The following is a 105,332-nucleotide window of genomic DNA, read 5'->3' as shown; positions in this document are numbered from 1 at the left end:
GCCGACCCTGAAGCCGGACTGATGCTGGTCAAGGTGGGGACGCCAACATAGGTGTAGGGCAGCGGGTTACTCGTGCCATCCAGCAGAGCCTGAACGGTGACGTTCACCGTGCCGGTTCCAGGCGGAGCGATGGCGGTGATCTGAGTATCGGAGTCGATGGTGAATGTCGTTGCCGTCGTACCGAACCGGACAGTCAAGGGGCCCACATTACTGAATCCGGAGCCGGCAATGACGACAGAGTTGAGACCCGCTGCGGGGCCGGAAGAGGGTGTCAGCGAGGTGATTACAGGTGACATTTTCTTGCCTTCCAACCAGTGATCAATGAAAAGGGTTCTCCCGCAGCAGCACAGGCCTAGCCGGTACAACCGCTTATCCCCAGTAACCCTCCAGCGGAGGCACTTCGGCAATGCATCCCCCGGTCCGTTTTCGTCCGGTTTGTCTCCGCTTTCGGGTTCGGCCGGTCTCCCGTTCGGTGGGTGCAGTACACGGCGCCGGTGTTTGCCGGCGAACTATGCGGGCGGACAAGGCGGTGTCGATGTCGTCGCGGCCGAGCGGGAAATTGGGCAGCTTTCTCGTCTCTAGGAGTTTGACCAACCTATTCAGCTCTCTGAACCGCGAACCGGTTGTGAGCCAGGCGATCTGGGGCCGATGGGCGGTATGCGGGGTTACGCTGGATGAGTGAATGCTCTGCAGCGCCTGATGCTCGGGTCGGGGCGTTTGCCAGAGGATCTGCGTGCGTCGCTGGTCGCGTCCGACGATATTGTGTTCTTGGAGAAGGGGTTGACCGATTCGATCACCCGTCGCCTTTTCCGCTCATCCGGTCGTCTTGTGGAGTGGGAGCGGCAGCCGGTCTCAGGTGCGATCGCGGTCACAGTCGGCCGACGGGTGGTGGCTGTGGGCGGGCCGGTTCAAACACATAGATGTTCCGATAACGCATCCGCTTTGGGCGACAATCGAGTTCAGCATCGACCGACCGGACCGAGTGCGCTTCACCTACGACCGGGCGGCGACCGACCCGGAGCATTCGGGACAGGTGGAAGTGCGACTGAAAGCGTCGCAGATGCAGCAACTCGCCCGGCTGGTCACGCGACCGGTGTGAGGCCGGTGATCGGCTGCCCGGCAAGGTGACTCGACGAGGTCCGCCCCAGCTGCCGTGGGCTCAGGTCAGCCGGTCCGCCCGGATGACGGGCTGTAATCAGCGGCCGGGGTGATTCGCCGGGTCGTGGTGAGCAATGCGGCGGCGAGGACGACAGTAAGCGCGGCGAGCCCAGCTATCCCATGTGGCGAAAGGCCGTAGCGCCAGAGCACGAAGATACCCGCCGTCGCCAAGACCGAGCCCGCAAGGACCGGAAGTGTTGCGGTGCGGGCGGCGTATCGGGCGCCGCTGAGTTAGTGGGACTGTCATGGCAGCAAGGACGGCGTTCATCGCGCGCCAGGCGAAAGCCACGCGATCACGCAACTCATCCGCGTAGTCGGGCAACTCGATGTGCTGCCAGGCGGCGCGCTCGGCGCTGCGGTCTCCCGCCGTCACGGTGAACCAGGAGCCTTCGGGCCCAGCAACTCCCTCGCCGAAGAACCAGTGTGACGAGAGCGACTTTCACATCTATTGTGCACAATACAGTTGTCCACTACATTATTGCTCATGGCCGATAACCTCACCCTCGACGAGCAACTGTGCTTCCCGCTCTACGCGGCGTCCCGGGCGATGACAGCGGCCTACCGCCCGAAGCTGGCACAGCTCGGGCTCACCTACCCGCAGTACCTGGTGATGCTGGCGCTGTGGGAACGCGACGGACGCAGTGTCGGCGACATCTGCCATGCGCTGTCCCTGGATTCCGGCACGCTGTCCCCGCTACTCAAGCGGCTGGAAGCAGCGGGTCTGATCGAGCGGCGGCGCTCGGCGGCCGACGAACGTCGCGTCGATATCCAGCTCACCGAGCGCGGACGCGCACTGCGCGCCGAAGCGTGCGGGATCCCGGCCGAGATGGCCGAGTCCTGCGGCCTGTCCGCAGCGGAAGTCGTCGCGCTGCGCGAAACCTTGCGGCGACTGACGCACGCACTGATGTCCCACTGAACGAAGGAGAACACCACATGTCGATCTTGTACACCGCCGAAGCCCTGGCCAGCGGCGACGGACGCAACGGCCACGCACGCACCACCGACGGCAAGCTCGACCTGGATCTGTCCACTCCGAAGGAATTCGGCGGCGACGGCGAGGGCACCAACCCCGAGCAGTTGTTCGCGGCGGGCTACGCGGCGTGCTTCCACTCGGCGCTGCGCCTGGTCGGCAAGCAGGCCGGCGCGAACATCGACGATTCCGCGGTCGGCGCGAAGGTCGGCATCGGCCCGAACGACGCGGGCGGCTTCGAACTGGCGGTGACCCTGGAGGTCTCACTTCCCCACCTGTCCCGGGCGGACGCGCAGGCGCTCGCCGACAAAGCACACCAGGTGTGCCCGTACTCCAACGCGACTCGCGGCAACATCGACGTCGAGGTCGTGGTCGCCGAAGACTGATCGAGAAGGAGCGGATATGCGTGCGGTAGTCATCGAAGCATTCGGCGAACCGAAGGACGTGCTCACCACTGCGGAACGCCCGGTACCGGAACCCGGTCCGGGCGAGGTGCGGCTCGCGCTGATCCTGTCGCCGATCCACAATCACGACCTGGCCACCGTGCGCGGTACGTACCGCAATCGGCCAGAGTTGCCCGCCATCCCCGGCAGCGAGGCGGTTGCGCGGGTGGACGCGGTGGGTCCCGGCGTCAGTGGCCTGTCGGTTGGCCAGCGGGTGGCCGTGTTCGGCGCGCAGAACGTGTGGGCCGAGTATTTCCTGGCCTCGGCCCGGCAGGTGATCGTGCTGCCCGACACGGTCTCCGACGAGACCGCCGCCCAGTTGCTGGCCATGCCGTTGAGCGCGCTGCTGGTGATCGAAGACCTGGATCTGCAAGCCGGCCAGTGGCTGGCGATCAATGCCGCCAACGGCGCCGTCGGCAGGCTCGTCAACGTCTTCGCCCGGCAACGCGGTCTGCACGTGCTGAATCTCGTGCGCGGGTCGTCCTCGGTCACCGCGCTGCGTGAACTCGGCTACGAGCCGGTGCTCGACACCGAGAGCGAGGGCTGGCTCGAGCGGGTCGACGCGGTCACCTCGGGTGCCCCGATCGCCGGGGCGGTCGATCAGGTGGGCGGCCGCGCGGCAGCCGATGAGCTGGCATTGCTCGCGCCGGGTGGTCAGCTGATCGCCTTCGGCCTGCTCTCGGGGCAGCCGATGCAACTCGATCCGGCCGGGCTCATGTTCAAACAGATCGTCGTCAAAGGCTTCTGGGCCGCCAAGCGGATCGAGGAGATCGGTGCCGAGCAGCACGGACGGCTCGTCGCCGAGCTGGTCGACCTCGCGGCCCGTGGTGTGCTTCGGCTGGATATCGAAGCCGCCTATGCGCTGGAAGCCGCGGTGGCCGCCGCGGCGGCCACGCAGACGCCAGGTCGCAACGCCAAGATCGCGGTGAAGCCTTAGCCTCGATCCACCGACCTGGGTGGCGGACCAGCGTGCTGCGAGTGTGGGGTAGCCGCTGGTCTGCCAGCTTTTTCCACATGGATCTCAGTTCGGGCCACCCAGGGCCGGGGCAGTCAGAGGGTGACAGGTTCTGGTGACGTGTGGCTGATGGTGTTGTGCCACACCGAGTCGGAGATGATCGCGGTCTTTGACACCGCGGGCCGCGAAATCGGCGCAGCCGACCGCGCCACCGTCTATCGCGACGGCATCTGGCACGCAAGTGCGGGCGTACTCGTCCGCTCCGGCGACGGCGAACGCGTGTCCGTGTACCGTCGCACCGATACCAAGATGGTCTTCGCCGGTATGCACGACTGCCTGGCCGGCGGTGTCGTCGATCCCGGCGAGACGCCGGACCGGACCGCGGTCCGCGAACTCGGCGAGGAACTGGGCATCGTCCTGCCCGCCGAGGCACCACCGCTCCCACTGCGGGACAGCGCGTCGTGGGACGGCATCTGGCAGGGCGTCCCGATGCGCTGCCACTTGTTCGCCTATGAGCTGCGCTACGACGGGCCCATCCACCACCAGCCCGAGGAGATCGCGGACGGCTGGTGGTGGACCGATGCCGAACTCCGCGCCCATCTGGCCGACCCGACCTGGCCGTTCGTCCCCGATACCCGGGTCCTTATCGACCAACTGCTGGCCTGAACGCCATCGGCCCATCAGGTCGAGGACCTGATGGGCCGATGAATTTGCGATCTGTCAGGCGGCGCTACCGCTCATCGCACCCATGACCTGAGTGAAGAGGTTCGCGACGACTTCGAGGAGCTCCATGTACATTCCCTTGCTGGACCCGATATGAAGCTTGCATTCTGCACGAGCCAGGTGTCCGGCAGGTAGAAGGGTTGCGAAAACGGGCGACTAACCCGAGGAGGCCACCGAACCCGCCCAAGCCGCGAAGGCACCCGGATTGCGGGTCTGCAGCAGCACCCGGCCCGGTCCGCTGAAGTCGAAGACGAAGCCTTCGCCCGACTTCAGCGACTGGATGGACCGTCCGGAGACCGCGCGCCGGATGGTGAAGTTCATGGCCAGGTCATAGGCCACCACATGGCCGGTATCGATGGTGATCGGCTCCCCCGGCTGCAGATCGATCACATCGATCGCGCCGAATACACCGACGACCACCTCACCCTGCCCGTGCGCGCGCAGACCGAAACCGCCCTCGCCGCCGAACAGGTTCGCGAAACCGCCCCATTTGCCCTCCACCTGCACGCCGTGCGAGTTCGCGATCCAGCCGCCACGGCTGATGAAGAACGGCCGATCAGGCGTGATCTGCAGGTTCAACATGTCGCCCGGCAGTGCGGGGGCCACGTCTACCCAGCCGCCCTGCGGCGGTGCGGTGAAGGTCGAGACGAAGAACGATTCGCCCGCCAGCACCGAACGCTTCAGCCCGGCCAGAATGCCGCCTTCGGCCTTGGCCTGCAACGAAACTCCTGCCGAATGGGCGACCATGGCGCCGCTCTCGACCCGCATCGGCTCGCCCCCGGCCAGGAAGCACCGCGCGACCGCGGAGGCCGGACTATGACGCAGTTGTACCTTCATAATTGCCGACCCTACTGGCTATTTCGGCTCCGAAGGATCCAGCGATTCCAAGGTCTTCTCGTCGCGCGCGACGACCGCACCGCCGTCAGATGTGAGCACGATCGGCCGCTGGATCAGCTGCGGATTCGCCGCCAGCGCCTCGATCCAGCGCTCCCGGTCGGCGGCGGTGCGTCCCCAGCCGGATATGCCCAGATCCTTGGCGATCTGCTCACCAGTGCGGGTGATGTCCCACGGCTCGGCGCCCAGCCGCTGCAGCACCGTTCGCAATTCCGCCGCAGTCGGCGGATCGTCGAGATAGCGCCGGATTGTGTATTCCACGCCCGCCTCGTCGAGGTACGCGGTGGCATTGCGGCTCTTGCTGCACCGCGGGTTATGCCAGATTTCGGTCTGCCCAGAAGTCATGCTCGCAGCGTACCTACAGGTGCATCCAGGTCGACCATACCTCGGACCACGAATGGCGCAGACCGGTGCAGGTCCACACCGCGACGTCCTGAGTGTTACCCGGGTAGCCGATTCGGCTGTCCACCTTCGCAACCGGTGCACAGTTATCGAAATCCCAGCGCAGGAAGCCATCGTCGACGCCGACGGCGATGACCGCCGATGCGGTGTCGCGGGGTGTGCCGAAATACCCGAAACCGCGGCTGGGACTGTAGATCGGGGGTAGGTTGGCGCGCTCGAATTGATCGAGGGCGCTGGCCTGCCAGTAGGTGTCGGTGATGATGACGGCGTCGGCGCGTTCGGCCGGGGTGAGCGAGTCGTAGGCCTTGGTGACACCGGAAATCAGTTCCGGCCAGCCGAATTCGCCGTAGACGCCGATATTGATGGCAGCCTCGGAGGCGTCGACGGGCGGCCGGACCTGTGCGGGATCCCGCCACGGGGTCGACCACAGCAGAAAGCCCGTGGCCACCGCGGCGAGTGCCGCACCGGCACCGGTGACCCAGCGGCGCGCGGCCGGATCCAATAGGCCCACCAATTCGCCCAGACCGACCGCTCCGGCAGCGAGCACCACGCCGTACATCCCCGCCATGTAGTAGATCCGCCCGCCGATCACCAGGAAGGTGGCGACCAATATCAGCAGGGTCGCCCCAAGGAACCGGTACCGCCGCAGCGTGGTATGGCACAGCAACGCCCACACGCCGTACATCAGCAGGACCGCGCCGAAATACCCAGCCAGCAATACGGCTTGCGGAATGAACGCCACTCGTCCACCGAGAATGTCCTGCTCACCGATGATCACCTTGCCCATCGCCAGCTGCGGCCAATCCCGGCGCGCCTGCCAGATCAGCGACGGTATCGTCGTCGCCACCACGATCGCCGCGCCGAGCCACAGCAGCGGCCGCCGCACCAATTCGCGCGGACCGAAGATCAGCGAACCCACCGCGACACTGATCCAGAAGAACGGGATCAACCATTTCACCTGCACATCGACCGCGGTCACCAGGGCCGCGCACAGCAGCAGGCTATCGCGGCGGGTCCGCACCCAGCGCACGACCAGCCAGGTGATGATCACCCAGAGCACGGTGTCGACCGCATTGGTCGTCAGCATCTTGCCCTGAAGCAGCAGGAACGGCGAGGTCGCGTACCCGATCGCGGCGAAGGTCTGCGCAGTGCGTCCGCCGCCGAACTCCCGCGCCAGCACCGCACACAACACGACGCCGAGCACAGTCAGCGCCACCACCGGCAGCCGCAACACGAAGAAATTACCTGGCGCGAACGTATCCATCAGGCGCGCCAGCATCGGCACTACCGGCCCTTGATCGGCGTAGCCGAACGAGGGCCGTCGCCCCGCCGCGAGAAAGTACAGCTCATCGCCGAAATAGTCGTACCGGCTCGCGGAGAACAGCAGGACCGCGAACGCCATCACCGCGACCACGCCGACGCTCCCGACCGCAAGCGCCGGACGCCCCTCGGGCGAGGTAGCCAGCTTCTGACGATCTTTGGTGTCGGTCACGCCAGCTCCTGGAGGGAGTTCCGAGGTGGACACCTCGAATCTAGCGGGAAATGGCCGTCGCGCGGACTAGCCCCGGGGTGGGTTCGCGCGGTGTCCGATCACCGCACGTATCCGTCGGCGATATCGAGCACCTGGTCGACGATATCCAATCCGGTGCGCAGCTCATCCGCCGTCGTGGTGAGCGGCGGCGCGATCTGAAAGCGGTTGCCCGCGTTGAACGGCCACAGCCCGCGTTCCTTGGCGGCGGCGGTGACCCGGTTCATCGGTTCGGCGGCAGGACCGGCGGCCGCGAACGGGATCAGCGGCTCGCGGGTGTTCGGATCGCGCACCAACTCCAGCGCCCAGAAAAAGCCGAGGCCACGCGCCTCGCCGACGCTCGGATGCCGAGAAGCCAACTCCGCCAAGCCCTTTCCGAGCACATCCGTACCGACCGTGCGCACATGGTCGAGGATGCCGTCGCGTTCGAAGACATTGATCGAAGCGATGCCCGCGGCACAGGCGAGGGGATGTCCGGCATAGGTGAGTCCACCGGGATACACCGTATTGTCGTAACGTTGCGCGATCCGCTCGGCCATCAGCACACCGCCGAGCGGGACATAACCGGAGTTCACGCCCTTGGCGAAGGTGATGATGTCGGGTGCGACATCGAAGGCCTGAACTGCGAACCACTCCCCGACCCGGCCGAATCCGACCATCACCTCATCGGCGATATAGACGATGCCGAATTCGTCGCACAGTGCTCGGAGACCGGCGAGATAGCCCGGGGGCGGCACGAGCACACCGTTGGTGCCGACCACCGTCTCCAGGATCAACCCCGCGATATGTTGCGGCCCTTCCAATTCGATGACCTGGCGCAGGTGGTTCAGCGCCGCCGTCGTCTCTTCCTCGGGAGTGCTCGCGCCCCACGGGGATCGGTAGGGGTAGGGCCCGAAGAAGCGGACCACATCCACATTGGTCGGCTCCGCACCCCAGCGCCGCGGTTCACCGGTCAGCCCGATCGCAACGCCGGTTCCGCCGTGATACGAGCGGTAGGCGGCGAGCATTTTGGTCCGGCCGGTGTAGCTGCGGGCCAGCCGCACCGCATGTTCGACGGCCTCCGCGCCACCGGTGGTGAACAGGATCCGGTTCAGCTCGCCCGGTGCGCGCTCGACGATGAGCCGGGCCAGTTCGCTGCGCGCCTCGTTGCCGACGGTGGGCGAGATGGTCGCGAGTTTGCGGGCCTGGTCGACAATCGCCGCGACGATATCCGGATGTTGGTGGCCGATATTGACATTCACCAGTTGGGAGGAGAAGTCGAGATAGCGTTTGCCGCTCTCCTCCCAGAACCACGAACCCGACGCACCGACGATCGGCACCGGATTCAGGGTCGCCTGGGCGCTCCAGGGGTAGAAGACGTGATCTGACCCGATCATGGGGCGAATTCCCCCTTCGAGGCTGGACAGAACAGCACATGGGCACCATAGCCCGATTGCGGCTCTTGCGCGGCTGGAGACGCGCGCTATGACAAGAACTGTCCCGCCTGCGATTCCGCCCAGGTCCGGAGGCTTCGGCCAGGCCATCATTGGCGCCGCTGGCGGCGAGACCGACAGCGGCCCAATACGTCGGGCCTTTCCGTCCAAGCCCGCGGAACGAATCAGCACAGCGAAATTGGCGCCCTACCTTGCCCGAATTCGGCCGAGAGAGGGCGATGCCACCAGCTGTCGTCCCCGCCACGGAGTATCTGCTATCACCGATGAGCGCGGCGATCTCGAAACGCTGGTAAATATCCGAATAACCGTTGTGGAAGATGCTGCGGCCCTTACAGAACACGACAAACTGGTTCGTTGTGCGATGTCTTCCGGATCAGGGACAGGCGCTCCTGGTCGGCAGCGTCAGCGGTGTTTCCGGGCGGACGGTCGCCGGCCCGCCGGGTGTCTCGACGGTCACCGGACCACCCGAAGTGACGTCGACTGTCGTGCCCTCCGGTCGGATGCGCAAGGTCAACCTGCTATCGCGTACCGCGAGGTCACGCACCGTCATCCCCTCGGGAAACCCGCTGGGCAGCATCGGGTCCAGCCGGGGACCCGATTCGGTCCATCGCAGCCCGCTCGGTCCGTACAGCAAACCTTGCAGGAATCCGCCCGCACCCGTGACGAAGACCCACGCCGGTTGACCGACCGTGTTCGCACCCGACCGTTCGCCACGCGCCTCGGACTGGAACCCGTATGGCGCCCGGACATACGGCTGCACCGATTGATCCAGGAACTGCTGAGTGCGGCAGGGGTCATACTGCGCGCTGAGTATCGCGCCGACGCTGTTGCTCATGTTGGGGCCGTCGGGATCGGTGCGGTCGAAGTAGTACGCCAACGTCGCCTCTGGCGAATAGCCCGGTGCCGCATAGGAGTACGGGTAGCTGATCAGCACCGTGTCGGCCTGCTTGATCCTCGCCCCTTGGTACCCGAGATACTCGGCGGGGACCCCTGGCACGATGTCCGGCGGCATCGCCATGTGGGCGGCGATATCGGCCCACCGTGGGTTCAGCGGCAGTCCGGCCAGTCGGGCGGCCGACATCGCGGTACGCATCGTCGCCATCACTCCGACGTTGGTGAGTGCGTTGTCCACGGAAACCGAAACGTATTCGTCGGCGCCCGCCGCGGGCGCATAATGGTAGCGACCGTCGGGCAGCATCGGGCCGACGCGGGCAGCCTGGTAGTTCGCGATGGCCGTGATCACCGGCGCGCCGCTGTCCCGCAGCCATTGCTCGTCGCCGGTGGCCGAATAATACTGCCATTGCGCGAGCGCGATCTCATTTCCCAAATGTTCCTGGACCAGTCCGCACGCCCACGGAGACGCGCACCGCTGTGTCGGTCCGTCGTTCCAGGAGAATAGTGCGCCGGTCAGCCCGTAGGCGCGCGCGTTCGCCTCGGCTTGCGGTAGCGCGGCGACGCGGAAATCCACTACGGTGCGGGCCAATTCGGGATAGAGCGCGAGCAGGGTGGGGAAGATCCAGGTCTCTGCGTCCCAGTAGGTCAAGCCGCCATAGTCGTCGGAGGACAACCCCGCGGGCTGCACGGACCACCGCTGTCCGGCCCGCACGCTGGACAGCACCGAATACAGTGCGGGCCGGATCCAGTCTCGATAGTCGTCGCGGCCGGGAATCTCGATGGCGGGCTGCCACAGGCGATCCCACTCTGCTGCGTGTTCGGCGTGGGCGGCGGCGAAACCACGCGCCGCGCTGGATTCGGAGACGTCGGCGGCAATCGCGCGCGGGTCCGCGCCGTCCGCGCCGGAGGCGATTCCTACGTACTTGGTGACCGTGTAACTGCGGCCCGTCACGACGGTGCCGCTGAATCGTGTTCCAGCCGTCGCCCCGTTCGCAGGTAGTGCGGCACCACCCAGCTCATCAGGCGTGGTGACCGTGGACACCAGGAAGGCGATGTGGTCGGTGCCGTCGGCGCGCACGCCGACCGTGGTCTGCCCCCGGTTCGGATCGGAGGCCGCCGTCGTCGGGGTGACCCGCCGCGCGGCGGCCCCGTCGATCAGGTCGGTGACCGTGAGCGGCCCCGAGAAGTGCGGAATGACAGTGAGCTGTTGAACCGCGAGGTTCTGCTGCGCCCGCGACACGAAGGTCCGGTAGGTCAGATCCAGCCGGTGTTCCGCGTCGGGTGTCCAGGTGGCTTCGGTGGTGACGGTGGCATCGCGATAGTTCAGGCGCTGCCGGTAGTGCGTGAGCGTGGCCGGGTCGACGTCGGCCCGGTAGGTTCGGCCCGCGACGTCGACGGTTAGGCTCGACCACGCGGGGAGCGCGGCGATCGCCTCTGTGTTGTTCCACGACATGGACTTCATGGCATAGAAGCCCGCGAGATAGGTTCCGGTGTAGCGCGGTTCCACTAAGGGGAACGAGGTGCGCACCGATACGCCGTAGTCCTGATATCCGCCGCCGCTCGGCGGGATCATCGCGCCGATGCGCCCGTTGCCCAGATACGGGGCAGCGCGGAAATTCTCGGGTTCGAACGTCTCGGAGACCGCCGACCAGCCGTCTCCGACCGTCTGCGCGCCCTGCGCGGCCGCCACTGCGGACAGTCCGGGCAGCGGCACAAACGCGCAGGTCAATAGCACCGCACCGATACTCGACACGAGTCGCACCGGGCCGACAGTAGCAGCGGTCACGCGGGGCCGATCGGAACGACACGGCGGCTGCACCACACCCCTGCTACTAGTGTGCTGGCGGTATGCCGGAGGACCGTCGGCCCCGGGGGCGTTGTGATGGGTAAGTGGCGTGCTGCAAGTAATTTTGGGGTCGAGGATCGCTGAATTCGGTATCGCGGATAGTTGGCGGCCTCGAAACCATCGCGGCATGAGCATTACCGACGTCGTCGCGGCCACGGCAACCGGCACGCGGGCGCGGTCCGCACCTGTTCTACTAGATGCTCGGCCAGTTTTAGCACTGCAGCACGGCTGACACCGACCGAGGTGTTGCCAGCCACCGCTGTCGTTTGCTCGTAGACCGCCGATTCCGATGAAACTATCCAGGCCCGCGCTGCGCCGATCTCACGATCCGGTAACCAGCGGGGGTTGGTTTTTCATCTACCTGGTATGGCCGACTTTCGGTCGCCCTGCGGCGGTTCGTTCGTGTTGTGCTTGCTTGGCCCGAACGCCCTGCTCGACTCGGTCACCGAGATCTTTGTCGATGTTGTGCAGGTATGCGAACGTCCTGGTGAGCACGGGTGGGCTCACTCCGTCGAGCAGGTGCGCGATGATGTTGTCGACCAGACGTGTCCTGGCGGCGTCGTCGAGAACCGTGCGGACCATGGTTCGGGCCTGTCCCCAGTCGTCGTCATCCGCGCGCAAGGTGTAGGCGGTTCGCACCATCTCGCCGTCGGCATACCAACCGGCGGGCTGTCCGGTTACAGCGGGATCGGCGTGCGGTCCGCCCTTCGAGTTGGGCACATATACCGGATCGCCCGGGTTGTGGTGGCGCATGGCGCCGTCTTTCGCCCACGAGCGGACCTCTGCGGCGTGCGGCGAATTGACCGGTAGTTCTTTGTAGTTGACACCTATCCGGTGCCGATGCGCGTCGGCATAAGAGAACCAGCGCCCGAGCAACATCTTGTCGGGGCTGGGGCCCGTGCCGGGTACCGCGTTGCTGGGCTCGAACGCCGCTTCTTCGATGTCGGTGAAGTAGTTGGCCGGATTACGGTTCAAGGTCATCTTACCGACCTCGATCAGCGGATAATCGCCGTGCGGCCATACCTTGGTGAGATCGAAGGGGTTGTAGCGGTAGGTCTTCGCGTCGTCGAACGGCATGATCTGCATCTTCAGGGTCCAGCTCGGATACTCACCGCCTTCGATCGCTTTCCACAGATCACGCTGGTGGTAGTCCATATCGATCGAGGTCATATGGGCGGCTTCGTCCTGGGTGAGGAACTTGATGCCCTGATCGGTCTTGAAATGGTACTTGACCCAGAATCGTTCGCCTGCGGCGTTGATCCACATATAAGTGTGGCTGGAGTATCCATTCATATGCCGGAAGGTGGCCGGGATACCGCGATCTCCCATCAGCCAGATCACCTGGTGCGCCGATTCCGGTGACAGGGTCCAGAAATCCCATTGCATGTCGTTGTCGCGCAGATTGTTGTCGGCGCGGCGCTTCTGTGACCGGATGAAGTCCTGGAACTTTATCGGATCCCGCACGAAAAAGACGGGTGTGTTATTGCCGACCAGGTCGAAATTGCCCTGCTCGGTGTAGAACCGCACAGCGAACCCACGCAGATCCCGCACGGTGTCGGGATATCCCTGTTCGCCGGCGACAGCGGAAAACCGCGCCAACACTTCCGTCTGCTTGCTGGGCTGGAATACAGCGGCCTTGGTGTAGGCACTGACGTCGTGGGTCACTTCGAACGTGCCGAACGCCCCGGCGCCTTTGGCATGCGGTTGCCGTTCCGGCAAGCGCTCACGATTGAACGCCGCCATCTTTTCGATCAGATACGCGTCGTTCAGCAGGATCGGGCCATCCGGGCCAACTGTCAAAGAATGGTCATCGCTCGGTGCCGGAATCCCGGCGGCATCGGTTGTGTAGTTCGGCTCAGACATCTTTCTCCTCTTCCACAGACATATCGCCCGCAGCCCCATCGGAGCGTTGTGCGTCGTCGGCGGGCACGGCGGTCGTGGGCCGCATAATCCGTGGCTGAACCTTGCCCCACCTCGCCGAAGCCGGTTGGTCGCCAAGTCGTCGGTCGGTGTGATACATGGCACTGCGGACGACCCGGCCGCATGCAGGCGGCGAGCACAAGTCCAGTGCTCGTGTCGAGACCGAAACGCATATAAACACGACGGGTGCTTTCGAGGGTCGTCAGCACCGTATGCCCCGTGGCAGCCTGCAGATCGACACCGCGAAGCAGTCCAACTTCTGCCACGACCAACCATCCCGTCGTGCTCCAATTCGATCACGGCCGAGGGAACCTTTCAACCCACCCGGAGACGGTCGGCGCCGACACAGCGCTCGGCGGCCGGCGCTACGCCGCGTAATCCGTGTTCGTAGGGCCGACTCCTCCGCCACCGCGGCGAACACCTCGATCGAGAGTGACGGGCGGAGCCGGAATTCGAGCGTGCTGATATCGGATATGTCGTCCGCGCTCCCCGATCACTCGACACCCGACGTCGCCGTGACCGGATGCGCCAGCCTGGGCAGCACCGACTCCCCGTACGCCTGCAATGTGGCGGTTTTGGCATCGTGCTGCAGATAGACCGCGAACTGGTCGACACCCAACTTCTCCAGCTCGTACAGCCGGGTCAGCTGTTCATCGGGCGTACCGATTACACAGAAGCGGTCCACGATGGTGTCCGGAACGAATTCGGCATGCGTATTGCCCGCCCGGCCGTGCTCGTTGTAGTCGTAGCCCTGTCGGCCAGCGATGTAGTCGGTGAGCGCGGCCGGAATATCGCCGTCGGTACCGTATTTCGCGACGATATCGGCGACGTGATTGCCGACCATACCGCCGAACCAGCGACACTGTTCCCGGGCATGCGCCGTCGCGGCATCGGATCCGTCGGTGACGTAGGCCGGCGCGGCCACACAGATTTTCACCGATCCGGGCGCGCGCCCCGCCTTCTCGGCGGCCGCCCGCACCCGAGCGATCGTCCACGCGGTGATATCCGGGTCGGCGAGTTGGAGAATGAATCCATCGGCGACCGCACCGGTCAGCTCCAGTGCGCGCGGACCGTATCCGGCCACCCACACCTCGAGCCGCGAGGCGCCGGCCCACGGGAAGCGCACCACTGTGTCACCGATGCGCGCACTGCGACCGTTACCGAGTTCCCTGATCACCTCGATGGACTTCCGCAGGGTCGCCAGGGTCGTCGGTTTGCCGCCGAGGGTGCGCACCGCGGAGTCACCGCGACCGATCCCGCAGATGGTGCGGTTGCCGAACATATCGTTGAGCGTGGCGAAGGTGGACGCCGTCACCGTCCAGTCCCTGGTCGCCGGATTGGTAACCATCGGGCCGACGACCACCTTGCGGGTGGCGGCCAGAATCTGGCTGTGGATGACGTAGGGCTCCTGCCACAGCAGATGCGAATCAAAGGTCCATACATGCGAAAAGCCGTGTGTCTCCGCCTGTCTGGACAGTTCGACCACCCGCGAGGCGGGAGGTGTACATTGCAACACCACACCGATATCCATGCGGCACGCTCCATTCCAGGTCGATTAGGCCATTCCAGGTCAGATCAGGTTCTGCGACAATTCGCGGGCGATGAACCGGCCATGACCGGCAGTGCCCAGGTAGGCACCCTCGTCTACGATCACGCGGCCACGGGAGAGCACCGTGTCGACGTGGCCGTCGATCTCGAAACCCTCCCAGGCCGAATGATCCATATTCATGTGGTGGGTCTTGCCGAATCCGATGCTGGTGTGCCCGTTCGGGTCATAGATGACGATGTCGGCGTCGGCGCCCGGACTGATGACGCCCTTGCGCGGATACATACCGAACATGCGCGCCGGGGTGGTGCAGCAGACCTCGACCCAGCGCTCCAGTGATATCAACCCGTTCTTGACGCCCTGGAACATCAGATCCATCCGATGTTCGACGCCGCCGATCCCATTCGGAATCTTGCTGAAGTCACCGAGCCCCAACTCCTTCTGATCCTTCATACAGAAGGGACAGTGGTCGGTGCTCACCGATGTGACATCACCGGTGCGGATATAGCGCCACAGCTCGTCTTGATGCCCCTGTGCCCGCGCGCGCAGCGGCGTCGAGCACACCCACTTCGCCCCTTCGAAACCCGGTGCGCCCAAATGCTCTTCGAGCGACAGGTACAGATACTGCGGACAGGTTTCACCGAAGACGTTCTGCCCGTCGCCGCGTGCGGCGACGATCTGTTCCATCGCCTGCTTCGCCGACACGTGCACGACATACAGCGGAGCATTCGTCAACTGCGCCAACATGATCGCGCGATGGGTCGCCTCCTCCTCCATCTGCCACGGCCGGGTGACACCGTGGTAGTACGGCGCGGTCTCACCACGCGCCAGCGCCTGTTCGACCAGCACATCGATAGCAATACCGTTCTCCGCGTGCATCATCAGCAGCGCGCCGAGATCGCCCGCCGATTGCATGGCCCGCAGGATCTGACCGTCGTCGGAATAGAAGACACCTGGATAGGCCATGAACAACTTGAAGCTGGTGACGCCCTCGGCCACCAATTCACTCATCCCCTGGAGGGATTCGTCGTTCACCTCACCGATGATCTGGTGGAAGCCGTAGTCGACCGCGCAGTTGCCCGCGGCCTTCTCGTGCCACAGGCCGAGGGTGTCCTGTACTCGCTCGCCCGGCTTCTGCACCGCGAAATCGACAATGGTCGTGGTGCCGCCCCAGGCGGCCGCACGAGTGCCGGTCTCGAAGGTGTCCGAGGCCTCGGTGCCGCCGAAGGGCATCTGCATATGGGTGTGCCCGTCCACGCCGCCGGGAATCACATATTTGCCGGTCGCATCGATGGCCACATCGGCCGCCCCGGCGAGATCCGCGCCCAACGCGGTAGCGCCGGGTTGCAGTACGGCGACAATCGTCTCACCGTCGACGAGCACATCGAGCAATTGCGATCCGGTGGCCGAGACCACCGTGCCGCCGTGAATGAATATCTTCGTCATATCGATATCACCGGCCTCAGGGAGCCACCAGCGGTCCGTACGCGTCGGGGCGGCGATCGCGATAGAATGCCCAGCGGTCACGCACCACCTTGATCAGATCCATATCGAGGTCACGGATCACCAGTTCGGGATCGGTGTCGGAGGCGACGTCTCCGACGAATTTACCTTCCGGGTCCACGAAATAGCTGGTTCCGTAGAAATCGTCATCACCGTATTCCTCGATACCGACCCGGTTGATGGCGCCGATGAAGTATTCGTTGGCGACCGCGGCGGCTGGTTGCTCCAGTTTCCACAGGTAACCGGATAGTCCGCGCGAGGTCGCGGACGGGTTGAATACGATTTCCGCACCCGCCATACCCAGGGCGCGCCAGCCTTCCGGGAAATGCCGGTCGTAACAGATGTAGACGCCGACCTTGCCGATCGCGGTATCGAAGACCGGCCAGCCCAGATTTCCGGGCCGGAAGTAGAATTTCTCCCAGAACCCGGTGACGTGCGGAATGTGGTGTTTACGGTATTTGCCGAGGTAGCTGCCATCCGCATCGATGACCGCTGCGGTGTTGTAGAGCAGGCCGGGCTGTTCCTGCTCGTATACCGGCAGGATCATCACCAAGCCCAATTCCTTTGCCAGGGCGGCGAATCGCTCCGTCGTCGCACCCGGCACCGATTCCGCGTAGTCGTAGAACTTCGTGTCCTGCAACTGGCAGAAGTACGGGCCGTAGAACAACTCCTGGAAGCAGATCGCCTTGGCGCCCTGCGCGGCGGCCTGGCGTGCGTAGTCCTCATGCGCCTTGATCATGGACTCTTTACCACCCGTCCAGTTCGTCTGGACGAGCGCCGCTCGAACGATTCCCATGCTTTGTTATACGTCAGCGCGAACCAATTCGGTTGTGTTACAAGATTGCGGAAAAAACATTTTCGTAGCCGTAACCCGGAGCCGGTTCCCGTTTCGGCACCGTGCCCAACGCAGAATGACGCTGTGAACTTCGATCCGACGCCCGCGCCGACCTGCTCGCCCGGATCGACGCTCGGCCGGTTCGGGTCCGCATGGATGAAGCCGCCCCTTCGAGGTGGAGAACCACGCGCACGGCGACCACTCGCGCATCGCCGTCACCTCAATCACCCACGCCGAGCTGGCCTGGCTGACCGGCGAGCTTGCCGCCGCGACCGGCGCGGCACCCGCCTACCGTCGCATTCGCCGCGCTTAGGATCCCGGCTCGATATCTAAGCTGCTGGAGCCGGTGCCACCGGCCGGAATGATGGGTACGACCACCGATGACGGGTGCTCGGCATCCTTGTAGATCGTCTGCGTCGCGGGCTGGGTACGGGTGCTGTCGGCGAAGGGCTCTCCGGTATTCGAGTTCGGCGCGTACTGCGGATAGTCACTGCTGCTGATGGCGACGCGGATCCGATCGCCCGCCTTGAACTGATAGCTGGTCGGCCAGATCTTGATGGTGAACGCATAGGGCTTGCCGGGCACCAAGGGGGTCGGATCCGACAAGGAATCCCGGTACGCGGCGCGGATGATGCCGTTGTTGAGGTTGACGGCCGATCCGTCGGGTCCGACGACTTCCAGCCGCGCGACGAAGTCGGTATCCGGTGCGGTGGACGACGCCCACAGGTTCACGGTGATCGGGCCGGTGACCTCGGTATCGGTGCCGAGCGGGTCGGTGCTGTAGGTCAGCACATCCGAGCGCTGTTCGACCGCGGTCTGGTCGAACGGTCCCTGTGGACCCGATCCGACCGAACAACAGGAATGTCCGCCGATACTCGGTGCGGGTGATGCCGGGTCGTAGACATACCGGTCGACCGCGGCCGGCCCGCTCGGCGCGTGATCGACGAGTTTGCCGACCCGCCCGGCAACGCCGTTGACGCCGCTGTCGGCGAAGAAGTATTTCTTCCATTGTGTTTGCGGCAGTGGCCAATTCGGTGCTGACTTCCAGCGATTGGCGCCCATGAGGTAGTAGTCGACTCGGGGTTTGCCCGCCACGCCGCTATCCGTGCCTTTGAGGAAGTGGTCGAACCACGCCAGCATCAGCTCGTTGATCGGACTGTCACCGACCGGGCCGAGCTGTTCGAGCCGAGGCGCGATCATCGAGGTGGGTCGTCCCCAGCCGAGGTGGTCCCAAGGACCGATCACCAATCGCTGGTTCTGGTGTGCCGGTGTGGCGCCGCGCTCCACCATTCCGGTGAAGTTCTCGATGCCGCCGGCGAGGAATGCGTCGTACCAGCCCTCGATATCGAGCACCGGCACCCGCACATTCGGATAGCGGTCGCGGATGCTCCACTGCTTCCAGTAATCGTTGCGCGTCGAGTTACCGATCCAGTCGAAGTACCACGGTGCGACGGCCGGATTATTTGGCTGCAGCGGCGGAAAGTCCTTGTAGGGACGGTAATTCAGCCATGAGGTGATGTTCTGCGTATCCGTGCGTAGTTGGTCGGCGGTGGCCTTGTCGCCACGCCGTTCGGCGGATTCCAGGCCGATGGTGCCCATGGCCCACGGTTGGACGAAGCCGAGCCGGAAAGCGCCGCCCTCGTAGGTCCAGCCGTCGTAATAGTCGGAGGCGGTATTCGCGGGCACGATCGTGGTCAGGTGTGGCGGCGTCTCGATGGCAGCGAGCCATTGTGTCGCACCGACATACGATGATCCGTACATGCCGACCTTGCCGTTCGAACCCGGCAGTTGCGCGGCCCATTCCACGGTGTCGTAGCCGTCGTGGGTGTCATTGTCGAATTCGGTGAATGTGCCATCGGAGCTGCCGATACCGCGGACGTCCTGGATGACCACCAGATAGCAGTGCGAGGCGAACCAGTCGGGTGTGCGATAGCGGGAGGGCTGGATCTGTGCGGCGGCCTTACCGTACTGGGTGCGCATCAGGATCACCGGCACCGGATCGCTGGTCTGCGGACGGTATACATCGGCGCGCAGCACGGTGCCGTCGCGCATGGTCGCCGGGACCTCGGCCTGTTTGTCCACCGCGCAGTGACCGCGGCCGTCGTTCGGCGGCCAGGGACCTGTGTGTGAGGTCGATTTCGTCTCGGTGTTCGCCGTACAACCACCCATCAATGCGGCGACACACAGCACCGCGGTAGACCAGCGAAGAACCCCGAATACAGATCCCGACATGCTGATACACCTCCGTGGAGGCGATGTCACCGCCAGAGTCGATGCGTGCCGTGCCGGTTAGCCGATCAGATGCGCCTCCGTCGCAGTCATGCTAACCGACCACTCGCCCCACCTCCGCGGATTTCCATTGCCACACAGTCGCAATACGTATCTCGTTCCACTGGAGGCTTCGAGATGGAATGATCCGCTCAGCATCATCCGATGCGCAATACAACAGAAGGAGACCTCGACCGGTGAGCAGCGAAGTGCAGGCGCGGCAATTCGACCACCACCAGCCCATCGGACGGCAGCACCGCAGAGTCGGATCTGCCCTGATAAGGGGCCTCGGTGTCCTCGCCGTCGGCACCACTTTGGCAATCTTCGCCGCAGGCGGGGTCTCGGCGGATCCGGGCACACCGGTCGCCGGATGCGTGGCCCCCGATTCGGCCAAGCCCGCGAACATGCAGTGGGCCGCCGAGCCCGCGATGACGATCGACCCGGGCGCGAAGTACACCGCGCAGCTGGAAACCACTTGCGGCACAGTGAATATCGCCTTGGCGGCGGCCCGCGCGCCGCGCACGGTGAACTCCTTCGTCTTCCTGGCCGGGCAGAAATACTTCGACCACACCCGGTGTCACCGCCTGACCACCGCGGGCATCTTCGTCCTGCAGTGCGGTGATCCCACCGCCACCGGCACCGGCGGTCCGGGCTACCAGTTCCCGAACGAGAATCTGGACGGCGCGACCTATCCGGCTGGCACGGTCGCGATGGCGAATGCCGGTCCCGACACCAATGGCAGCCAGTTCTTCCTGGTGTACAAGGACACCCAGTTGCCGCCGGAATACACCCCGTTCGGCAAGATCACCGGCGGTCTGGACGTGCTGCAGCGGGTCGCCGACGCGGGCGCGGCCGGCGCTGACGACGGTCGTCCGAACGTCGATGTCGTCCTGAATTCGGTGACCACCGCTCAGGGCTGATCGACCTGAGCTGATGGCGGTGTCGTCCGTGGCGACGCCGCCATCGGCTTCGGCGCTCGCATGAAGCACTTGACTTGGAGTGCACTCCAGGTCATAGCGTTGGCAGTGCAAAATCGTCTAGTACCAGGGGATCACTTCATGGAACTCGGTTTTCACCTACCGATCTTCGATATCGACGGCGGCACCACCGCCATTGCCGGTGAGTTGGCCAGGGTCGGTGCGGCGGCAGAGGCGGCCGGTGCGACCTGGCTGTCATTCATGGACCACTACTTCCAGATCGAGCCGACCGGCCTGCCGGCCGAGGCCAATATGTTGGAGGGCTACACCACCCTCGGTTATCTGGCCGCGCATACCTCCCGCATCGACCTCGGCCTGCTCGTCACCGGAGTGACCTACCGGCATCCCGGCCTGCTCGCCAAGATCGTCACCACCGTCGATGTCCTATCGGGTGGCCGTGCGGTGCTCGGTCTCGGCGCCGCCTGGTTCGAGCGTGAGCATCGCGGGCTCGGTGTGCAGTTCCCGCCGATCGCCGAGCGGTTCGAGCGACTGGAGGAGACACTGCGCATCTGTCAGCAGATGTGGGACCCGCAGAACAACGGCCCGTTCGAGGGCAAGTACTACCAGCTGGCCGAGACACTGTGCTCCCCGCAGCCGATCCACCGGCCCAAGGTGCTCATCGGCGGTGGCGGCGAGCGCAAGACGCTGCGGTTGGTCGCACAGTATGGCGACGCCTGTAACCTCTTCGGCTCCACCCCCGAGGATGTCGGTCACAAACTCGACGTGTTGCGCCGGCACTGCGACGATGTCGGGCGCGATTACGACGATATCCGCATCACCATCCTGGCCAATAATCCGCGCCCGAATCCGGATAATCGCGACGAATTCGTTCGCCACATGGCCGATTACGCCAAGCTCGGCGTACACACCGTGATCATTACCCCGAACACCGGGTCCCCGGCGGCATGGATAGAGGGTATGGCACCGGCGGTACCCCAACTCGCCGAACTCGGTTAGCGCCCTCCCGACACAGGCCCTTTCGCGAGGTGTAACTGAACGAAAGCGCCTGTGTCGTACTCGATCCCTTGACCCGATGACGGGCGCACGGCTCGGGATCGCATTCCACCGACGGAGTAGTCCGATCAGTATCGATCGCGCGGCCGACACTGGCGTTCTTACCGGTGAATCAGACGCAGCCGGATGTAAACAACCCCCGCGCCCGAACCAACCGAGGGCCGCGCTCCCCAACGGAAACACGACCCCCGAAGTCAGCCCACCTACAGATACTGACCCGTATTCGACTCAGTATCGATAGCGCGGCTGGCGCTGGCGTTCTTACCGGTGACCAGGGTGCGGATGTAGACGATCCGCTCGCCCTTCTTACCCGAAATGCGGGCCCAGTCATCGGGATTCGTGGTGTTGGGCAGATCCTCGTTTTCGGAGAACTCATCCACGATCGAATCGTAGAGATGCTGGATGCGCAGGCCCGGATTGCCGGTATCGAGTACAGCCTTGATGGCGTACTTCTTGGAGCGGTCCACGATGTTCTGGATCATGGCGCCGGAGTTGAAGTCCTTGAAGTACAGGACCTCCTTGTCACCGTTGGCGTAGGTGACCTCCAGGAAGCGGTTGTCCTCGCTCTCGGCGTACATCCGGTCGACGACCCGTTCGATCATCGCGCGGATGCACAGGCTCTTGTCGCCGCCGAACTCTTCGAGATCGTCGGCGTGCAGCGGCAGTTCCTCGGTCAGGTACTTCGAGAAGATGTCCTGTGCCGATTCCGCGTCCGGGCGCTCGATCTTGATCTTCACATCGAGACGTCCGGGCCGCAGGATCGCGGGGTCGATCATGTCCTCGCGGTTGGACGCACCGATCACGATGACATTCTCGAGGCCCTCGACACCGTCGATCTCCGAGAGCAACTGCGGCACGACCGTGGTCTCCACATCGGAGGACACGCCCGAACCACGGGTGCGGAAGATCGAATCCATCTCGTCGAAGAACACGATCACCGGCGTACCCTCGGACGCCTTCTCACGCGCGCGCTGGAAGATGATCCGGATGTGACGCTCGGTTTCGCCGACGAACTTGTTCAGCAGCTCGGGACCCTTGATGTTCAGGAAGAACGACTTGGCTTCCTTCGCATCCTCACCGCGCGCCTCGGCGATCTTCTTCGCCAGCGAATTGGCAACGGCCTTGGCGATCAGCGTCTTACCACAACCGGGCGGACCGTAGAGCAGCACACCCTTGGGCGGGCGCAGCGCGTATTCGCGGAACAGATCCTTGTGCAGGAACGGCAATTCCACCGCATCGCGGATCTGCTCGATCTGCCGACCGAGACCGCCGATATCGCTGTAGCCGACATCGGGCACTTCCTCGAGTACGAGATCCTCGACCTCGGCTTTGGGAATCCGCTCGAAGGCGAAACCGGCCTTGGAGTCGACGAGCAGCGAATCACCCGGCCGCAGCTTACGGATCGGCGAATCGGGATCGTCGAGATCGTCGACCTCGGCGACCTTGGCCAGCGGACCGGCCAACCACACCACGCGCTCCTCGTCGGCATGTCCGACGACCAGTGCCCGGCGCCCGTCGTCAAGGATCTCGCGCAAGGTGCCGATCTCACCGACGGCGTCGAATATGCCGGCCTCTACGACCGTGAGCGCCTCGTTGAGGCGGACCGTCTGGCCGTACTCGAGGGTCGAGGTGTCGATATTGGGTGAACACGTCAGGCGCATCTTGCGGCCCGAAGTGAACACATCGACCGTCTGATCCTCGTACACGCCGATCAGAATTCCGTACCCGCTCGGTGGCTGACCCAGCCGATCGACCTCCTCACGCAAGGCGACCAACTGCTGGCGCGCTTCCTTGAGGGTGTCCATCAGCTTGGTATTGCGAATGGTCAGCGAATCGATGCGGGCTTCCAATTCCCGTGCGCGATCCGGCGAATCGGCGAGTTGCCTTCGGAGGGCAGCCGCTTCGGCGCGTACCGCCTCGAGCTCTCTCCAGGCCGCCGAATCCGAATTCTCGATGGGGCTCATGTGCTGCTCCTCCCAGTCCCGGTCTATCAACGCTACCGGGCGTGAACCGTTCTCGCTTTCCGACATGGTTTCGTCGTGATCACATCTGGGCCGCGATCGGCGGCGGAACCACCATGTTAGCCTGCCCTAACCAGGCCACGGCGACCCGCTTCGCCGACCGAACCGAAAGGTTGCTGACGATGCTCCTTCCCGCAGGGACGCTGCGTATGTCCATGGTTATCACCGCGGCGGCGTTGGCCGCTACTGTCGGGCTCACCGGATGCGGCTCCGACGACAAGTCCGACACCAAGGCCACGAGTACCACTTCCGCCGCCGCGACGACCGGCGCAGCAGGTCACGGAGACCACGGTAGCGCCGCCGCGCCGACTGCGGAAACGCTCATCGCCGTCCTGGACACCATTTCCGACCCGGCGAAACCCACTTCCGAGAAAACCAAGCTCATTGTCGACGGCGAAAAACGGACCGCCAATATCGACCAGATGAACCAGGCGCTCGGCGGCTACGGCAAGCTCACCTACACGGTCGCCGACATCACCACCAGCGGTAATTCCGCCACCGGCCAGGTGACCATCACCTCACCGCACGGCACCGTACCCGCCATGCCCATGACCTGGGACTACGTCGACGGCACCTGGAAGCTTTCGGATGCCAGCGGCTGCCTGATGCTCGGTTTCGCGCAGGCGCCCTGCGCTCCGGCCTGAGTATCGGGCACCGGCCTGATTCAGCCCTTCGACGGGCGCCGCTGCGGCTTCGGGGTGACCGTACCCTCCGCGAGTCGCCGCGCGCTGACCAGGAAGGCGGTGTGGCCCTGCATGCGGTGTTCGGGCCGCACCGCCAGACCAACCACATGCCAGCCGCGCACCATCGACTCCCACGATCGCGGCTCGGTCCAGCACTCCTGCTCGCGCAGCGCCTCGACCACCTTCGACAATTGTGTGACAGTCGCCACATAGACGATCAGCACACCGCCGGGAACCAGCGCTTTGGACACAGCGGGTAGCGCATCCCATGGCGCGAGCATGTCCAGCACGACGCGGTCGACCGGCAGACCGTCATAGGCGGCCACATCCGCGACGGTGATCGACCAGTTGTCCGGGCGCTCGCCGAAGAAGGTCTCCACATTGCGGATCGCGTGTTCGGCGTGGTCCTCGCGGATCTCATACGAGACCACCTGGCCCTGCGGGCCGACCGCCCGCAGCAGCGAGCACGTCAACGCACCCGAACCCGCACCCGCCTCCAGGACGCGCGCGCCGGGGAACATATCGCCCTCGTGCACGATCTGGGCGGCGTCCTTGGGGTAGATGACCGCGGCACCCCGCGGCATGGACAGCACGTAATCGACGAGCAACGGTCGCAACGCCAAATACGGTGTGCCATTGGTGGATTGCACGACACTGCCCTCATCGGCACCGATGAGATCGTCGTGTTTGATACCGCCGCGATGCGTGTGGAACTCCTTACCCGGTTCCAGCACCACGGTGTAGAGGCGCCCCTTGGCATCGGTCAGCTGTACCCGGTCCCCGATGGTGAATGGCCCGGTCCGTCTGGCCGTCATGTATCTCCGTTCCCTGGTCGTCGGTGCTGTCTTCGCGTGTGGCACCGGCGTGTCGGTGCCGCCGGATAGCCTGCCAGGTATGCATTCGCCGGAATCCACGCCCCCTGTCGACACCGCGCGGGAGGGCGCATCCGATCGTCCACGTCCGGCGCTGTCACCCTCGCGGGCAATGGATTTCAAACAGTGTCCGCTGAAGTACCGGTTCCGGGCGATCGATCGGATTCCCGAGCCGCCCACGCGGATCGCGGTGCGCGGCACAGTGGTGCACGCGGTGCTCGAAGATCTGTACGGACTGCCCGCCACGCAACGACGGTTCGAACGCGCTGCCGGGCTCGTCGAGCCCGCATGGGCCCGGATGCTCGCCGCTAGACCGGAGATCGCCGAAGTGGTCGCAGCGGACGGGCTGGCGGGCTTTCTCGGCGAGGTGCGTGCCTTCGTCGAGACGTACTACCGGCTGGAAGATCCGACCCGGTTCGACCCGGAGTCATGTGAGTCGCGGGTGGAGGCCGAACTCGACGACGGTGTGTTGTTGCGTGGATTCGTCGACCGTATCGATGTCGCGCCGACCGGTGAACTGCGCGTCGTCGATTACAAGACCGGCCGGGCACCCGGACTCGCCCAGGAGACCAAGGCGCTGTTCCAGCTGAAGTTCTATGCGCTGGTGGTGCTGCGCACCCGCGGCATTCTGCCCACCCAATTGCGGCTGATCTACCTGGCCGACGCACAGATCCTCACCTATGCCCCCGACGAGGATGAACTGTTGCGCTTCGAGCGGACCCTCTCGGCCCTGTGGCGGGCCATTCTGGAGGCCGGCCGAACCGGCCAGTTCCTGCCGAGCACCAGCTGGCTGTGCGGACATTGCAACTACAAGAGTCTGTGCCCCGAATTCGGCGGCACACCCCCCGCCTATCCGGGCTGGCCGGACAGTGGCAGCGGGGAATCGCCGGACGAAACCTTCGCCGACGCGGTCGCCGACTGAGCTCAGCCGACGAACAGGTTCAGATCGAAGCCGTGCGAACCGAGGGCCGCGATGACGCCGATCAGCACGAACACCCCGACGGCATCACCGATCACAATGAGCACATTGCGAATCCGCGACCACGATCCGACCGACTCGACACTTGCTTTCACTGGGTACTCCCCTCTCCTTCGTACCCGAACGGCACTATCCGTCCGAGCTGCTCCCTACTTGTTTCGCCCAACGCGCCCCCAGTGTTGACGGCGAAGCATGAAGTTTTCGTGAGATCAGTCGCCAAGAAGACACACACGACGCCGCTGTGCTCACCCACCCGCCGACTACGCAAGCTCCTTCGGCTGCCATCGCCCTGCAACGCTCACCGCGGTGACCGGCGAACATCGGAACGTCAGGTTGCCGGTCCGGATCCAGGTGGTGAAGTTGTGGAACGACAGCCGCGGATCGTCCCGAACCGACGGCTGAAGTAGCGGTCAGCGCGATGACGACAAGGCCGATGAACGCGTTCTGCGTGGTCGTCACCAGCGACGCCGCGTACACGATCTGCTCGGGTTTGGCCCGCACCGCGCCTGCGGCCGCGATGCGAATGTGCTGCCCGAAGGTTTCACAGGCGGTGTCTGCGACACGGTGGTACTCCTTGCATTTCCGCATCGAGGCCGAAACGTACCAATCGAACGCAGGTCAGCACACCGATTGCAATCGCAGTGAATCGATCACTCGCACAAAACAACTCGGCCCGCCGAGTGGCCGGGCCGAGTTGTTCGAAGCCGGATCAGAAGGCGCGGCAGGAGCGGATATCGAAGGCCAGAATGGCCTTCGCGCCGAGTTCGGCGAGCCGGTCCATCACCTCATTACCCTGCTTGCGCGGCACCATGGCGCGGATGGCGACCCAGCCCGGATCGGCGAGCGGGGAGACCGTCGGCGACTCCAGGCCGGGCGTGATCTCGACCGCCTGCTCCAGGAGTTCCTTCGGGCAGTCGTAGTCCAACATGATGTACTGCTGACCGAACACCACGCCCTGGATGCGCGCGATGAGCTGATTGCGGGCACGTTCCTGCTGATCGGAGCCGGTGCGCTCGATGAGAACACCCTCCGAATCACACAACGTCTCACCGAAAGCGACCAGATTGTGCTGGCGCAGAGTGCGGCCCGAGCCGACCACATCGGCGATGGCATCGGCCACGCCGAGCTGAATGGAGATCTCGACCGCGCCGTCGAGGCGGATCACCTCGGCCTCGATACCGCGCCGCTGCAGATCGGTGAGGACCAGATTCGGGTACGAGGTGGCGATGCGCTTGTCGTAGAGGTCCTCGACCTTCCATTCGCGCCCGGCTGGGGCGGCGTAGCGGAAGGTGGAGCGGCCGAAGCCGAGTGCGAGCCGTTCCTGTACCGGCGCACCGGAATCCAGCGCCAGATCGCGGCCGGTAATGCCGAGGTCGAGCTCACCGGAGCCGACGTAGATGGCGATGTCCTTGGGCCGCAGGAAGAAGAACTCGACCTGGTTGGCCGGGTCGAGGACGGTCAGGTCGCGGGAATCGGTGCGCTTGCGATAACCGGCCTCGGCGAGGATCGAGGTGGCCGATTCGGAGAGTGCGCCTTTATTGGGAACTGCGACGCGCAGCATGGGATGGGTCCTTTCGCCGGAGGTGAACTAGGGATCGACGCGCTCGTCACAGATGTCGATACACGTCGTCCAGCTTCAGCCCGCGGCCCACCATCAGCACTTGGACCCAGTACAGCAGTTGCGAAATCTCCTCGGCGAGCGCCTCGTCGCCTTCATGCTCGGCGGCCAACCAGATCTCACCGGCCTCCTCGAGCACCTTCTTACCCTGGAAATGCACACCGGCGTCCAATGCCGCCACGGTCCCGGACCCCTCCGGGCGGGTAACCGCACGTTCTTGCAGTTCGGCGAACAGGGTTTCGAAGTTCTTCACGATGAGCCATTGTTTCAGACGGGTATGCGGACCGCTTGCTCCGGCCCGGCAGCACCCGACAGACTCACTCTTCCCAGGACTTCGCACCCCTTCTGGGGCCGTCACAAGGGGTGCGAAGTCGCATGGGTCAGCGCCCGGAAAGGAGAGCTTCCAGGTCGGCCACGGCAGTGCGCAGGTGGTCGGCGAAGGCGTACATCTCGGTGGCGACCGGCTTCGGCGTGGCCAGGTAGATGTTCCAGCGGTCCGGAAGCAGGACGTAGGCGATGCCGATGCACTTGCGGCTGGTGGAGCCGAAACCGAAGTAGCGGATATTGACCGACGGGGCCGAGCTGGTGCTCAGGTAGTCGTCGCGCATGATCGTCCAGCCGGGACTGGTGTAGAGCGGGATCGACTCGGTGACGCCGAGTTCGGCCCCGCGCCGTCGCTGGATCCACTCGAGTTCCCAGAGGTGCTGTTCGGGCGCATCGCCCGCTTGACACTGTTTGGCACGTTCGACGTGCGCGCTCGCGGCGGTCCGCGCCGCGGCGAGCCGGTCGGCCTGCCCGACCGCCGGATCCTGCAGGGCGTCGACGAACGCCACCATCTCCGGTGTCACCACACGCATCGCCTCGGTGCGACCGTTGCGGTATTGCCTGGTGGCAATGGATTCGTAGGTGGCGCCGGTCAAACCCTTGCTGCGCCGGTGCGCCAGCTGATAGCTCAGCTGCGCGAACGCATCCGGTGAGATGCCGAGTTGTTTGGCGCGAGTGGTGCCGAAATCGAAAGATACTGTCGCGGTGGCATTCTCGGCAGCGTATCGGGAAAACGCTGCCGCCGCCGCCGCGATATCGGCGCGCTGGGCCTGATCGAGGACGAATTCGATCGGTTCGACCACAGGCAACCCCTGCGGCTGCGCCCCGGTCCGTTCGGCGTGTTCGGCGACGGATGTCTGCAGCAGCGTGTCGACGAAGGACAGGATGGTGGTGCCGTCGAGCCCGCAGTGCTCGATATTGATACCCGCCTGACCATCGGCGAAGACGATGAACGATACCGACTTGTCGAACCAGCGGTTAGCGCTGTCGCCGTGCAGCAGCTGATCACAGGCCTGCAGTTCGTCGCGTGGGGTGAAATCCTCCAGGCACAGACCGAACAGCGCGGTCTCGATGGTGTCCAAGGCCGCAACATTGGCGGGTTCGGCCCGCAACCCCTGTCTACTGACGGCCCATTCGGCCCGCGCCTTGGTGGTCAGATGGCCGACCGCGGTATCGGTGCGGGCCGAGCGCGCACCGGCCTTGAGCACCGCGCGCAGTCCGTCGGCGAGATCGTCCGGCGAATAGGGCACACCGTCCGGGCCGATTACATCCATCCGGAACATACTGCTGTGGAAGAACACCACGATATGCCGGGCAGCCGAGGGCCCCGGCCATTCGTCGCTGTAGGGCACTCGCACGGAATCCTGTGTCTCCCCCGGAATCCGGGTCTCGGAGAACAGGTACTTGTTCTGCCACATCGACAGCTGCTGTCCGCGCTGAGTGACCGGCGCGATCGCCTCGATATCGAGGGCCAGCTTGTAATCGACCGCGGCCGTGATGATCGCGGCCGCCCGCTCCACCTGCGACGCCCCGGTGGAGGCGGCCAATACGGTGTCATCGCGGAAGAGGAAGAAGAAGTTGGCATTCAATGCGATGCGATCGCGACGGCCCAGATAGCGCGACGGCCAGAACAGATCCAGCCAACTACCGACACCGGGAGTGGCGTCGTATTCGGCCAGTGCCGCGTGCAGCTTTCGGCCCGGACCGTCAGGGCGAAGCAGGTCGGCGACCGCGGCCTCGGTGGTGGCGAATTCGTCGGCGGTCAGCAGTGGCGCACACCACTGCAGCAATCGCTCGCCGCTGTCCTCCAGCGTCGGCAGAGGCACCCTTGGCAGGTGGTCCTCGGCGGCGAAGGTGCGTTCGGTCAATGCGGGTCCTCGGTGTCGGCGTGTTTCGGTAGCGGTCGCGAGATATACAGGTTGGCCAGCAGCCAACCTGTGCTTTCCTGGCCATCGGTGTCTATTCCGTTGGTGGCCAAGGTATTCAGCACCTGGGTGCGTTCATTATCGGATGCGAACTTGCGTTGTTCGAACACCCCGTGGGCTTGCTCGGTGCGGTAGCCGAGCGCGGCCAGCTCCGCGGCGATCGGTTCGAAACTGAACATGCGTAGTACGAAGTGTGCCATCCACGGCCGACGACGTGGGTGCGCCGTTGCCACCCGCGCCAGCGTCTTCTCGGTGACGTATCCGACGCAACCGGTCGAGATGACGATATCCGCAGCCGCAAGCGTACGACGTTGCGCCTCGGTCGGATCGGCGGCCTCGAGATCCGCGTGCACCGTGTCGTGCAGGAATCCGGCTTCGTGGGCGTAGGCCAGCGCCGGGCGGGCGGCATCCATGCCGATGAAACGGATCCCGGGGAACTGGTCGCGGGCGTCCAGGCGAGCCCGATCGCGGGCGATGAGGGCTGCCTGATCGGCGTCCTCGGCGGCGCCGTAGTGTTCGGCGAGTTCGCTCACGGTGGTGTCCAAGCGCAGCAGCGCGGCGTTGACGCCGTAGGAGCAACCGATATCGAGCACGGTCGGCGTGTCCACGCGCGCTGAGGCGCGGTATTCTCGAATCTGCTGCTGGAAGTACGGTTTCGCCAGTTCCGGTATGCGGTAGTCCAATTCGGCCATCCGGGTGTAGTAGTCACGCGGATCGGGCCGGTCGTAGATGTCGTCGAAGGAAGCTTTTCCGGTCGTATGCAACGGCACTGGCATGTCGTCCCTCTCAGTCGAGCAACCGATCGCCACGGACGGCGTCGGCCGCGGCGGCTAGGTGATCGGGCAGCACTCGCCCGAACAGTTGACGGGTGCGTTCCACGGTGCCGATGACACCAGGCCGATCGGTATAGGCGAAGATCGCTGAATGCCGTGCCCTGCCGCCCTCGACCGGTGAAACCCGGTGCAGCGAGAAGCGGCCCTGGAACAGTTGCAGATCGCCGGGCCGCAGGTCGAGGTTCCGGATCAAGTGCGCACTGGATCCGGTGAGCACATCGCGCACATCGTCGAGGTTCTCGGCGTGGGGTGAGCGAATATTCGGGCAGTATTCGAAGATGCCACCGATCTCGGCGGGCTGGGTCAACATACTGACGGTGAATTCATTGGTGTCGAAATGCCAGGGATGCGACATTCCCGGCGTCACCACATTCAGGCACAGTCCGGCCAAAGGGTCTGCGAATTCGTGCAATTCGGTCAGTCCGAAACAATCCGCGACGAAACGTTGGAACACCGTACTGGTGTAGAGCCGCTGGATCAGAGCCTCGGTCGGGATCCGGTCGCGCGGGACGAAGGCATTGCCGCGTTCCAGCACGATGCGGCCCGGATGATCTTGCGGCAGTTCGGTATTCAGCGGAATATTGTAGGCGTTGACCCGTTCGACTTCATAATGCGCATCCGGGGCCATCGCCTCGCCTTGTGCCCGCAAGGTGTCGACCAACTCCGGACGGATGAACTCTCGCAGTACCGTACAACCACTCATAGCGAGTTCGGCGCGCGCCCGCGTCACCGCTGCGCCCCACCCCGCGCCAGTCGGATCGCCCAGCGGATACCGTGTCGTATCGACGATCTCGTCCAGGACATCCGTCGCTGCCATGGCGTAATTTTGGTCGAGCGATCGGCGACACGCCCGGGATTCGACAAAGTTGCCCGATGACTAGGGTCAAAACTATCAACTGCGGGCACTTGCGTTGCGGCACAGTAACTCTCACTGTGCCGGAGTCGAGAGTGCCGGCTTACGAACAGCGGGACGCACGATCATTATCCGTCCTGAAAACCCCCTGGCTCGGATGCGTGGTTCAATCTCCGACGCGCAGTGCGTCTTCCAGATCCCGCAGGGTCAATCCCACCAATGAATCACGAAATACCCGCCCCGGCGCCGCTGAAACCGGTATCTCACACGGGATCACGATGACCGCGCAACCCGCGGCACCAGCCGCGGCCGCACCGGTCGGCGAATCCTCCAGTGCCACACAGTCTCGCGGGTGCACGCCGAGCAGTTCGGCGGCACGCAGATAGATCTCGGGTTCCGGCTTACCGTGCGCGACCTCGTCACCGCAGACCGAAACATCGAAGAAATCGCGGCCGAGCGTGTCCAATCCGAATTCCGTAAGCGACCGCTTGGTATTGGTGACCAATGCGGTCGGGAGACCCGCGGTGCGCGCCAATGCGAGTGCATCCTTCGCGCCGGGCCGCCACGGGATCGGCCCCGCCATCAATTCGGTCACCCGCCGCTCGATGAATTCACCGGCGACCCGCACCGCGGCCGATGTCGCCTCGATACCCAAACCATCGAATATGAGACGAAGAGCATTCGGCCCGGACGCGCCGATCAATGAATGCCGCAGTCCATCGCTCATCTCGTGGCCGTGTGCGCGCGCCAGTTCGCGTACGGCGATATCCCACAGTTTCTCCGAATCGAGCAGGGTGCCGTCCATATCCCACAGCACCCCGGCAAGTCGCGACGGCACCCGATTCGTCTCCCTTGTCTACAAACCCGAAGCGGCGATCAGCAATCGCCCGTTCTCCGACGCGACCTGGATCCATCGGTTCTCCGATGAGGTCGAGCCGTTCTTCAGGCTATAGGTAAGCGAAACGACCGCCCGGTTCTCACCGTTGGGTGTGACGCCGCCCACGCTCACCGATCGAACGGTGGACCAGAACTGTGAGTAGGAGCCGAAGCCACCGGTCTGGGCCTGGTAGGACGGCGTCAGCTGGGACCAGGCGCCCTGTGCATTGCCGGGCAGCATCCCGTAGTAGCCGTAGACGAATTGCGAAATCCGGTCCGGGGTGGCCGGGCCGAACGGGGTGGTGGTGATCGTTGTCGGGGGTGCGGTGGTCGACGGCTTGGCCGACGAGGTCGGCGTCGATGTCACCGTCGTACTCGGCTGGGTGCTCGGCACCGCGGTGGTCGTCGGTGCCTGCTGCTCCGGCTGACCCGGTGGAATCGCGATCGGCGACTCCGGCCCGGTCTCCGAACTGTTCGGCGCGGGTGTCGGCGTCGTCGAGCCGACCGCCGTACCGCCCGAATCATCCTTGTTCAGCGACGACACGATGACCGCGATCAACACCAGCACCGCGACCGCGGCGACCGCGGCCACCGCGATCAGGCGGCCACGACTCTGCTCGCCGGCATCGCCACCGCCGGGCAGCGTGCCGCCGGACTTCGGCGGCACGGGCGGCGACGCGACGGCCGGTGCAGGCGGACCCGCGAGTGTAACGACCTGCGTCGCGTCTTCCGCCGCGCCCGACTTGTTCAACACGGTGGTCGCACCCGCGTCCGCGCTGGGGGTGGGCAGCATCTTGGTCGCCGTCGGCGTGGTCATCAGCGCCGGAGTCCGCCCCGCCGCGACGGCTTCCAGCGCCTCCTTGGCCTCGCGCATATTCGGGCGGCCATCGACCGAGGCGGCCAGCAGCCGCATCAGCACCGGACCGAGTTCTCCGGCGTGCTGTGGCGGCGGTACCTGCGCGCGCGCCGCGGCGTGCAGGACGGCGAGCGCATTATCGCCCTCACCGAAGGGCGGGCTGCCCTCGACCGCCGCGTACAGCGTGGAGCCGAGCGCGAAGACATCCGAGGCCGGTTCCGGGTTCTCACCGCGCGCCACCTCCGGGGCGAGGTAGGCGGGAGTGCCCGCCAGGAATCCGGTCGCGGTGACCGTCACGTCGCCGACGGCGCGGGAGATGCCGAAGTCGGTGATCTTCACCGTGCCGTCGTCACCGACGAGCAGATTCGCCGGCTTCACATCTCTATGCATGATTCCCGCGTCGTGCGCGGCGGCCAGCGCGCCCGCGGCCTGCGCCCCGATGCGGGCCACCTCGGTCGGCGCGAGGGTCCGCTTGGCCGCCAATTTCGCGGCCAGGCTCGGCGCGTTCATGTACTCCATGACCAGCCAGGGCTGGCCGTCCTCCTCCGCGACGTCGAAGACGGTGATCGCGTTGGGATGATGCAGCCGTGCGGCGATGCGACCCTCCCGCATGGCCCGCAGCTTGGCCTCCAGGGCCTGAGACCGGGACAGACCGGGTGCGAGCACCAACTGCTTTACCGCGACGGTGCGGCGCAGCCGGACATCGGTAGCCCGCCACACCACGCCCATGGCACCGGTGCCGATCGGATCCGTCAGCCGATACCGTCCAGCGATCAACCGGTCCGCCGTCATGGTGTTGTGCCCCTCCTGCTTTACCGCCGAGCCAATTCCGCACTCCGCGCGTAAGCGGAAATCTTCGAAAATGCTACGCGCCGAAGTCCTTTGCACCCGAATTGCCGAAGGACGCTCGCATCCGCCGACTGCCTCGGATGCAGTTGCAACAGTTCCGACTGTGTCATACCCGACCGACATCCATCCACCGTCGCGCGAACCCCGATGCGATGGCCCAGGTCAGAGGCGCGCTCCCGACCGGATACCTCCGCGCGTCGTGCGCCCTCGTGTCGTCGCGTACTCCGAACGACGGCAATTGATCTCACATATCACGAGGTAATCAAGGCCATCACCGCACCGATCGCACCGAATCCGATGCGGTGAGAATCACATGCTCCGGACCGGACGGATGACGAATTCCGCCCGCAAGCAGACTGGTCGGCACTTACGCGTTGAAGTACTTGGCCTCCGGATGCAGCAGCACGAACGCATCGGTCGACTGTTCTGGATGCAGCTGCAGCTCCTCGGACAGGACGACACCGATGCGGTCGGCCTCGAGCAGGTCGACCAGCTTCGCACGGTCCTCCAGATCCGGGCAGGCGCCGTAGCCGAAGGAGTAGCGGGCGCCGCGGTAGCCGAGTTTGAAGTAGTCCTGCACGTCCGACGGGTCGGAATCGGCGATCGAATGCCCTTCCAGCACCAGCTCTTCGCGGACCCGGCGGTGCCAGTATTCGGCGAGCGCCTCGGTGAGCTGGACGCCGACACCGTGCACCTCGAGATAGTCGCGGTAGTTGTCGGCCGCGAACAGTTCATTGGCGAAGTCGGCGATCGGCTGCCCCATGGTGACCAACTGAAACGGCAGCACATCGACCTGACCGGTTTCGCGTGCGCGTTCGCGCGAGCGGATGAAGTCGGCGATGCACAGGAACCGGTCGCGCTGCTGGCGCGGGAAGCTGAACCGGTAGCGTTGCGGAGCATCCGGATCGGGCTCCGTCAACACGATCACGTCGTCGCCCTCGGAGACCGCGGGGAAATACCCGTAGACGAGCGCCGCATGCTGCAGTACGCCTTCGGTGGACAATCGGTCCAGCCAGTATCGCAGCCGCGGCCGCCCCTCGGTCTCCACCAACTCCTCGTAGCTCGGGCCTTCGCCGCCACGCTGACCGCGCAGACCCCACTGGCCGAGAAATAGCGCCCGCTCGTCGAGAAGTCCCGAATACTCGTGCAGCGAAACACCTTTCACCACTCGGGTACCCCAGAACGGCGGCACCGGGACCGGCAGATCCGCGGCCACATCGGAGCGCGCGGGCACCTCGATCGGCACCTCGGCCGCCTTGCGCTGTTCGGCGATCCGCTTGGAACGTTCGTGCCGGGCCTTGCGCTCGGCCGCCTTCTCGCGTTCCGCGATCGCCTCCGGGCTGTCCGGATCGAGGCCACCGCCACGCTTGCGGGTCATGATGTCGTCCATCAGCCGCAGGCCCTCGAAGGCGTCGCGGGCGTAGTGCACGTCACCGTGGTAGACGTCGGTGAGGTCGTTCTCGACATAGGCGCGGGTCAGCGCCGCGCCGCCGAGCAGCACCGGGAATTGGTCGGCGACGCCCTTGGTGTTGAGCTCTTCCAGATTCTCCTTCATCACCACGGTCGACTTCACCAGCAGACCGGACATGCCGATCACGTCGGCCTTCTTGTCGACGGCGGCATCGAGAATGGTCGCGATGGGCTGTTTGATGCCGAGGTTGACGACCTCGTAGCCGTTATTGGTCAGGATGATGTCGACCAGATTCTTGCCGATATCGTGCACATCGCCCTTGACGGTGGCCAGGACGATGCGACCCTTACCGCTGTCGTCGGTGGTCTCCATATGCGGCTCCAGATAGGCCACCGCCGCCTTCATCGCCTCGGCCGACTGCAGCACGAACGGCAACTGCATCTGGCCGGAGCCGAACAGCTCACCGACCGTCTTCATGCCCGACAGCAGCGTCTCATTGATGATCTGCAGCGGCGGCACCTCGGTCATGGCGGCATCGAGATCGGCCTCCATCCCGGCCTTCTCACCGTCGACGATCCGCCGCTCCAACCGCTCGAACAGCGGCAGCGCCGCCAATTCCTCCGCGCGCGAGGCCCGCGACGACGAGGCCGACACGCCCTCGAACAGTGACATGAGCTTCTGCAGCGGGTCGTAATCCGGGCGGCGCCGGTCGTAGACCAGATCCAGCGCGGTTGCGCGCTGTTCCTCGGGAATGCGGGCGATCGGCAGGATCTTCGAGGCGTGCACGATGGCGGAATCCAATCCGGCCTGGACACATTCGTGCATGAATACCGAGTTCAGCACCTGACGCGCGGCGGGATTGAGGCCGAAGGAGATATTCGACAGACCGAGCGTGGTCTGCACCTCGGGATGCTTCTGCTTGAGCAGCCGGATGGCCTCGATGGTTTCGACACCGTCGCGCCGCGACTCCTCCTGGCCGGTGCCGAGGGTGAAGGTCAGGGTGTCGATGATGATGTCGCTTTCGCGCAGACCCCAGTTGCCGGTGATATCGGCGATGAGCCGCTCGGCGATCTCCACCTTCTTCTCGGCGGTGCGGGCTTGGCCCTCCTCATCGATGGTCAGCGCGACGACCGTGGCGCCGTGCTCGGCGACCAGCTTCATCGTCCGCTGGAACCTGGATCCGGGACCGGCACCATCCTCGTAGTTCACCGAGTTGACCGCGCAGCGACCGCCGAGGTGCTCCAAACCGGCCTGCAAGACCGGGGTTTCGGTGGAGTCGAGCATAATGGGCAGGGTCGAGGCGGTCGCCAGTCGGGACGCCAGCGCCACCATATCCGTGGTGCCGTCGCGTCCGACGTAGTCGACACACAGGTCGAGCATATGCGCGCCGTCGCGGGTCTGATCCTTGGCGATATCGAGGCATCTCTGCCAGTCCTCGGCGAGCATGGCCTCGCGGAATGCCTTGGAGCCGTTGGCATTCGTGCGCTCGCCGATCATCAGGACGGAGGCATCCTGTTCGAACGGCACCGCGGTGTACATGCTCGACACGCTCGGCTCGTGCAGCGGGGCGCGCCGCTGGTCCAGCGGCGGCAGCATCGGTTCCACCTCGCGCACGGCCGCGGTGACCTGGCGAATATGTTCGGGCGTGGTACCACAGCAGCCGCCGACCAGTGCGAGACCGAATTCGGATACGAAGCCGCGCAACGCGATTGCCAGCTCTTCGGGGGTCAGTGGATACTCCGCGCCGTTCGCGCCGAGCACCGGCAGACCGGCATTCGGCATCACCGACACCGGCACGGTCGCATGCCGGGACAGATGGCGCAGGTGTTCGCTCATCTCGTCCGGACCGGTCGCGCAGTTCAATCCGATCATGTCGATGCCGAGCGGCTCCAGCGCGGTGAGCGCGGCGCCGATCTCACTGCCGACCAGCATGGTGCCGGTGGTCTCCACCGTGACGTGGGTGATGATCGGAATCCGCCGGCCCAGTTCGGCCATCGCGCGCTGACTTCCGGTCACGGCGGCCTTGACCTGCAACAGGTCCTGGCAGGTCTCGATCAGAATGGCGTCCGCACCCGCGTCCAGCATGCCGAGCGCGGCCTCGGTGTAGGCATCGCGCAGCGCGGTGAAGGGGGCATGACCCAGTGTCGGCAGTTTGGTGCCCGGTCCCATTGAACCCAGCACATACCGCGGGGTGCCGTCGGCACTCGGACCCATCTCGTCGGCGACCTCGCGGGCCAGGCGGGTGCCACGCTCGGAAAGATCGCGGATCCGGTCGGCGATATCGTAATCGGCGAGGTTCGGCAGATTGCAGCCGAAGGTATTCGTCTCGACCGCATCCGCACCGGCCTCGAAGTACGCACGATGGATATTGCGCAGCACATCGGGGCGGGTGTCGTTGAGGATCTCGTTGCAACCTTCCAGACCGCGGAAGTCATCCAAGGTCAGCTCGGCTGCCTGCAACATCGTGCCCATCGCACCGTCGCCGATCACGACACGCCGACGCAGCGTGTCGAGAAGGGTGGTATCGAAGGCGGCTGAGCTGGACGCAGACATGTGGTCAAGCGTAATGGGCGGCTATGACATGCCGAACCACAGTATCGGTATAAGGCGCCATGCTCTGCCCGGACAGATGAACAGACGGTGCCGCGCCGACTACGCAAATTCAACGCCATGTGCCCACACGCCGTAGGCTGACCGGGGTGAACTCCAGTGAATCTCCGGTGTCACCCGAGCCGGAACTGCCGACTTTGCGCGAGCCTGTGTTGGTCGCCGCCTTCGAAGGCTGGAACGACGCGGGTGATGCGGCAAGTGGTGCCGTCGAGCATCTGGAACTGATCTGGGATGCCGAGCCACTGGCCGAACTCGACTCCGAGGACTATTACGACTACCAGGTCAATCGGCCGACGGTGCGTCAGGTCGATGGTGTGACCAGGGAAATCCAGTGGCCCTCCACCATGCTCTCGGTCTGCTCGCCGCCCGGCAGCGATCGCGATGTGGTGCTGCTGCGCGGTATCGAACCCAATATGCGCTGGCGCAGCTTCTGCGCGGATCTGCTCGAGTTCATCGAACAACTCGGCGTGCAGACCGTCGTCATACTCGGCGCACTACTCGCCGATACCCCGCACACCCGTCCGGTGCCCGTCACCGGATCGGCCTATAGCAAGGAAGCCGCCGAACGGTTCAGTCTGGAGCAGACCCGCTACGAGGGGCCGACCGGCATTACCGGGGTCCTGCAGGATCAGTGTGTGAAGGCGGGCGTACCCGCCGTTTCGTTCTGGGCGGCCGTGCCACATTACGTCTCGCAGCCGCCGAATCCGAAGGCGACCATCGCGCTGCTGCACCGCGTCGAGGATGTGCTCGATATCGAGGTGCCGCTCGGCGAGCTACCCAAACAGGCCGAGGACTGGGAGAGCGCCGTCAACGAGATGACCGTCGGCGACGACGAGATCAGCGAGTATGTGCGCTCGCTCGAGGAACGCGGCGACGCGGCCGTCGACCTCAACGACGCGATAGCCAAGATCGATGGTGACGCGATCGCGGCCGAATTCGAAAAGTATCTGCGCAGACGGGGTCCGGGCAGTTTCGGACTGTAATCGGTTCGTGCCGTCTCGGTTCAGGTTCGGATAGTTCACCGAAAGTTCGCCATGGGGCCACACGTAAGTATGGAAAGGCTTGCCATCTAGACTTCCCGGGTGACTATTCACCGGATCGTCGCGCATCTTCGTAGTTTCGACGACCGGATCGCCGTCCTCTGCTCTCGATCTCCATCGGCGACCGTCACAGCAGCGGAATCGGTGCCGGATAGTTTGGAGCGGATCACCTATGCGCAGCTGGCGGCACGTGTCGAAGAGTACGCGGAGCAGCTCGGAGCGAACCGGCGCCTCATCGCGCTCGCGGCGCGCAACGACATCGACTCGCTCGTCGCGTATCTCGGCGCGCTGAGCGCGGACTGCGTCGTTCTACTCACCGCGAATATCACCAGCGAATTGCTGGACACTTACGATCCCGATGTCGTCATCGATGCGGGCCCGCCGTGGATTCGACGGTCCCGCTCCGCACATCGCCTGCATCCGGAGTTGGCGCTGCTGCTGAGCACTTCGGGTTCGACCGGTTCGCCGAAGCTGGTGCGGTTGTCCGCGGCCAATCTGATGTCGAATGCGGACGCTATCGCCGAATACCTCGCCATCGATGCCGATGACCGAGCCGCGACGACCCTGCCGATGTTCTATTGCTACGGATTGTCGGTAGTGCACAGCCATCTGCTACGCGGTGCGAGTCTGCTACTCACCGACCGGTCGGTTCTCGATGATGAATTCTGGGTCCAGTTCCGCCGCTACGGCGCAACGTCTTTCGCCGCGGTGCCGTACACGATCGATCTGCTCGAACGCATCGGGTTCGCCGAAATGACCCTGCCGAGCCTGCGCTACCTCACCCAGGCGGGCGGCCGCCTCGCGCCCGAGCGCGTCCGCGACTACGCCGAATTGGGTAGGCGGACCGGCTGGGACTTCGTCGTCATGTACGGCCAGACCGAGGCCACCGCGCGGATGGCCTATCTGCCACCGGAATTGGCCGCCGAACATCCGGACTGCATCGGCAAGCCGATTCCCGGTGGCCGATTCACCCTGGAGCAGGTGCCGGATACCCACGACGAGGAATTGATCTATCACGGGCCCAATGTGATGCTCGGCTACGCCGAGGACCCACGCGATCTCGCCCTGGGCCGCACGGTCGAATCACTGCGCACCGGCGATCTGGCCCGGCGCACACCCGACGGGCTGTACCAAGTGGTCGGCAGGCGCAGCCGGTTCGCCAAGATCTTCGGCCTGCGAATCGATCTGCAGCGACTCGAATCCGGTTTGGCCGCAGCCGGTTTCACGGCATGCTGCACCGATGATGACGACCAGTTGGTCGTCGCCGCCGAATCTCCGGCGGAATCGCTTGCCGCGACCGCCGCCGAACTGTCCGGTCTACCGGCCGTGGCGATTCGCGCTTGCGCGGTCGGGGAAATCCCGCGCCTGCCCAATGGCAAGCCCGACTATCCGGCGATCCGCCGGCTCTCCGCACCCGAACCCGAACTGCCGCCCCGCGATATCCGCGCACTCTACGCCATTGCCCTCGGCATAGATCCGGCCCGAGTCCGGCCCGACAGCACCTTCGTCGATCTCGGCGGCAATTCGCTGACCTACATCACCACTTCGACCCGACTCGAGCGGGCACTCGGGCGGCTGCCCGCGAACTGGCCGGATCTGACCGTCGCCGAACTCGAGCGAGTTCCGGACGGTCACCGGACATTCGGTCGCACGGTGGATACCCCGACCTTGTTGCGCGCCGCCGGAATCGTGCTGGTCGCCAGCTCACATATCGGCATATTCGTGCACTGGGGCGCGGCACATATCTTGCTCGGTGTCGCCGGATTCAACTTCGCCCGCTTCGCGGTCACCATGTCCCCGCGCGCCGAACGGCTGCGGCACGCACTGCACACGGTGGCGCTCATCGCGATTCCGACCACCGCCTGGGTGGCGCTCACACTGCTGTTCACCGACTATTACAGCTGGCAGAACGTGTTGCTGCTCAACAAGATTCTCGGACCGCATGACAGCGACACCGCGGGGCACCTGTGGTTCATCGAGGTGCTGGTGCTGATCATGGTCGTATCCGCGCTGTTGATCCGGGTGCCGTTCATCGATGCCGTGCAGCGGCGCGAACCGTTCTGGTTCGCCTTGGGATTGGTGGGGCTCACCATGGTGTTCCGGTTCTGGTCGTTCGGGCTCTACCCGGCCAAGGAGGTGCCGTACTCGCCATTGGCCTGCTGGTTCTTCGCACTCGGCTGGGCGGCGGCGAAGGCTATGACGATCTGGCAGCGGCTACTGGTGAGCGCGGTGCTATTGGGAACGGTGCCCGGCTATTTCGGCGTCCCCGATCGAGAACAGCTGGTGATGTCCGGGCTGCTGTTGTTGATCTGGCTGCCCACGGTCCGGGTGCCCGCCATGGTCGCGGGGGTCGCCGCGCTGCTTGCCGACAGCTCATTGTTCGTCTATCTGCTGCATTGGCAGGTCTATCCACCATTCGGACAGCACTATCTCGCTGCGCTGCTCGCATCCCTCGCGGCCGGTGTGGTGGCGTCCTGGGTGGTGACGAACCTGCGGCACAGGTCAGTCCTGGTGCACAGCTTCTTCGCCAAGATCTTCGTCGCGAAGCGCACAGCTCTCGATGGTCCATACCTGCGCCGCGGCGTCGTGGGCCAGCTTCGCGAGCAGAATGTCTCGCGGAATCGTCTGGCCGGCAAAGTGATCGAGTGACGGCACCACCACGTGATGCGCGTCCGCTCGCTTGAGCTCCTGGGTCAGCTCGGCGAATGCCGTGCCGTCGCCGGAAGTCGATTCATGGAATGTTGCGGCGAAGCAGAGCCCTTCGTCGCGCGCGAGGCTGCTCATCGCGTCCTCGAGTTCCGCACCATGGCCATCGGCCAAATCGTCACGCAAGTATCCATAGATCAACGCGTCCACCCGAACCTCCGTTGGATTGGGGATCTCTCGCTGTTCTCTTATGTGGATCACCCCCGTCGCCGAGGGGCACTGCGTACTTGCAAGAGCAGATGCCTTTTACACCTGGAGCGTGGCAAATCTTCCGCGCCCATATCCAGCATGTAGGACGCAAAACTGCGAGTGCAGGTGTCAACCCAGTGACATCTGTATGCCCTATTCGGGCCACTGAGCGTTAACTGGTGCGATACTACAGACGTGGCCGCTGGAGACGATCGACCCGTCTGGGCTGTCCGAATGCGCTCCGAACGTGATGCGCGGGGATGGTCACAAGCCGACGCCGTCCGTGTCATGCGCACGAAGTCTTCGCACAACCTGCCGACGGACAGTACCCTGCTGCGTAATTGGCGACGTTGGGAGTCGGGCGAGTCGCGTCCGGATGATTTCTATGCCCCTATCATCGCCGCCGCATTCGATACGGTGACCGCGGCATTCTTCCCGAAGAACCGTCCCAACCGCGACGATGAACTGCTCTCGGCAACGGGGATGGACACCCTCGAATTCATCGGCAGGCTAAGGATGTCCGACGTTTCCACGGCCACGCTCGATGCCATCCGCATCACCGCGGAGCGACTGTGTTGCGAATATCCGTTTGCCGATCCACACGATCTGCACAACGAGGGCACGTCGTGGTTGCGCCGCATCACCTCACTGCTGGATGGCCGACTGACGCTGAAGCAGCATCGGGAAATTCTCGTGCTGGCCGGTTGGGTTGCGCTGCTGGTCGGTTGCGTGGACTACGACCTCGGACGGCGCACCGCCGCGGAAGCCACTCGCCGCGCGGCCTATTCGCTCGGTCAGGAAGCCGACCACGCCGAGATCACCGGCTGGAGTGCGGAAATGGCGGCCTGGTTCGCCGTGACCCAGGGTAACTATCGAGGTGCGATCGAGGCGGTCGATCCGGCGTTGGCAACCAGCCGCGGCCTCGGTGTCGGTGTCCAGCTGTGCGCACAACGTGCGAAGGCATGGGCACGACTGGGCAATCGAGGCGAGGTGGAGGCGTCGCTGAATCAGGGACGAGCAATCCTCGAGCGACTCGACCACCCGACCAATCTGGACAATCATTTCGTGGTCGATCCGCAGAAGTTCGACTTCTATGCCATGGACTGCTGCCGCGTCGCGGGTGAGGATCCGCTCGCGGAATCCTATGCGCGCGAGGTCATCCGGCACTCGACGCGCGCCGACGGCACGATACGCAATCCGATGCGGGTGTCCGAGGCACACCTCACCCTCGCGGTAGTCGCGGTGCGCGACCACGATCTGGAACTCGCGCTGGACGAGGGCATGCGGGCCTTCACGGGCAAGCGTCGGTCGCTGCCGTCGCTGATGTGGATCGCGGGCGAAGCGGCGCGCGAAATCATCGAGCGCTACCCCGGCGATCCGCGCACCCGGGTGTATCTGGATCAGTTGCGGACCTTGTCCTGCGAGTGATCATTTCGGCGTACGTTTGATTCATCGCCAGCGGTAAGGGGTGGGCAATGTATCGCGTTCGCGTCATTGTGCGTCGCGATGCGGACGAGTCGCTACGCACCACGTTTTCGAGGCCGGTGCGCCCATCGGTGAACGGGTAGCGCCGCTCTCTGATCTGGTGGGCGCGAAGGACAGTCTCACCGAGCAGGTCGGCGATCTCACCTCGGAGGTGCTCGAGCAGGTCAAGATCGGCCTGCGCGCCCGATTCGATCTGTGAGTCACCGGGTGGCGAACAGGGGGCAAACCGGACGCGGCCACGCCGAATAGGGGTCGGACTCGACACCCGCGACCGACCCGCTACTACCCTGTTCCCGGTGACCGACTCCGTTGACGGCCTGCCGTATGCCGCGCCCGCGCTATGGGATGAGCGGTTGCGGCTGTTCTCCTTCGCCACAGCCGAGAAGCGCACGGAGTATCTGTGGGTGCTGCGAGCATTCGACAGTGCGCGGGCGGCCTATGTGGTGTTGCTGCACGCCGGCGATGTCGCGACCTGGATCGAACGCAGTGCGCCCGATGCACCCCAGCTGACCGGACCCGAGATCGGGCCGCTGCTGGATCAGCTGCATCGGTGGGGTGTGGTCGAGCGCAGCTATGACGGGACGCGGGCCGCGACATTGGCGGAGTATCGGAATCGGCACTACGTCTATCAACTCACCCAGGCCGGATTCAAGGCATACCGGGCGGTCGCGGGTGTGCTCGAAGCGCGTCTGGACGAGGCGGCACTGTCGCGACTTGTACTGCCCGAACTGCTCGCGGATCTCAATACCCTTGCCGAGGCTAATAAGTCGGGTGATGCGGAGCGCGTCTACCGAACGCTGCGCCGATTGGATGCGGCGCTCTCGGATATGGCGGCGCGGGCCGCGCACTTCTACCTCTCGCTCGGCGATCTGGTCCGCACCACCGAGATCACGCCGGAATCGTTCCTGGCGCACAAGGACACACTGCTCGCGCATATGCGCGAGTTCAGTATGGATCTGGCTCGCTTCGCACCGCGTCTGGCCGCGGCGATCGGCGAGATCGAGGAGACCGGCGTCGACGAACTCATCGCGCGGGCGGCGCGCAGCGACGAGCGGGTGCTGCTGAGTCCGGCCGAGCGGCAAGCGGATTGGCGGGCACGCTGGCAGGGGCTACGAACCTGGTTCGTCGCGACGGCCGCCGATATTCCCGGCGAATCGTCCTCGACCGAGGCGGATCGGCTGCGGGAGGCGACCATGAGCGCGATTGCCGCCGTGCTGTCGCTGCTGCGGCGGGTCACCGAGACACGGAAGGGCGGAGTGAGCCGCGAATCGGCGTTGCGGCATCTGGCGGGCTGGTTCACCGCCGCGCCCACCACCGACAGCGCGCACGCGCTCTTCGACGCCGTCTTCGGTCTCGGCAGGCCGCGTCACATCTGCCTGGAACATCCGGATGCGGAGCTGATTCCGGCGATCCGCTCCTGGTGGGAGGCACCGCCGCTGGAGATCTCGCGCACACTCGCCGAGACGGGCCGGGCGCCGCAGGTCGGTGCCCCGGCCCGAATCCAACGCAATGACGCGGGAATTCGCCGACTCCGCGAGGCGCAACTCGACGCCCAACGCGCGCGCGCCGAGGCCGCCAAATCCTTGGCTGCCGCCTCGGTGCACGAACGCGTCCTCGACGAACGCGAAACCGAGGTGCTGCTGCGCCTGCTCGATGCCGCATCCACCGCCTGGGTTCCGGTCAGCGGCCGCATCGACGGGACCACCGGCTCGGATAGCGGGGTCACCCTCACCGTCTCCGAACATCCGGGTTCGACCGTGGTCCGCACCGCACGCGGGCTGCTGCATTTGAACAATCGGCGCCTCGAGGTGAAGCAGTCGACCCGCGGACGACGCGCATGATCAACGCTCGCCGCATCGACTCCCTCGCACTCGACAACTATCAACGCGCGGCCCGCGTGATCCTCGCCAATCATCTGGTCACCCGGACCTATCCGGACCGGATCGCACTGCCGCTGATCCGCCGCTGGGCCACCGAACTCCGCGAGGATCTAGCGGAGCTGTTCGGCTACCGGCTCGAGGTCACCGAGACGACGGCGCGGGTATTTCCGGTCCTCGATCGGCTCGATTCCGGCAAACCGGCCCGCGCCGTCACCGAGCGCGTTTTCGACCGCCGCCGCTATGCCTACCTGGCCTTGGCACTGGCGGCACTCGGCCGCGCGGGTGATCAGATCACCTTGTCGGAGTTGGCCGATCGAGTCGCCGCCTATACCGGCCGGATCGAGGGCCTCGAACTATCACCCGAGCGCGCCGCCGATCGCGATGCCTTCGTCGATGCCGTCGGCTGGCTCGCGCACCGGGGCGCGCTCACCCTGGCCGATGGCGATGCGGGTGGTTGGGCCGCCGACCCGGAGGCGGGCGAAGCGCTCTACGACATCGACCGGCCGGTGGTCTTCGCGCTGTTCCGACCGCCACGCGCACTGCAGCATTTACACAGTGTGCGTGGCCTGCTCACCGAGGACGCGCCACCGCCCGGTTCGGCCACGAATGCACAGTCCGCCGATGCGGCGCGGCGGGTACGGCGCTGTCTCGTGGAGCGTCCGGTGGTGTACGCCGAGGATCTGGCCTACGACGAGCAGCGGCTATTGCTGCAGGATCGGGTCGTCGCGGATGTCGAACTGTTCACCGGGCTGCGGGCCGAACGACGCGCGGAGGGCGTCGCATTGATCGATGTCTCCGGACGTCTCTCCGATATCCGTTTCCCGGGCACCGGAACGCTGGCGCAAGTGGCGCTGCTGCTTGCCGGTGAGATCGCCGATCGCGTCCTCGATATCGATAATCCGGTGCCGGTGCGTCCGGGCGCATCCGATCCGGCCCTCGCACTCGCCGAACAACTCGACGGCGCCATCCCGGAATCCACCGTATTCGTCCCGCTCGCCGATCGCCCGTCGACCGATCCCGAAGTGGTGCAGGAGGTTTCCGATCCCGATGCGGGGGCGATAGGCGCTGTACGCGCGACGTACCCGTTCGTCGAGGCGAGCTGGGTCGGCGAGACGGTGCAGGCACTGACCGACCGCTACGGTGTCACCTTCGCGGCGCAGTGGCAGGCCGATGTTCCCGGGCTGACCCGGGAGGTGAGCGGCCTGCTGGAGCGGCTGCGGCTGGTCCAGGTGGTGGCGGACGGCCTGATCATTCTGCCCGCACTGGCCCGCTACCGCGGCGCGATCGTCACCGTCCGCACCAAGCGGGCCGCCGAATTGTTCGTCACCGCCGCCGACACTGTCGGGGCCGGCAGCGTTGGTACGGAAGGGATCTAAACCATGTCACTCATCCATGGCGGAGTGCGGTTCGTTCCGACCCGCGCTGGAATCATCAATCTGTGGGACTACCGCGACCAAGAATACTGCTTCGCCGACGGCAGGCTGGTACTGCGCGGACCCAACGGTTCCGGTAAGACCAAGGCACTCGAGGTGCTGTTCCCATTCGTGCTCGACGGCCGCATCGAACCGCGCAGGCTCAACCCGTTCGCGGGTGAAGAGCGCACCATGAAGTCGAACCTGCTGTATCGCAAGCAGGAATCCGCGTATTCGTACGTGTGGATGGAGTTCGCGCGCGGTAAATGGGACGATCCCGAGGTCGTCACCATCGGCATCGGTATGCGTGCCACCCGGTCTTCGGACAAGGTGGCGCGCTGGTATTTCGTCGCCGACGGTCGTGCGGGCGTCGACTTCTCCCTGATCGGACCCGACGATCGGCCGCTGACGCGCAAGCAGTTGGCCGAGCAGATCGGCACCGATGCCATCGTCGATCGACCAGTCGAGTACCGCAACGCGATCGATGCGCGCATGTTCGGTCTCGGCAGCCAGCGCTACGACCAGCTGATCAATCTCATTCTCACGCTGCGCCGGCCTCAGCTCGCGAAAAACCTCGATCCGCGCGGACTTTCGCAGGCACTCACCGATGGTCTGCGCCCGCTCGACGACCAGCTGATCCTGGACGCGGCGCGTTCGTTCAGCGATATGGAGGAGGTCGGGCGCACTCTGGAGGGTCTGGTCCACGCCGATACCGCCACCAGGTCTTTCGTCGGGGTATACCGCAAATACCTTGCGGTACAGGCGAAGACCGACGTCGATCAGGTGCGGACCCGCCTCGACGCGGTGACACACGCCAGCACCGCCCTATTCGCCGCTATCGCATTGCGAGAACGTCGCGAGGGTGAACGCACCGCCGCCGAGGCATGCGCCGACGATGCCGACCGCGCCTATGAACAGGCGCTCTCGGACCGGGAAACCCTGCAGCGCTCCAGCGCCTACGAGGGCAAACAGCAACTCGACGATCTCGCCGACGCGGTCCGCGGCCTGGAAACCTCGGCGGCTGTGCACCAGGACAAGGCGCTCGAGGCCCGGCAAACCCTCGCTCAACGCGGTGCGGAGGCCGAGCGCGTCAAGGCGGCCGTGCGGAACGCCGCGACCGCGCTGGCCCGCGGCGAGGACGAATTGCGTCTCGCCGCCGAAGAGGCGGGCATCACCTGGGCAGGATCAACCGATCAGGCCCGTGGCGATCAACTGACCGCAGCGGTTCGCGGACATGCCGAGGAGCGCGACGCCGACGTCCGCGCGGTCCGTAACGCGCTGGGTCTGCTGGATTCCGCTACGGCCGAACGGAATCGGGCCGAACAACTCGCCGACCGTGCCAGGGCGTTGCGCGAATCGGCCGCCGCCGAGGTCTCGGCCGCCGAGGCGGCCGTTGTGCTCGCGCGCACCGAAGCCGGTGGCGCATTGCGCACTTGGTGGGGTGCGCACCGAGACGTGTACTCCCCCATTCGAAAAGGCCTGTTCGAGGCGCTCGACGCCGCATTGGCCACCGCGGGTTCCGACGAGGTCGCCGGTGTTACCGAGGTTTTGGCCGAACGCGCCGAACCGCTGCTCGAGGATATCCGCACCCGCCGTCAGGAAGCCCGCGCTACCGCCACACTGGCCGGTGACCGGCTCGCCGAACTCCATGCCGAACGTGACGAGGTCGCGGCCCAGCGCGACGAAGCCCCACCGGTTTCGGCCGCACGTGCGCGGAACGCGGCAGGCCGTGCGGGTGCGCCGCTGTGGCGGCTGGTCCGGTTCGCCGATTCCGTGACACCGGCGCAGGCTGCGGGCATCGAGGCCGCCCTGCACGCCGCGGACCTGCTCGACAGTTGGGTCTGCGTGCAATCCGAGCGGCCGGAATACGCTTCCGACCAGTTCCTGGTTCCGTTGCCACCCGATGCGCGGCCCTCCGGTCGAACATTGGCCGATGTCCTTGTCATAGAGGATGATTCGGCCGACCTGGAGGTGCCGAAGCACATCGTCGCGGATGTGCTCGCCTCCATTTCCCTATACGACGAAGATGCCGAATTCGGCACCGGGGTCGCGGTCAGCACCACCGGTGGATTCCGCCAAGGCGTCCAGATCGGCCGCCACCACAAACCCGATGCCGAATTCATCGGCGCCACCGCCCGCGCCAAGCGCCGGGAAATCCGGCTCGCCGAGTTGGCGGGCTCTATCTCGGCCGCCGAACAGGCACAGCGGCAGGCCCGCGCCGACGAGGACGCGGCGAGCACCGAACTCGCGCGAATCTCCGCCGCCGCCAAGGCATTGCCGCGCCCCTCTGCCATCACCGCCGCCCTGCGCGCGGTTTCGGAAGCCGCGGGCATGATGCGTTCGCGCTCCGAGGCGGTCACCCAGGCTGAACGCGATCTCGACCAGGCGGTCGCCGAGGCGGCCGCTGTAGAGAAGAAGCTGCGTTCAGTCGCCCAGGCACATCGCACGCCGCGCGGCGCCCGCGAGATCGATGCGCTCGCCGCCGCCATCCGGCATTTCGAGAACACCGGGACCGGTCTGCTGCGCCTGCGCGCCGACCATGAACGAGAGCGCGAACGCGAACGTGAGGGTTCGGACCGCTTCGACGAGGCCCGCGATCTGGCCGAGGCCTTCGCCGAGGAGGCCGAGGCCGCCAATGCGGGTTACCAGGAGCAGTTGCGCAAACTCGAAACCCTGCGTGCGGCGCTCGGCGCGGGTGCCGCCGATATCGATCGCGAACTCGACCAGGCGCGCGCGAAGATCGAGGTGAGCAGGGCCGAGCAGAAGGCCGCCCGCAGGGCGGCCAATACGGCGATCGAGGCGGTCGGTGATGCGGAGGCGGCCTACCGCACCGCACACGAATCGCTCGGCACCGCGCTCATCGAGGTCCTGGCCGATGTGAAAGCCCTCGCGCCCTACGCCCAACCAGATCTGCTGACCTTGCTCGGCGCACCCGCGGACAGCCGCTGGCCGAGCAGCGAGGCCGCATGGTCGACCCCCGAACAACTGCTCTACCGCATTTCGGCGGCCGGACCGCGGGCCGAACCCCAGGTGCTGCCGGACGGGGTAGCCGAACTCTTCGACAACCTCACCGCCGCAACGTCTTCCGTGCGGGCGGGCGAGACCGCGCGCAAATCCACCCGCAGCGCGGTGACCTCGGCACTGCAGGAATTCGATGCCGCGCTGGCCGGATCCGGCCGCGACTACCGGCTGCAATGGGATGCCGCGGACGGCCTGACCGTCGTCCAGGTACAGGACGACAACGGGATGTCGGCCCTCGCGGATTTCGCCACCCGCATCGACGCCGCCCGCCGCGATCAGGAATTGCTGCTCACCGACGCCGAACGCCGGATCCTCGAGGACGCGCTGCTCACCGGTCTGGCCCAGCAGATCTACGAACGCACCAGCGATGCGCGCGATCTCATCGCCCGCATGGGTGCGGAGATGAAGCAACGCCGCATGTCCTCGGGCAATACCATCGGCGTGCACTGGGTGCTCGCCGATTCGCTCTCGGATACCGCCCGCGCGATGTGCAAACTGTTGGATCGCGACGCATCCGCCCTTGTCGCCGACGATCTGGCGGCCATCCGAGCCCACTTCGCCGCCGAGATCCGGGCCGCGCGTGCCGCGCATCCGGAACGTTCCTACCCCGAAATCCTGGGCGCGACCCTCGATTACCGAACCTGGCGGGTGTTCTCCTTCACCCTGATTTCCGCCGACGGCAGCGAGGACAGACTGACCGTGGCCAAGCACAGTGCGCTATCCGGTGGTGAGCAGTCGGTCGCGCTGCATCTGCCACTGTTCGCGGCCGCGCATGTCATGCTCGATTCGGCCGATCCGCAGGCGCCGCGACTGCTCGCGCTGGACGAGGCGTTCGCCGGTGTCGACGATAACGGCCGCAGCGAATTGCTGGGCCTGAGTGTGCAATTCGACCTCGACCTGTTCATGACCGGTTACGACCTGTGGATCACTTATCCGCACGTCCCCGGCTGCGCGCATTATGATCTCGCGCATTCGGCCGCCGAGAACACCGTCAGCGCAACGCTGCTGGTGTGGGACAGCGGCGATCTGCTGGCCGAACACGACGGGACCGATCTCACCGCCGCGCTCGGCTCGCCCAACCGCCGCCGCGTCCCGAATTCCATCGAGGGCGGGCTGGCGCTGGACAATATGCCGGGCACCCCGGCCCCGGTCGGCTGAATCGCGAACGGATAGACAGTGTCTTCGAGCGATCGCCGACCTCTTCCCACTCTCGGTCCGCTACTCCGGCACATCACTGATCGTGTAGGTCTCGGTCGTTCTAGGCGGTAGCCTCGCCCCGCTCATCGCGACCGCACTGTGGAGCGCGGGCTCCACCTCGGCAGCGGTGGCCTGCTACACCGTCGCCGTCTGTGCGCTGAGCACGATCAGCACGGCAGTACTGATCCGGGCGCTGCCGAATCGGGCAGCCGAGGTGCAGCCTCCGCTCGCGTATCGGTCGCCTGACCGGCTACAGCCCGAAAGAGCCGCTCACCCACGGCGGGAGCGGGATCGACGGCAGCACCGGGAGGACGGGCAGGATCGGCGATGTCGGAGCCAGGGCGGCACCCCCCTCGCTCGCATCCGCACGCAGCGCCGGGCAGGCTCCGCCCGGGGCGGTGGCGAGTTCGAAATGCCACCATTCGTTCTGATAAATCCGGCACAGGCCCCAGCGATTCCCTTTCGCCTCCAACCACTGCGCCCCGGCCTGTGGCCCCACATCGATCGCCCGGCCCTGCACATGCGTCGACTCGTTCGGCGGTAGCACCCACCGCCGCGCCGCATCGGGGCTGCCGTAGGTCCGCACTCCCTCGTCCCACAGCGCCTGCTGCTCGGCGGGTGTGCGGTAGCCAGAGTTGATGTACAGCGCGACCCCTTCGGCGTGCGCTTGGTTCTCGGCCTGCGTGTACGCCGCGGCGAGCCCCGGCTCCAGCCCCTCGGTCCCGCTGGCATTACCGGCCACCTGCTCGACCGGCGCGGCCGTGGCGGTGGGCATGGACAACCCGGCCGCGACGATCACCGGGAGCATTGCGGCGGGTATACCCAGCAGGGTCCAGGCACGAGGCGTCAGCGACATGCCAGCGATAGTAACGGCCACACGGCGGCGGACCGCGCATCTATTGCCCCACGGCCCACAGGCTGCCCCCGATCGGTATCAGCAACATACCGGCGAACATTAGGACATCACCTTGTCCGAACGGACGTCATTCACATAGCTTTCCACATACACACAGCACAATAAATCCCCAATGTCCGAAACATCCTGTGCCACGCCCGATTTGTCACAGCGGAAATCCCCTTGTCCACAATCTATTCCAGTGTTGTGGAGCACGATCAACAATCCTCAGCAACTCTTGGGAAACGCAACCCATTGCACCGCAGACCTTTCCGCCGCGACACCGTAGACGCCGACAAATAAGGGGTGGCTATTGCACACAAGCAACAACTGTGCGCAATAGCCACCCGCTATGTGTGGTGTCAATCGGCTAGGTATCAGGGGCGCACACAGTCCGAACCGCGGATCGCTTCGGCCGCTTCACGATTGCGGTCGATGCGCTCGATGATCTCCGGACCGTGCGCCCGCGCGTAGGCGATGGCGATCTCGATCTTGCGGGACTGCAGATCCGATTGCCGACTCAGGACAGCGATGCGGCGTTCCACCGGACCGTCCAGTTCCTGTAGGCGCGCAACGACTTCCCACACCTCCGGCCCCGCGGCCAAGGCCGCGCGGCGGTCGGAGATGGGACCACGGAAAACGATTCCGGGGTGATCGAGCTGATCGAAACCCTCCCGGATCAGGCGGTGGAGCAGCACAGTCGAACTGGTTCCCTCACGAGCGGCGCGTTCGGCCAACCGACGGCTGGCGGATTCCGAGATACGAAATGACGTACTCAATTGCCCTCCTCGATCTCCATCGACACCAGTGCAGCGATATACCCCCCGATTCAAGAGTGCCTTGCTTCGGCGGATCGCCACCCCGGCGAACGGGGTGACATCGCAGTGTCCGGACAAGCGCCCTGATGGCTGCCATTTCGAGCGACCCTCGAGCAGTCGCCAGCGACCGAGCGGCCGGTTCGGGAAACCGTTCAGACGCGTTCCTCCGAACGGGTGCGCACCCGCAACGCAATCGGCTTCTGCGTCTCCGCGAAGAAGTCGTTGCCCTTGTCGTCCACGACGATGAACGCCGGAAAATCTTCGACCTCGATCTTCCAGACCGCTTCCATACCCAGCTCCGGATACTCCAGAACTTCTACGGATTTGATGCAGTCCAACGCAAGTCGCGCCGCGGGCCCGCCGATGGAACCGAGATAGAAACCGCCGTGTTCCTTACACGCCTTGGTCACCTGTGCCGAGCGATTGCCCTTGGCCAGCATGACGAACGACCCGCCCGCAGCCTGGAACTGATCGACGTAGGAGTCCATCCGGCCCGCGGTGGTCGGACCGAACGAACCGGAAGCGTAACCTTCGGGCGTCTTCGCCGGACCCGCGTAGTACACGGCCATCTCGCGCAGGTATTCCGGCATCGGCTCGCCCGCGTCGAGGCGTTCTTTGATCTTGGCGTGCGCGATATCGCGCGCGACTACCAGCGGACCGGTCAGCGAAAGCCGGGTCTTCACCGGATATTTCGACAGTTCTGCGCGGATCTGCGACATCGGCCGGTTCAGATCGACCTCGACCACATCACCGCCCAGGATGGAGTCGGTCTGCTCGGGCAGGTAGTGCGCGGGTTCGCGTTCGAGCTGCTCCAGGAACACACCCTCCGGCGTGATCTTGGCCAGCGCCTGCCGGTCGGCCGAGCAGGACACCGCGATGGCGACCGGGCAGCTCGCGCCATGCCGGGGCAGGCGCACCACGCGCACGTCGTGACAGAAGTACTTACCGCCGAACTGCGCGCCGATACCGAAGGACTGGGTGAGCTCGAAGACCTGTTCCTCCAGTTCCAGATCCCGGAAGGCATGTGCCGCGAGCGACCCCTCGGTGGGCAGGGTGTCCAGATAGTGCGCGGATGCGTACTTCGCCGTCTTCAGCGCGAATTCCGCGCTGGTACCACCGATTACGACCGCGAGATGGTAGGGCGGGCAGGCGGCAGTGCCGAGCGAGCGGATCTTCTCGTCCAGGAACTCCAGCATGCGCGTGGGATTCAGCACGGCCTTGGTCTCCTGGTACAGGAACGACTTGTTCGCCGAACCGCCCCCCTTGGCCATGAACAGGAACTTGTAGGACGGATGCGCGGGATCGCCCGCCGTGGAGTACAACTCGATCTGGGCGGGCAGATTAGTGCCGGTGTTCTTCTCGTCCCACATGGTGATGGGCGCGAGCTGGGAGTAGCGCAGATTCAACTTGGTGTAGGCGTCGAATACGCCACGGCTGATCCATTCGGCGTCGTCGACGCCGGTAAGCACGCCCTCGGACTTCTTACCCATGACGATTGCGGTGCCGGTGTCCTGGCACATGGGCAGGATGCCGCCGGCGGAAATGTTGACGTTCTTGAGCAGATCCAGCGCGACGAAGCGGTCGTTGCCGCTGGCCTCCGGATCATCGATGATCCGGCGCAGCTGCGATAGATGCGCGGGCCGCAGGTAGTGGCTGATGTCGTGCATCGCCTCGGCGGTCAGCAGCCGCAACGCCTCGGGTTCGACCTGCAGGAAGGTGCGGCCATTGTGTTCGAAGGTACTGACGCCCTCGGTGGTGATCAACCGGTATGGGGTGTCGTCGGCGCCGATCGGCAGCAGATCTGAATAGCGGAAATCCGGCGCGGTCACGGACACACTCCTTATTCGGTCTCAGGGCTGACCCACAGCCGAGGCCTTGGGAAGGTCTTCGGCAGGCTGGTCACGAGCAGATGGAGCGTATCCAGTAATAGGAGGCCGATATTGCTTAGGCAACCCTCACTAATTGCCTACGGCCAAAAGGTTGCACGTTCAACCCCGCCAGTGCTACCTCTCAGATCTGGCAGTTGTCGCGCGACATCACGCGGCCGGACAATTCAATGACATGTCAGAGTTTGGAGCGCTCTCGTGACCGATCCCCACTGGCTCGATGACATCGAAATGCGCGCATGGGTGGGATATGTGCGCACCAGGGACCGCATCGCCGCCGCGGTCGGGCGCGACTCATCCCGCGAGTCGAACCTCACCTACGTCGAATACGCGGTGCTGGCCTACCTGGCGGAGGCACCGGATCACCGACTCACCTTCGCCGATCTCGCCGCCAAACTCGAATGGTCGCAGAGCAGGCTGTCCCATCAGATCACCCGCATGGAGAAGCGCGCGCTGGTCGCCAGGGAACCGATTCCGGACGACGCCCGCCGCACCGCCGCGCGACTCACCCCGCGCGGCGCCGACGTGCTGGCCACGGCCGCGCCCGCACATGTTCAGAGCGTGCGCAAACATATGGTCGACGTGCTCGATCGCCAGCAATTGGCCGCCCTCGCCGATATCTACGACACGCTGCTCACCCATCATCGAAGCGCCGCCGCCACCGAATAGTCCGTCGGGTCAAGCCGACTGCACGGCCGGGTCCGGCACTCCCAATGCCCGCTCGAACCCCTCGGGTACCACCAGATCGCTCCGATCGAGATCGCCGACGCTGGTCTTGCGCAGTCCGAGCAGCGCCGAATCAATACCGCCACGCAGAATGTCGAGCACATTCTCGACACCGGCCTGCCCGTTCGCGGCGAGGCCCCACAAGTAGGCCCGCCCGATCATGACCGCGCGAGCGCCCAGCGCTACCGCCTTGACCACATCGCTACCGCGCCGGATGCCACCATCGAGCACGACCTCCAACTGCGACCCGACCGCATCGACTACCACGGGCAATGCCCGAATCGCGGCCGGCGTGCCGTCCAGATTGTTGCCGCCGTGGTTGGACACCGAAATCGCCGCGATACCGGCATCGACCGCCCGCAGCGCATCGTCGACCCGCATCACGCCTTTGAGCATGACCGGTCCGTCCCACTGTTCGCAGATCCAGGCCACGTCCGCCCAATCCGGTGCGGGGGTACCCATCCACTCCCCGTAGGCGCCGAAGAATCCGGGCGCGGGACCGCCGCCGACGGCCATATTCGGTGCGGTGAGATCCGGAAGGTGGCCGCCGCGAGCATAAGTCGCGAGCCAGCGCGGCCGCACCAGGGTCTGCGGCGCGAATTTCAGCATGGTTGTGAAATCCAGCTTCTCCGGGATCACCGGGCTGCCCCAGTCGCGCCCGTGCGAGAAGGACCAGTCCAGGGTCAGGATCAGACCGACCGCACCCGCCGCCTTGGCACGCGACATCCGTTGCACGATGTCATCTTTCGAACCACACCAGTACAACTGGAACAATGTCGCCGGATTGGCTGCGATGACCTCCTCGATGGGCTTGCTCGCGAAGGAACTGAGCCCCATCGCGATCCCGCGTGCCGCCGCCGCCCGCGCCACGGCCACCTCACCCTCCGGATGCACCGCTTGCACACCGGTCGGCGAGATCAGCACCGGCATCGAAAGCTGCTGGCCCAGTACAGACGTCGACTGGTCACGATCGCCGATCGGACCCGCGCAGTGCGGTGCGAAGCCGAGTTCGGTGAAGGCCTGCTGATTTTCGTCGATGGTCTGACCGCGCTCGGATCCGGCGACCAGTGCGCCGTACACCGATTTCGGCAGCCGCTTCTTCGCCCGCCGCTGCGCCTCGGCGACGGTTTCGAACCAGGGGTTCACGAGAGGAGTCCTTTCGGGGCGGGCACCGGCCACCACAGCCGGATCTGTTCATACAGGTCAGCGGTCAGTTGGTGGAGCAATACGGCGCCCTCGTCGGCATTCGCGCCGGTCGGGTCGCCGAGGACCCCGTTGCCACTCACAGCACGCACTCCCCCGGAGCGCAGCAGCGGCAGGATCTCGCCGAGCGGCCTGGTATCGCCCGCGACGGCGAGTTCGGTACGCACCGCATCCGGCCGCAGCGCCAGCTGCATCGAAGTCTCGGCACGGCCCGCATGCGGATCACCTGGATAGTGCGGGGTGCTCACCCGCACGTCCCGGGATTCGGTGCGCAGCAACGCCTCAGCCCTGCGCAGCGGTTCCAGATTGCCGCCGTGCCCGTTGACGAGCACGATGCGGTCGAAAGTATCGGTGGCCGAACGGCACAACTCCACGATCAGTAACTCCAGCGCGACCTGCCCGATCGACAGCGTGCCCGCGAAACCCGCGTGCTCGCCGCTGGCTCCGTACGGAATCGCCGGTGCGACGAGCACATCCGATCGTAGCTCGGCCAACCCCGCGCACAATGCCAGCGCGATATCGGTGTCGGTGGACAGCGGCAGATGTGGTCCGTGCTGTTCGGTCGCCCCCACGGGCACGGCAAGGATCGTGCCCGTAGTCGCGCGCGCCTCGGTCTCCGGCCAGGTCAGTCGCGCGGCCACGGTGTGTTCTGCGACACTGTCCAGCATGCCGCGAGATTATCGTCAGTCACTGACATAATCAAGGTCCAACGATATGCGCCCATAATCAACAGCCGTGACAGATGCCAAGGTGCGGGGCCGTCCACGCGGCACAACCCAGCGCGAACTCGAATTGATCGCCATGCGACTGTTCACCGAACAGGGCTTCGACGAAACCACCGTCGAGCAGATCGCCGCGGCCGCGGGCATCAGCGGCCGCACCTTCTTCCGTTACTTCCCCACCAAGGCGGAGGTGCTCTGGTACCAGTTCGACGCCGAGGTCGCGGCGCTGCGCGCGGCTTTCGCCACCGTGCCCGACGAGGTCCCGATGATGACCGCCGTGCGCCGAGTTGTGGTGAACGCCAACCGATATCGCGCCGAAGATGTGCCGGAACTGCGCGTACGAATGCAGCTCGTCGGCGGCATTCCGGCACTGGCCGCCACCGCAGGTGCGCATTACGACGCCTGGGAACGGGCCGTGAGCGCCTTCGCCGCACGCCGGCTCGAGGTACCGGAGGACAGCCTGCTCGCGCTCGCGGTCGGCCGAACGACTCTGGCCGCCGCGCGCGCCGCCTTCGATGCCTGGCTCAACCGCGCCGACGCCGACCTGACGGTCTACCTCGACGAAGCGCTCGCGGCCCTGGCACGTGGATTCGCGCCGCCCGGCGAGGATCCGGATCTACCATCGAGCTAACCGCAGGTTTCATCGGCGAGCGGGATGGGGTATGACTAGGCTCGGTATCGGTGCGCAGCCGAACGTATGACATTCCCGACAATCCCGTCGAAAGGGGCTGGAGTTTCCATGTCCGAGGTGTCCATGAGCCTTTCGGCGGATTCCCTGCCCGTAGGACCGGTCGACAACCTGCTTCCGCAGCTGGTCGAACACCTGCGGCAGAACCGAACCGGGCTGCGTGAAGAGTGGGCAAGGCGCATTACCGAGGCCCAGCTGCTCACCGCGATGACGCCGGAGGAAATCTTCTCCGAGGCGACGTCGATGTACGACAACTACGTCGAGGTACTCGTCACCGGTAGCGTCGAGGCGCTGCAGGCCTACGCACGGGATCTGTCCGAGCGCATCATTCCGAGAGGAGTCGATACCGACGAGGTGCTCGGTATCGTCCTGTTGCTCCGTGATGTGCTGGCCCGCTCGCTATTCGAAAAGTACCAGGCCGATTTCGAACTGCTGAATGCCGTTCTCGACGCCTACGAACCGGCCGCCAACCGCATCGCGAGCACCGTGGCCATCTCATTCGTGCAGGAGCGCGAGCGCGTCATCCGCCAGCAGCAGGAAGCCATCCGCGAGCTGTCCACGCCGGTACTGCAGGTACGCGAGCAGCTTCTGATCCTGCCGATCATCGGCGTACTCGACAGCCAGCGCGCTCGCCAGCTCACCGAGCAGCTGCTGCGCGCCATCCGGGCCAACCGTGCGAAGGTGGTCGTCATCGACATCACCGGTGTGCCCGCGATCGACTCCACAGTGGCCAACCACCTGGTGCAAACCGTCGACGCATCCGGTCTGATGGGTGCCAATGTGATCATCACCGGCCTATCCTCCGAGATCGCCCTCACCTTGGTGACCATCGGCCTGGACCTGTCCAAGATGAACGCGGTCGGCGACCTTCAGGGTGGTATCGAAGAGGCCGAACGCTTACTGGGCTATGAGGTCACCCGAATGACGGACCGGCAACTCACCGAACGCGATGGGCGCTGATCGGGCCCACCTATGCCGGTTCCAATCCTCAAGCAGGGCACGTACCTCATCGCGTCGGTCCAGTCAGCCTTGACCGACGCGGATACCGAACGTCTCCAGGACGACCTGATGAAGCAGGTCAGCAAGTACCGGGCGCACGGGATCATTGTGGACGTCACCGCTATCGATGTGATGGATTCGTTCGCGGCCAGATCGCTGCGCACGATCGCGCACATGACCCAACTCCGCGGTGCCGAAACGGTCATCGTCGGATTACAGCCGGAAGTCGCGTTCGCCATGGTGCAACTAGGCCTCACCTTCGAGGACATGCACACCGCCCTCGACCTGGAAGAGGGCTTGGCGTGGTTGAACCGCAAGACTCCGGCCCGCCGCCAGCGAGATGGTCGTGACAGTGGCCGCTGAGAACTTGGTGATCGCGGTCAGGGTGTCGGGTGACATCGTGACCGCACGTCAAGCCGGACGGGAGCTGGCAGCCAAGCTCGGTTTTTCTCTGACAGATATGACCATGATCTCGACGGCGATCTCCGAGATCGCCCGCAACATAACCAGTTATGCGGGCAGTGGGGAAATACGTCTACTGGTCGATGATCGGGAGGGGCGCCAAGCTCTGGTCGTCCAGGCCGAGGACCAGGGGCCCGGCATCCGCGATATCGCCCGCGCACTCGACGACGGGTACTCCACCGGCCGTGGTCTCGGACTCGGCCTGCCCGGCGCGCGCCGGCTGATGGACCGGCTGACCGTCGAATCCGGACCCGGTCGCGGCACGTTGGTGGAGATGTGGAAGTGGGTACCCAACGGTGCATGAGGACGGGATCATCGGCCGAATCGAATGGGCGGTGGCCGGCCGTGCACTACCCGGTCAGCGGGTCTCCGGTGATCGCGGCGTGGTCCTCGACGCGGGCGGCGGCGCGGTGCTCTTCGCCGTCCTCGACGGACTCGGCCACGGTGCGGCGGCCGCCGACGCCGCCGATCGCGCAGCGCAGGTGCTCTCGGAGAACCGCGCCGAACCACTGGACGTCCTGATGGTGCTGTGTCATCGGGCCATGGCCGATACCCGCGGTGCGGCAGTGTCTTTGGCGCTGTTCGAGGCATCCGATACGGTGCATTGGCTCGGCGTCGGCAATGTCGATTCCCGGATTCTGGCCGCAGGTCCGGTCGGGCTCGTCATGCGCGCGACGGTCCTGATGACCGGTGGCATCGTCGGCTATCGGCTACCCCAGAACCTACAGGTGCAGACCGTTCCGGTGCGGCCGGGTGATCTGCTGCTGATGTCGACCGACGGCATCGTCACCGAAGCCGCCGACAGCGGCATAGATCCGTCCAAATCCACCGCCGAGATCACCGCCCAAATCCTTGCCACACATGCCAAGGCCACCGACGACGCATTGGTGCTCGCGGCCCGGCATCGGGGCGGCGTATTGGAGGCATCAGCGTGAGCGGCGGACTGCAATGAGCGAGCGGAGCGAGCGAACCATCGGCGCAGCCGCCACCGCGGTCGTAGCGGAGCCGAGCGCCGGCGAGGCCGAGACATGAGCGCGGCGCTGGCCGCATTTCTCGACGCCTACGCGGATGCGCTACGGCGGCACCTGAACTCACCGTCGCAGGCTGGTCTCGGGGAGGGTTACGAACTCGGCCGCCGCGCCCTCGTCGAGGGCATCAGCCTGCTCGATCTCACCGAACACCATTATCGGGTAGTCCAGGCCACGAATTCGGACGTCGCGAACGCGGACGAATCCGCCGAACACGCCGAGACCGCACTGGAATTCCTGCTGCAGACGCTCGCCGCCCTGGACATCGCCACCCGCGGCTATATCGACGGCACCCGCCGCGCCGAACAACAGCGTTCGCGCATCGACGATCTCGCCGGGCGCGACGCCTTCCGCGCCGCCCTGGTGGAATCGCTGCAGGACGGCTTCTTCGTAGCCGACGCGCACGGCGCGATCATCGAGGTCAACTCCGCTTTCGGCGCGCTGACCGGTTACGGCGCATCCGAACTTCCGTTCCCGCTGCCGCATCCGTGGTCGACACCGGACGGTCCGGGCTATCCCGATGTCGGTAGCGAGGCACGGCGTTTCGTGCTTCCGGTCAGACATCGCGACGGCCGCACCGTCTGGCTCGCGGTGAGTACCAGCGCGATGGTCGAACCGGAGAAGTACGAGCAGATCTTCGTCGGCACCATCCGCGATGTCACCGCCGAACACGATGCGCAGGCCCGCGATCAGGCCGCGTCGCGGCTGGCCACCGCGGTCGGCGCGGCGACCAGTGTCGTCGAGGTGCTCGCCGTCGGGCTGGACGAACTGCGCCGCACCGTCGGCGCGGAATCCGCGGTGGTGATGGTGTGGCCCAACCGCAATACCGGTCCGGAGACGTATGTCTCGGGCGCCGAGGGTGTTCCGGAGGGCTCGGCGGTCGACGCCCGTGCGCGGGCGCTACTGGATCGGGCCCGGCGCCGGCCGGCACGCAGCTTGTTCGCGATTCCGGAGGGCGCTGAAAGCTCCGAGGGCATCGTCGCCCCGCTCGGTGAGACGGGGGATGCGTCATTGTGGCTGCGCTTCGCCGCACCACGCGCCGTCAGCGCCGCCGACTGGACATTGTTCTCGCTGCTGATCGGACATCTGAGTTTGGCGGTGCAGCGGGCGCGCAACTTCGACCAAGCGCGCTCGACCTCGCTGACACTGCAGCGCGCCATGTTGGGTCCGATCGAACTGCCGCCGCGGTTCTCGGTGCACTACGAGCCCGCGCTGCCACCGCTGGAGATCGGCGGCGACTGGTATGACGTGGTGCCACTGCGCGACGGCACCATCGGCGTCGTGGTCGGCGACTGTGTCGGACGTGGTCTGTCCGCAGCCGTCGTGATGGGCCAATTGCGTACGGCCGCACGGGCTCTGCTGCTGCGCGGCGCGGGCCCGGCCCAGTTGCTCGCCGAACTCGACACCGTCGCGGGCCGGATTCCCGGCGCGATGTGCACGACGGTCTGCGCCGCCGTCCTCGATCCGGTACACGGGCTGGTCCGTTACAGCAGCGCCGGACATATGCCGCCGATTCTGGCCGACGTCGGTCAGCCGGGCCGACTGCTCGAGGGTGGGCGCGCGGTACCGCTGGCCACCTTCGATACGCCACGGCGTCCTGAAGCAACCACAGCGCTCACACCCGGTTCGACGCTGGTGCTGTTCACCGACGGACTGGTCGAACAGCGTGGTGTCGATATCGATGACAGTTTCGCCAAGATCTCGGCGGTGCTGGCGGATACGGCGGGCAAGCTGCCTCGCGAGGTCGCCGATGCCGTCCTGTCCCGACTCCGTCCGGCCGCCGGCTACGACGATGACGTCGCCATGGTCGTGTACCGGCAACCCCCGGCACCGCTGCGGCTCGAGATTCCGGCCAATCCGGATCAGCTCTCGGCTATGCGCAAGCGGCTCAAGGCCTGGTTCGCCGCCGCAGCGGTACCGCACGATCTCGCCTCCGACCTCATCGCCGCGGCGAACGAGGCCTGTAGCAACAGCATCGAACACGCCTACCGCAACGGCAGCGGGCCGGTCGCCCCCGCGATCAGCGCCACGGCCGAACCGCTCGGCCGGGCCACCAGCGCCGCAGCGGCCACCACCGATCCTGGACTCGTCGAACTGACCGCCGAATGTGACACCCAAAAGGTCGTCATATCGGTCGCCGACACCGGAACGTGGAAACCACGCTCCGCCGATCCGGGGCCGCGTGGACGCGGCATCGACATGATGCGGGCATTGACGGAAGAATTGGAGATAGACCACACCGGGCTGGGCACCCGCGTCCGCATGTCGGTAACCTTGCCCGCGATCAAATCCCCAGTAGCGAACCCACTTCGTGGCACGAACCGCCAGATTTCTGGATGAGGAATGCAGCGCGAAGGGCGGGTTCATGGCAGATTGTGATGATGTGACGAACAACTCCGGAGACGCGTATCCCCTGGCGGACACGATGACCACCACAGTCGAGGCACACGATGGCGCGACCGTGCTCACGGTTTCCGGCGAGGTCGATCTGGCGACCGCGCCAGCACTCGAGAACACCATCGAGGCTATCCTCACCGGTAAACCAGCGGCCCTGATCATCGACCTGACCGGTGTCAGCTTCCTCGCCTCGGCCGGAATGGCAACCCTGGTCGCGGCGCATCAGCGGGCGGGTGCCACGACGACCATCGTGGTTGTCGCGGACGGTCCGGCCACCAGTCGGCAGCTCAAGATGACGAGTCTGGATCAGGTGTTCGCACTGCGCACCACCCTGGCCGAGGCATTGGACGGGCTCCGGTAGGGGTCGGCCGCGCTTCGACCACAGCCCTACCTGACTGACTGCCCGACCACAATGGAGCGGGTCTTACCAGCCACGTGCGCGGCCCGTCTCGCGGCCGAGTGGTCGAAGCGCATGCGCCGCAGGCGCGGCAAATCAGGCACAGAGTTCGCGCAGTTGCTCGATCAACTTCACCCGCTCGGCCGGAGTCGCCGCCATCGGCACCACATTGAGCACCGTGACACCCGCCGCGCGGAATGCGGCGACCCGCTCCTTCACGAATCCGGCCGGTCCGACCAGCGAGATATCGCGTACCAGAGCGTCCGGGACCACCTTGGCGGCCTCTTCCTTCTTGCCGGCCAGGTACAGCTCCTGAATACGGTCCGCTTGCGCGCCGTACCCATACTTGGTGGCCAGCGTGTGGTAGAAGTTCTTACCCTTGGCGCCCATACCGCCGATGTAGAGCGCGAGATGGGGTTTCACGAATTCCAGTAGTGGCGTGACATTTTCGCCGATGGCCAGGGCGGGGCCGGCGTAGACGTCCAGCTCACCGAGGATCGGATCGCGCTTGGCCAGGCCGGCATCCAGTGATTCACCCCAGACCTGCTTGGCCTTCTCCGGTGCGAAGAAGATCGGCTGCCAGCCCTCGGCGACCTCCGCGGCCAGCTCCACATTCTTCGGGCCGAGCGCGGCCAGCAGTACCGGAATACGTTCGCGCACTGGGTGATTGATCAACTTCAGCGGTTTACCGAGGCCGGTGCCCCGATCGGCGGGCAGCGGAATCTGGTAGTACTTGCCCTGGTACTCCAGCCGCTCACGACGCCAGACCTTGCGGCAGATTTCCACCAGTTCCCGGGTGCGTCCAATGGGTGCGTCATAGGGGACGCCGTGGAAGCCTTCGATCACCTGCGGGCCCGAGGCGCCGAGGCCGAGTACGAATCGGCCGTCGGAGACGAAGTCCAGGCCGGCGGCGGTCATCGCGGTCAGGCTCGGCGTGCGGGTGTAGATCTGCAGGATGCCCGAGGCCAGCTGGAGCCGGGTGGTCTTGGCCGCCAAATACCCGAGCGCGCTCACCGCGTCGAACGAGTAGGCCTCCGGCACGAACACGATGTCGAGTCCGGCCCTTTCGAGGTCGGTCACCTCGGCGGCCGCCTCTTTGAAGCCGCCCGAGTAGTTGATACTCAATCCGATCCGCATAGCACTCAACATAACCGCAGTGCGCACCGGCCGCGCGCCGGCTACCCGGGCGCGGGCGGTAGCGTATGCGCCGTAGTTCATCACTGTCTTCGCAGGAAACGAAAGGCTATCCGCCGTGTCGCAGCCCGCCTTCGCTGAGGCCACCCTCGCGCAGTATTTGTCCGACCTGGCCGCGAAGGTACCCGCACCAGGTGGCGGCGCCGTCGCCGCGCTGCACGCCGCACAGGGCGCCGCGCTGGTCGCGATGGTCGCGCGCTACACGACCCGGGCCAAGGATGCCGAGCACCGGCCGGTCATCGACCGGATCATCGAGGCGGCCGATGCGGCACGCGAGCGTGCGCTGGCCCTCGCCGATGCCGACGCCGCGGCATTCACCGCCGTCGGCGCGGCCTATAAGTTGCCGAAGGATTCCCCGGAGCAGGCCGCCGCGCGCAACGATGCCGTTACCGCCGCGCTGCTCGAGGCGGCCCGGGTGCCCGCCGCGGTCGTCGACGAGGCCGATGAAGTGCTCTCACTCGCCGGCGAACTGCTGCCGATCGGCAATCCCAATGTGATCACCGATATCGGCGCCGCCGCCGATGCGGCACGGGCCGCAGCCACCAGTTCGCAGCTCAATATCGAGATCAATGCCGGCTCGCTCAGCGCCGAATACGGCGCCAAGTTCGCGAGTGTGCTGATCCGTATCGACGAGATCACCGCCCGTGCGGACGCACTGCACGCCGATGTTTTGCACGCCGTGCGCGGCTGAGTTCAACCGAACGGTCGGATCGTTTGTTCGGTTATCTGCCGGGTATGTCGCCCCTATACGGCAATGTGGACTTGGACGGCCGTTACAGAACCGGTACGTCGAGTTGATCATGAAGTCCTAGAATGGATTTCTGCGTCCCACACCAGCGTGAAGGGGTGGACAATGCGGAGCGCACTCACATACCTGTTCCTCGCGACCACTGTCGTCGCCTTGGCGGCGTTCGGATCCGGACCGGCGATCGCCACCACGATTATCGAACCCAGCGCCGACGCGGTGGCGACGATCTCCCCGTCGGCAGGCCGGGAGGTCGGCATCGCGGCACCTGTGACGATTCGATTCGCCAACCCGGTCGCCAACCGCGACCGCGCCGAACGACTGGTCGATATCCGCGCCACCGATCAACTGCCGGGCCACTTCTCCTGGGTGAGCGATCGCGAATTGACTTGGACACCAACGAGTTTCCTGCCCGCTCGGGCGCCGATCTCGGTGCAGGTCGGAAGTGCCCGCACGGAGTTCCGCACCAATGCGGGCGTGGTGGGCGACGCCGATATGTCGGCGCACACCTTCACCGTAAGTGTCGGCGGCGCGGTCGCGCGATCGATGCCGGCATCCATGGGCAAGCCGGGCTGGGAGACACCGACCGGCACCTTCCCGGTGCTGGAAAAGTTCCGTTCGGTCGTATTCGATTCGCGCACCATCGGAATCCCGCTGAGTTCGCCCGAGGGCTACCTCATCAATGGCGAGTACGCCGAACGCCTCACGTGGGGTGGCGTTTTCGTGCACTCCGCACCATGGTCGGTGGATTCGCAGGGCTATGCCAATGTCAGCCATGGCTGCATCAACCTGGCCCCCGATGACGCCGCCTGGTACTACGAAACCGTCGGCGTCGGCGATCCCGTCACCGTGCACTGGTGAGCCGTAAACAATCTGTTTTCCTGCACGACACCGCCCCCCAATTTCATCACGCGCAGCAAACCTGGCAGTATCCTGCCGAGGTTGTTACAACTGCGGGACACGTGATCGTATGACCTGATGAAGGTGGGGCGATGGATCGACCGGATATGACCTCGCGGGCGAATTCCAGCCCGCGGCCGGACGCTGCGCCACAACAACCGCTCGGTGCGCCGAAGGCATACCCGGATCGGACACCGCCGAATCCGTTCCATCGGATCGGCTTCACGAACGACACCGACGCGACCGGGCCGATTCCGCGGATCCCGATCGATGGCGCACCCATCGACACGGGGCCATTGCGGCGGGTTCCGGTCAACCATGCCGCAACGCGATCCGGCCCGCTGCCCCGAGTTCCGGTCGACCGGGCGCCGACGGATACGGACCCGTTCCGGCGCATTCGCGGCCAACATGTTCCGGGTGGTCAGGCTCGGACTCCCCAGACGCCGAATCCCCAAGGCCCAAATCCCCAGGGACCGAGGCAAACCGGACCGATACCGCGGATTCCGATCCAGGAAGTTCCCCCACGTCCAGCCCCGGTTCCGCACATACCTGCGCATCGAGCTGTGCAGGCCAGCGAACAACAGTCGCTGACGTTGCCGGAACCGATCGGTCCGGAACCCGTTTCCTGGAACCCGATCCCGGCTGCGCCTGCCGCACCGCGTCCGCTCCGGCAGGCCCCCGTCCCGCAAGATCAGAACTGGCATGCGCAGGCCGCCCAGGACCCGTACCCGGGGGCTCTGGTCCAGCCGGATCCGATGCGCCAGAACCCGATTCACACAGCGGCTTTCGACGCAGCGGCCGTCCGGCACGATCCGAACAACGACGCACCGCGCTCACACCATCAGAATCCGTTGCAGCAGAACCTGATTAACGCAGCACATGGCGAATACGCACAGTCGGAGCCGGACCATGACGACGAGTGGGTCGAGGAAGTTCCCGACGAGCCGAAACCGCTTGCGCCGGACTACTTCCGGCATGAGGCGGCTTTGGCGGCCATGATCGATCGGTCCGGGCGCAATCGGTCGAGGCGCCGGTGGATGCCCGTGCTGGTCGGGTCGGTCGCCGCAGCCGGACTACTCATGGTGGCGTTCGTGCAACTTCGGCCGAATCCGCAACCGGTGACGGTGGCCTCGTCCACGCCCAACCAGGTCACGGTCGCCGGACCTACCTCCGCGACGCAGTGCCCGGCCGAGCGGATCGGGGACATCCTCACCGGCAACGGTGCGGGCGGGACGGACTCCGGACCGGGCGTCATCTTCGCGTTCCAGTACGCGTATTACGTCACTCGGTCCGGTGTGGCGACCCGACAGTTCGTGACACCCAATGCCTCCGTCTCCCCCGCCGGGACGATTCAACAGGGCATCGACGGCATTCCGGTCGGCACTACCCACTGCGTCGGCATTACGCCGGGAGCGTCCGTCGGCCAGTATCTGGTGCAGGTGAGCGAGTACCGGCCCGATTCGACCTCGATCACCTACAAGCCGCAGGTTGTGTCGACGGCGCGCGTGGGCGGCCAGACACTCATCACCGGAATCGGCGCGGCCTGACCGTCACACCGGCGAATTCCACGGCACCAGTACGATTTTCCCGCGAACGCGCCCGAATTCGCTCAGGCGGTGCGCCTTGACCACGTCGGCCATCGGCAGCACCTGATGCGATCTCGACGCGCAACCGACCCGGAAACCCGTCTGAATGCCCCTCTGTCGCGGTGCGACTGGCGGGGCTCAGGCGGCTCGGAGGAGGTCCCCGCCGGAGGCCAAGGCGGCATAGCGGCCATCGGCGTCCATGAGCTCGCGGTGGGTGCCGCATTCGGCGATGCGGCCGCGGTCTAGTACGACGATCTGGTCGGCGTCGCGAATGGTGGAGAGCCGGTGCGCGATGGTGATGGTGGTGCGCCCCGCCGACAGCGCGTCGATGGCGGCCTGCACCTGCTGCTCGGTCCGGTTGTCCAGTGCGCTGGTGGCCTCGTCGAGTACCAGGATCGGCGGATTGCGCAGAATCACCCGGGCCACCGCCAGACGCTGTTTCTCGCCGCCGGAGAACCGGTAGCCGCGCTCGCCGACCAGCGTGTCGTAGCCGTCCGGGAGACTCGCGATATGGTCGTGGATCTGCGCGGTCCGTGCGGCCGCGTACAACTCCTCGTCGGTCGCATCCGGTTTGGCGAAACGCAGATTATCCGCGACCGAGGCATGGAACAGATAGGTCTCCTGCGAGACCACGCCGACGGCGGCGGCGAGATCGGCAAAGGACAAGTCCCGCACATCTATTCCGTCGATCTCGACCCGTCCGGATGTCACATCGTAGAGTCGCGCCACCAGGTAGCCGAGTGTGGTCTTGCCCGAACCGGTTTCGCCGACAATGGCCAGACCGGATCCGGCAGGGACGGTGATGTCGATGTCCTGCAACACATCCCGCGTCCCGGAGCCATAGGTGAAGACGACGCCCTCGAAACGAACCGAACCCCGCACGCCCGAATCGGGCACCCGTACCGGATTCGACGGTTCTTCGATATCCGGCTTCAGGTCCAGGTATTCGAAGATCCGGCCGAACAGCGACATGGAGCTCTGCACCTCCACACCGGTGTAGAGCAACTGCACCATCGGCCGCAGCAGACTCGTCTGCAAGGTCGTGAAGGCGACCAGGGTGCCGATCGACACCAGCGGATGTCCCGCCGCCACGGTCGATCCCGCCGCCCAGTAGATGATCGCGGGCATAGCCGCCATGACGATCTGGATCGTCGACTGCCGCCACCGTCCGGCCATACCGGACCGGATCTCCAGGTCCACCAGCCCACGCGATTCCTTCGCGAAATCGTCGACCAGCGCGGGTGCGCGGCCCATCGTGCGCCCGAGCAGAATGCCGCTCACCGAGAGCGACTCCTCCACGATCGCCGACATGCCCGCCAATTTCTGCTGCCGCTGCGCGGTGATCTTCCTGCGCTCGTCGCCGACACGCCGGCTGATCCAGACGAAGAACGGCAGCATGATCAGTGAGACCACGGTGAGCCGCCAGTCCAGGGCGATCATGGCGATCACCGAGGCGATTACGGTGGTGAAATTCGAGACCAGTGAGGTCGCGGTCGAGGTGACCGTCGATTGCATGCCGCCGATATCGTTGGCGATCCGCGACTGTACCTCACCGGTTCGGGTAGCTGTGAAGAACGATAATGGCATTCGCTGCAACTGCGCGTACACCGCGGAGCGCAGATCGTGCATGACCTCTTGACCGACCGCGGTGGAAATGTAGGTCTGGAGCACACCGAAGATGCTCGTGAGTGCGGCGACGGCGACCATGCCCGCCGCGAGCACGGTCAGCAGGCCGGTGCGGCCGTGCGGGAGCGCGTCGTCGAGGATGCCGCGCAACATGAACGGCGATGCCAGCGCGACCAGTGACGACAGACCGACGAGCGCGGCGACCAAGGCCAGGCGCGCGCGATACGGACGAAACAGCCGGATGATCCGGCGAAGTTGATGTGGGGGCTGCATAGGCGCCTCCTTCCGAGGACTACGTCATGAAACTGAGCATGACTCATAATTGTTCCCGAAACAATGAGTTATGCTCAACAAATGGACGTCGCGCTCGATCCCGATCTACCCGAGCTGTTCCTGCGCACCGCGAAACGCATCCGCCACAACCAGGCGGCCCGACTCGCGCCGATGGGCATTACCCCAGGTCAGGCCCGCGCTCTCCGCATCATCGGCCACCACGACCAGCCCCTGCGGATGGCAGCACTCGCCGATCACCTGGGCGTCGTTCCCCGATCCGCCACCACCGTCGTCGATGCGCTCGCAGCAGCGAATCTGGTGTCACGCGCCGCCGACCCGACCAACCGCCGCTCGACCCTCGTGACACTGACCGACCCCGGCCGAGCCGCCCTCTCCCAGATGGCCGCCGCCCGCCGCGCCGCCGCCGAAGAGGTCTTCGCCGGCCTGACCACCGAACAGCGCACAACACTTCGCGAACTACTCGCGACACTCGATTCGCAGGCATCGATGCGCACGTCCGCCGGGACGAACATCGCGTGAATTCGCCGCCGCCCAGCAGCTGAATCGGATCATAGTGGACGTGCCACCAGTCCGATTGCGAAGGCGGAAACCGCTACCACTGCCGGAGCCCGCCCACATCCTGTTGTATGAGGCGCTCGGCGCCACCGAATGCACCGAAATCCTTGGAACTGTGGTCGATTAGGCGGGGTGGGCCTTTTCGGCGGCGGCGACAACGTGGCGCATGAGCAGGGCGGTGGTTACCGGGCCTATGCCGCCGGGGACGGGGCTGAGGGCGGCGGCCTTGCCACGGACGGTTTCGGCTTCTACGTCGCCGACGATTTCGCCGTCGGGGGATTCGTTGGTGCCTACATCGATGACGGTGGCACCCTCACGGATGTGTTTGCCGGTGACCAAGCCGATGCGGCCGGCCGCGGCCACGACGATATCGGCGGCAGAGGTGACCGCGGCCAGGTCGGTGGTGCGGGAATGGCAGATGGTGACGGTGGCGTTTTCGGCGAGCAGGAGTTGGGCCAGGGGCTTGCCGACGATGTTGGAGCGGCCGACGACAGCGACATGCCTACCGGCGAGCGAGATTTCGTGATGCTTCAGTAGTTCGACGACGGCCTCGGAGGTGGCGGGAACGAAGCCGTCGAGGTTGGAGGCCAGCAGACCCAGCGAGAGCGGGCTGACCCCGTCGACATCCTTGGTGGCGGCGATGGCGGAGCTGACATCGTCGAGGGTGACACCGGCGGGCAGCGGAGTCTGCAGCATGATCGCGTCGATGACGGTGTCCGCGCTGCGTGCGGAGAGTTCGTCGCGGATCCGCTCGATGCTCGCGTCGGCGCCGAGTTCGATGATGTCGCAGCCGATTCCGAGACGTTCGGCGGCCTTGCGCAGCGAGTTCACATACCACGCACTGGCCGGATCGTCATTGGCCACGATCAGGGCCAGGCGCGGCGCGGTTCGGCTCGCGGTGAGCGCGGCGGCACGCTGCTTGGTGTCGGCGTTGATGGCGGCGGCGAGTTCCTTGCCGGACAGCGAAACGGTATCCACGTTGTCACACTTTATCGGCTACCCGCAGCCGCCGGTTCCGGTGGCCCTGTGTCGATGGTGTTCGCTGTCCGCTCGGTCCGCTCGGTCACGGTGCGCGCCATTCGGTTTGCGGGAATACCCGAAACAACGGCCGGCAATTACCCGAAGATGACCGTTACCAGTCGTATCGTGATTGTGCTTGCCCGCAGCTAGCTGTCAGCTGACCTACCGGAACCCTCGTTTCACACGTGGAAAGGTGTCGACTGTAGTGAAGATCTCGAGGCATTGGAAACTAGGGGTGGCGACCGCGTTCGCGGCCGTCACCATCACCGGATTATCCGGCGCACCCGCCGTCGCGGCGCCGGAGACCAATACCCTCTACAACTCCGCCCAGCGCGCCTTCACCGACGGTGATGATGCCACCGGACGCGCCGAACTCCGACAGCTGATCGCCGCCGACCCGGCCGACGCCGAGGCCCTGTCGTTGCAGGCGATCTGGTCGCAGTACGCCGATGATCTGCCCGCCATGGCCGAGGCACTGGCCCGCCTCACCGCCGTCGACCCGGCACTGGCCCAGGACACCAACAATGTGCTCGGCGCGATCGCCGCCGCGGTCGGCACCCTGCCGAATCCGCTGCCCGCGATCGTCGGACCACAGACCGGAATCGTGGTGCTGGGCTACGGCCTGCTCCCGGACGGTTCGCTGCGCCCCGAGCTGGTGAACCGGCTGACCGCCGCGTGGCTGCAGGCGGTCGCCTCACCACTTTCACCGATCATCGTCACCGGCGGTAATCCACAGAACGGCATCAGCGAGGCCGAGGCCATGCGGGCCTGGCTGTTCAGCAAAGGACTGCCCGCATCCCGGATCAATGTCGAGAGCCGGGCCGGATCGACGGTGCAGAACGCGCTGTTCAGCACCAAGATGCTACGTGATGTCGGCGCGGACAGCGCGGTCGTGGTCACCTCGCCGAACCACATCCGGCGCGCGGTCGCCGATTTCATTGTCGCGGGCACTCGGGTGGTCGGGGCGACCACCTCACTCGATCAGCTGGTATCGCAGTTGCCGCCACCTGCCAAGCAGGCGCAGCGCGGCATCTACCTGGACGCGACGCGGACGTTCCAGCTCGCCACCTCGCGCTGAGCGAAATCGGTCCGAGCGTGCACTTTCGGCCCGAAGTGTCATAACTCCGGCGCAAAAGTGCACGCTCGGACCCACCAGTCCCGTCCTACACGGCACGATATCCCGATGACATCAACTGGAGACGTGGTCGCGCAACTGCGCGCGGCGGGCTGTGTATTCGCCGAGGACGAGGCGCGGTTGCTCACCGATGCCGCAGTGGAGACGGGCGCCGATCTCACGGAGTTGGTCGCACGGCGCGTTTGCGGAACACCGCTGGAATATCTGCTCGGCTGGACCGAATTCCACGGTATCCGCGTCGCGGTCACCTCGGGCGTCTTCGTACCGCGCCAGCGCACTGCCTTCCTCGTCGACGAGGCCGCCGCACTCGCCCGAACCATGCCCACGCATCCGGTCGTCCTCGATATGTGCTGCGGCTCAGGTGCATTGGGGCTCGCACTTGCGACAACCCTGGCCGCCGAAGGCCGTCCGATAACACTCGCCGCCGCCGATATCGAGCCCGCCGCTGTCGAATGCGCCCGCCGCAACCTCACACCGATCGGTGCGCACGTCTACGAGGGCGACCTGTTCGAACCGCTCCCCTGTGAATTGTGCGGCCACATCGATATCCTGCTGGCCAATACCCCCTACGTGCCATCGGACATGATCTCCCGAATGCCGCCCGAGGCGCGCGATTATGAACCACGCACTGCCCTCGACGGTGGACCCGACGGCCTGGATATCTTCCGTCGCGTCGTTGCCGCCGCCGGCACCTGGCTCGCACCGGGCGGCCACCTGCTGGTCGAATCCAGCCAAGCCCAGGCCCAGCCCGCGATCACCGTCCTGAGCGCACACGGTTTCACCGGCCGCATCGCCGAATCCGACGAGCTCTACGCCACGGTCGTCATCGGCACCAAGGCGAATAGGTGACGGGGCCAACCCCAACGTGCCCAGACCACTTCTTCTCGTGACCGGCGAACTCGTCCATCGAGTGGCGCACGTCAAGGTGTCGACGACATCATCCTGTTCCAGAATCGGGCGTGAACCTCGATCGACATCCTTGGTCCAGACACTCCCGGCCGCGGAGTGAACCGTCTACAGATCCAGTTCGAGTTCGCCACCGCTGGCACGCGATACGCAGGTGAGCATCGCATTGCTCCGTTCGCCGGGCATCAGCGTCCGGTCCCGGTGCTCCACCTCACCGGCGAGCACACTCGCCCGGCACGTCCCGCAAAAACCCTGCTGGCATGAGTAGGCGACGCCGGGTACGGCCCGCCGGATCGCGCTCAGCGCGGTCTCATCGGCCGCCACATCGACCTCGGTGCCACTGCGGCGCAATCGAATACGGAACTGCGAACCGTCGCTGACCGGCAGCGCCGAGAAACGCTCGGTGTGCAGCGAGGCCGTCGGATCGTGTAGCAGTAGTACTTTGCGCGCGGCTTCGGCCAATGCCGGTGGTCCGCAGACATATACCGCGGCACCGGTCGGCGCCTGTTCGAAGATCATCCGCGGATCCGGCATCCCGAACTCGTCGTCGGGTCGCACCACCACATCACCACCGGTGAGGTGGGCCAACTCGTACAGAAACGGCATCCGTGCCCGCGAACGCCCGAAATACATGAGCCGCCATGGTATTCCGGCGCGTTCGGCGGAGGTGATCATCGGCAGAATCGGCGTGATCCCGATACCCCCCGCGACGAAGAAATACTCTGGTGCGTTGATGAGGGGGAACGCATTGCGCGGTCCACGTACCCGCAGCCGGTCGCCGACGGACAGCTGCTCGTGGATCTCGCGCGAACCACCGCCGCCGCCGGAGAGGTACCGCACCGCGATTCGGTAGCAGCTGCGATCATCCGGATCGCTGTTCAGCGAATACTGCCGCTGCCGACCCGAGGGCAGGAATATATCGATATGGGCGCCCGGCGTCCAGGCCGGCAGCTCCGCACCGCCCGGATCGCACAGGGTCAGGCTGACCACCTCGTCGGCCTCGGCCTCGATTCCCATGATCGCCAGGTCGAAATCGTAGCCGGTGTGGCGCACCGGCTGTGGCTGCGAAAGTAGCTGCGCCGCTTTCCCTTCGGTGAATACCCGCTTGTAGGTGTCGACCGCCGACGCGATCATCCGCAGTCCGGTCCCCGGCTGGAACTGCTCCGCCACGGCGGTCATGACTGCGCCTCGCCGGCGCTCGGCTGCGTCACGCCCGGCCAGGCGACTGTGTCTATGGCCTCCTCGCCGCGCTCGGTCACTGCGTTTGCCCGTACCGCCGGCGACTGCGCGAGGTAGCGCAGTGCGCTATCCATCGGGCCGAGTTGGGAGGGATGGAATCCCGGCCGCAGGTACCGCGGAATCTCGGTGAAGAAGGTGGTGATATTCGGTATCACACCGCGCACCGAGGCACTGGCCAGCTGCAGCGGCCACCACCTGCCCTTATTCGGCGACGGGTCGCGATGGAACAGATAGGCACCCGAAACCACGAACAGCACAACCAATCCCGAGCTGGCGATCAGCGCCTGCCGCACCTTGCGGGCGTAGCCGCCGTCGAGATACATGTATGCGTCATAGACCACGCTGCGATGTTCGACCTCCTCGGCGCCGTGCCAGCGGACGAGATCCAGCATTGCCGGATGCATCCCCTTGGCCGCCAATGTGTCGTTGGTGAGTAGCCATTCGCCGACGACTGCGGTGTAGTGCTCCATCCCGGCGAACAGGGCCAGTCGCTCACACAGCCATTCGTGTTTGGCCCGGCCGGACAGTCCGTGGTCACCGAGCAGCCGATCGATCAGCCAGGCGACGCGATCCACCATCGGCCCGACCTCGAGTCCGAGGCGTTCCAACTGGTGGCGAGCCTTTTCGTGAGAACCGGCGTGCATCGTCTCCTGACCGATGAAGCCACGGACCTCTTCCCGCAATCGCTCGTCATCGATCAGCGGCAGCGCTTCGGCCAGTGCCTGCGCCATGGCCCGCTCGCCCTCGGGGAGCACCAGGTGCATCACATTGATGATGTGGGTGGCCATGACTTCGCCGGGGATGTAGTGCATCGGCACCGAATCGAAATCGAAGCTGACGTTCCGCGCGTTGATGGCATGAGCCTGATCGGCGTACGCAATGCCCATCTGCTGGTCCTCACGTCGGGTCCCTGGACGATCAATGTATTGCCGACATCAACTGCTGTCAACATCACATGATGTCAACTTTTCGGCTATGGGAGGATCGAGCCATGAACGACGCCGTTTCCGATGGATCGATACCGGGAATGCGCCGATGGCGCGGCACGCCTCCGGCCGACCGAATCGCCGCGCGCCGCGAACAGCTCGTACAGGCCGCCATCGAGTTGATGGCCACGATCGGCGCCTCCGATATCTCCATGCGCGGGGTCTGCAGACAAGCTGGACTCACCGAGCGCTACTTTTACGAAAGCTTCCCGAATCTGGACGAACTGCTCACCGCGGCATTGGAAACGGTCGTTCTCGGTGCGCAGGAACGCCTGCTCGCCGCACTGGCCACCGCACCACCCGAGCCGGAGAAACTATTCCGCCATGCCATTTCGGCGTTCACCGATTATCTGGTCGAGGATCGCCGCCGCGGCCAGATCATGTTCGTGGAATCGCAGGCCACGCGGGTACTCGGCGACCGAGGCAATGAGCTGATCGAACTGTTCACCGCCCCGATCGCCCTGACGATCGGAATGGGCGGCGACGGACCACCGACACCGCCGGACCAGTACGAGAACAGCCTCAACTCGAATGCCATCTTCGGCGCGATGGCGTATATGTACCGCCCGTGGCTGGATGGAACGATCGATATCCCGCGCGAACGGTTCGACGATCACGCGACCAGCGTGTTACGCAAGATCGCGACCGCGCGGTCGTCCGAGCCACAGAAAGCGCACTGACGCCGGCATTACCCCTGCGTGGACACCGGATCGCGATCCCTGACCCGTTCGAATACCATCGCGCGATCGGTGATCTTGCCGTGGCGCAGCGTAAGCACATCGCGTAGGTAATTCATGCGCAAGCGCCATGGCGCCTTGGTGCCTTGAATCGGGAATTGGGCGGCTGCGCGTTGGACATAGCCCGGATTGAAGTTCAGGAATAGCGAGGCCGCCTGGACGGATGGATCGCGCACCGGTGCACAGCGGGCGTATCCGTTGTCGTCCAGGTGGCGTAGCAGCCGAACGACATACTCGCACACCAGATCCGCCTTCAGCGTCCACGAGGCGTTGGTGTATCCGATGATGTACGCGAAATTCGGCACATCCGAGAGCATCATGGCCTTATAGGCCATATGTTCCGAGAGGTGCACCGGCTGTCCGTCGACGACGAGCTCCATGCCACCGAAGGCGAGCAGATTCAATCCCGTTGCGGTGATGATGACATCGGCATCGAGAGTCGCGCCGGAGGCAAGTGACAGACCCGTCTCGGTGAATGTCTCGACCTTATCGGTCACGATATCCAATCGACCCTTGCGAATCGCTCGGAAGAAATCACCATTGGGCGCCAGGCAAAGTCGCTGATCCCATGGGTTGTAGATCGGTGTGAAGTGTGTATCGATGTCGTAGCCCTCGGGCAACCAGCGCCGCTGCCAACCCTTGATCCGCTGGCGCATGGCTTGCGGATACCGCTGGCTCAGTTGATAAATCGCGGTGGCGAGCACCACATTCTTGGCCCTGGCCACCGTGTACGCGGCACGGGTGGGCAGGAATTTACGCGCCTTGACGGCGAGGTCGTCTCGGGCGGGTGCGGAGATGATGTAGCTCGGTGAACGTTGCAGCATCGTCACCTGCGCGCCCTGCTCGGTCAGCGCTGGCCCCAGTGTCACCGCGGTCGCGCCGCTGCCGATCAGCACCACGCGCTTGCCCGCGACATCGAGATCGCGCGGCCAGTGCTGCGGGTGGATGACCGGTCCGGCGAAGCGCTCGGTACCCGCGAAATCCGGGGTGTAGCCCTCGTCGTAACGGTAGTAACCGGAGCAGCAGAACAGGAATCCGGCTGTGAAAGTGACGGTTTCGCCGGTGTCGGTACGTTCGGCGCGCACCGTCCAACGGTTCTCCCGCGACGACCATTCGGCGCCGACGACCCGATGACGGAAGCGGATATGGCGGTCGATCCCACTCTCGGCGGCGGTGTCACGCACATAGTCGAGAATGTCTGCGCCATCGGCGATCGACTTGTCCCCGAGCCATGGACGGAAGCGATAGCCGAGGGTGTACATATCGGAATCGGAGCGAATTCCCGGATAGCGGAACAGGTCCCAGGTGCCGCCGATCGCGTCGCGGCTCTCCAGAATCGCATAGCTCTTCCCCGGGAATGCCCGCCGCAGGTGATACGCCGCGCCTATGCCGGACAGCCCGGCACCGACAATGAGCACATCGACATGCTCGCCAGCGGTCGTCATCGATCTCGTCCTCCGATATTCGGCGGCGCGATACGCACCGACTCCACCTCCAGCCTATCCGTGCGGTTCGTCTTCGGAGTCCTCGGTATCGGCATGATCATCGCCCTGGTCGTGGGCGCGACATGGTTCGGATGCTGTTGGTGCCCGTGCTGGTCGAGCCGACGAGGCGAATTGGTGGCTACCGGGCGGGTGGTCGGCCGCCGCGAGCGAGTGTCCGCGTGGTCGCGAGTGAGCGTACACCGACTTCCTGAGAACACCCGGATCCGAGCGTCGATGGAACCGTTTCGTGGGCGCGTACGTCTCTATACCAGACGGAATTAGTGGAAGGGCGACCGCTATGGCTGTTGACAGCGCGTTCGGCGGGTATATCGAGGATGCGAAGGCCGCAGCGCTGAAGGTGCGGATGGAACCGCAGGCGTTTCTGGATATTGACGCGGCCTGCCAGAACTTGATCATCGACCTGTCCTCGGTCCAGAACGAGGCGCGTGCCCTCGGCGAGCGGTCGGCCTGGGGACTCGGCGAAAACAACCCGCGCCTGACCTCAGCGATCGAGCTGGTGAAATTGTTCAAGGAGAAGGCCTTCGGCGGCCCGAACAACGCCTACGACACGATCGGCGGCTACATCGCGGCTGCGACGGAAATACAAACGCTGTTCAAGACCATCCGTGACGTCTATGAGCGCACCGATGAAGACTTCGCCCGACGCATGCGCGAGATCCGCGTATGAGGATCCACGCCGAGCGCTCTTCGGCAGCGGGCCTGCTGATCGTGGCTGCGGCCACCGTCCTCGCGGCCTGCGGTGGCGGCAGCGATTCCCCATCGACCTCGACGTCCACCACGTCCAGTACCTCGGCCACACCGTCCAGCACATCGAACTCCGCATTCGACCCCTGCACCGCACTGACACCCGAGTTCCTCTCCGAACACCGGTGGAATGCCCGCACGCCCACGCCCACGCAGGACTCGACGGGCAACTCCCACTGGAAGGGCTGCAGCTACGTCGCGCAGAGCACGTACACATTCCGCGTCCGAACAACCAACGAAACCCTCACCCAAGTCCGCGAAAAGTTCCCTAACGCAACCGAACTCACCATCAACGGCCGCCAGGCCCTACGCTACGAGGCCCGCCCCGACGTCCCCGGCGGCTGCACCATCAATATCGACATGAAATCCGGCTCCCTCTACATCCTCGTAGACGACCCACGCGGCCTCCACCCCCGCAAACTCTCCCCCTGCGATAACGTCACCGAAATCGCCGAAGCCGTTGTCCCGCTCCTCCCCCGAGGTAGCTGACAGGTCGATCCGAGCGAGCCTGGTTATCCGCTACCGGATCGCCGGGCTGCGGCTACCAGCCGCGCTCGATTCCGCGCATCCACGCCGGGTACACCGGCGGATAGCGCGACGCCAGGCTTTCGGCCCCCTGGAGAGCGTCCGCAACGCCGACCTGCCGATCGGTCCCGGGTCGAAGCACTGAACTACCTGCGACGCAGCAGGACTCCGCGAATGAAGGCGGCTTGGCCGGCGTGCTGGATATCGTCGTCTACGACGCTGATCAGGCGCACGCCGAGAGTAACCGGCGGATCCCAGCGAGTGTCGACGATACGGGGCAGATCGGCATCGGTGAGTCCGGAGACATAGTCGATCGTCTGCGCGTGTACCGCGTCGTAGTAGCCCAACAGCAGCTCGGCGGAAATACCGCCGAGTTCGACGACAGCCATGGCGCCGTGCCCGTAGCCGGTTTCCTCGTCGGCGAACGGCAGGTTGAACCGCTTGCGCCAGCCAGCCGCGGTCCACACCTGTTCCAGGTTTGCCACGTCCGCGATGTGATCGTCCTGCACCCGGGTCAGATGCCAGATCAGCCAGGCAATGGAATTCGCATCGGGATCGATCCGAGCCGCCAGCTCATCCTTCCCGAGCCCCGCGACCGCGCCATGCACATTCTCCCGCACCCGTCCGAAGGCATCGACCAATAACTCTGCGCTCGTCATGCCCCGGTGCAACGACACAGCGGCCCCGGTATTCCCGACTCCCGCGGCTATCCGCCCAACGGCAACAGCAGGTCGGCCGATTCGAGGTCGGGCACGGCTCGTTTGGCGGGCAGCCCGCCCGCGTAACCGGTCAGAGATCCGTCGGCCCCGAGCACTCGATAGCACCAGCAGACGGTTGCGAGCCAGCGCCACCGATTGCGCGAGCGTCGGGAGGGCGGTTTTCACTGCATCGGCATTCATACCGCTTCGAGCGTGAGCAGGGTGGTCTTCGCGGTGACGCCGCCGACGTACTGACCGATCGATCCGTCGCTGCGCACCACCCGGTGGCACGGGATGACCACCGGTAGTGGATTGTGCGCACAGGCCGAGCCGACCGCGCGAACCGCGCGCGGATTACCAACGGCCGCAGCGATATCGGCATAGCTCGCACGATGTCCATAGCCGATAGCGCTCAGCTGCTCGATCACCTGGCGCCGGAATCCGACGGCCAATCGCAGATCGAGTGGCAGATCGAATCGTGTTCGCACACCGGCGAAGTACTCCTCGATCTCGCGGGCCGCGGCGCCGAGGCGCCCCGGTGCGGCCAGGATGCGCGGGCTGATCCGCTCGGCGAGGGTGGTGAGCACGGTGTCGTGGTTCTCGTTCGGGTAAGCGACCCGCACCAGGCCCGCGGGGGTGGCCGCGAGCAGCAGTGTGCCGACGGGCGTGTCCAGCGTGCGGTAGGCGACGTCGAGCAGGCCCACGGCCTGGGCGTCGGCGGCCAGCCGTCGACGCAATCGGGACAGGATCTCGCCGGAGTTCGCGTTCAGGCCGTCGAAGAGGCCGTACGGATCCCGGTCGATAGTGGCCATCATATTCGATCCTTCGGGTAGAGCTTGCGCAATGTTTTGAGGCCGTCTGCGGCGGCGCGGCGGGCGGCGTCGGTCGAATTGCCCAGCAGCTGCGCAATTTCGGCGTGTGGTAGCCCCGCCAGGTAGTGGTAGGCCACCGCTTGGCGCTGTTTGGTCGGCAGCGACGCGAGCGCGTCCCACAGATCGGGGTCGTAGTCGGCCGGGTCGGCATCGGGTGCACGACGTTGGGGCAGGGTTTCGGCGGGGACGGGTGCGCGGGTCAGTGCGCGCCCCACATCTATCGCGCGCCGGTGCGCGATGGTGACCAGCCAGGCCTCGATATTCGTCGTCGGGTCGAGGTCGGGATAGGCGCGCAGCGCGGACAGAAAGGTCTCCGACCACGCATCGGCCGCATCCGTCGGACCGAGCACGGCCCGGCACACACGCAGCACCATCGGGCCGAATTCGGCCACCACGTCCTCGAACGGAGGCAATCTCACGCCGGGTAGACGTCCGGGGCGTGGAAAACGTGAGATTCCCGAGGCAGCCCGTCGCTGGAGGTCACTGTGACTCCGGGATACGCGACAGGCCGCTGGCGCGCAGGACGCGTCGATCGATGGCGGCACGGATCGAATCGTCAGTACCGATGATGCGGACGTGGCGGCGGGCCCGGGTGATGGCCGTGTACAGCAGTTCCCTGGTCAGCAGGGTGGATTCGGGTTCGGGCAGAACGACCGAGACGGTGTCGTACTGACTGCCCTGACTGCGGTGGATGGTCATGGCGAAGACGGTGACCACGGCCGGGAATTGGGTCGGGTGCACCAGATAGGGCTCACTGCCGCGCTGCAGGGCCGCGCGCAGCGAACCGTCGGGCATGCGCACGATGACACCGGTATCGCCGTTGTAGATGCGCGCTTCGTGATCGTTGGCGGTGACCAGCAGGGGCTGGCCCGGATACCAGGGTGCCTGGTGCGAATCCGGCCCCGCACCACCGGCCTCGGCCCATTCGCCGGCCATGCGGTCCCAGCGTTCGACGCCGAAGCGACCTTGGCGATGCGCGCACAGCAGGCGATGGGATTCGAGTGCGGTCAGTGCCGCCGCGGCATCGCCGTGGAGGGCGGCCGCGGTGACCTCGCGGGCGGCCCGCACCACATCGCCGCGAACGGGTGCGGTGTCCTCGGGGGTGCAGAGCGAGAGTTCCGCACCGCCCGCACGCAGCAATGCGAGTGCGGTGTCGGCCTCACCCGCACGGACTGCGACGGCGAGTTCGGCGATCTTGCCGCCGAAGCGCCGACCGCGGGTCAGCCGGATGATGCCGCCGCGCAGCCGCTTGCGCTCGAGATCGGTCAGCGCCTCCGGATTACTGTCGGCCGCAATGGATTCCGCACCGAGCACCTGTTCGAGAACCGGATTCGGTGCGCCGGCAACGGGTCCGGCGACGAGGTCGGCGAGGACCGCACCGGCGTCGACCGAGGCGAGCTGATCCGGATCGCCGACGAGTACCAGGCGGGTATCCGGGCGCAGCGCGGCAAGCAGACTGCTCATCATGGTCAGCGAGACCATAGAGGTTTCGTCGACCACGATCACGTCGTAGGGCAGTCGGTTGAACTCGTGGTACCGGAACCGGGTCGCCCGGCCGCGCTGCCAACCGAGTAGGCGATGCAGGGTGGCGGCGGTGAGTTCCGGCAGAGTCAGTGCTCGAGCCTGTTCGCGGACCGCTTCCTGCAGTCGCGCGGCCGCTTTACCGGTGGGCGCGGCCATGGCGATGCGCAGTGCGGGCAGCTTCGGATGTGCCTGCTGATGCGCATCGAGCAGGGCCAGGATGCGGGCGATGGTGTGGGTCTTGCCGGTACCCGGTCCGCCCGCCACCACCGTGGTCCAGTGTGTCGCGGCGAGTGCGGCCGCGATCCGCTGGCGGTCCGGAGCCGCACCGACCGGAGCGTCGAAGAGCCGGTCGAGTTCGCGCCGCACGATGGCCGGATCCACCTTCGGATGGTGTCCGGAGCGCTCGGTGAGCACCCGGCGGATAATCTGCTCCTGCTGGTAGTAGCGGTCCAGATACAGCAACGGACCCGTGGCCTGCGCGCCGACCAGGCGCAGCGGCTGCAAGGGACCAGCCGGTCCCCCACATACCAATGGGCTGACGCGCAGCGCGGCGATGACCGTATCGATATCCGGCCACGGCAGTGTCGCGGGGTCGATACCCGCACCCGCATCCCAGGTTTCGTCGGCATCGACGCCGATTTCGCGCATACGGTGCAGCTCCAGACAGACCGAACCGGACCGCACCGCCCGCACGGCCAGCGCGGCCGCGAACAACACCTCTTCCGAGGATTCGCGGCCCATCCGGCCCAATCGGAGTGCGACGTGCACGTCGGCGGCGGAAAGCACACCGGCCTCGTTGAACATACGCAGCAGCCCGGTGCCCCGCTGCGCCAACTGAATCGACGTCATCGGGCAGCCTCCCCCGCCAGCAGGTCGGACAAGGCGACGATCAGCTCGGCCGGTGGATTCCAGTGGAAAACACCACAGCCCGAGGGTGTTTCGGGGCCAACCATGCCGCGGACGAAAAGATAGCGGACACCACCGAGGTGACGCGCCGGTTCGTAACCGGGCAGCCGCCAGCGCAGGTAGCGGTGCAGGGCGACCGCGTAGAGCAGGGCCTGCAACGGATAGTGCGAACGCAACATTTCGGCGGCCATGCGGTGGTGGGTGTAGTGGTCGACGGTGAGATCGCCGGTGCCCAGACGATTGGTCTTGTAGTCGATGATGACGAATTGTGGTTGCGCACCGGGCTTTTCGGTGATGCGCAGCACCGCGTCGATACTGCCGGTCAGGTAGCCGCGCAGCGGGGTGTCGTCCAGTAACGCGAGTTGGTCGGCATAGCTGAACAAGCAATCATCGACCGGGAGATGGATCCGCAGCAGATCGGCGATCCGGCGCAACGTGACCGTATGCGCACCCGGAGTGTCACCACCGGCGAGCGGGAGCTCGAAGTCGAGTTCATTGAGCCGGTCGCGGGTGGAGATATCGGCGAGACAACCGAATCCGAGTGGGGTGTGCAGCACGGCGATCAGGGCGCTGCCGAGTACCACTGGATCGGCCTCGGCCATCAGCTCGTCGGTGGCGGCACGGCAGCGGGTGTGGACCTCGGCGGACAGATCCGCTGCATCGGTATCGATTCGCTCGAGCACACCGTGCACCAAGGTGCCGAATTCGGCACCGTAGGGCAGTGCGTTCATCAGCGACGGCGCCGCATCCGAGATGACGGGTTCGGTTTCGGCGAGAAGCGGTGTACCGGGCTCGTCGGAGGGGCCGCGCTGGTCCTCCGGTTCGGCCTCCGTAATCGCGGCATCATGCGCACCTGCCGTCAGGGCCGAATAGGAGGTGCGATGCCACTGCAGGTCCAGGGTGCGGGCGAAATGGGCCGCGGCGAGGGCTCCGGTCGGGAGTTCGGTGCGTACGCGACGGATCTCCACCGCACCGGTGTGCTCGACACCTGCCACCGAAATGGCCTCCGGCGCACCGGCGGCCCAGGCCGAAAGCATCGACACCGCAACGGCATCCGCAGGCACCGCCGCCTTGCTCGGCACAAGTTCCCCGCCGTCCGGGCGACCGAGGACCATCCGATGCAGCGGCGCGTTGGCGGTGGTGATCGCGGGCGCCCACCAGGCGACGATCTGACACATCGCGCGGGTGAGTGCGACATACAGCAGGCGCAGTTCCTCGCCGGCCTCCTCGGTTTCACTGCGCAGCTTGCGCTCACCGAAGCCGGAGGCGTCCTGGCCGCCGACATCGAGTACGCGAGCGCCGTCATCGGTGTGGAACAGCAGGGTCTGCGGGTATGGATTCTTCGCGTTGTCCCAGGCGAAAGGCAGATAGACGATGGGAAATTCGAGACCCTTGCTCGCGTGTACGGTTGCGATCTGCACCGCCGCGGCATCGCGATCGAGGCGCCGGCTGCGGTCGGCGACCGATCCGGAGGCGGGATCGCGCACGCGGTCGGCGAGCCAGCGGGTCAGCGCGGTGAGGCCGAGACCTTCGGTCAGCGCGACCTGGTCCAGCAACTGCGCGATATGCCGCAGATCGGTCAGCTCGCGTTCGCCGTTCTCGACCGAGAGCAGGCGCTGAGCCACATTCGCTTCGGCGGAGATCTTTTCGAAGACCGCGGCGAAACCCGCACGGGCGAACAGCCGAGCCGCCTCCCGCAGTTGGGCCGAGATGCGGCCGACCAGATCCGCACCGCCGCTATCGATTTCGACGGCGGTCACGCCGAGCAGCGGTGTGCAGGCGGCGAGGCGGACACGTTCGGAGCGATGCGGCTGTTCGAGCGCGCGCAGCAGCCAGAGCCAGTCCGTCGCACTGCTGGTGGCGAAGACGCTGGTGCCACCGGCGAGTACCGAGGCGACCCCGACGCGGTCCAAAGCGTTTCGCACCACATCGATTTGGGATCGAGTCCGGACCAGTACCGCGATATCGCCGGGCCCGATCGGACGCGGCCCGGTCTTCGCCTCGAACAGCACATCGGATTCGAGCAGCCGCACGATATCCGCCGCGAGATCCTCGGCGACCTTTGCCCGCATGCGCCCGACCGCCGGGAACCCCGATTTGTTCAACGGGCCCGCGCCGGTGCGGGGCAGACACCGCATTCGCAGCGGCGTCGTCTGGTCCTCGGGGCCCGACAGTCGAGACCAGCCGCGGGTCGCGGTGACCGGGTGGACCGTGATCGCACTGTGCCCCAACGCCGCACCGCCCTGCAGATGATCCAGCGCGGCGAGCAGACCCGCATCGCTACGCCAGTTGGCGGTGAGCTCCTTGCGGGTATCGGCGAGGGCGACGGCATCGAGATAGCTGAGAACTTCCGCGCCGCGGAAGGCGTAGATGGCCTGCTTCGGATCACCGACGAGCACCAGGGTCGAATGACCGTGAAACGCCAGCCGCAGGATATTCCACTGCAATGGATCGGTGTCCTGGAATTCGTCGACCAGAGCGACGCGGTAGCGATCGCGGATACGGCGACAGGCCCGCGGCCCGTGCTGCGGATCGGCGAGCACATCGTGCAACAGCACCAGCAGATCGTCGAAATCGCGCAGTCCGGCGAGTCGTTTGCGGCGCTCGGTTTCCGCACGCACCGAGGCGGCGAAGGCGACCCGCTCCCCTGCCGGTCCCGCGCCTTTCGGCACCAATACGGCGTGCCGATCCTGTACCGCCGCCAGCGCGAGCGTATGCGCCTCCTTCAGCGAAAAGGGCGGCTCCGCACGGGCATACCGGTTCAGATACAGGTCATCGGCGACCGTTCCGATCAGATCATCGACCGTCTCCACCAACCGCGACCCGGGATCATATTCGCCGGCCAAGCCGAGCTCATCGAGCATCCGCTGGCAGAAACTGTGGGTCGTCGCGATGGTCCCGGCCTCGAAATCCGAAAGCGCGCTGAGCAATCGCCGCCGTCGCCGCAGCACCTCGGCCGAATCGGCCTGCGCCACCAGCCGAATCAGCTCATCGGCATGGGCCCGAGCCATCGGTGGATCGGCCAATGCCGCCGCCACCGCGACGAATCGGTCCCGCGTGCGTTCCCGTAGTTCCTGTGTGGCGGCCCGACTGAACGTCACGAGCAACAGCTGCGAAATATTGATGCCGATCTCGGCGACGTACCGCACCGCCAACCCGACGATCGCATGTGTCTTACCTGTCCCCGCGCTCGCCTCGAGCACCATGGTTCCGGTCGGCAGCGGCCCAGTGGGATCGAATCGGTCGCCGTCCAGCGAGGGCGCGGCGAATGCGGTGTCCTCGACGGTCATCCCCGCTGTCCCTTTCCGTGCCTGGCGCATCCGGTACCCGCACTGCGCATCAGCAGTATTGTCTCTCGCCGACCGATACCTCCACCGTCCACCTGACGCTCACCGGGATGTGGGAGGCGCACCGACCGGTCATCACACTCGACGAATCCGCTACTCACGGCTGGCCCTGATTCTCGGCGGCCAGCAGCGGTGCCCACATGCGACGAGCCAGGGACCCGAAGCGGGTGGTTTCCCCGGGCTCGCCCGCGGGCGCGGGGGCGGCCATCAGGTCTTCGAGGCGAGGGGCGGGTCCCCAGATATAGCGGAGGTGACGGTCGGTGTGGTCACCGAATGGCCCGGGACCGTTGGGCCCACCGTTGAACTCGCGTTCGGCCGCGCTGATGGCTTCGTCGGTGTTCGAGCCGCGGAAGCGACGTTCGGCGTAGACGGCGGTAGCGCAGGGGGCGATCGGGAGCGGCTCGGTCAGACCGGCATCGCGCAGCCGCACCAGCTCACGCAGGATCGCCAGCGCGGCAGGCGGTTCCGGAGCAAGGATCTCGGAACACCAAGCGGGACGGCCGAATTGGCCGCGGCCCGTGGTAATCGCGCGCCACGAGCGATCCTCGGCGACCGCCAAGGACAGCAGCGAAACCCAAGCGGCAATCCGGTGTTTCGGCGCCAGCCGCGAGAAGGTGGTGCGAACCAAGGATTCACCGCGCACTTCCGGCACCGTGCCGGTGAGCCGACGGCCGTTGCCGAGATCCACCGCGATATCGACCGCGCGCGGCGCGGCCTCGTACGCCGGCAGCGCCGCCCGCACCAGCTTGTCCACCGTTGACTCGACCTCATCGAGCACGGCGCCACCGAAACCGAACGGCGGCAATGTTCCGCGCCGCCACTCCGCCGCGCGCAGCGTCGACGGATCCGCGCCGGTGAGCCGCGCGGACAGCAGTCGTTCGCCCAACTCCCATTTCGCGAGGCCGTCGAGTTCGATGGGCAGCCGGTCGGCGATATCGTCTTCGTGTTCGGGGACGCGTAGCCCGAGACGCTGCCACAGGAATGCCCGCACCGGATGTTCGACGAACGAAATCAGGTCGGCCAGTGCGACATCGGTGAGTTCGAGCGCGGGCAGCGGTTCGGGCAGGAATGCTGGCCGCGGCTGTGCGGGTCGTCCGGCGGCGTGCGCTCCGGCGAGTGCGACGGTATCGAAGCTGAAGGGGCGCTCGGCCAGGAAATTGCGACGGTCGAATCCCTGCAACGGATGTCGGGTCACCACTGCGGCCATACCTGCCGCGCCGACATGTGCGCGCAGTGCGTCGAGCAGTTCGGCGACCGGGATGGCGGGTGGGCGATGCGCGCCGGTCACCGGGTCGGCACCGGTGTGGAAGATCAACAGCTGCTCGGTGGCCGCGAACACCGCATCCAGCAGTAGTTGACGATCCTCGCTGCGCGTATCCCGTTCGCCCAGTAGCGGATTGCGCGCGAGCACATCATCACCGTCCACGCCGCTGGTGCGCGGGAAGATCTCGTCGTCGAGGCCCAGTAACACCACCACCCGATGCGGCACCGAACGCATCGGCACCATCGTGCACACCGTCAGCTCGCCGGTCCGGAAATTCGCCCTGGTGGGGCGCGCCGCGAGCCGACTCGACAGCAGCACACCGACATCCGCGAGCCGCAGCGGCACCTCGCCCGCGTGTTCGGTGGCGGCGGCCAGCTCACGGCGCGCCTCGGTGCGGACCCACGCTTGACTGTCGGGCACATCGGTGAGCAGTTCGAGGCAGCGCCCGAGGACCGCCGCCCACTCCCGTGCCGGACGCGGCCCGCGCAGGTCACGCAGGCAGACCGCGAGCCGGTCGATGAATTCCGCGAATCGGCCGGCCAGATCCACGTCATTGCTGTCCACATCGTCCAGCGGCAGCGCGAGATCCAGCCAGTCCTCAGCGGATTCGTCCGCGGTGACACCGAGCAGAATGCGGTCCACCGCGCTATTGAGTGTGTTCTGCGCGAAATCGGCCAGCCCGAAAGCCTGCCGCTGGCGCTGCCCGATTCCCCACCGCGCCCCGGATTCGGCCGCCCACTCGCGCAACCGCTCGATATCGTCATCATCGAAACCGCAACGGCGACGGACGGTTTCGGACGCCGCCAGATCCAGGACCTGGGTCACCGTCACCCGCCCGTCGGCGAGCTCGAGCAAGACCGCGATCACCGCGAGCATCGGGTTGGTCACCCCGCGTCCCCGATCGGCGAGCCGCACCCGCAGCAGATGCGCGGGATGCGCCGAATCTCCCACCGACTCGACCGCCGCCACCATCTTCTGCTCGAACGCCGCCCGCACCAGTGGCGCATACGCCTCCACCTCGGGACACATGATCAGCACATCGCGCGGTTCCAGGGTGTGATCGGCCGCGAACAAACCCAGCAGACATTCGCGCAGCACTTCGACCTGTCGTGCCGGTCCATGACACGAATGCACCTGCACGGTGCGGTCAGCGAAGCTCGCGGGTTCAGGCGGCCATACATCGTCCCGAATCCCGGACTGCAGGGCCGCCAGCAGTGTGGCAGCCGAATCTTGCTGAACGCCAACATGATTCGACCCGATAGCCGCGTGATGCTGGTCCACGGCGCCCACCAGTCGCTGCTGGAGTTCGCGCACATCTCTGCCGAGTCCGGCGAGCAACGGATGCCGCACCACCGTGGCACTCACATCATCGGCCCGGGCCGCCGCGGCAGGCAGCGCACTCAACCGCGTCCACATCACCGGACTCGGATGCGCGAGCCACAGATGGACATCCCGTCGCTCGCCCAGCGCGGACAACACCGCCAGCTGATCGCTCGGCAGCCGCGTCACCCCGAACAGCGACAAACGTCCGGGCAGATTCACCAGATCCGGCTCGTCTCGCAGCCGCGCACAGGCCGCGTCCAACCGCTCGGCCGGACTCGGCACCCCGATCTCGGCCCGCAACCGCCGCCACAATTGCGGTTGCCACAGCAGGTCATCCGGTACCGTCCGCCCGGCACCGTCGGTATTCGAGCCCGCGGCCCATTCCGCGAGCAGGCTCGGCCGCTGCGCCGCATAACTATCGAACAGCGCCGCCAGATGCGCGGCGGTCGCATACCGCCGACCGACCCGATGCCCGGCGGGTTCCCCGACCCCGAGATGTCGCGCGAGCACCGCACCCCACGACTCGGCCAGCGATGCGTCGATCACCCGCAGCAGCGTCCACACGACCTGCTCCGGTACCCACGGATCCGTCTCGGGTCGGACGCCACTCGCCGCCGACGACACTTCGGCGACGAGCGCAGCGGGAGATGGGAATTCGATATTCGCGGCGATGCCGTCCGAGCGCCCCGACACGCCGAGCACGGTCGCCAGCCGCTGCGTCAACCACCGCTCGACACCCTTCGCGGGTACCGCGACCACCTCGGCCGCGAAGGCGTCCGGCAACGGTTCCGCAAGCAGTGCGGCCAATGCCTGCGCCAACGCATCGGCGCGCTCGGCGCGATGTATGTGTAGCGGCATCTGCGCCCTCTCATCGGTTGGTCCGGTACATCCGCACGGTGCGTCAAGTCGCCTATCCGCACGGCTCGGCGCCCTCGCACGTTTATACGCCCAGCGACCAGTACGCAACCTCCCGACCCCATTCCCACCGGAGTGAATTGAGCCACATGCGAACGATTTACTTCGTCGTGTCATGTCGGACCGCAGCCGTCGATGTGCGACAGTGCTCAACCGGGGAGGAACGGGATAGCTGCAGGAAAGGCTGGTTCGCGTTCATGATGGCGATGGTGATTCCCCTGATGCCGAGAGGCGGATTCACGGTCCGCCGGGTCGGTGACAGATGGGAGCTGGTCAATTCACGCTCCTATGGTCGCGCCGTCGTTCTGAACTCTTGGCCCCGCGACCAGCATGCCGAGGCCTTCGCCCACTGCTACCGCCTCAACGGTCGCACCGTCGAGGAACTACATGCCGCATTCCGCTAGGGCGAAAGACACTGCGGTACAAGCGCGTAACGCCGAGTACCACAGCGTCGGCCTGAGCTCAAGACGTGCGTCCGGCGCGCCGATGTGCGATCGTGGTGCCTCGTGCGTCACGCCTCCGTCTCCGTTCTCGCCGCTGCGGCGATCCTGGTCCCCACTACCACCGCGCTGATTCCGTCGGCCAATGCGGCGCCTCCGGCGCATATGCAGGGCTGCATCGCCGGATTCGATTGCGATATGAGCAGCCGAATCGCCGCTGTCGACGCGTATTTGAAGAATCGGCCCGGTGTGACCGGCTACGTGGTCCGCGATCGAGTGAGCGGTGGGGTGTACGCGAACGAGAATGCGCAGAACTCGGTCTGGACCGCCTCCACCATCAAGCTGGCGATCGCCGCCGATCTGCTCAACCGCGCGCGGGCGGGCGTGATCGGTCTGAGTCCCGAGGACCGCGGCCTGATGGAATCGATGCTCGCCACGTCCAACGACCAAGCCGCCGACATCCTCTGGAACAAATACGCCGGCCTCGATCGGATGGCCTATAACAACGCCTTCCGCGCCAACGGCATGGTGAACCTGGTTCCACAGCCGACGAATACCGCCATGTTCCCGGACTGGTCGTTCCAGAAGTGCACCCCCGCCGATCTGGATCGGCTGATGGACTCGATCTTCACCAATATGCACCCCGACGACCGGAACTACCTGTTCGACCGCATGCGCGCGGTCGACAGCAACCAGCACTGGGGCCTGTGGGGCGCGGGCGCCGCGATGCGCCCCGGCCTCAAAAACGGCTGGTCCGAGGAGCAGGGCGGCTGGGTGGTGAACTCGGTCGGCTTCGCCGGACCCGGCGAACGCTACACCCTGGCCATCATGAGCTCGCTCGGCAACGACGGCGGCTACACCGAAGGCGCCGCGACCGACACCAAGGTCGCGGAACTGCTTTTCAGCGGCCGCTGAGCTGATCCGTTCGGGCGACTCGCAAGCGATCGCTAGCGGCGACGCAACAGCACGGGCGCACCATCCCGGGGGAACGGAATCGTCGTGAATCCCCACGGCATTCGGTAATCCCCGGGGAGTTCCCACTCGTAGTCCCGCACCAGCGCGGCAATGATCGTCTTCACCTCGAATGTCCCGAAGTGCATCCCGATGCACTTGTGCGCTCCCGCCCCGAAAGGCATCCAGGCGAGTCGATGCGATTTGTCCTCGCGCCGCGCTGCACCGAAGCGTTCCGGATCGAACACTTCCGGCCGGGTCCACAACTCCGGCAGGAAGTGATTGACCGTATACGCGCAATCGATCGGTGTGCCCGCCGGAATGTAATGTCCGAGAATTTCGGTGTCGCGCACCGCCCGTCGCGGCAGCCCAGGCACCGGCGGCATCAAACGCAAACTCTCCCTGAGCACCAGATCCAGTTCGCGCATCCTGTCCAGATCGGCGATTGTCGGTGCGCCGCCGCCGATTTCGGCATCGACGGCACGCACCTCGGCGCGCACCCGCCGCTGCCATTCGGGATGTTTGCCGAGGTAGTAGGCCACGGCGGTGGCGGTGGTCGTCGTGGTGTCGTGCGCGGCCATGATCAGGAAGATCATGTGGTTGACCACATCCGCGTCGCTGAATTCGGCGCCGTCCTCGGTGCGCGCATGGCACAGTCCGGAGAAGAAGTCCGCCGATTCGGTTCGCCGCTTGCTCGGCAGCATCTCGGTGAAGTACTGCTCGAGCACCTTGCGCCCGCGCAGCCCGGCACGCCAATGGCCGCCGGGAACCGGATGTCGAATGATCGATAGTCCGGCATGGGTGCAGTCGATGAACGCCGCGATGAGTTTGCGGCGCGGTACCCCGACATCGACGGCCATGAAGGTCTCGCCCGCGATCTCCAGGGTCAGTTCCTTGATCGTCGGGTACAGCCGGACGGTGCCACCGGACCGCGGCACCCACCGATCGATGGCTGCCCGCGCCACCGGCGTCAATGTCGCCAGATGCGCTTCCAGCCGCTCCCTGGTAAAGGCCTGCTGCATGATCCGGCGATGAAACATGTGTTCGTCGAATTCGAGAAGCAGCAGTCCGCGCCGGAAAAACGGGCCGATGAAGTAGTCCCAGCCCTGGCCGAAATCGCGACGCCGCTTACCGAGCACCTCGTCGATCGCATCCGGACCGCAGACCAGTACCCGATCCAATCCCAGCGACGAATTCAGTGATACCGGACCGTAGCGAAGATAACGCTGCATCATTTCCGCCGGACCCCAGCGCAGATAGTGCAATCCCCGGCCGAAATACGGGAGTCCGGCATCGCCGTGTACCGCGGTCGCGGTACTGCCGCGTGGCGGTGAGGCCAGCACATGCGGACGCTCGGGCACCCGGCGCAGCAGTCGATCAATGAGGTGGTCGTCCGGGATGTCGATGAGCGACAAATTCTCGGATTCGGGCCGCACGCTGGGCTTTCCAGACTCGCCGCGGATGTGTACGACACGGTCTTCAGCGACCATGACAAACCTCCCTGAACGACGGGATCTATCGTATTCTCTTTTTCACATTCATTCGCTCGAAAGAATCGGCATATCAGCAACCGGGATCTCACCGTGACGGCCAGTGCGGCGCCGACTACCGTAAGTCGGGTCAAGGATACGTTCGAGGGGCCGCACCCCAGGTTTGAGGAGCACCGACGATGAGCACTCAGTCTGTCGAGGAGAACCATCGCCACCGGGTGGTGGTGATCGGCTCCGGATTCGGCGGCTTGTTCGGTACCAAGCACCTCGAGCACGCCGATGTCGACGTCACCCTGATCTCCAAGACGTCGACCCACCTGTTCCAGCCGCTGCTCTACCAGGTCGCCACCGGCATCCTGTCGGTCGGCGAGATCGCCCCGGCGACCCGGTTGGTGCTACGCAAGCAGAAGAACGCTCGAGTGCTGCTCGGCGATGTCATCGATATCGACCTCGAGCACAATACGGTCACCTCGCAGCTGCTCAACCAGAACACCGTCACCCCCTTCGACAGCCTGATCGTGGCGACCGGCGCGCAGCAGTCCTACTTCGGTAACGACCAGTTCGCCACCTACGCGCCCGGCATGAAAACCATCGACGACGCGCTGGAGCTACGCGCGCGCATCCTGGGCGCATTCGAAGGGGCCGAACTGGCGGTAACCCAGGACGTACGGGATCGGCTGCTCACCTTCGTGGTGATCGGCGCCGGACCCACCGGTGTCGAATTGGCCGGTCAGATCGCCGAACTGGCCGATCGCACCCTGGAGGGCACCTTCCATAGCATCGATCCGCGCGATGCCAGGGTCATCCTGGTCGAGGGCGCGGGTGCGGTGCTGGGTCCGATGGGGCCGAAGCTGGGCGGTAAGGCCAAGCGGCGGCTGGAGAAGATGGGCGTGGAGATCCAGCTCAACGCCATGGTCACCGATGTCGACGCGCACGGTGTCACCGTGAAGGACGCTGACGGCACGGTGCGCCGCATCGAATCCTCCTGCAAAGTGTGGTCGGCGGGTGTGCAGGGCAGCCCGCTGGGCAAGATGCTCGCCGAACGCTCCGACGGCACCGAGACCGACCGCGCCGGCCGCGTGATCGTAGAACCCGATCTGACCATCAAGGGCCATCCGAATGTCTTCGTGGTCGGCGACTTGATGTCGGTACCGAATGTGCCTGGTCAGGCGCAGGGCGCGATCCAAGGCGCGACTTATGCGGCCAAGCAGATCAAGGCCGGCCTGACGGGGCTGGCGCCGCAGGACCGCAAGCCGTTCAGGTACTTCAACAAGGGGAGTATGGCGACGGTATCGCGGTTCAGCGCCGTCTGCCAGGTCGGCAAGCTGGAATTCGGCGGATTCATCGCATGGCTGGCCTGGCTCGGACTGCACCTCTACTACCTGGTCGGCTACCGCAGCCGGATCGTCACCGTCATCCAGTGGTTCGTGACCTTCCTCGGCCGCAGCCGCGGACAGATGGCCGCCACCGAGCAGTGGGTCTTCGCCCGGCTCGCGGTGGAGGCGGTGCAGGCCGATCAGCAGGAGGCCGACGAACTCGCGGCCGCGCTGGGCGCGCCACCCGCGGAAAACGGGCGGGCCGGGCTCACCGAGAAAGCGGCCGACCGCAAGGTGGGCTGACCCTGCCCGATGCGCTCGTGCGACATTCCTCGATTCGATCGGCAGCAAGCGCAGCGCTCGGACCGGATCACCGGACAGAGCAGCCGGTCATCGGCGACTGATGCCGCGCCGAAGCGGGGTGGGAATCTGACGACGTTGTCGGGTCCTCCTTTCTTTCCCCTGCCCCGGCGCATCGCTACACCGCGTCGGTCGACGCAAACGCCCCGCCGTGTTGGACGACACATATAGCTAACTGTTAGCTATCGAATGCTGCCGAGCACGGGTCCGGTACGAGTGGACACTGTCCCGCCAAGGGCGAGCGGGAGACGGACCGCGACCAGACCATCCATTTCCGCGGGTCGATCGTCCGGATAGACGAGTTCGCTGCGCAATGCCCTTGGTGCAGTGAGATTGTCATCGGTGGCACTACCCGCACCGAGCTCGAGTCGATGCCGCAGCAGCGGCAGGTCACCGATATCGGCAATCAGATCACCGCGCCAACCGCCCTCGTCCTCGCCGGTGCGCCCGATCTGTACGCGTTCGCGCAACCGTAGCCGAGCGTCGAGGGTCAACCGCACCTCGCTGACCGCGTGGTGGTGGGCGCCACCCGCCACAATCGTCGGCTCCGGATCAAAATCCAGTTCGCCCGCGACGTCGAAACGCCAGTGCGCCAACGACAATGGCGTCCGTGTGCCCGGCAGCGCGATGCTGGCCGCGACCGAGCGCACCACCAGCCGCGCACCCGCGCCGACCACGATCTCGATATCGAGTTCATCGCCGCCGAGCGGAGTTGCCGCGGTGCCGATCAGATGAACGGTGTCCGGCCCGGTGCGCCGGACCGCCAGCCCGCCGCTCGCACGGATCTCGGGCAGTGCGCCGACGGCAGCGACGATGCGAACCTCAGTGCGCAACAGCGGATTCGGTGGCCGATTTGTCCTGGTCGGCAATCGCCCGCAGCTGCTCACGCACCCAGGCGAGCACCGCGGTGGCGGCCGGATCCTCGGTCAGCGAGATCATCGCCGTGCGGCGGCCCTCGCGCACCTTCACCGCATCGTGTTCCATAACGTCGAGGTCGGCACCGACCAGCGGGGCCAGATCCGTCTTATTGATAACCAGCAGATCCGAGAACCTCACGCCGGGACCACCCTTGCGCGGCACCTTGTCGCCGCCCGCCACATCGATGACGAAGATCTGTACGTCGATGAGGCCGGAGGAGAACGTCGCGGTGAGGTTGTCGCCGCCGGATTCGACCAGGATCAGATCCAGGGGCGGATTGGCCGCGATCAGATCGTCGATGGCGTCGAGGTTCGCGGTGATGTCGTCGCGGATGGCGGTATGCGGGCAGCCACCAGTCTGCACGGCGGTGATCCGCTCATCCGGCAGCACCGCGTGCCTGCGCAGGAAGTCGGCGTCCTCGGTGGTGTAGATGTCATTGGTCAGCACCGCGAGCGAGAGTTCGTCGCGCAACTGTCGGCACAGTGCGGCCACCAGGGCGGTCTTGCCCGAACCGACCGGTCCGCCGATACCGATGCGCAGCGCCTCGCCGGGTGTGCGTTCGCGCTTGGGCCGGTCGTGGGAGTGATCGTGCGGCTCGCCGTCGTTCAGGTGGGGTGGCATATCGTGCTCCTTTCCGATTCCATCCTCGCGGATTGCGCTCCTAGGACGCGAACAGCGGCATATCTCGGACCAGGTGGCGCTGTGCGAGTACGTCCTGTAGCGGATCCGAGAGTGCGGCGAGTTCGGCCGCGGCCGCGGCGGCGGTCCGGTCGCACAGTTCGCCGAGCCGGATCGTGCAGGCAGCTACCGCGGCCGGATCCAGCGCCAGTAGCCGCTGTGCCGCCATCGCCGCGCCGGTCATGGTCGTATACACGACAACGGCGGCGACCTGCTCCGGAGTCGCACCGCAGACCTCGCCGACAACACCGAAGGCCGTCGACAGATGCGGCCGCACACCCAGAACTGTCCAATCCTCCCCCGGCCAAACCTGTTTCGCCAACCGCACCAAGCCACGCCCCTGCGCCCGTGACGCCGCTCGCGCACCGGGTGCCGCTGTCCGTGCATCGGCCTCGGTCTCGGCCCGCTCCGCAGTCAGTTTCCCCGCACAAACCGCCGCTGCCAAGGAGGCCGCCACCAATCCGGACGTGCGTATCCGCCGCCGCAAATACAGCTCGACCGTCGCGACATCCCACACCACCCCCGACGCCACCGCCTCCTCCACGCCGCCGGAATGCACATGTCCGCCGATCGGCAGCCGCGAGTCCGCCAACGCGAACAGTGTCGCCAACCCGTTGGTTCGCGGATCCGATCCGTGCATCCGTCGATCCTATGTGTGGCCCGGTCGGCCTTCCGCACCCCGACCGGGCCACACATGATCCTCGAACCGGGGCGGCCTCGGGATGTCTGTCTCCAGTGCTGGCGAGATGTAAGCATCGGTGCGATGAGTTTCGGAGGTCCGCGCGGTCTATCTTCCTGAGGCCGTATCCGGTCTCGCGGTTATGAGGAGGGCCGATGTCGGATAACGAAGCAACGGGACAGCGTCGACTGGCGGAGCATCCGACCGTCAAGCGGATGGCCGAGACAGCACGCACGACCCCGAATCCAGTGCTGACTTCGGCGCGGCTGCGCGAGCTCTGCCTAGCAGCCGGAGCCGACGATGTCGGCTTCGTTCCGGTCGACGATCCGAGGGTGGCGGTCGAACTCGAGCATGCGCGCGAAATCCTGCCCTCCGCACGCACATTCGTGGCCTTCTGTGTCCGGATGAACCGCGACAACCTGCGCAGCACCATGCGCAGTCTCGCCAATACCGAATTCAACCACGCCGACGACGAGACCAATGAGGTATCACGCCGCATCACCAGGGCCCTGCAGGATGCCGGGCACCGCGCCGTCTACCCGGCGCCCGGATATCCGATGGAGGTGGACAAGTTCCCGGGACGGATCTGGGTGATCGCACACAAGGTGGTGGCCGAGGCGGCCGGGTTGGGCGTTATGGGTATCCACCGCAATGTCATTCACCCGAAGTTCGGCAATTTCATCCTGCTCGGCACGGTCGTCACCGATGCGGTAATCGACGAGCCGAGCGCCGCACTGGATTTCAATCCGTGTCTGGAATGCAAGCTGTGCGTATCGGCCTGTCCGGTCGGCGCGATCACCAATGCCGGTGACTTCGATTTCCAGGCCTGCTATACCCACAACTACCGAGAGTTCATGGGCGGCTTCACCGATTGGGCCGAAACCGTCGCCGACAGCGATAGCGCCGAGGACTACCGCGAGCGGGTCACCACCGGCGAATCGTTCTCGATGTGGCAGAGCCTGTCGTTCAAACCCAACTACAAGGCCGGGTACTGCATGGCCGTCTGCCCCGCCGGCGAGGATGTGATCGGCGCCTACCTCGACGATCGCAGAACCCACCTCGACGATGTGGTCCGTCCGCTGCAGAACAAGGCCGAACCCGTCTACGTCCTACCCGGATCGGCCGCCGAGGAGCATGTCACGCGCCGATTCCCGAACAAGACGCCGAAGCCGGTGACCAATGGTTTCCCCGACGAGGTCAACATCCTGCTCGATCAGATCGGTCCACGTCCGCGCCGGACACCAGGCGCATGACGATCACCGACGGAATGTACGTTCCATGAAACGCTGCGCCTGCCCGCGCTTCAGATCGGTCCAGGCCCGAACACTCGGCGACCACCACGGCGCGATCTCGCGCGGCTTGGCGACCACGGCGTGACAGACGAGATCGGAGGCCTCATCGACGGTCAGCCCGGGAATGCGGCTGAAATCGGTCGGTGCGCTCATCCTGGTGTGCACGAGCGGCATATAGATGGAGGTCGTTGTCACCTTGTCGGCGGCGATTTCCGCTGCGGTACTGCGCAACCAGACATCGAAGGCGGATTTGGAAGCACCGTAGGCCGCCCACCGCGGGGCCGGCGGCATCAGCACGCCCCAGGTGGAGATATTGACGATATGGCCCTGTTTGCGTTCGCGCATACTCGGCAGCAAGGTAAGTAGCAGCCGAACCGGCCCGAGATAGTTCACATCGATGGTGCGCGTGAAATCGTGGAAGCGGTCATAGGATTCGTCGATCGAGCGGCGAATCGACTTGCCCGCGTTATTGATCAGCACATCGACATGGCCGTGCTCCGCCAGTAGGTCGCGCCCGAGTTTTTCGACGGCGTCCATATCGGTCATATCCGTCGGGTACACGTGTGCGGTGCCGCCCTCGGCGGTGATCTCGGCCGCCACCTCCTTCAGCGCATCAACGGAGCGCGCCACCAGCAGCACGGTCGCACCGGCCGCCGCCAGTTTGCGCGCGCTCGCCTTGCCGATGCCATGTGAGGTGCCGGTCACCAACACGATCCGGCCCTCGACCGCGCGACGCAGGGATTTCTCGCGCGGCCGTACGGTCGGGTACAGCAGCCGGGACGCCACTCGTTCGGCGAGCGGGCGGCCCTTGCTCGAAGCGGAAGTGTCGCTCACCCTCTCGACTGTATGCGCCGAGCTGCCCTATTCGCGATCATTTGCCCAGGTGCGCAGCAGCTCGGGCATATCCTGTCTAAGCAGATAGGCCGCGATCCGCAACCAGTCCTCGCCACGGCGCACCAGGAAGTCGCTATACACGTCGAGGGAACGGTCGCCGAGCGACAGCACCCATCGGGCGGAGGTCAGCCACCAGTGGCCACCGAGTTGAAGGTTGATCGAGGTGATGTCATGCGGAATCGTGACATCACGTTATATCGCGAGTCGGATCCGGACCCGGGTAGGCGCACCGGTCAGCGCCGGGGTGCGAATGTTGCGACTGCCGCCATCACCATCAACAGCACAGCACCGACCGAGGTCGCCACATGCATTCCGGAGACAAAGGATTCGCGCGCGGAATCGACCAGCGCGGAATTGCCGCCCGCATCGTGGATGGTTTCGCCGAGCGTGTCCGCGTAGTCGCCACCGGACCGGAAGACCAGTGCGGCAACCGAACCCAGCAGTGCCAGACCGAGGGCATTGCCCAATTCGAAACTGGTCTCGGAGATGCCGACCGCGGATCCGGCACGCTCCGGTGGCACCGATGACACCGCCACATCCGAAACCAGGGTGAAGGCCAACCCGTAACCGATGCCCGCGATCGTGGATCCGGCCAGGTACCAAGCGATTGCGCTGTCCACGCCGACACCGATCAGCAGCACATTGCCGATAGCCGAGGCCAGCAGCGCCAGCACGAAGGTGAGACGCACCCCGAGCCGGTGCCCGACCCGCGCACCACTCATTGAGCATGTGAATACCGCGACCGCCATCGGAACCCCGAGCAGTGCGGCCGCCAGCGGGTCACGTCCGGTCACCGATTGCAGGTAGATGCTGGTCAGATAGCTCAATGCCGCGAGCGTCATCATCCCGACCAAGCTGGAGCCGATGGCGACCGAGAACTGCGCGCGCCCGAACAGTCGCAGGTCCAGCAGCGGTTCGGCCAGCTGTCGCTGCCGTCGCACGAATATCGCGAGCAGCATCACACCGATGACTCCGATGACGAGGGGTTCGATATCGAATCCTTCGGCAGCGATCTGTTTCACCGCGTACACCACCGGCAGAATGCCGCCGATCGACAGCAGCACACTCGCAACATCCAGCGGTCCGACCACACCGACGCGATGCTCCGGGAGTACGAACGGACCGTAGGCGAGCAGGATGAGCAGCACCGGAATGTTGATCAGGAATACCGACCCCCACCAGAAGCGGTGCAACAGCAAGCCGCCGATAATTGGACCGACCGCAGATCCGCCCGCGAAGAACGCGGTCCACACACCGATCGCGGCGCCACGTTCGCGGGCATTCGGGAACAGGCTCGAGATCAGCGCCAGACTCGACGGCAGCAGGGTTGCGCCGCCCATACCCATCAGCGCCCGCGCGATGATCAGCACCGCGGCACTCGGAGCGAAGGCCGCCATGACCGAGGCGATACCGAATACAGACGCACCGGCGAGCAGAATATTGCGCCGACCGATCCGGTCGCCGAGATTGCCCATGGTGATCAACAGGCCCGCGATGAGGAAGCCGTAGATATCGAGAATCCACAGCTGCTGGGCGGCCGACGGGTCGAGATCGAGGGTGAGCGTCGGCATGGCCAGGAACAACACCGAGATGTCCATCGACACCAACAGCACCGGCAGCAGCAGTACCGCCAGACCGAGCCAAGCGCGCGGTGATCCGGTCGACGTCGGCTGCGCGACCTCCACCTCGGTCATGTCGGTCCTCTCTGTCTCGCGTACACCGTACGCACCTGCCGACCATCCCGGGGCGCGAAGTCGCCGGGACGGTGGACCGAATCGGATCAGATGTCGACGTCGAGCTCGGCAAGCGGGTCGGCGCGCATCTCGGTCCGGTCCCCGATGGCTACGCCGAGTCGGCCGTGACGGAAACCGCTCGACTACACGAGATGCCGCTCAACTCCGACACCGAAAGATCAACCGCCGCAGCCTCGCTCGCCCTACCGTGCGTCCGTGCCGCACGCGAGATGCCCGATATCAGCGACGCTCAGTCGACGAATTCACCATTGACCACGGCATAGGCGAAGCCATCCCAGCCCTTGCTGCCGACGGTCTGCAGGACAGTGGCATCGAGGCTGGGTTCGGCGGCGAGCAATTCGACCAGATCACGACTGGCCTGGACCGCGGGATCATCCGAATGCTCGTCGGCGACAGCGCCATGGCGCACGACATTGTCGACAATGATCACCGAGCCCGGCCGGGTCAGTCGCAGCGCCCAGAGCACGTAGTTCGAATTGTTGACCTTGTCGGCGTCGATGAACACCAGATCGAACGGCTCCGGATCCTCTTGCGCCAGTACGGGCAGACTGTCCAGCGCCGCACCGACGCGGATCTCGACCCGATCCCCGACCTCGGCCCGATCCAGATTCTCCCGCGCCACCCGTGCGTGCCGCGGCTCGAATTCCAGGGTGATGACCTGACCGTCCTTCCCCACCGCCCGTGCCAACCAGATCGTGCTGTAACCGCCGAGCGTGCCGATCTCGAGCACCCTCCGGGCCCCGATCGACCGCGCTATCAAATGCAGGAACTTTCCCTGCGCCGGCGATACATCGATGGCGGGCAGTCCGGCCGCCGCATTGGCCGCCAATGCCGTCGCGGTCGAATCCTCGCCTCCCACCAGAGAGTCCACGATGTAGCTGTCCACGTCGGCCCACTCGAACGTCGTCATGCCATGAAGTCTGCCACTGGATGCGGCAATACCGCCCGAACGGGCGCCGACAATCGGATGGCACCGCGCACGGGACCGACTCAACGATGTCGAGCCGCTACCCGGCAATCAGCCCTTCCCGTCGCAGCAATCAGAACAGGAAATAACGCTGGGCCATGGGCAACTCGGTGGCGGGCTGCTCGGTCCAGACCTCACCGTCGATGCGCACGGTGAAAGTATCCGGATCGACTTCGATCCGTGGCATGGCGTCGTTGTTCGGCATATCCGCCTTGGTAACGCGGCGAACGTTCGCGACGGGGGCCAGTTTTCGGCGCACACCCAAGCGGTCGGCGAGGCCGTCCTCGAGGGCCTGTTCGGAGACGAAGTGCAACGAGGTCGCGGCGGCCGCGAGTGGGGCGGCACCGAACATGGGGCGCGGCAGCACCGGCTGCGGGGTGGGAATGGAGGCGTTGGCATCACCCATCGCGGCCCAGGCGATCGCGCCGCCTTTGAGAACGGCATGCGGGCGGACGCCGAAGAACGCGGGATCCCACACCACGAGGTCGGCGAGCTTGCCGACCTGCACCGAACCGATTTCGTGGTCGAGTCCGTGCGCAATGGCCGGGCAGATCGTGTACTTCGCGATATAGCGCCGCACGCGGGCGTTATCGGCGGCGCCGTCACCGGGCAGCGCGCCGCGGCGGCGCTTCATGACGTGCGCGGTCTGCCAGGTGCGCATGACGACCTCGCCGATACGGCCCATGGCCTGGGAGTCGCTGCCGATCATGGAGATCGCGCCGAGATCGTGCAGCAGATCCTCGGCGGCGATGGTGGAGGGTCGAATTCGACTCTCCGCGAAGGCGAGATCCTCCGGAATGGACGCACTGAGATGGTGGCACACCATCAGCATGTCCAGGTGCTCGTCCAGGGTGTTGACCGTATGCGGACGGGTCGGGTTGGTCGAACTGGGCAGGACATTGAGATGTCCGGCGACGGTGATGATGTCGGGTGCGTGCCCGCCGCCCGCGCCCTCGGTGTGATACGCGTGGATGCCGCGGCCCGCGATGGCGCCAAGTGTGTCCTCGACGAATCCGGCTTCGTTCAAGGTGTCCGAGTGCAGCGCCACCTGCACGCCCGCCGCATCGGCGACAGTGAGGCACGCATCGATCGCGGCGGGTGTGGAACCCCAGTCCTCGTGCAGCTTGAAACCCGCTGCGCCACCACGCAATTGCTCCCACATGGCTTCGGTGCCGACGGTATTGCCTTTGCCGAGCAACACGATATTCATCGGCCAGGCGTCGGTAGCCTCCAACATCCGGGCCAGATGCCAGGATCCGGGCGTCACGGTGGTCGCCTTGCTGCCTTCGGCCGGACCGGTGCCGCCGCCGATCAAGGTGGTGATGCCGCCGCCGAGCGCCTCGTCCATCAGCTGCGGGCAGATGAAGTGCACATGACAGTCGATGGCACCCGCCGTGAGGATGCGGCCGTTGCCCGCGATGATCTCGGTATTCGGACCGACCACCAGATCCGGGTGTACCCCGTTCATGGTGTCCGGATTGCCCGCCTTGCCGATCCCGCAGATGCGGCCGTCGCGAATTCCGACGTCGGCCTTGATGATTCCCCAGTAATCGATGATGACCACGCCGGTGATCACGGTGTCGGGGGTGCCATCGGCACGGGTCGCGCGGGCCTGACCCATGGATTCGCGCAGCACCTTACCGCCGCCGAAGACGGCCTCATCGCCCGCGAACCCCGGTCCGCCGCTGCGGTCCTCGGTGATCTCGATCAGCAGATCGGTATCAGCCAGACGAATTCGGTCGCCGGTAGTCGGACCGAACAGCTCGGCGTAGCGCACACGACTGAGTTCGGTCACGACCCACCATCCAAATGTCCGGGCGGATTCAGGCTGATGCCGTGCACCTCGCGCGTGCCGCCGAGCGGAACCAGCGAAACCCGCTGGCCGAGACCGGGTTCGAAGCGCACCGCGGTACCCGCGGGAATATCGAGCCGACGCCCGTGCGCGGCTCCCCGATCGAAACGCAGCGCGGCATTGGCCTGCGGAAAATGCACATGGCTGCCGACCTGGACCGGCCGGTCGCCGGTATTCACGACATCGAGCTCGATGCGGTCCGCGCCGGCGTTCAACTCGATCATGCCCTCGGCGCAGAGGTATTCCCCCGGAATCATTCCTCGGCCTAGCCGATCGGATGGTGGACGGTGACCAGCTTGGTGCCATCCGGGAAGGTGGCCTCGACCTGCACATCATGGATCATCTCCGGCACCCCCTCCATCACATCGGCGCGCGTGAGAACCGTCCGCCCCGAAGACATCAGCTCCGCGACGGTGCGCCCGTCGCGCGCGCCCTCGAGCACATGATCGGTGATCAGCGCGACGGCCTCCGGATGGTTCAGCTCGAGCCCGCGCGCCCGCCTGCGCCGGGCCAGTTCGGCCGCGTAGCTCAGCAGCAGCCGTTCCTGCTCGTGCGGCGACAGTCGCATGCGGGCTCCTCGGCGTTCACGGTTCGGGGTGACAGTAATTCTGGCACGCCCGTTGCGGGAGTGCCGATCAATCCCGGGCAGGCAGGTTCTGCAGCCGCAGCTGACCGCGTGCCACGGTGCGGCCCTCGTCATCGGTGAGTACGACCTGCCACAGCTGCTGCAGACGGCCGCGGTGCAGCGGCGTCGCCTCGCCGAAGACCTTGCCCTCGCGCACCGAGCGCAGGAAGTCGGTGTTGTTGTTCACCCCGACCACGGTGCCGTTATTGCCCTGGGCGTTGTACCAGACCCCGCCACCGACGCTGGCCAGCGTCTCGACGATCGTGCAGTACACGCCGCCATTGACAATGCCCGCCAGCTGCAGCAACTGTGGACCGGCGGTCAGCTGACCGCGCACCCGATCCGGCGTGACCTCGGTGAATTCGAGTCCGATCAGGTCGGTGAAGGTGTTCTTGCCGAGCTCGGTCATCTGCTCGGGCGTCACGTCGGCCAGCGACTGGCTCCGGGCAACTCCCTGTTGTGTCATGCCTTCACCTTGACACAGGGCATCCGTACTCTCGTACGACGGCTACTTCCCGGTGTCGCGCCCGCCGAGACAGAGCGGTGGGCTCCACACGCACATGGAGCCCACCGCGGCAGTGGATCGGGGGTTCACGGCAGCCCTCCGGAACGCTCGGCCGATCCCAACGCCGAACCAAGTATAGGTCAGGCTTACCTAAGTAGACAACTCCTGGTCCTGCCACCGGTCTCACGGTACCGAATTCGATGGCGACCAAACACTTTCTGCCGGAGACGATTCCACGCGCGACCGCCGAATGGCATTTCCGCGGCGCGCCGCCGGTACATCGGCTCGATCCGCCCCTCGCACAACCCGTTGGCCAGCCGCCGCCAGCGCCGTTTGTCCCTACTCGGACGTCGCGGCCACCGCGTATACCCGCGGATGTTCGGGTTGCAATGAGCGCAACCAGGCATATGCGCTACCGAATGCCACCTAGGAATGGCGAGGCATTCAGGTCGTGACCGGCTCCGACCTCGAACTCTCTCGGGTCGGCTCCGCGACGGGCCGAATCATAAAGATAGGTTAGGCTTACCAGACCTAGCAGCCAACACCGGATATCGAGTCAGGAGTAGTTCGTCGCCGTGACGGCATCAAGCACCATCGCGCCGAGGGCGCGACGAACGAATACGGCACAGCGTCGTCGGCTCGGACTCTTCGCGTTGACCGCGCTGCTCTTGGTCGCCACCGTGGCCGGCATCACCATCGGCACGCGATCGCTGTCCCCCGGCACCGTCTACGACGCAATGCACCACGCCCTCACCTGCCCGGGCGGACCGTTCACGTGTCCCGCGGGCTCGATCGCGGAGGAGATCGTGCGCGGACTTCGCCTGCCGCGCACCGCACTTGCGTTGATCACCGGGCTCGCTCTGGGAGTCGCGGGTGCGCTGATCCAGGGCTATAC

87 protein-coding genes are annotated in these 105,332 nt (G+C 65.6%); 37 read left to right on the top strand and 50 right to left on the bottom strand.

The annotated features are described in order from the left end of the window. A partial coding sequence (locus ACW2Q0_RS23975; protein WP_457193146.1) for an IPT/TIG domain-containing protein occupies window positions 1–311 on the bottom strand: 311 nt, incomplete at its 3' end. Between the two features lie 1,331 nt (window positions 312–1,642). Between ACW2Q0_RS23975 and ACW2Q0_RS23970 the strand changes: the two genes are divergently transcribed. From ACW2Q0_RS23970 to ACW2Q0_RS23955, 4 genes are all read left to right on the top strand, one after another. Then, window positions 1,643–2,074 carry a MarR family winged helix-turn-helix transcriptional regulator gene (locus ACW2Q0_RS23970; RefSeq protein WP_457193145.1) on the top strand — a complete coding sequence of 144 codons (432 nt, stop codon included), beginning with the start codon at window positions 1,643–1,645 and terminating at the stop codon, window positions 2,072–2,074. 17 nt (window positions 2,075–2,091) lie between these two features. Then, window positions 2,092–2,514: an organic hydroperoxide resistance protein gene (locus ACW2Q0_RS23965; protein WP_457193144.1), complete on the top strand. Its 423-nt coding sequence runs from the start codon at window positions 2,092–2,094 to the stop codon at window positions 2,512–2,514. A 16-nt stretch (window positions 2,515–2,530) separates the two neighbouring features. Further along, window positions 2,531–3,508, top strand: a complete 978-nt coding sequence (locus ACW2Q0_RS23960) for a zinc-binding dehydrogenase (RefSeq protein ID WP_457193143.1) — start codon at window positions 2,531–2,533, stop codon at window positions 3,506–3,508. A gap of 174 nt (window positions 3,509–3,682) precedes the next feature. Further along, window positions 3,683–4,192, top strand: coding sequence for an NUDIX hydrolase (locus tag ACW2Q0_RS23955; RefSeq protein WP_457193154.1), 510 nt, complete (start codon window positions 3,683–3,685; stop codon window positions 4,190–4,192). A gap of 213 nt (window positions 4,193–4,405) precedes the next feature. Here the strand turns inward: ACW2Q0_RS23955 and ACW2Q0_RS23950 are convergent, their stop codons facing one another. The 10 genes from ACW2Q0_RS23950 to ACW2Q0_RS23905 all read right to left on the bottom strand — a co-directional run bounded on the left by ACW2Q0_RS23950 (window position 4,406) and on the right by ACW2Q0_RS23905 (window position 19,282). Continuing rightward, window positions 4,406–5,086, bottom strand: coding sequence for a TIGR00266 family protein (locus tag ACW2Q0_RS23950; RefSeq protein ID WP_457193142.1), 681 nt, complete (start codon window positions 5,084–5,086; stop codon window positions 4,406–4,408). A gap of 18 nt (window positions 5,087–5,104) precedes the next feature. After that, window positions 5,105–5,488, bottom strand: coding sequence for an arsenate reductase family protein (locus tag ACW2Q0_RS23945; RefSeq protein ID WP_457193141.1), 384 nt, complete (start codon window positions 5,486–5,488; stop codon window positions 5,105–5,107). 13 nt (window positions 5,489–5,501) lie between these two features. Beyond that, a complete protein-coding gene (locus ACW2Q0_RS23940) occupies window positions 5,502–7,037 on the bottom strand; it encodes an ArnT family glycosyltransferase (protein WP_457193140.1) in 1,536 nt (511 codons plus the stop codon). A gap of 98 nt (window positions 7,038–7,135) precedes the next feature. Further along, complete coding sequence (locus tag ACW2Q0_RS23935) at window positions 7,136–8,449, bottom strand: aminotransferase class III-fold pyridoxal phosphate-dependent enzyme (RefSeq protein WP_457193139.1); 1,314 nt, start codon at window positions 8,447–8,449, stop codon at window positions 7,136–7,138. Window positions 8,450–8,879: 430 nt separating this feature from the next. Further along, window positions 8,880–11,186 carry a glycosyl hydrolase family 65 protein gene (locus tag ACW2Q0_RS23930; RefSeq protein ID WP_457193138.1) on the bottom strand — a complete coding sequence of 769 codons (2,307 nt, stop codon included), beginning with the start codon at window positions 11,184–11,186 and terminating at the stop codon, window positions 8,880–8,882. A 417-nt stretch (window positions 11,187–11,603) separates the two neighbouring features. After that, window positions 11,604–13,109 carry a catalase gene (locus tag ACW2Q0_RS23925; RefSeq protein WP_457193137.1) on the bottom strand — a complete coding sequence of 502 codons (1,506 nt, stop codon included), beginning with the start codon at window positions 13,107–13,109 and terminating at the stop codon, window positions 11,604–11,606. Window positions 13,110–13,659: 550 nt separating this feature from the next. After that, on the bottom strand, window positions 13,660–14,697 hold the full coding sequence (locus ACW2Q0_RS23920) for a TIGR03842 family LLM class F420-dependent oxidoreductase (protein WP_457193136.1): 1,038 nt from the start codon (window positions 14,695–14,697) through the stop codon (window positions 13,660–13,662). Window positions 14,698–14,736: 39 nt separating this feature from the next. Then, complete coding sequence (hydA, locus tag ACW2Q0_RS23915; RefSeq protein WP_457193135.1) at window positions 14,737–16,158, bottom strand: dihydropyrimidinase; 1,422 nt, start codon at window positions 16,156–16,158, stop codon at window positions 14,737–14,739. 16 nt (window positions 16,159–16,174) lie between these two features. Further along, window positions 16,175–17,011, bottom strand: coding sequence for a nitrilase-related carbon-nitrogen hydrolase (locus tag ACW2Q0_RS23910; protein WP_457193134.1), 837 nt, complete (start codon window positions 17,009–17,011; stop codon window positions 16,175–16,177). Between the two features lie 348 nt (window positions 17,012–17,359). Continuing rightward, window positions 17,360–19,282, bottom strand: coding sequence for a CocE/NonD family hydrolase (locus tag ACW2Q0_RS23905; RefSeq protein ID WP_457193133.1), 1,923 nt, complete (start codon window positions 19,280–19,282; stop codon window positions 17,360–17,362). Window positions 19,283–19,515: 233 nt separating this feature from the next. Here ACW2Q0_RS23905 and ACW2Q0_RS23900 point away from each other — a divergent pair, with 233 nt between their 5' ends. Beyond that, window positions 19,516–20,238 carry a peptidylprolyl isomerase gene (locus ACW2Q0_RS23900; RefSeq protein ID WP_457193132.1) on the top strand — a complete coding sequence of 241 codons (723 nt, stop codon included), beginning with the start codon at window positions 19,516–19,518 and terminating at the stop codon, window positions 20,236–20,238. A 138-nt stretch (window positions 20,239–20,376) separates the two neighbouring features. Next, window positions 20,377–21,252: an LLM class F420-dependent oxidoreductase gene (locus ACW2Q0_RS23895; RefSeq protein ID WP_457193131.1), complete on the top strand. Its 876-nt coding sequence runs from the start codon at window positions 20,377–20,379 to the stop codon at window positions 21,250–21,252. A gap of 260 nt (window positions 21,253–21,512) precedes the next feature. Here ACW2Q0_RS23895 and arc read toward each other — a convergent pair whose 3' ends face one another. Then, a complete protein-coding gene (gene arc / locus ACW2Q0_RS23890) occupies window positions 21,513–23,273 on the bottom strand; it encodes a proteasome ATPase (protein WP_457193130.1) in 1,761 nt (586 codons plus the stop codon). A 179-nt stretch (window positions 23,274–23,452) separates the two neighbouring features. On the opposite strand from arc, the gene ACW2Q0_RS23885 reads away from it, so the two are divergent. Continuing rightward, on the top strand, window positions 23,453–23,974 hold the full coding sequence (locus ACW2Q0_RS23885; protein ID WP_457193129.1) for a hypothetical protein: 522 nt from the start codon (window positions 23,453–23,455) through the stop codon (window positions 23,972–23,974). Window positions 23,975–23,994: 20 nt separating this feature from the next. On the opposite strand, the gene ACW2Q0_RS23880 is transcribed toward ACW2Q0_RS23885, so the two are convergent. After that, window positions 23,995–24,828 carry a tRNA (adenine-N1)-methyltransferase gene (locus tag ACW2Q0_RS23880; protein ID WP_457193128.1) on the bottom strand — a complete coding sequence of 278 codons (834 nt, stop codon included), beginning with the start codon at window positions 24,826–24,828 and terminating at the stop codon, window positions 23,995–23,997. A 79-nt stretch (window positions 24,829–24,907) separates the two neighbouring features. Between ACW2Q0_RS23880 and ACW2Q0_RS23875 the strand changes: the two genes are divergently transcribed. Further along, the gene (locus ACW2Q0_RS23875; RefSeq protein WP_457193127.1) at window positions 24,908–25,807 is read left to right on the top strand and encodes a RecB family exonuclease; all 900 of its coding nucleotides are present in this window, start codon (window positions 24,908–24,910) and stop codon (window positions 25,805–25,807) included. A gap of 2 nt (window positions 25,808–25,809) precedes the next feature. Here the strand turns inward: ACW2Q0_RS23875 and ACW2Q0_RS23870 are convergent, their stop codons facing one another. The 9 genes from ACW2Q0_RS23870 to metH form a co-directional block, all read right to left on the bottom strand. Beyond that, a complete protein-coding gene (locus ACW2Q0_RS23870) occupies window positions 25,810–25,959 on the bottom strand; it encodes a hypothetical protein (RefSeq protein ID WP_457193126.1) in 150 nt (49 codons plus the stop codon). 614 nt (window positions 25,960–26,573) lie between these two features. Beyond that, window positions 26,574–27,425 carry an ATP phosphoribosyltransferase gene (gene hisG / locus ACW2Q0_RS23865; protein ID WP_457193125.1) on the bottom strand — a complete coding sequence of 284 codons (852 nt, stop codon included), beginning with the start codon at window positions 27,423–27,425 and terminating at the stop codon, window positions 26,574–26,576. A gap of 46 nt (window positions 27,426–27,471) precedes the next feature. Next, window positions 27,472–27,753, bottom strand: a complete 282-nt coding sequence (locus ACW2Q0_RS23860; protein WP_457193153.1) for a phosphoribosyl-ATP diphosphatase — start codon at window positions 27,751–27,753, stop codon at window positions 27,472–27,474. Between the two features lie 109 nt (window positions 27,754–27,862). Continuing rightward, entirely contained in the window at window positions 27,863–29,674 is a 1,812-nt protein-coding gene (locus ACW2Q0_RS23855) for a choline/carnitine O-acyltransferase (RefSeq protein ID WP_457193124.1), read from the bottom strand. Beyond that, window positions 29,671–30,507: a class I SAM-dependent methyltransferase gene (locus ACW2Q0_RS23850; protein WP_457193123.1), complete on the bottom strand. Its 837-nt coding sequence runs from the start codon at window positions 30,505–30,507 to the stop codon at window positions 29,671–29,673. The genes ACW2Q0_RS23855 and ACW2Q0_RS23850 overlap by 4 nt, the downstream gene beginning before the upstream one ends. Before the next feature lie 10 nt (window positions 30,508–30,517). Then, complete coding sequence (locus tag ACW2Q0_RS23845) at window positions 30,518–31,381, bottom strand: HalD/BesD family halogenase (RefSeq protein ID WP_457193122.1); 864 nt, start codon at window positions 31,379–31,381, stop codon at window positions 30,518–30,520. 202 nt (window positions 31,382–31,583) lie between these two features. Beyond that, the gene (locus ACW2Q0_RS23840) at window positions 31,584–32,255 is read right to left on the bottom strand and encodes an HAD family hydrolase (protein ID WP_457193121.1); all 672 of its coding nucleotides are present in this window, start codon (window positions 32,253–32,255) and stop codon (window positions 31,584–31,586) included. Window positions 32,256–32,273: 18 nt separating this feature from the next. Further along, window positions 32,274–33,941: a serine/threonine-protein kinase gene (locus ACW2Q0_RS23835; RefSeq protein WP_457193120.1), complete on the bottom strand. Its 1,668-nt coding sequence runs from the start codon at window positions 33,939–33,941 to the stop codon at window positions 32,274–32,276. Window positions 33,942–34,365: 424 nt separating this feature from the next. Next, on the bottom strand, window positions 34,366–37,962 hold the full coding sequence (gene metH / locus ACW2Q0_RS23830) for a methionine synthase (RefSeq protein ID WP_457193119.1): 3,597 nt from the start codon (window positions 37,960–37,962) through the stop codon (window positions 34,366–34,368). Window positions 37,963–38,099: 137 nt separating this feature from the next. Here metH and ACW2Q0_RS23825 point away from each other — a divergent pair, with 137 nt between their 5' ends. From ACW2Q0_RS23825 to ACW2Q0_RS23800, 6 genes are all read left to right on the top strand, one after another. Further along, entirely contained in the window at window positions 38,100–39,002 is a 903-nt protein-coding gene (locus tag ACW2Q0_RS23825) for a PAC2 family protein (RefSeq protein ID WP_457193152.1), read from the top strand. A 201-nt stretch (window positions 39,003–39,203) separates the two neighbouring features. After that, window positions 39,204–41,708 carry an AMP-binding protein gene (locus ACW2Q0_RS23820; protein ID WP_457193118.1) on the top strand — a complete coding sequence of 835 codons (2,505 nt, stop codon included), beginning with the start codon at window positions 39,204–39,206 and terminating at the stop codon, window positions 41,706–41,708. A gap of 480 nt (window positions 41,709–42,188) precedes the next feature. Then, the gene (locus tag ACW2Q0_RS23815) at window positions 42,189–43,382 is read left to right on the top strand and encodes an XRE family transcriptional regulator (protein ID WP_457193117.1); all 1,194 of its coding nucleotides are present in this window, start codon (window positions 42,189–42,191) and stop codon (window positions 43,380–43,382) included. A gap of 353 nt (window positions 43,383–43,735) precedes the next feature. After that, window positions 43,736–45,280 carry a TIGR02677 family protein gene (locus tag ACW2Q0_RS23810; RefSeq protein WP_457193116.1) on the top strand — a complete coding sequence of 515 codons (1,545 nt, stop codon included), beginning with the start codon at window positions 43,736–43,738 and terminating at the stop codon, window positions 45,278–45,280. Further along, on the top strand, window positions 45,280–46,695 hold the full coding sequence (locus ACW2Q0_RS23805; RefSeq protein WP_457193151.1) for a TIGR02678 family protein: 1,416 nt from the start codon (window positions 45,280–45,282) through the stop codon (window positions 46,693–46,695). Before ACW2Q0_RS23810 ends, ACW2Q0_RS23805 begins: the two co-directional genes overlap by 1 nt. A 3-nt stretch (window positions 46,696–46,698) precedes the next feature. Then, a complete protein-coding gene (locus ACW2Q0_RS23800) occupies window positions 46,699–50,910 on the top strand; it encodes a TIGR02680 family protein (protein ID WP_457193115.1) in 4,212 nt (1,403 codons plus the stop codon). A gap of 289 nt (window positions 50,911–51,199) precedes the next feature. On the opposite strand, the gene ACW2Q0_RS23795 is transcribed toward ACW2Q0_RS23800, so the two are convergent. The 3 genes from ACW2Q0_RS23795 to ACW2Q0_RS23785 all read right to left on the bottom strand — a co-directional run bounded on the left by ACW2Q0_RS23795 (window position 51,200) and on the right by ACW2Q0_RS23785 (window position 54,491). Continuing rightward, window positions 51,200–51,805 carry a M15 family metallopeptidase gene (locus ACW2Q0_RS23795; RefSeq protein WP_457193114.1) on the bottom strand — a complete coding sequence of 202 codons (606 nt, stop codon included), beginning with the start codon at window positions 51,803–51,805 and terminating at the stop codon, window positions 51,200–51,202. A gap of 416 nt (window positions 51,806–52,221) precedes the next feature. Continuing rightward, on the bottom strand, window positions 52,222–52,623 hold the full coding sequence (locus tag ACW2Q0_RS23790; protein WP_457193113.1) for a hypothetical protein: 402 nt from the start codon (window positions 52,621–52,623) through the stop codon (window positions 52,222–52,224). Window positions 52,624–52,814: 191 nt separating this feature from the next. Beyond that, complete coding sequence (locus ACW2Q0_RS23785) at window positions 52,815–54,491, bottom strand: fumarate hydratase (RefSeq protein ID WP_457193112.1); 1,677 nt, start codon at window positions 54,489–54,491, stop codon at window positions 52,815–52,817. A 255-nt stretch (window positions 54,492–54,746) separates the two neighbouring features. On the opposite strand from ACW2Q0_RS23785, the gene ACW2Q0_RS23780 reads away from it, so the two are divergent. Beyond that, complete coding sequence (locus ACW2Q0_RS23780) at window positions 54,747–55,217, top strand: MarR family winged helix-turn-helix transcriptional regulator (RefSeq protein WP_457193111.1); 471 nt, start codon at window positions 54,747–54,749, stop codon at window positions 55,215–55,217. A gap of 9 nt (window positions 55,218–55,226) precedes the next feature. Here the strand turns inward: ACW2Q0_RS23780 and mftD are convergent, their stop codons facing one another. Together mftD and mftE are read right to left on the bottom strand one after the other, a co-directional pair. Beyond that, window positions 55,227–56,420, bottom strand: a complete 1,194-nt coding sequence (gene mftD, locus ACW2Q0_RS23775) for a pre-mycofactocin synthase MftD (RefSeq protein WP_457193110.1) — start codon at window positions 56,418–56,420, stop codon at window positions 55,227–55,229. Next, a complete protein-coding gene (gene mftE / locus ACW2Q0_RS23770; protein ID WP_457193109.1) occupies window positions 56,417–57,145 on the bottom strand; it encodes a mycofactocin biosynthesis peptidyl-dipeptidase MftE in 729 nt (242 codons plus the stop codon). Before mftE ends, mftD begins: the two co-directional genes overlap by 4 nt. Before the next feature lie 67 nt (window positions 57,146–57,212). On the opposite strand from mftE, the gene mftR reads away from it, so the two are divergent. The 7 genes from mftR (at window position 57,213) to ACW2Q0_RS23735 (ending at window position 63,134) form a co-directional block, all read left to right on the top strand. Then, window positions 57,213–57,830 carry a mycofactocin system transcriptional regulator gene (gene mftR, locus ACW2Q0_RS23765; RefSeq protein WP_457193108.1) on the top strand — a complete coding sequence of 206 codons (618 nt, stop codon included), beginning with the start codon at window positions 57,213–57,215 and terminating at the stop codon, window positions 57,828–57,830. A gap of 108 nt (window positions 57,831–57,938) precedes the next feature. Then, window positions 57,939–58,847 (top strand): STAS domain-containing protein, encoded by a 909-nt coding sequence (locus ACW2Q0_RS23760; RefSeq protein WP_457193107.1) that lies wholly within the window; start codon window positions 57,939–57,941, stop codon window positions 58,845–58,847. A gap of 12 nt (window positions 58,848–58,859) precedes the next feature. Beyond that, window positions 58,860–59,249: an STAS domain-containing protein gene (locus tag ACW2Q0_RS23755; RefSeq protein ID WP_159930623.1), complete on the top strand. Its 390-nt coding sequence runs from the start codon at window positions 58,860–58,862 to the stop codon at window positions 59,247–59,249. Next, window positions 59,227–59,652 carry an ATP-binding protein gene (locus ACW2Q0_RS23750; RefSeq protein WP_457193106.1) on the top strand — a complete coding sequence of 142 codons (426 nt, stop codon included), beginning with the start codon at window positions 59,227–59,229 and terminating at the stop codon, window positions 59,650–59,652. Before ACW2Q0_RS23755 ends, ACW2Q0_RS23750 begins: the two co-directional genes overlap by 23 nt. Next, entirely contained in the window at window positions 59,645–60,283 is a 639-nt protein-coding gene (locus ACW2Q0_RS23745; protein ID WP_457193105.1) for a SpoIIE family protein phosphatase, read from the top strand. Before ACW2Q0_RS23750 ends, ACW2Q0_RS23745 begins: the two co-directional genes overlap by 8 nt. A 93-nt stretch (window positions 60,284–60,376) precedes the next feature. Then, a complete protein-coding gene (locus ACW2Q0_RS23740) occupies window positions 60,377–62,716 on the top strand; it encodes a SpoIIE family protein phosphatase (RefSeq protein ID WP_457193104.1) in 2,340 nt (779 codons plus the stop codon). 85 nt (window positions 62,717–62,801) lie between these two features. After that, window positions 62,802–63,134, top strand: a complete 333-nt coding sequence (locus ACW2Q0_RS23735) for an STAS domain-containing protein (RefSeq protein ID WP_457193150.1) — start codon at window positions 62,802–62,804, stop codon at window positions 63,132–63,134. A 132-nt stretch (window positions 63,135–63,266) separates the two neighbouring features. Here the strand turns inward: ACW2Q0_RS23735 and ACW2Q0_RS23730 are convergent, their stop codons facing one another. Beyond that, on the bottom strand, window positions 63,267–64,307 hold the full coding sequence (locus ACW2Q0_RS23730; RefSeq protein ID WP_457193103.1) for an LLM class F420-dependent oxidoreductase: 1,041 nt from the start codon (window positions 64,305–64,307) through the stop codon (window positions 63,267–63,269). Window positions 64,308–64,422: 115 nt separating this feature from the next. On the opposite strand from ACW2Q0_RS23730, the gene ACW2Q0_RS23725 reads away from it, so the two are divergent. The 3 genes from ACW2Q0_RS23725 (at window position 64,423) to ACW2Q0_RS23715 (ending at window position 67,556) form a co-directional block, all read left to right on the top strand. Further along, complete coding sequence (locus tag ACW2Q0_RS23725) at window positions 64,423–65,055, top strand: cyclodeaminase/cyclohydrolase family protein (RefSeq protein WP_457193102.1); 633 nt, start codon at window positions 64,423–64,425, stop codon at window positions 65,053–65,055. Between the two features lie 162 nt (window positions 65,056–65,217). Next, window positions 65,218–65,970, top strand: coding sequence for a L,D-transpeptidase (locus ACW2Q0_RS23720; RefSeq protein ID WP_457193101.1), 753 nt, complete (start codon window positions 65,218–65,220; stop codon window positions 65,968–65,970). Window positions 65,971–66,572: 602 nt separating this feature from the next. Then, a complete protein-coding gene (locus ACW2Q0_RS23715; protein WP_457193100.1) occupies window positions 66,573–67,556 on the top strand; it encodes a hypothetical protein in 984 nt (327 codons plus the stop codon). A 177-nt stretch (window positions 67,557–67,733) separates the two neighbouring features. Here the strand turns inward: ACW2Q0_RS23715 and ACW2Q0_RS23710 are convergent, their stop codons facing one another. After that, window positions 67,734–69,494: an ABC transporter ATP-binding protein gene (locus tag ACW2Q0_RS23710; protein ID WP_457193099.1), complete on the bottom strand. Its 1,761-nt coding sequence runs from the start codon at window positions 69,492–69,494 to the stop codon at window positions 67,734–67,736. Window positions 69,495–69,575: 81 nt separating this feature from the next. Between ACW2Q0_RS23710 and ACW2Q0_RS23705 the strand changes: the two genes are divergently transcribed. After that, on the top strand, window positions 69,576–70,034 hold the full coding sequence (locus ACW2Q0_RS23705) for a MarR family winged helix-turn-helix transcriptional regulator (protein ID WP_457193098.1): 459 nt from the start codon (window positions 69,576–69,578) through the stop codon (window positions 70,032–70,034). 159 nt (window positions 70,035–70,193) lie between these two features. On the opposite strand, the gene ACW2Q0_RS23700 is transcribed toward ACW2Q0_RS23705, so the two are convergent. Continuing rightward, on the bottom strand, window positions 70,194–71,048 hold the full coding sequence (locus ACW2Q0_RS23700; protein WP_457193097.1) for a bifunctional 5,10-methylenetetrahydrofolate dehydrogenase/5,10-methenyltetrahydrofolate cyclohydrolase: 855 nt from the start codon (window positions 71,046–71,048) through the stop codon (window positions 70,194–70,196). A gap of 277 nt (window positions 71,049–71,325) precedes the next feature. On the opposite strand from ACW2Q0_RS23700, the gene ACW2Q0_RS23695 reads away from it, so the two are divergent. Together ACW2Q0_RS23695 and ACW2Q0_RS23690 are read left to right on the top strand one after the other, a co-directional pair. Beyond that, window positions 71,326–72,168: a YdcF family protein gene (locus ACW2Q0_RS23695; RefSeq protein ID WP_457193096.1), complete on the top strand. Its 843-nt coding sequence runs from the start codon at window positions 71,326–71,328 to the stop codon at window positions 72,166–72,168. A gap of 105 nt (window positions 72,169–72,273) precedes the next feature. Next, window positions 72,274–73,074: a putative protein N(5)-glutamine methyltransferase gene (locus ACW2Q0_RS23690; RefSeq protein ID WP_457193095.1), complete on the top strand. Its 801-nt coding sequence runs from the start codon at window positions 72,274–72,276 to the stop codon at window positions 73,072–73,074. 165 nt (window positions 73,075–73,239) lie between these two features. On the opposite strand, the gene ACW2Q0_RS23685 is transcribed toward ACW2Q0_RS23690, so the two are convergent. Together ACW2Q0_RS23685 and ACW2Q0_RS23680 are read right to left on the bottom strand one after the other, a co-directional pair. Continuing rightward, window positions 73,240–74,310 (bottom strand): PDR/VanB family oxidoreductase, encoded by a 1,071-nt coding sequence (locus tag ACW2Q0_RS23685; protein WP_457193094.1) that lies wholly within the window; start codon window positions 74,308–74,310, stop codon window positions 73,240–73,242. Next, window positions 74,307–75,257 (bottom strand): metal-dependent hydrolase, encoded by a 951-nt coding sequence (locus tag ACW2Q0_RS23680; RefSeq protein ID WP_457193093.1) that lies wholly within the window; start codon window positions 75,255–75,257, stop codon window positions 74,307–74,309. The genes ACW2Q0_RS23685 and ACW2Q0_RS23680 overlap by 4 nt, the downstream gene beginning before the upstream one ends. A gap of 104 nt (window positions 75,258–75,361) precedes the next feature. Here ACW2Q0_RS23680 and ACW2Q0_RS23675 point away from each other — a divergent pair, with 104 nt between their 5' ends. Further along, window positions 75,362–76,036, top strand: coding sequence for a TetR/AcrR family transcriptional regulator (locus tag ACW2Q0_RS23675; RefSeq protein WP_457193092.1), 675 nt, complete (start codon window positions 75,362–75,364; stop codon window positions 76,034–76,036). Window positions 76,037–76,044: 8 nt separating this feature from the next. Here the strand turns inward: ACW2Q0_RS23675 and ACW2Q0_RS23670 are convergent, their stop codons facing one another. Further along, window positions 76,045–77,538 carry a flavin-containing monooxygenase gene (locus ACW2Q0_RS23670; RefSeq protein ID WP_457193091.1) on the bottom strand — a complete coding sequence of 498 codons (1,494 nt, stop codon included), beginning with the start codon at window positions 77,536–77,538 and terminating at the stop codon, window positions 76,045–76,047. Window positions 77,539–77,824: 286 nt separating this feature from the next. Between ACW2Q0_RS23670 and ACW2Q0_RS23665 the strand changes: the two genes are divergently transcribed. After that, a complete protein-coding gene (locus tag ACW2Q0_RS23665) occupies window positions 77,825–78,265 on the top strand; it encodes a hypothetical protein (RefSeq protein WP_457193090.1) in 441 nt (146 codons plus the stop codon). After that, window positions 78,262–78,831 carry a DUF3558 domain-containing protein gene (locus tag ACW2Q0_RS23660; protein ID WP_457193089.1) on the top strand — a complete coding sequence of 190 codons (570 nt, stop codon included), beginning with the start codon at window positions 78,262–78,264 and terminating at the stop codon, window positions 78,829–78,831. Before ACW2Q0_RS23665 ends, ACW2Q0_RS23660 begins: the two co-directional genes overlap by 4 nt. 182 nt (window positions 78,832–79,013) lie before the next feature. Here the strand turns inward: ACW2Q0_RS23660 and ACW2Q0_RS23655 are convergent, their stop codons facing one another. The 6 genes from ACW2Q0_RS23655 to recC form a co-directional block, all read right to left on the bottom strand. Continuing rightward, on the bottom strand, window positions 79,014–79,526 hold the full coding sequence (locus ACW2Q0_RS23655; protein WP_457193088.1) for a mycothiol transferase: 513 nt from the start codon (window positions 79,524–79,526) through the stop codon (window positions 79,014–79,016). 236 nt (window positions 79,527–79,762) lie between these two features. Beyond that, window positions 79,763–80,377 carry a methylated-DNA--[protein]-cysteine S-methyltransferase gene (locus tag ACW2Q0_RS23650; protein WP_457193149.1) on the bottom strand — a complete coding sequence of 205 codons (615 nt, stop codon included), beginning with the start codon at window positions 80,375–80,377 and terminating at the stop codon, window positions 79,763–79,765. Next, the gene (locus ACW2Q0_RS23645) at window positions 80,377–80,850 is read right to left on the bottom strand and encodes an RNA polymerase sigma factor (protein WP_457193148.1); all 474 of its coding nucleotides are present in this window, start codon (window positions 80,848–80,850) and stop codon (window positions 80,377–80,379) included. The genes ACW2Q0_RS23650 and ACW2Q0_RS23645 overlap by 1 nt, the downstream gene beginning before the upstream one ends. A gap of 67 nt (window positions 80,851–80,917) precedes the next feature. Further along, complete coding sequence (gene recD / locus ACW2Q0_RS23640) at window positions 80,918–82,810, bottom strand: exodeoxyribonuclease V subunit alpha (RefSeq protein ID WP_457193087.1); 1,893 nt, start codon at window positions 82,808–82,810, stop codon at window positions 80,918–80,920. Next, window positions 82,807–86,157, bottom strand: a complete 3,351-nt coding sequence (locus ACW2Q0_RS23635; RefSeq protein ID WP_457193086.1) for a UvrD-helicase domain-containing protein — start codon at window positions 86,155–86,157, stop codon at window positions 82,807–82,809. The genes recD and ACW2Q0_RS23635 overlap by 4 nt, the downstream gene beginning before the upstream one ends. A gap of 154 nt (window positions 86,158–86,311) precedes the next feature. After that, a complete protein-coding gene (gene recC, locus ACW2Q0_RS23630; RefSeq protein WP_457193085.1) occupies window positions 86,312–89,659 on the bottom strand; it encodes an exodeoxyribonuclease V subunit gamma in 3,348 nt (1,115 codons plus the stop codon). 278 nt (window positions 89,660–89,937) lie between these two features. On the opposite strand from recC, the gene ACW2Q0_RS23625 reads away from it, so the two are divergent. Both ACW2Q0_RS23625 and ACW2Q0_RS23620 read left to right on the top strand, forming a co-directional pair. Then, window positions 89,938–90,120: a hypothetical protein gene (locus ACW2Q0_RS23625; protein WP_457193084.1), complete on the top strand. Its 183-nt coding sequence runs from the start codon at window positions 89,938–89,940 to the stop codon at window positions 90,118–90,120. 102 nt (window positions 90,121–90,222) lie between these two features. Then, entirely contained in the window at window positions 90,223–91,071 is an 849-nt protein-coding gene (locus tag ACW2Q0_RS23620; protein ID WP_457193083.1) for a tat pathway signal sequence, read from the top strand. Window positions 91,072–91,103: 32 nt separating this feature from the next. Here the strand turns inward: ACW2Q0_RS23620 and ACW2Q0_RS23615 are convergent, their stop codons facing one another. Then, entirely contained in the window at window positions 91,104–92,597 is a 1,494-nt protein-coding gene (locus ACW2Q0_RS23615) for a cytochrome P450 (protein WP_457193082.1), read from the bottom strand. A gap of 179 nt (window positions 92,598–92,776) precedes the next feature. On the opposite strand from ACW2Q0_RS23615, the gene ACW2Q0_RS23610 reads away from it, so the two are divergent. Next, complete coding sequence (locus ACW2Q0_RS23610) at window positions 92,777–94,216, top strand: NAD(P)/FAD-dependent oxidoreductase (protein WP_457193081.1); 1,440 nt, start codon at window positions 92,777–92,779, stop codon at window positions 94,214–94,216. Between the two features lie 239 nt (window positions 94,217–94,455). Here the strand turns inward: ACW2Q0_RS23610 and ACW2Q0_RS23605 are convergent, their stop codons facing one another. Genes ACW2Q0_RS23605 through ACW2Q0_RS23595 form a run of 3 tightly spaced genes read right to left on the bottom strand, consistent with a single transcriptional unit; the run spans window position 94,456 to window position 96,509 of the window. Continuing rightward, window positions 94,456–95,106, bottom strand: coding sequence for an urease accessory protein UreD (locus ACW2Q0_RS23605; RefSeq protein WP_457193080.1), 651 nt, complete (start codon window positions 95,104–95,106; stop codon window positions 94,456–94,458). Further along, window positions 95,096–95,812: an urease accessory protein UreG gene (gene ureG, locus ACW2Q0_RS23600; protein WP_457193079.1), complete on the bottom strand. Its 717-nt coding sequence runs from the start codon at window positions 95,810–95,812 to the stop codon at window positions 95,096–95,098. The genes ACW2Q0_RS23605 and ureG overlap by 11 nt, the downstream gene beginning before the upstream one ends. Before the next feature lie 40 nt (window positions 95,813–95,852). Then, on the bottom strand, window positions 95,853–96,509 hold the full coding sequence (locus ACW2Q0_RS23595; RefSeq protein ID WP_457193078.1) for an urease accessory protein UreF: 657 nt from the start codon (window positions 96,507–96,509) through the stop codon (window positions 95,853–95,855). A gap of 194 nt (window positions 96,510–96,703) precedes the next feature. On the opposite strand from ACW2Q0_RS23595, the gene ACW2Q0_RS23590 reads away from it, so the two are divergent. Beyond that, window positions 96,704–97,801, top strand: a complete 1,098-nt coding sequence (locus tag ACW2Q0_RS23590) for an epoxyqueuosine reductase (protein WP_457193077.1) — start codon at window positions 96,704–96,706, stop codon at window positions 97,799–97,801. A gap of 3 nt (window positions 97,802–97,804) precedes the next feature. Here ACW2Q0_RS23590 and ACW2Q0_RS23585 read toward each other — a convergent pair whose 3' ends face one another. Together ACW2Q0_RS23585 and ACW2Q0_RS23580 are read right to left on the bottom strand one after the other, a co-directional pair. Then, a complete protein-coding gene (locus ACW2Q0_RS23585; RefSeq protein WP_457193076.1) occupies window positions 97,805–98,674 on the bottom strand; it encodes an SDR family NAD(P)-dependent oxidoreductase in 870 nt (289 codons plus the stop codon). A 293-nt stretch (window positions 98,675–98,967) separates the two neighbouring features. Further along, complete coding sequence (locus ACW2Q0_RS23580) at window positions 98,968–100,428, bottom strand: MFS transporter (protein ID WP_457193075.1); 1,461 nt, start codon at window positions 100,426–100,428, stop codon at window positions 98,968–98,970. Between ACW2Q0_RS23580 and ACW2Q0_RS23575 the strand changes: the two genes are divergently transcribed. Further along, window positions 100,386–100,751, top strand: coding sequence for an alcohol dehydrogenase catalytic domain-containing protein (locus ACW2Q0_RS23575; protein WP_457193074.1), 366 nt, complete (start codon window positions 100,386–100,388; stop codon window positions 100,749–100,751). The two genes, ACW2Q0_RS23580 and ACW2Q0_RS23575, sit on opposite strands and share 43 nt — an antisense overlap. Here ACW2Q0_RS23575 and ACW2Q0_RS23570 read toward each other — a convergent pair. The 5 genes from ACW2Q0_RS23570 to ACW2Q0_RS23550 all read right to left on the bottom strand — a co-directional run bounded on the left by ACW2Q0_RS23570 (window position 100,718) and on the right by ACW2Q0_RS23550 (window position 104,341). Next, complete coding sequence (locus tag ACW2Q0_RS23570) at window positions 100,718–101,398, bottom strand: O-methyltransferase (RefSeq protein ID WP_457193073.1); 681 nt, start codon at window positions 101,396–101,398, stop codon at window positions 100,718–100,720. The genes ACW2Q0_RS23575 and ACW2Q0_RS23570 overlap by 34 nt on opposite strands. Window positions 101,399–101,528: 130 nt before the next feature. Next, entirely contained in the window at window positions 101,529–103,250 is a 1,722-nt protein-coding gene (locus ACW2Q0_RS23565; RefSeq protein ID WP_457193072.1) for an urease subunit alpha, read from the bottom strand. Then, the gene (locus tag ACW2Q0_RS23560; RefSeq protein ID WP_457193071.1) at window positions 103,247–103,564 is read right to left on the bottom strand and encodes an urease subunit beta; all 318 of its coding nucleotides are present in this window, start codon (window positions 103,562–103,564) and stop codon (window positions 103,247–103,249) included. The genes ACW2Q0_RS23565 and ACW2Q0_RS23560 overlap by 4 nt, the downstream gene beginning before the upstream one ends. 8 nt (window positions 103,565–103,572) lie before the next feature. After that, window positions 103,573–103,875, bottom strand: a complete 303-nt coding sequence (locus tag ACW2Q0_RS23555; RefSeq protein ID WP_457193070.1) for an urease subunit gamma — start codon at window positions 103,873–103,875, stop codon at window positions 103,573–103,575. A 67-nt stretch (window positions 103,876–103,942) separates the two neighbouring features. After that, window positions 103,943–104,341: a PaaI family thioesterase gene (locus tag ACW2Q0_RS23550; RefSeq protein ID WP_457193147.1), complete on the bottom strand. Its 399-nt coding sequence runs from the start codon at window positions 104,339–104,341 to the stop codon at window positions 103,943–103,945. Window positions 104,342–105,012: 671 nt separating this feature from the next. On the opposite strand from ACW2Q0_RS23550, the gene ACW2Q0_RS23545 reads away from it, so the two are divergent. Further along, the coding region (locus ACW2Q0_RS23545) for an iron chelate uptake ABC transporter family permease subunit (protein WP_457193069.1) at window positions 105,013–105,332 on the top strand (320 nt) is incomplete at its 3' end.

The organism is Nocardia citri (assembly GCF_054065835.1).
Note: the sequence above shows the minus strand (reverse complement) of the source record. Positions and strands in the feature narration are given on the sequence as shown.

Bases quoted from the DNA above. Each gene is read 5' to 3' on its own strand.
- hydA (WP_457193135.1), bottom strand. From the start codon at position 16,158: ATGACGAAGATATTCATTCACGGCGGCACGGTGGTCTCGGCCACCGGA.
- ACW2Q0_RS23925 (WP_457193137.1), bottom strand. From the start codon at position 13,109: ATGTCTGAGCCGAACTACACAACCGATGCCGCCGGGATTCCGGCACCG.
- ACW2Q0_RS23945 (WP_457193141.1), bottom strand. From the start codon at position 5,488: ATGACTTCTGGGCAGACCGAAATCTGGCATAACCCGCGGTGCAGCAAG.
- ACW2Q0_RS23590 (WP_457193077.1), top strand. From the start codon at position 96,704: ATGTCGGATAACGAAGCAACGGGACAGCGTCGACTGGCGGAGCATCCG.
- arc (WP_457193130.1), bottom strand. From the start codon at position 23,273: ATGAGCCCCATCGAGAATTCGGATTCGGCGGCCTGGAGAGAGCTCGAG.
- ACW2Q0_RS23835 (WP_457193120.1), bottom strand. From the start codon at position 33,941: ATGACGGCGGACCGGTTGATCGCTGGACGGTATCGGCTGACGGATCCG.
- ACW2Q0_RS23755 (WP_159930623.1), top strand. From the start codon at position 58,860: ATGCCGGTTCCAATCCTCAAGCAGGGCACGTACCTCATCGCGTCGGTC.
- recC (WP_457193085.1), bottom strand. From the start codon at position 89,659: ATGCCGCTACACATACATCGCGCCGAGCGCGCCGATGCGTTGGCGCAG.
- ACW2Q0_RS23895 (WP_457193131.1), top strand. From the start codon at position 20,377: ATGGAACTCGGTTTTCACCTACCGATCTTCGATATCGACGGCGGCACC.
- ACW2Q0_RS23760 (WP_457193107.1), top strand. From the start codon at position 57,939: ATGTCCGAGGTGTCCATGAGCCTTTCGGCGGATTCCCTGCCCGTAGGA.
- ACW2Q0_RS23555 (WP_457193070.1), bottom strand. From the start codon at position 103,875: ATGCGACTGTCGCCGCACGAGCAGGAACGGCTGCTGCTGAGCTACGCG.
- ACW2Q0_RS23655 (WP_457193088.1), bottom strand. From the start codon at position 79,526: ATGACGAGCGCAGAGTTATTGGTCGATGCCTTCGGACGGGTGCGGGAG.
- ACW2Q0_RS23730 (WP_457193103.1), bottom strand. From the start codon at position 64,307: ATGCGGATCGGATTGAGTATCAACTACTCGGGCGGCTTCAAAGAGGCG.
- ACW2Q0_RS23560 (WP_457193071.1), bottom strand. From the start codon at position 103,564: ATGATTCCGGGGGAATACCTCTGCGCCGAGGGCATGATCGAGTTGAAC.
- ACW2Q0_RS23675 (WP_457193092.1), top strand. From the start codon at position 75,362: ATGAACGACGCCGTTTCCGATGGATCGATACCGGGAATGCGCCGATGG.
- ACW2Q0_RS23965 (WP_457193144.1), top strand. From the start codon at position 2,092: ATGTCGATCTTGTACACCGCCGAAGCCCTGGCCAGCGGCGACGGACGC.
- ureG (WP_457193079.1), bottom strand. From the start codon at position 95,812: ATGCCACCCCACCTGAACGACGGCGAGCCGCACGATCACTCCCACGAC.
- recD (WP_457193087.1), bottom strand. From the start codon at position 82,810: ATGACGTCGATTCAGTTGGCGCAGCGGGGCACCGGGCTGCTGCGTATG.
- ACW2Q0_RS23595 (WP_457193078.1), bottom strand. From the start codon at position 96,509: ATGCACGGATCGGATCCGCGAACCAACGGGTTGGCGACACTGTTCGCG.
- ACW2Q0_RS23710 (WP_457193099.1), bottom strand. From the start codon at position 69,494: ATGCAGCCCCCACATCAACTTCGCCGGATCATCCGGCTGTTTCGTCCG.
- ACW2Q0_RS23680 (WP_457193093.1), bottom strand. From the start codon at position 75,257: ATGGGCATTGCGTACGCCGATCAGGCTCATGCCATCAACGCGCGGAAC.
- ACW2Q0_RS23635 (WP_457193086.1), bottom strand. From the start codon at position 86,157: ATGACCGTCGAGGACACCGCATTCGCCGCGCCCTCGCTGGACGGCGAC.
- ACW2Q0_RS23735 (WP_457193150.1), top strand. From the start codon at position 62,802: ATGACCACCACAGTCGAGGCACACGATGGCGCGACCGTGCTCACGGTT.
- ACW2Q0_RS23750 (WP_457193106.1), top strand. From the start codon at position 59,227: ATGGTCGTGACAGTGGCCGCTGAGAACTTGGTGATCGCGGTCAGGGTG.
- ACW2Q0_RS23625 (WP_457193084.1), top strand. From the start codon at position 89,938: ATGCCGAGAGGCGGATTCACGGTCCGCCGGGTCGGTGACAGATGGGAG.
- metH (WP_457193119.1), bottom strand. From the start codon at position 37,962: ATGTCTGCGTCCAGCTCAGCCGCCTTCGATACCACCCTTCTCGACACG.
- ACW2Q0_RS23685 (WP_457193094.1), bottom strand. From the start codon at position 74,310: ATGACCGCCGTGGCGGAGCAGTTCCAGCCGGGGACCGGACTGCGGATG.
- ACW2Q0_RS23580 (WP_457193075.1), bottom strand. From the start codon at position 100,428: ATGACCGAGGTGGAGGTCGCGCAGCCGACGTCGACCGGATCACCGCGC.
- ACW2Q0_RS23970 (WP_457193145.1), top strand. From the start codon at position 1,643: ATGGCCGATAACCTCACCCTCGACGAGCAACTGTGCTTCCCGCTCTAC.
- ACW2Q0_RS23935 (WP_457193139.1), bottom strand. From the start codon at position 8,449: ATGATCGGGTCAGATCACGTCTTCTACCCCTGGAGCGCCCAGGCGACC.
- ACW2Q0_RS23850 (WP_457193123.1), bottom strand. From the start codon at position 30,507: ATGCCAGTGCCGTTGCATACGACCGGAAAAGCTTCCTTCGACGACATC.
- ACW2Q0_RS23660 (WP_457193089.1), top strand. From the start codon at position 78,262: ATGAGGATCCACGCCGAGCGCTCTTCGGCAGCGGGCCTGCTGATCGTG.
- ACW2Q0_RS23705 (WP_457193098.1), top strand. From the start codon at position 69,576: ATGGACGTCGCGCTCGATCCCGATCTACCCGAGCTGTTCCTGCGCACC.
- ACW2Q0_RS23885 (WP_457193129.1), top strand. From the start codon at position 23,453: ATGCTCCTTCCCGCAGGGACGCTGCGTATGTCCATGGTTATCACCGCG.
- hisG (WP_457193125.1), bottom strand. From the start codon at position 27,425: ATGCTGCGCGTCGCAGTTCCCAATAAAGGCGCACTCTCCGAATCGGCC.
- mftE (WP_457193109.1), bottom strand. From the start codon at position 57,145: ATGCTGGACAGTGTCGCAGAACACACCGTGGCCGCGCGACTGACCTGG.
- ACW2Q0_RS23880 (WP_457193128.1), bottom strand. From the start codon at position 24,828: ATGACGGCCAGACGGACCGGGCCATTCACCATCGGGGACCGGGTACAG.
- ACW2Q0_RS23690 (WP_457193095.1), top strand. From the start codon at position 72,274: ATGACATCAACTGGAGACGTGGTCGCGCAACTGCGCGCGGCGGGCTGT.
- ACW2Q0_RS23920 (WP_457193136.1), bottom strand. From the start codon at position 14,697: ATGGATATCGGTGTGGTGTTGCAATGTACACCTCCCGCCTCGCGGGTG.
- ACW2Q0_RS23740 (WP_457193104.1), top strand. From the start codon at position 60,377: ATGAGCGCGGCGCTGGCCGCATTTCTCGACGCCTACGCGGATGCGCTA.
- ACW2Q0_RS23960 (WP_457193143.1), top strand. From the start codon at position 2,531: ATGCGTGCGGTAGTCATCGAAGCATTCGGCGAACCGAAGGACGTGCTC.
- ACW2Q0_RS23610 (WP_457193081.1), top strand. From the start codon at position 92,777: ATGAGCACTCAGTCTGTCGAGGAGAACCATCGCCACCGGGTGGTGGTG.
- ACW2Q0_RS23875 (WP_457193127.1), top strand. From the start codon at position 24,908: ATGCATTCGCCGGAATCCACGCCCCCTGTCGACACCGCGCGGGAGGGC.
- ACW2Q0_RS23650 (WP_457193149.1), bottom strand. From the start codon at position 80,377: ATGGCCACTATCGACCGGGATCCGTACGGCCTCTTCGACGGCCTGAAC.
- ACW2Q0_RS23550 (WP_457193147.1), bottom strand. From the start codon at position 104,341: ATGACCGAGCTCGGCAAGAACACCTTCACCGACCTGATCGGACTCGAA.
- ACW2Q0_RS23845 (WP_457193122.1), bottom strand. From the start codon at position 31,381: ATGGCAGCGACGGATGTCCTGGACGAGATCGTCGATACGACACGGTAT.
- ACW2Q0_RS23570 (WP_457193073.1), bottom strand. From the start codon at position 101,398: ATGACGACGTTCGAGTGGGCCGACGTGGACAGCTACATCGTGGACTCT.
- ACW2Q0_RS23910 (WP_457193134.1), bottom strand. From the start codon at position 17,011: ATGGGAATCGTTCGAGCGGCGCTCGTCCAGACGAACTGGACGGGTGGT.
- ACW2Q0_RS23795 (WP_457193114.1), bottom strand. From the start codon at position 51,805: ATGTCGCTGACGCCTCGTGCCTGGACCCTGCTGGGTATACCCGCCGCA.
- ACW2Q0_RS23950 (WP_457193142.1), bottom strand. From the start codon at position 5,086: ATGAAGGTACAACTGCGTCATAGTCCGGCCTCCGCGGTCGCGCGGTGC.
- ACW2Q0_RS23815 (WP_457193117.1), top strand. From the start codon at position 42,189: ATGCGCTCCGAACGTGATGCGCGGGGATGGTCACAAGCCGACGCCGTC.
- ACW2Q0_RS23670 (WP_457193091.1), bottom strand. From the start codon at position 77,538: ATGACGACCGCTGGCGAGCATGTCGATGTGCTCATTGTCGGTGCCGGG.
- ACW2Q0_RS23955 (WP_457193154.1), top strand. From the start codon at position 3,683: ATGATCGCGGTCTTTGACACCGCGGGCCGCGAAATCGGCGCAGCCGAC.
- ACW2Q0_RS23905 (WP_457193133.1), bottom strand. From the start codon at position 19,282: ATGTCGGGATCTGTATTCGGGGTTCTTCGCTGGTCTACCGCGGTGCTG.
- ACW2Q0_RS23615 (WP_457193082.1), bottom strand. From the start codon at position 92,597: ATGGTCGCTGAAGACCGTGTCGTACACATCCGCGGCGAGTCTGGAAAG.
- ACW2Q0_RS23800 (WP_457193115.1), top strand. From the start codon at position 46,699: ATGTCACTCATCCATGGCGGAGTGCGGTTCGTTCCGACCCGCGCTGGA.
- ACW2Q0_RS23720 (WP_457193101.1), top strand. From the start codon at position 65,218: ATGCGGAGCGCACTCACATACCTGTTCCTCGCGACCACTGTCGTCGCC.